117 protein-coding genes and 1 riboswitch (2 of these 118 only partly in view) are annotated in these 115,343 nt (G+C 36.4%); of the genes, 86 read left to right on the top strand and 31 right to left on the bottom strand.

All coding sequences use genetic code 11. The features are described 5' to 3' along the window. The 4 genes from yjbM to fabI form a co-directional block, all read left to right on the top strand. Positions 1-68: the final stretch of a GTP diphosphokinase gene (gene yjbM, locus AC4PG8_RS03445; RefSeq protein WP_003722788.1), read on the top strand. 601 nt of this gene lie to the left of the window's left edge; only the last 68 of its 669 coding nucleotides appear in the window; its start codon lies off the left edge, out of view; the stop codon is at positions 66-68. Positions 69-99: 31 nt separating this feature from the next. Then, positions 100-894 carry an NAD kinase gene (locus tag AC4PG8_RS03440; RefSeq protein ID WP_003766243.1) on the top strand — a complete coding sequence of 265 codons (795 nt, stop codon included), beginning with the start codon at positions 100-102 and terminating at the stop codon, positions 892-894. Positions 895-912: 18 nt separating this feature from the next. Next, positions 913-1,803, top strand: coding sequence for an RluA family pseudouridine synthase (locus AC4PG8_RS03435; RefSeq protein WP_492170025.1), 891 nt, complete (start codon positions 913-915; stop codon positions 1,801-1,803). 77 nt (positions 1,804-1,880) lie between these two features. Next, entirely contained in the window at positions 1,881-2,669 is a 789-nt protein-coding gene (gene fabI / locus AC4PG8_RS03430) for an enoyl-ACP reductase FabI (RefSeq protein WP_185501345.1), read from the top strand. 31 nt (positions 2,670-2,700) lie between these two features. On the opposite strand, the gene dltD is transcribed toward fabI, so the two are convergent. From dltD to AC4PG8_RS03405, 5 genes are read right to left on the bottom strand one after another with little or no spacing between them, the layout of a single operon-like run. After that, entirely contained in the window at positions 2,701-3,975 is a 1,275-nt protein-coding gene (dltD, locus tag AC4PG8_RS03425) for a D-alanyl-lipoteichoic acid biosynthesis protein DltD (RefSeq protein ID WP_045553431.1), read from the bottom strand. Further along, positions 3,975-4,211 carry a D-alanine--poly(phosphoribitol) ligase subunit DltC gene (gene dltC / locus AC4PG8_RS03420; RefSeq protein WP_003761466.1) on the bottom strand — a complete coding sequence of 79 codons (237 nt, stop codon included), beginning with the start codon at positions 4,209-4,211 and terminating at the stop codon, positions 3,975-3,977. The genes dltD and dltC overlap by 1 nt, the downstream gene beginning before the upstream one ends. Before the next feature lie 24 nt (positions 4,212-4,235). Continuing rightward, positions 4,236-5,420: a D-alanyl-lipoteichoic acid biosynthesis protein DltB gene (gene dltB, locus AC4PG8_RS03415; protein WP_003771212.1), complete on the bottom strand. Its 1,185-nt coding sequence runs from the start codon at positions 5,418-5,420 to the stop codon at positions 4,236-4,238. Beyond that, positions 5,417-6,949 (bottom strand): D-alanine--poly(phosphoribitol) ligase subunit DltA, encoded by a 1,533-nt coding sequence (dltA, locus tag AC4PG8_RS03410; protein ID WP_010990699.1) that lies wholly within the window; start codon positions 6,947-6,949, stop codon positions 5,417-5,419. Before dltA ends, dltB begins: the two co-directional genes overlap by 4 nt. A gap of 37 nt (positions 6,950-6,986) precedes the next feature. Beyond that, a complete protein-coding gene (locus AC4PG8_RS03405) occupies positions 6,987-7,133 on the bottom strand; it encodes a teichoic acid D-Ala incorporation-associated protein DltX (RefSeq protein ID WP_003761469.1) in 147 nt (48 codons plus the stop codon). A gap of 207 nt (positions 7,134-7,340) precedes the next feature. On the opposite strand from AC4PG8_RS03405, the gene rpiA reads away from it, so the two are divergent. Further along, positions 7,341-8,015 carry a ribose 5-phosphate isomerase A gene (gene rpiA, locus AC4PG8_RS03400; protein WP_003771215.1) on the top strand — a complete coding sequence of 225 codons (675 nt, stop codon included), beginning with the start codon at positions 7,341-7,343 and terminating at the stop codon, positions 8,013-8,015. Between the two features lie 35 nt (positions 8,016-8,050). On the opposite strand, the gene AC4PG8_RS03395 is transcribed toward rpiA, so the two are convergent. Both AC4PG8_RS03395 and AC4PG8_RS03390 read right to left on the bottom strand, forming a co-directional pair. Continuing rightward, the gene (locus AC4PG8_RS03395) at positions 8,051-8,488 is read right to left on the bottom strand and encodes a GNAT family N-acetyltransferase (protein WP_185311109.1); all 438 of its coding nucleotides are present in this window, start codon (positions 8,486-8,488) and stop codon (positions 8,051-8,053) included. A gap of 17 nt (positions 8,489-8,505) precedes the next feature. Then, positions 8,506-9,255 carry an alpha/beta hydrolase gene (locus AC4PG8_RS03390; protein WP_003761475.1) on the bottom strand — a complete coding sequence of 250 codons (750 nt, stop codon included), beginning with the start codon at positions 9,253-9,255 and terminating at the stop codon, positions 8,506-8,508. Positions 9,256-9,473: 218 nt separating this feature from the next. On the opposite strand from AC4PG8_RS03390, the gene AC4PG8_RS03385 reads away from it, so the two are divergent. The 3 genes from AC4PG8_RS03385 (at position 9,474) to AC4PG8_RS03375 (ending at position 12,201) form a co-directional block, all read left to right on the top strand. Beyond that, the gene (locus AC4PG8_RS03385; protein WP_003761476.1) at positions 9,474-10,493 is read left to right on the top strand and encodes a branched-chain amino acid aminotransferase; all 1,020 of its coding nucleotides are present in this window, start codon (positions 9,474-9,476) and stop codon (positions 10,491-10,493) included. Positions 10,494-10,687: 194 nt separating this feature from the next. Beyond that, positions 10,688-11,452, top strand: coding sequence for an ABC transporter ATP-binding protein (locus AC4PG8_RS03380; RefSeq protein WP_045553428.1), 765 nt, complete (start codon positions 10,688-10,690; stop codon positions 11,450-11,452). Next, entirely contained in the window at positions 11,449-12,201 is a 753-nt protein-coding gene (locus tag AC4PG8_RS03375) for an ABC transporter permease (protein WP_003761478.1), read from the top strand. Before AC4PG8_RS03380 ends, AC4PG8_RS03375 begins: the two co-directional genes overlap by 4 nt. 36 nt (positions 12,202-12,237) lie before the next feature. On the opposite strand, the gene AC4PG8_RS03370 is transcribed toward AC4PG8_RS03375, so the two are convergent. Further along, a complete protein-coding gene (locus AC4PG8_RS03370) occupies positions 12,238-13,713 on the bottom strand; it encodes an LM6179_1298 family efflux MFS transporter (protein WP_492170024.1) in 1,476 nt (491 codons plus the stop codon). Positions 13,714-13,852: 139 nt separating this feature from the next. On the opposite strand from AC4PG8_RS03370, the gene AC4PG8_RS03365 reads away from it, so the two are divergent. The 12 genes from AC4PG8_RS03365 to AC4PG8_RS03310 all read left to right on the top strand — a co-directional run bounded on the left by AC4PG8_RS03365 (position 13,853) and on the right by AC4PG8_RS03310 (position 25,058). Beyond that, entirely contained in the window at positions 13,853-14,905 is a 1,053-nt protein-coding gene (locus AC4PG8_RS03365; RefSeq protein ID WP_492170023.1) for a M42 family metallopeptidase, read from the top strand. A gap of 12 nt (positions 14,906-14,917) precedes the next feature. Further along, positions 14,918-15,394 (top strand): glutathione peroxidase, encoded by a 477-nt coding sequence (locus AC4PG8_RS03360; protein ID WP_010990703.1) that lies wholly within the window; start codon positions 14,918-14,920, stop codon positions 15,392-15,394. A gap of 136 nt (positions 15,395-15,530) precedes the next feature. After that, positions 15,531-15,986 carry a LytTR family DNA-binding domain-containing protein gene (locus AC4PG8_RS03355; RefSeq protein WP_492170022.1) on the top strand — a complete coding sequence of 152 codons (456 nt, stop codon included), beginning with the start codon at positions 15,531-15,533 and terminating at the stop codon, positions 15,984-15,986. Beyond that, positions 15,983-16,411, top strand: coding sequence for a DUF3021 family protein (locus tag AC4PG8_RS03350; protein ID WP_003771228.1), 429 nt, complete (start codon positions 15,983-15,985; stop codon positions 16,409-16,411). Before AC4PG8_RS03355 ends, AC4PG8_RS03350 begins: the two co-directional genes overlap by 4 nt. Further along, complete coding sequence (locus AC4PG8_RS03345) at positions 16,408-17,319, top strand: ABC transporter ATP-binding protein (protein WP_492170021.1); 912 nt, start codon at positions 16,408-16,410, stop codon at positions 17,317-17,319. The genes AC4PG8_RS03350 and AC4PG8_RS03345 overlap by 4 nt, the downstream gene beginning before the upstream one ends. Then, complete coding sequence (locus tag AC4PG8_RS03340) at positions 17,312-18,166, top strand: ABC transporter permease (protein ID WP_492170020.1); 855 nt, start codon at positions 17,312-17,314, stop codon at positions 18,164-18,166. Before AC4PG8_RS03345 ends, AC4PG8_RS03340 begins: the two co-directional genes overlap by 8 nt. 81 nt (positions 18,167-18,247) lie before the next feature. Continuing rightward, positions 18,248-19,816 (top strand): peptide chain release factor 3, encoded by a 1,569-nt coding sequence (locus AC4PG8_RS03335; RefSeq protein ID WP_003727054.1) that lies wholly within the window; start codon positions 18,248-18,250, stop codon positions 19,814-19,816. Between the two features lie 107 nt (positions 19,817-19,923). Next, on the top strand, positions 19,924-20,349 hold the full coding sequence (locus tag AC4PG8_RS03330; protein WP_003761496.1) for a MarR family winged helix-turn-helix transcriptional regulator: 426 nt from the start codon (positions 19,924-19,926) through the stop codon (positions 20,347-20,349). 52 nt (positions 20,350-20,401) lie between these two features. After that, positions 20,402-21,763 carry an MATE family efflux transporter gene (locus AC4PG8_RS03325; protein ID WP_045553425.1) on the top strand — a complete coding sequence of 454 codons (1,362 nt, stop codon included), beginning with the start codon at positions 20,402-20,404 and terminating at the stop codon, positions 21,761-21,763. 79 nt (positions 21,764-21,842) lie between these two features. Next, positions 21,843-21,946: riboswitch (yybP-ykoY riboswitch) on the top strand. A gap of 97 nt (positions 21,947-22,043) precedes the next feature. Continuing rightward, a complete protein-coding gene (locus AC4PG8_RS03320; RefSeq protein ID WP_003761503.1) occupies positions 22,044-22,811 on the top strand; it encodes a TerC family protein in 768 nt (255 codons plus the stop codon). A 101-nt stretch (positions 22,812-22,912) separates the two neighbouring features. After that, positions 22,913-23,680, top strand: coding sequence for a TerC family protein (locus AC4PG8_RS03315; protein WP_003726449.1), 768 nt, complete (start codon positions 22,913-22,915; stop codon positions 23,678-23,680). A gap of 52 nt (positions 23,681-23,732) precedes the next feature. Beyond that, complete coding sequence (locus tag AC4PG8_RS03310; protein WP_072218577.1) at positions 23,733-25,058, top strand: TrkH family potassium uptake protein; 1,326 nt, start codon at positions 23,733-23,735, stop codon at positions 25,056-25,058. An 80-nt stretch (positions 25,059-25,138) separates the two neighbouring features. Here AC4PG8_RS03310 and AC4PG8_RS03305 read toward each other — a convergent pair whose 3' ends face one another. Together AC4PG8_RS03305 and AC4PG8_RS03300 are read right to left on the bottom strand one after the other, a co-directional pair. Further along, on the bottom strand, positions 25,139-25,507 hold the full coding sequence (locus tag AC4PG8_RS03305; protein ID WP_003761515.1) for a DUF4064 domain-containing protein: 369 nt from the start codon (positions 25,505-25,507) through the stop codon (positions 25,139-25,141). Between the two features lie 29 nt (positions 25,508-25,536). Further along, on the bottom strand, positions 25,537-26,568 hold the full coding sequence (locus tag AC4PG8_RS03300) for an acyltransferase family protein (protein WP_160463998.1): 1,032 nt from the start codon (positions 26,566-26,568) through the stop codon (positions 25,537-25,539). A gap of 187 nt (positions 26,569-26,755) precedes the next feature. On the opposite strand from AC4PG8_RS03300, the gene AC4PG8_RS03295 reads away from it, so the two are divergent. After that, positions 26,756-27,235 carry a methylated-DNA--[protein]-cysteine S-methyltransferase gene (locus AC4PG8_RS03295; RefSeq protein WP_160463997.1) on the top strand — a complete coding sequence of 160 codons (480 nt, stop codon included), beginning with the start codon at positions 26,756-26,758 and terminating at the stop codon, positions 27,233-27,235. A gap of 15 nt (positions 27,236-27,250) precedes the next feature. Here the strand turns inward: AC4PG8_RS03295 and AC4PG8_RS03290 are convergent, their stop codons facing one another. Further along, on the bottom strand, positions 27,251-29,425 hold the full coding sequence (locus AC4PG8_RS03290; protein WP_185504757.1) for an ATP-dependent Clp protease ATP-binding subunit: 2,175 nt from the start codon (positions 29,423-29,425) through the stop codon (positions 27,251-27,253). Between the two features lie 164 nt (positions 29,426-29,589). Then, positions 29,590-30,201: a CPBP family intramembrane glutamic endopeptidase gene (locus AC4PG8_RS03285; RefSeq protein WP_003761525.1), complete on the bottom strand. Its 612-nt coding sequence runs from the start codon at positions 30,199-30,201 to the stop codon at positions 29,590-29,592. A gap of 144 nt (positions 30,202-30,345) precedes the next feature. Here AC4PG8_RS03285 and AC4PG8_RS03280 point away from each other — a divergent pair, with 144 nt between their 5' ends. After that, complete coding sequence (locus tag AC4PG8_RS03280; RefSeq protein WP_003761527.1) at positions 30,346-31,137, top strand: membrane protein; 792 nt, start codon at positions 30,346-30,348, stop codon at positions 31,135-31,137. Between the two features lie 12 nt (positions 31,138-31,149). On the opposite strand, the gene AC4PG8_RS03275 is transcribed toward AC4PG8_RS03280, so the two are convergent. Together AC4PG8_RS03275 and AC4PG8_RS03270 are read right to left on the bottom strand one after the other, a co-directional pair. Next, a complete protein-coding gene (locus tag AC4PG8_RS03275) occupies positions 31,150-32,616 on the bottom strand; it encodes a phytoene desaturase family protein (RefSeq protein ID WP_492170019.1) in 1,467 nt (488 codons plus the stop codon). A 103-nt stretch (positions 32,617-32,719) separates the two neighbouring features. After that, complete coding sequence (locus tag AC4PG8_RS03270) at positions 32,720-32,989, bottom strand: YkvS family protein (protein WP_003771254.1); 270 nt, start codon at positions 32,987-32,989, stop codon at positions 32,720-32,722. Between the two features lie 308 nt (positions 32,990-33,297). Here AC4PG8_RS03270 and AC4PG8_RS03265 point away from each other — a divergent pair, with 308 nt between their 5' ends. From AC4PG8_RS03265 to AC4PG8_RS03250, 4 genes are all read left to right on the top strand, one after another. Beyond that, positions 33,298-33,564 carry a phosphocarrier protein HPr gene (locus tag AC4PG8_RS03265; RefSeq protein ID WP_003719221.1) on the top strand — a complete coding sequence of 89 codons (267 nt, stop codon included), beginning with the start codon at positions 33,298-33,300 and terminating at the stop codon, positions 33,562-33,564. Next, positions 33,564-35,282: a phosphoenolpyruvate--protein phosphotransferase gene (gene ptsP / locus AC4PG8_RS03260; protein ID WP_003761534.1), complete on the top strand. Its 1,719-nt coding sequence runs from the start codon at positions 33,564-33,566 to the stop codon at positions 35,280-35,282. The genes AC4PG8_RS03265 and ptsP overlap by 1 nt, the downstream gene beginning before the upstream one ends. Before the next feature lie 112 nt (positions 35,283-35,394). Then, positions 35,395-36,429: a YdcF family protein gene (locus AC4PG8_RS03255; protein ID WP_492170018.1), complete on the top strand. Its 1,035-nt coding sequence runs from the start codon at positions 35,395-35,397 to the stop codon at positions 36,427-36,429. 12 nt (positions 36,430-36,441) lie between these two features. Then, a complete protein-coding gene (locus tag AC4PG8_RS03250; protein WP_492170017.1) occupies positions 36,442-37,302 on the top strand; it encodes an NAD(P)-dependent oxidoreductase in 861 nt (286 codons plus the stop codon). Between the two features lie 38 nt (positions 37,303-37,340). Here AC4PG8_RS03250 and AC4PG8_RS03245 read toward each other — a convergent pair whose 3' ends face one another. After that, a complete protein-coding gene (locus AC4PG8_RS03245) occupies positions 37,341-38,486 on the bottom strand; it encodes an aminotransferase class I/II-fold pyridoxal phosphate-dependent enzyme (RefSeq protein WP_492170016.1) in 1,146 nt (381 codons plus the stop codon). 219 nt (positions 38,487-38,705) lie between these two features. Between AC4PG8_RS03245 and AC4PG8_RS03240 the strand changes: the two genes are divergently transcribed. From AC4PG8_RS03240 to AC4PG8_RS03215, 6 genes are all read left to right on the top strand, one after another. After that, the gene (locus AC4PG8_RS03240) at positions 38,706-38,927 is read left to right on the top strand and encodes a hypothetical protein (RefSeq protein ID WP_003726553.1); all 222 of its coding nucleotides are present in this window, start codon (positions 38,706-38,708) and stop codon (positions 38,925-38,927) included. A 312-nt stretch (positions 38,928-39,239) separates the two neighbouring features. Next, a complete protein-coding gene (locus AC4PG8_RS03235) occupies positions 39,240-39,473 on the top strand; it encodes a YkuJ family protein (RefSeq protein WP_003719227.1) in 234 nt (77 codons plus the stop codon). Positions 39,474-39,689: 216 nt separating this feature from the next. Continuing rightward, positions 39,690-40,142 carry a cyclic-di-AMP-binding protein CbpB gene (gene cbpB / locus AC4PG8_RS03230; protein ID WP_003761542.1) on the top strand — a complete coding sequence of 151 codons (453 nt, stop codon included), beginning with the start codon at positions 39,690-39,692 and terminating at the stop codon, positions 40,140-40,142. Continuing rightward, a complete protein-coding gene (gene ccpC / locus AC4PG8_RS03225; protein ID WP_003761543.1) occupies positions 40,139-41,017 on the top strand; it encodes a transcriptional regulator CcpC in 879 nt (292 codons plus the stop codon). Before cbpB ends, ccpC begins: the two co-directional genes overlap by 4 nt. A 47-nt stretch (positions 41,018-41,064) precedes the next feature. Continuing rightward, a complete protein-coding gene (gene dapD / locus AC4PG8_RS03220; protein ID WP_003729819.1) occupies positions 41,065-41,775 on the top strand; it encodes a 2,3,4,5-tetrahydropyridine-2,6-dicarboxylate N-acetyltransferase in 711 nt (236 codons plus the stop codon). Between the two features lie 62 nt (positions 41,776-41,837). Continuing rightward, on the top strand, positions 41,838-42,953 hold the full coding sequence (locus AC4PG8_RS03215; RefSeq protein WP_003771273.1) for an N-acetyldiaminopimelate deacetylase: 1,116 nt from the start codon (positions 41,838-41,840) through the stop codon (positions 42,951-42,953). A gap of 44 nt (positions 42,954-42,997) precedes the next feature. Here AC4PG8_RS03215 and AC4PG8_RS03210 read toward each other — a convergent pair whose 3' ends face one another. Beyond that, positions 42,998-43,843: a mechanosensitive ion channel family protein gene (locus tag AC4PG8_RS03210; RefSeq protein ID WP_003740536.1), complete on the bottom strand. Its 846-nt coding sequence runs from the start codon at positions 43,841-43,843 to the stop codon at positions 42,998-43,000. Between the two features lie 371 nt (positions 43,844-44,214). Between AC4PG8_RS03210 and AC4PG8_RS03205 the strand changes: the two genes are divergently transcribed. From AC4PG8_RS03205 to AC4PG8_RS03150, 12 genes are all read left to right on the top strand, one after another. Continuing rightward, positions 44,215-45,408: a quaternary amine ABC transporter ATP-binding protein gene (locus AC4PG8_RS03205; protein WP_010990716.1), complete on the top strand. Its 1,194-nt coding sequence runs from the start codon at positions 44,215-44,217 to the stop codon at positions 45,406-45,408. After that, the gene (locus AC4PG8_RS03200; protein WP_003771275.1) at positions 45,401-46,249 is read left to right on the top strand and encodes an ABC transporter permease; all 849 of its coding nucleotides are present in this window, start codon (positions 45,401-45,403) and stop codon (positions 46,247-46,249) included. Before AC4PG8_RS03205 ends, AC4PG8_RS03200 begins: the two co-directional genes overlap by 8 nt. Before the next feature lie 13 nt (positions 46,250-46,262). After that, positions 46,263-47,165 (top strand): glycine betaine ABC transporter substrate-binding protein, encoded by a 903-nt coding sequence (locus AC4PG8_RS03195; protein ID WP_003761554.1) that lies wholly within the window; start codon positions 46,263-46,265, stop codon positions 47,163-47,165. A 114-nt stretch (positions 47,166-47,279) separates the two neighbouring features. Beyond that, positions 47,280-47,771 (top strand): PTS sugar transporter subunit IIA, encoded by a 492-nt coding sequence (locus AC4PG8_RS03190; RefSeq protein ID WP_033533190.1) that lies wholly within the window; start codon positions 47,280-47,282, stop codon positions 47,769-47,771. A gap of 112 nt (positions 47,772-47,883) precedes the next feature. Further along, positions 47,884-48,579 carry a copper homeostasis protein CutC gene (locus AC4PG8_RS03185; protein ID WP_003761560.1) on the top strand — a complete coding sequence of 232 codons (696 nt, stop codon included), beginning with the start codon at positions 47,884-47,886 and terminating at the stop codon, positions 48,577-48,579. Positions 48,580-48,658: 79 nt separating this feature from the next. Continuing rightward, a complete protein-coding gene (locus AC4PG8_RS03180) occupies positions 48,659-49,531 on the top strand; it encodes a CvfB family protein (RefSeq protein WP_003761561.1) in 873 nt (290 codons plus the stop codon). Positions 49,532-49,666: 135 nt separating this feature from the next. Continuing rightward, entirely contained in the window at positions 49,667-50,380 is a 714-nt protein-coding gene (gene liaF, locus AC4PG8_RS03175; protein WP_003766328.1) for a cell wall-active antibiotics response protein LiaF, read from the top strand. After that, the gene (locus tag AC4PG8_RS03170; protein WP_003771280.1) at positions 50,377-51,435 is read left to right on the top strand and encodes a sensor histidine kinase; all 1,059 of its coding nucleotides are present in this window, start codon (positions 50,377-50,379) and stop codon (positions 51,433-51,435) included. The genes liaF and AC4PG8_RS03170 overlap by 4 nt, the downstream gene beginning before the upstream one ends. Beyond that, entirely contained in the window at positions 51,432-52,070 is a 639-nt protein-coding gene (locus AC4PG8_RS03165; RefSeq protein WP_003736192.1) for a response regulator, read from the top strand. The genes AC4PG8_RS03170 and AC4PG8_RS03165 overlap by 4 nt, the downstream gene beginning before the upstream one ends. An 18-nt stretch (positions 52,071-52,088) precedes the next feature. Continuing rightward, on the top strand, positions 52,089-52,748 hold the full coding sequence (locus AC4PG8_RS03160; RefSeq protein ID WP_003719245.1) for a potassium channel family protein: 660 nt from the start codon (positions 52,089-52,091) through the stop codon (positions 52,746-52,748). Between the two features lie 144 nt (positions 52,749-52,892). Continuing rightward, positions 52,893-53,813 (top strand): hypothetical protein, encoded by a 921-nt coding sequence (locus AC4PG8_RS03155; protein WP_185512724.1) that lies wholly within the window; start codon positions 52,893-52,895, stop codon positions 53,811-53,813. Beyond that, a complete protein-coding gene (locus AC4PG8_RS03150) occupies positions 53,810-54,661 on the top strand; it encodes an FUSC family protein (RefSeq protein ID WP_492170015.1) in 852 nt (283 codons plus the stop codon). Before AC4PG8_RS03155 ends, AC4PG8_RS03150 begins: the two co-directional genes overlap by 4 nt. 43 nt (positions 54,662-54,704) lie before the next feature. Here the strand turns inward: AC4PG8_RS03150 and AC4PG8_RS03145 are convergent, their stop codons facing one another. The 3 genes from AC4PG8_RS03145 to AC4PG8_RS03135 all read right to left on the bottom strand — a co-directional run bounded on the left by AC4PG8_RS03145 (position 54,705) and on the right by AC4PG8_RS03135 (position 57,662). Further along, entirely contained in the window at positions 54,705-55,670 is a 966-nt protein-coding gene (locus AC4PG8_RS03145) for an LCP family glycopolymer transferase (protein ID WP_492170014.1), read from the bottom strand. Between the two features lie 108 nt (positions 55,671-55,778). After that, positions 55,779-57,446, bottom strand: a complete 1,668-nt coding sequence (rnjA, locus tag AC4PG8_RS03140) for a ribonuclease J1 (RefSeq protein WP_003722651.1) — start codon at positions 57,444-57,446, stop codon at positions 55,779-55,781. A gap of 6 nt (positions 57,447-57,452) precedes the next feature. Next, a complete protein-coding gene (locus AC4PG8_RS03135) occupies positions 57,453-57,662 on the bottom strand; it encodes a DNA-dependent RNA polymerase subunit epsilon (RefSeq protein ID WP_185625209.1) in 210 nt (69 codons plus the stop codon). A 494-nt stretch (positions 57,663-58,156) separates the two neighbouring features. On the opposite strand from AC4PG8_RS03135, the gene AC4PG8_RS03130 reads away from it, so the two are divergent. After that, a complete protein-coding gene (locus AC4PG8_RS03130; protein WP_492170013.1) occupies positions 58,157-58,927 on the top strand; it encodes a Cof-type HAD-IIB family hydrolase in 771 nt (256 codons plus the stop codon). A gap of 16 nt (positions 58,928-58,943) precedes the next feature. Here the strand turns inward: AC4PG8_RS03130 and AC4PG8_RS03125 are convergent, their stop codons facing one another. The 4 genes from AC4PG8_RS03125 to AC4PG8_RS03110 all read right to left on the bottom strand — a co-directional run bounded on the left by AC4PG8_RS03125 (position 58,944) and on the right by AC4PG8_RS03110 (position 61,713). Continuing rightward, positions 58,944-59,747: a DUF817 domain-containing protein gene (locus tag AC4PG8_RS03125; RefSeq protein WP_492170012.1), complete on the bottom strand. Its 804-nt coding sequence runs from the start codon at positions 59,745-59,747 to the stop codon at positions 58,944-58,946. 67 nt (positions 59,748-59,814) lie between these two features. Next, positions 59,815-60,396, bottom strand: coding sequence for a molybdenum cofactor guanylyltransferase (locus AC4PG8_RS03120; protein ID WP_492170011.1), 582 nt, complete (start codon positions 60,394-60,396; stop codon positions 59,815-59,817). After that, positions 60,377-61,039, bottom strand: coding sequence for an ATP-binding cassette domain-containing protein (locus tag AC4PG8_RS03115; protein WP_003771289.1), 663 nt, complete (start codon positions 61,037-61,039; stop codon positions 60,377-60,379). The genes AC4PG8_RS03120 and AC4PG8_RS03115 overlap by 20 nt, the downstream gene beginning before the upstream one ends. 2 nt (positions 61,040-61,041) lie before the next feature. Continuing rightward, positions 61,042-61,713: a molybdate ABC transporter permease subunit gene (locus AC4PG8_RS03110; protein WP_003761575.1), complete on the bottom strand. Its 672-nt coding sequence runs from the start codon at positions 61,711-61,713 to the stop codon at positions 61,042-61,044. A gap of 107 nt (positions 61,714-61,820) precedes the next feature. On the opposite strand from AC4PG8_RS03110, the gene modA reads away from it, so the two are divergent. The 7 genes from modA to moaA all read left to right on the top strand — a co-directional run bounded on the left by modA (position 61,821) and on the right by moaA (position 66,549). Continuing rightward, on the top strand, positions 61,821-62,591 hold the full coding sequence (modA, locus tag AC4PG8_RS03105) for a molybdate ABC transporter substrate-binding protein (protein ID WP_185520453.1): 771 nt from the start codon (positions 61,821-61,823) through the stop codon (positions 62,589-62,591). Between the two features lie 94 nt (positions 62,592-62,685). After that, positions 62,686-63,909 (top strand): molybdopterin molybdotransferase MoeA, encoded by a 1,224-nt coding sequence (locus tag AC4PG8_RS03100; protein WP_492170010.1) that lies wholly within the window; start codon positions 62,686-62,688, stop codon positions 63,907-63,909. Continuing rightward, positions 63,888-64,373 carry a molybdopterin-guanine dinucleotide biosynthesis protein B gene (mobB, locus tag AC4PG8_RS03095; protein ID WP_003761583.1) on the top strand — a complete coding sequence of 162 codons (486 nt, stop codon included), beginning with the start codon at positions 63,888-63,890 and terminating at the stop codon, positions 64,371-64,373. Before AC4PG8_RS03100 ends, mobB begins: the two co-directional genes overlap by 22 nt. Next, positions 64,370-64,792 carry a molybdenum cofactor biosynthesis protein MoaE gene (locus AC4PG8_RS03090; protein WP_003761585.1) on the top strand — a complete coding sequence of 141 codons (423 nt, stop codon included), beginning with the start codon at positions 64,370-64,372 and terminating at the stop codon, positions 64,790-64,792. Before mobB ends, AC4PG8_RS03090 begins: the two co-directional genes overlap by 4 nt. After that, positions 64,776-65,024, top strand: coding sequence for a molybdopterin converting factor subunit 1 (gene moaD / locus AC4PG8_RS03085; RefSeq protein ID WP_003761587.1), 249 nt, complete (start codon positions 64,776-64,778; stop codon positions 65,022-65,024). Before AC4PG8_RS03090 ends, moaD begins: the two co-directional genes overlap by 17 nt. 12 nt (positions 65,025-65,036) lie before the next feature. Further along, positions 65,037-65,519, top strand: coding sequence for a cyclic pyranopterin monophosphate synthase MoaC (gene moaC / locus AC4PG8_RS03080; protein WP_112119747.1), 483 nt, complete (start codon positions 65,037-65,039; stop codon positions 65,517-65,519). Positions 65,520-65,547: 28 nt separating this feature from the next. Next, positions 65,548-66,549, top strand: coding sequence for a GTP 3',8-cyclase MoaA (gene moaA / locus AC4PG8_RS03075; RefSeq protein WP_033533180.1), 1,002 nt, complete (start codon positions 65,548-65,550; stop codon positions 66,547-66,549). Between the two features lie 32 nt (positions 66,550-66,581). On the opposite strand, the gene AC4PG8_RS03070 is transcribed toward moaA, so the two are convergent. Both AC4PG8_RS03070 and AC4PG8_RS03065 read right to left on the bottom strand, forming a co-directional pair. Then, entirely contained in the window at positions 66,582-67,070 is a 489-nt protein-coding gene (locus tag AC4PG8_RS03070; RefSeq protein ID WP_003761595.1) for a MogA/MoaB family molybdenum cofactor biosynthesis protein, read from the bottom strand. A gap of 11 nt (positions 67,071-67,081) precedes the next feature. Further along, a complete protein-coding gene (locus AC4PG8_RS03065; RefSeq protein WP_492170009.1) occupies positions 67,082-68,080 on the bottom strand; it encodes a ThiF family adenylyltransferase in 999 nt (332 codons plus the stop codon). A gap of 136 nt (positions 68,081-68,216) precedes the next feature. Here AC4PG8_RS03065 and AC4PG8_RS03060 point away from each other — a divergent pair, with 136 nt between their 5' ends. Then, positions 68,217-68,768: a flavin reductase family protein gene (locus AC4PG8_RS03060; RefSeq protein ID WP_003761597.1), complete on the top strand. Its 552-nt coding sequence runs from the start codon at positions 68,217-68,219 to the stop codon at positions 68,766-68,768. A 46-nt stretch (positions 68,769-68,814) separates the two neighbouring features. On the opposite strand, the gene def is transcribed toward AC4PG8_RS03060, so the two are convergent. After that, positions 68,815-69,366 (bottom strand): peptide deformylase, encoded by a 552-nt coding sequence (gene def / locus AC4PG8_RS03055; RefSeq protein WP_003761600.1) that lies wholly within the window; start codon positions 69,364-69,366, stop codon positions 68,815-68,817. 833 nt (positions 69,367-70,199) lie between these two features. On the opposite strand from def, the gene pdhA reads away from it, so the two are divergent. The 8 genes from pdhA to AC4PG8_RS03015 all read left to right on the top strand — a co-directional run bounded on the left by pdhA (position 70,200) and on the right by AC4PG8_RS03015 (position 77,849). After that, positions 70,200-71,315 carry a pyruvate dehydrogenase (acetyl-transferring) E1 component subunit alpha gene (gene pdhA, locus AC4PG8_RS03050; protein ID WP_003722679.1) on the top strand — a complete coding sequence of 372 codons (1,116 nt, stop codon included), beginning with the start codon at positions 70,200-70,202 and terminating at the stop codon, positions 71,313-71,315. Positions 71,316-71,317: 2 nt separating this feature from the next. Continuing rightward, positions 71,318-72,295 carry an alpha-ketoacid dehydrogenase subunit beta gene (locus AC4PG8_RS03045; RefSeq protein ID WP_003722680.1) on the top strand — a complete coding sequence of 326 codons (978 nt, stop codon included), beginning with the start codon at positions 71,318-71,320 and terminating at the stop codon, positions 72,293-72,295. Between the two features lie 110 nt (positions 72,296-72,405). Continuing rightward, positions 72,406-74,040, top strand: a complete 1,635-nt coding sequence (locus AC4PG8_RS03040) for a dihydrolipoyllysine-residue acetyltransferase (RefSeq protein ID WP_003730099.1) — start codon at positions 72,406-72,408, stop codon at positions 74,038-74,040. Positions 74,041-74,044: 4 nt separating this feature from the next. Further along, positions 74,045-75,448 (top strand): dihydrolipoyl dehydrogenase, encoded by a 1,404-nt coding sequence (gene lpdA, locus AC4PG8_RS03035; protein ID WP_003727021.1) that lies wholly within the window; start codon positions 74,045-74,047, stop codon positions 75,446-75,448. Positions 75,449-75,634: 186 nt separating this feature from the next. After that, positions 75,635-75,946 carry a hypothetical protein gene (locus AC4PG8_RS03030; protein ID WP_003725567.1) on the top strand — a complete coding sequence of 104 codons (312 nt, stop codon included), beginning with the start codon at positions 75,635-75,637 and terminating at the stop codon, positions 75,944-75,946. A 128-nt stretch (positions 75,947-76,074) separates the two neighbouring features. Continuing rightward, complete coding sequence (locus AC4PG8_RS03025; protein ID WP_492170008.1) at positions 76,075-77,025, top strand: Rossmann-fold NAD(P)-binding domain-containing protein; 951 nt, start codon at positions 76,075-76,077, stop codon at positions 77,023-77,025. Next, positions 77,025-77,297 (top strand): UPF0223 family protein, encoded by a 273-nt coding sequence (locus tag AC4PG8_RS03020; protein WP_003722685.1) that lies wholly within the window; start codon positions 77,025-77,027, stop codon positions 77,295-77,297. Before AC4PG8_RS03025 ends, AC4PG8_RS03020 begins: the two co-directional genes overlap by 1 nt. Before the next feature lie 21 nt (positions 77,298-77,318). After that, positions 77,319-77,849 carry a DsbA family protein gene (locus AC4PG8_RS03015; RefSeq protein ID WP_003761610.1) on the top strand — a complete coding sequence of 177 codons (531 nt, stop codon included), beginning with the start codon at positions 77,319-77,321 and terminating at the stop codon, positions 77,847-77,849. 50 nt (positions 77,850-77,899) lie between these two features. On the opposite strand, the gene AC4PG8_RS03010 is transcribed toward AC4PG8_RS03015, so the two are convergent. After that, on the bottom strand, positions 77,900-78,844 hold the full coding sequence (locus tag AC4PG8_RS03010) for a magnesium transporter CorA family protein (RefSeq protein WP_003736222.1): 945 nt from the start codon (positions 78,842-78,844) through the stop codon (positions 77,900-77,902). Between the two features lie 200 nt (positions 78,845-79,044). After that, positions 79,045-79,659, bottom strand: a complete 615-nt coding sequence (locus tag AC4PG8_RS03005; protein WP_185504778.1) for a YktB family protein — start codon at positions 79,657-79,659, stop codon at positions 79,045-79,047. Positions 79,660-79,790: 131 nt separating this feature from the next. Here AC4PG8_RS03005 and AC4PG8_RS03000 point away from each other — a divergent pair, with 131 nt between their 5' ends. The 3 genes from AC4PG8_RS03000 to AC4PG8_RS02990 all read left to right on the top strand — a co-directional run bounded on the left by AC4PG8_RS03000 (position 79,791) and on the right by AC4PG8_RS02990 (position 83,645). Next, entirely contained in the window at positions 79,791-80,564 is a 774-nt protein-coding gene (locus AC4PG8_RS03000; RefSeq protein WP_003766365.1) for an inositol monophosphatase family protein, read from the top strand. 191 nt (positions 80,565-80,755) lie between these two features. Further along, complete coding sequence (gene typA, locus AC4PG8_RS02995; RefSeq protein WP_003771308.1) at positions 80,756-82,594, top strand: translational GTPase TypA; 1,839 nt, start codon at positions 80,756-80,758, stop codon at positions 82,592-82,594. Positions 82,595-82,775: 181 nt separating this feature from the next. Beyond that, complete coding sequence (locus AC4PG8_RS02990; RefSeq protein WP_492170007.1) at positions 82,776-83,645, top strand: DUF5068 domain-containing protein; 870 nt, start codon at positions 82,776-82,778, stop codon at positions 83,643-83,645. A 32-nt stretch (positions 83,646-83,677) separates the two neighbouring features. Here the strand turns inward: AC4PG8_RS02990 and AC4PG8_RS02985 are convergent, their stop codons facing one another. Further along, complete coding sequence (locus AC4PG8_RS02985) at positions 83,678-83,908, bottom strand: YlaI family protein (protein WP_003766370.1); 231 nt, start codon at positions 83,906-83,908, stop codon at positions 83,678-83,680. 205 nt (positions 83,909-84,113) lie between these two features. On the opposite strand from AC4PG8_RS02985, the gene AC4PG8_RS02980 reads away from it, so the two are divergent. The 7 genes from AC4PG8_RS02980 (at position 84,114) to AC4PG8_RS02950 (ending at position 95,148) form a co-directional block, all read left to right on the top strand. Next, positions 84,114-84,395: an Fpa/YlaN family protein gene (locus AC4PG8_RS02980; protein WP_003761623.1), complete on the top strand. Its 282-nt coding sequence runs from the start codon at positions 84,114-84,116 to the stop codon at positions 84,393-84,395. Between the two features lie 172 nt (positions 84,396-84,567). Continuing rightward, positions 84,568-85,770 carry an FtsW/RodA/SpoVE family cell cycle protein gene (locus AC4PG8_RS02975; protein ID WP_077957580.1) on the top strand — a complete coding sequence of 401 codons (1,203 nt, stop codon included), beginning with the start codon at positions 84,568-84,570 and terminating at the stop codon, positions 85,768-85,770. Between the two features lie 274 nt (positions 85,771-86,044). Next, entirely contained in the window at positions 86,045-89,485 is a 3,441-nt protein-coding gene (locus tag AC4PG8_RS02970; protein ID WP_003761630.1) for a pyruvate carboxylase, read from the top strand. A 151-nt stretch (positions 89,486-89,636) separates the two neighbouring features. Next, positions 89,637-90,530 (top strand): ABC transporter substrate-binding protein, encoded by an 894-nt coding sequence (locus tag AC4PG8_RS02965; RefSeq protein ID WP_045554633.1) that lies wholly within the window; start codon positions 89,637-89,639, stop codon positions 90,528-90,530. 281 nt (positions 90,531-90,811) lie between these two features. Further along, the gene (locus AC4PG8_RS02960) at positions 90,812-91,615 is read left to right on the top strand and encodes an ABC transporter permease (protein WP_112119753.1); all 804 of its coding nucleotides are present in this window, start codon (positions 90,812-90,814) and stop codon (positions 91,613-91,615) included. A 12-nt stretch (positions 91,616-91,627) separates the two neighbouring features. Then, on the top strand, positions 91,628-92,635 hold the full coding sequence (gene tagH / locus AC4PG8_RS02955) for a teichoic acids export ABC transporter ATP-binding subunit TagH (RefSeq protein WP_003761633.1): 1,008 nt from the start codon (positions 91,628-91,630) through the stop codon (positions 92,633-92,635). 188 nt (positions 92,636-92,823) lie between these two features. Beyond that, positions 92,824-95,148 carry a GW domain-containing glycosaminoglycan-binding protein gene (locus AC4PG8_RS02950; protein ID WP_160463975.1) on the top strand — a complete coding sequence of 775 codons (2,325 nt, stop codon included), beginning with the start codon at positions 92,824-92,826 and terminating at the stop codon, positions 95,146-95,148. A 52-nt stretch (positions 95,149-95,200) separates the two neighbouring features. Here the strand turns inward: AC4PG8_RS02950 and AC4PG8_RS02945 are convergent, their stop codons facing one another. After that, a complete protein-coding gene (locus AC4PG8_RS02945) occupies positions 95,201-97,207 on the bottom strand; it encodes a DUF6270 domain-containing protein (RefSeq protein WP_185540080.1) in 2,007 nt (668 codons plus the stop codon). Between the two features lie 244 nt (positions 97,208-97,451). Between AC4PG8_RS02945 and AC4PG8_RS02940 the strand changes: the two genes are divergently transcribed. The 4 genes from AC4PG8_RS02940 (at position 97,452) to AC4PG8_RS02925 (ending at position 103,956) form a co-directional block, all read left to right on the top strand. Beyond that, positions 97,452-98,441, top strand: coding sequence for a glycosyltransferase family 2 protein (locus AC4PG8_RS02940; protein ID WP_112119756.1), 990 nt, complete (start codon positions 97,452-97,454; stop codon positions 98,439-98,441). Between the two features lie 5 nt (positions 98,442-98,446). Continuing rightward, a complete protein-coding gene (locus tag AC4PG8_RS02935) occupies positions 98,447-100,537 on the top strand; it encodes a glycosyltransferase family 39 protein (RefSeq protein WP_185540078.1) in 2,091 nt (696 codons plus the stop codon). Positions 100,538-100,624: 87 nt separating this feature from the next. Beyond that, on the top strand, positions 100,625-102,949 hold the full coding sequence (locus tag AC4PG8_RS02930) for a bifunctional glycosyltransferase/CDP-glycerol:glycerophosphate glycerophosphotransferase (protein WP_112119758.1): 2,325 nt from the start codon (positions 100,625-100,627) through the stop codon (positions 102,947-102,949). Continuing rightward, a complete protein-coding gene (locus tag AC4PG8_RS02925) occupies positions 102,946-103,956 on the top strand; it encodes a hypothetical protein (RefSeq protein ID WP_185504781.1) in 1,011 nt (336 codons plus the stop codon). Before AC4PG8_RS02930 ends, AC4PG8_RS02925 begins: the two co-directional genes overlap by 4 nt. 51 nt (positions 103,957-104,007) lie before the next feature. On the opposite strand, the gene galU is transcribed toward AC4PG8_RS02925, so the two are convergent. Further along, entirely contained in the window at positions 104,008-104,895 is an 888-nt protein-coding gene (galU, locus tag AC4PG8_RS02920; protein WP_010990742.1) for a UTP--glucose-1-phosphate uridylyltransferase GalU, read from the bottom strand. Positions 104,896-105,120: 225 nt separating this feature from the next. Here galU and AC4PG8_RS02915 point away from each other — a divergent pair, with 225 nt between their 5' ends. From AC4PG8_RS02915 to guaA, 11 genes are all read left to right on the top strand, one after another. Beyond that, a complete protein-coding gene (locus AC4PG8_RS02915; RefSeq protein ID WP_003766398.1) occupies positions 105,121-105,834 on the top strand; it encodes an IspD/TarI family cytidylyltransferase in 714 nt (237 codons plus the stop codon). After that, positions 105,827-106,852: a ribitol-5-phosphate dehydrogenase gene (locus AC4PG8_RS02910; protein ID WP_003761653.1), complete on the top strand. Its 1,026-nt coding sequence runs from the start codon at positions 105,827-105,829 to the stop codon at positions 106,850-106,852. Before AC4PG8_RS02915 ends, AC4PG8_RS02910 begins: the two co-directional genes overlap by 8 nt. Positions 106,853-106,992: 140 nt before the next feature. Next, on the top strand, positions 106,993-108,381 hold the full coding sequence (locus AC4PG8_RS02905; protein WP_185540076.1) for a glycosyltransferase family 2 protein: 1,389 nt from the start codon (positions 106,993-106,995) through the stop codon (positions 108,379-108,381). After that, complete coding sequence (locus AC4PG8_RS02900; RefSeq protein ID WP_003761659.1) at positions 108,381-109,535, top strand: CDP-glycerol glycerophosphotransferase family protein; 1,155 nt, start codon at positions 108,381-108,383, stop codon at positions 109,533-109,535. Before AC4PG8_RS02905 ends, AC4PG8_RS02900 begins: the two co-directional genes overlap by 1 nt. A 12-nt stretch (positions 109,536-109,547) precedes the next feature. Then, on the top strand, positions 109,548-110,699 hold the full coding sequence (locus AC4PG8_RS02895; protein WP_492170006.1) for a CDP-glycerol glycerophosphotransferase family protein: 1,152 nt from the start codon (positions 109,548-109,550) through the stop codon (positions 110,697-110,699). Between the two features lie 64 nt (positions 110,700-110,763). After that, positions 110,764-111,147: a glycerol-3-phosphate cytidylyltransferase gene (gene tagD, locus AC4PG8_RS02890; RefSeq protein ID WP_003724631.1), complete on the top strand. Its 384-nt coding sequence runs from the start codon at positions 110,764-110,766 to the stop codon at positions 111,145-111,147. Positions 111,148-111,264: 117 nt separating this feature from the next. Beyond that, positions 111,265-112,755 (top strand): nicotinate phosphoribosyltransferase, encoded by a 1,491-nt coding sequence (locus tag AC4PG8_RS02885; protein ID WP_160463969.1) that lies wholly within the window; start codon positions 111,265-111,267, stop codon positions 112,753-112,755. Between the two features lie 11 nt (positions 112,756-112,766). After that, complete coding sequence (gene nadE / locus AC4PG8_RS02880) at positions 112,767-113,591, top strand: NAD(+) synthase (protein ID WP_492170005.1); 825 nt, start codon at positions 112,767-112,769, stop codon at positions 113,589-113,591. 12 nt (positions 113,592-113,603) lie between these two features. Further along, complete coding sequence (locus AC4PG8_RS02875) at positions 113,604-113,912, top strand: putative quinol monooxygenase (RefSeq protein WP_003771336.1); 309 nt, start codon at positions 113,604-113,606, stop codon at positions 113,910-113,912. 59 nt (positions 113,913-113,971) lie between these two features. Beyond that, positions 113,972-114,376, top strand: coding sequence for a PTS sugar transporter subunit IIB (locus AC4PG8_RS02870; RefSeq protein WP_033533168.1), 405 nt, complete (start codon positions 113,972-113,974; stop codon positions 114,374-114,376). A gap of 128 nt (positions 114,377-114,504) precedes the next feature. Next, on the top strand, positions 114,505-115,343 hold the 5' portion of the coding sequence (gene guaA / locus AC4PG8_RS02865; protein WP_077916460.1) for a glutamine-hydrolyzing GMP synthase. The gene runs 718 nt beyond the window's last position; 839 of the gene's 1,557 nt are visible here — the first part of the coding sequence; its start codon is at positions 114,505-114,507; its stop codon lies beyond the right edge, outside the window.

The following is a 115,343-nucleotide window of genomic DNA, read 5'->3' as shown; positions in this document are numbered from 1 at the left end:
CTCAAAACAAAGATGTATCAAAGGATAAAAAAGCGGTACACCAAGTAATGCCAAAGAAAAATAAGTAATTAAGCGTAGGAATAGGGGCGAATAGAAATAATGAAATATATGATTACTTCAAAAGGGGACGAGAAGTCAGATTTGCTGCGATTGAATATGATCGCTGGTTTTGGGGAATATGACATGGAATATGATGAGATAGAACCTGAAATCGTTATTTCTATTGGCGGAGATGGAACTTTTTTGTCTGCGTTTCATCAATATGAAGAGCGCTTAGATGAAATTGCTTTTATCGGAATTCATACTGGTCATCTTGGCTTTTATGCTGATTGGCGCCCAGCTGAAGCAGATAAATTAGTTAAGTTATTAGCAAAAGGAGAATATCAAAAAGTTTCTTATCCACTGCTTAAAACTACAGTAAAATACGGCATTGGCAAAAAAGAAGCTGAGTATTTAGCGCTAAATGAGTCAACCGTAAAAAGTTCAGGTGGACCTTTTGTTGTGGATGTAGTTATTAATGATCTCCATTTTGAACGATTCCGCGGAGATGGTTTATGTATGTCAACACCAAGCGGAACGACTGCCTATAATAAATCACTCGGGGGAGCGCTAATGCATCCGTCCATTGAAGCAATGCAATTAACTGAAATGGCGTCGATTAATAATCGAGTTTACCGGACAATCGGTAGTCCACTCGTTTTTCCGAAGCATCATGTAGTTAGTTTACAACCGGTAAATGACAAGGATTTTCAAATTTCTGTGGACCATTTAAGTATTTTGCATCGTGATGTTCAGGAAATTCGTTATGAAGTATCAGCGAAAAAAGTTCATTTTGCGAGATTCAGATCATTTCCATTTTGGCGTCGAGTACACGATTCATTTATAGAAGATTAAGCTAGCAGGAGGAAGCATGTGTTTTTAGAATGGCAAGTAAAAAATGAAGAAGATGGGCTGTTGCTTAGAACTTTTCTGAAAAGCAAGCACATATCTAAACAATTATTAACCGCAGTAAAATTTGGCGCGGATGGTAAAATTGAAGTTAATAACGAAGAACAAAATGTTTTATATCATGTTAAAACTGACGATAAAGTTCGACTTACCTTTCCAACAGAACAACTAAATGAACGATTATTGGCAGAGCATACAGATTTAGAAGTAGTTTTTGAAGATGACTTTTTATTAATTATTAATAAACCGGCCGGAATGGCTTCAATTCCATCTCAATATCATCCGACCGGTTCAGTAGCAAATTTTGTAAAAGGACACTACGAAAATCAAGGGCTTACAAGTGCTATCCATATCGTAACAAGGCTTGACCGAGAAACATCAGGATTAATGTTAATCGCCAAAAATAGATACGCACACGCCAGGCTCAGTAGTTTTTTACAACAAGGACTACTCAAAAGACGATACCAAGCTTTCACTTCAGGTACCCTGGAAGAAGAAGCAGGATCTATTGAAGCGCCAATAGGACGCAAGGATGTAAGTATAATGGAGCGTTTTGTTACTCCAGAAGGAAAATATGCGAAAACAAACTACGAGGTTCTCATGCGTTATAACGGGTTTGATCATTTAGCAATCCAGCTTGAGACAGGGCGAACACATCAAATTCGGGTGCATTTTTCTTATATCGGTCATCCGCTTATTGGTGATGACATGTACGGCGGGGATCAGGTGCTACTTAAAAGACAAGCACTTCACTCTTGTCATCTACATTTAGTCCACCCAGTCACAGAAGAATATATGGCGTTTGATTTGCCTTTACCAGAAGATATGGAGCAGATAATTCAAAAATCGAAGTAATAAGTGTTTTAAAAAGTTATTTGGTCATGTAAAATGGAAGAAGCGAACAAATCGCATCAAAATTAGGAGGAAAGAACATGAATTTATCATTAGAGGGAAAAACATATGTTGTAATGGGAGTAGCTAATAAACGCAGTATTGCTTGGGCGATTGCTCGTTCATTAAATGAAGCAGGAGCAAAACTAGTATTTACATATGCGGATGATCGTGCGAAAAAAAGCATTACTGAACTAGTACCTTCATTAAACGAAATAAATCAAAATCCACTTATTTTAGCATGTGATGTAACAAGTGAGGACGCTATTACAGCGACATTTGAAACAATTAAAGATAAAGCAGGCAAACTTAGTGGTTTAGCACATTGTATTGCATTTGCTAATAAAGATTACTTAACTGGTGACTATCTAGAGGTAGATCGTAAAAGCTTCTTACAAGCGCATGAAATCAGTGCTTACTCGTTTACAGCGGTGGCGCGTGCGTTAAAACACTTAGATATGTTAACTGAAGATGCTAGCTTGCTTACTTTAACTTATCTTGGCGGTGAGCGTGTTGTAGAAAACTACAATATCATGGGTGTTGCTAAAGCTTCTCTTGATGCTAGCGTGAGATACCTTGCAATGGACCTAGGAGCTATCGGAGTGCGTGTGAATGCTATTTCTGCTGGACCAATTAGAACAGTCTCTGCACGTGGCGTTAGCGGCTTCTCGGACTCGATTTCACTTGTAGAAGAAAGAGCACCTCTAAAACGTGCAACACAAGCAGAAGAAGTAGGAGATACAGCTTATTACTTATTCAGTAACTTATCACGAGGCGTAACAGGTGAAGTAATTCATGTGGATAGCGGTTATCATATTATTGGATTCTAACAATGAAAAAAATCCAGGAGTAGTTTAAATACTACTTCTGGATTTTTTTTGGTCCATTATCTGGATGACTTTTAATATAATAATCATCTACTGTTGGTTTATAGTTTGTTTGAACCGGTGCTTTGACAAAATCAGCAAGGACTTGGTCGATTTTTACCCAACCGCGCCAGCTTAAATGAATAGGATCTTCTAAAAAGAAAGAATCATTTTGATATTGTTCTAGAGAGTAATAACGGAAGCCTTGACTCTCGATTTGTTGTTTTGTTTTAGCATAGTAACCATCTAAGCCTTGTTTGTTCATACCAATGTAGTCAATCCATTTACCGTTGATAGGAGGATTGATGAAAATAACATCAGCGCCAGCTTTTTTAAATGCGTCCATTAGAAGTTGTAAATCACCAAATTCTGGAGATTCATCGTAACGCAAATCTTTACGGCTATCTTTTAACTTACCTTCAATTGGTTTGATTTTTTTCTGATAATATTTTTCTTTCACTTGGAAAGGATTGTCGCCGATACTTTTCTCACCAGTTTCTTTTGCTAGGTCATCTAGTTGTTTATAATCTAATTTTTCTGGGAGATCTTTTAGACCTTTTTCTATACGATCTTGTTTGGAACCTGAAACTGTTTTCGATTCTAAATCGTCTTTACGTTCTAAAATTTTCAGTTCGACATTACCAGCAAGTTTTACAAGTTTTGGATCATGAGGTTTTTTAGGACCTTTTGCGACAATGTTTTCAAGTAATTTCTTTAAAGTAGAGTCGCTTTGAACCACTTGGAACGATAATAATCTTTTTGCTGCATATCTGCGTTCAGGTGTGTTTTTCGCGTCTTCAAGTGCAAATTTATAAGCATGAAGAGGGGAGAAGTTAGCACCAAACGATGGATCAGAAACGCCTTTAGGTTGGAACCATTGTGGAGATAAAACTACAGCCACTTTTTTACCTCTTAAGTCATCACCAAGTGCATTTACATCAAGAAAATGGCTTAATGATTGTGTACCCGGACGACCTAATAGGAATGGTGTATAACCTTGATCATATTTTTTTGAGACTACGCTAGGATGAAATGGGTCGACACGAGAAAGCTCCGAAGAACCATAAATTGGTAAATAGTTTCCTTCTTTTAAAGCTTCTTTCTGGATGTCTAAGCCTTGGATGACGTATTCGTTCATAGACGTAGCGCTCTTTTCTACAGTCTCCGAAGACACATAAGAAAATAAGCTGCTAGGTCCAAATAGAACGAAAAGGAAAACCGCGAATGCGACCAGTAAAGGCCCAAATGTCATCCACAGCTTTTTTTTCATTATTTTAGCGCCTCAAGTTGTGTAATAATCATTTCAGGAGTAGCCCATTCGTCGCGGTCAAATTCTGAAACGGGTACAGTAATATCTAGTCTTGATTCAATTTCAATTAAAAGTTGAACAGTTGCCATTGAGTCTAGTAAACCTTCATCAAATAATTTGATATTTGTATTTTGTACTACTTCATCAGTTTCTGTAATTTCTTCTAAGATTTCTAATACATTTTCACGAAAAGCCATTTAAATTACCACCTTTAGTTAGTTTTAAAAATTAATTTTATCTAAAATACCTGAGAAAATCAGGAATCCGAAACAAACAAATTGGAATGTAATGATAACGCCGATTACATAAGTTATTTTGTTTTTTGGATAGAACTTGTGCTTTTTGTTAAAGCGTTCGATTAGGTCGAAACCAACAATTAAAGTGGCTTGATAAAGACCATAAACGATGTAATACCAGTGAAGTCCGTGCCATACACCCATGATGAAAAAGTTAACAAAATATGCGATATAGGCGATGGTGAACTTACTCTTGAACCATTTCTTTTTTGTAAGCCATAAGACAAAACGCATAAATACATAATCACGGAACCAGAAGGAAAGAGTCATATGCCAGCGATTCCAGAATTCTTTAATGTTTCGTGCTGCAAAAGGCTTATTGAAGTTCATTGGTGTTTGAACGCCGAGTAGATAACTCACTCCGACTGCGAAGGCACTGTAGCCAGCAAAGTCAAAGAATAGGTACATACTGTATGCGTACATATAACCAATCAAACTTGTTGTTGTATCAACATTGTGTGTAATCGCGATGTCTAGTGGAACAACAAAATGTTTGTTTACTAAGTATGCGATAATGAATTTATAGAGAAAACCAAGGAAGATAAGGAAAATTCCTCGATTCAGTAAAGCAACATAAGCTTCTTTACTAGGCGGATTATCAACGTCTTTTTTAAAGCGACGGAACCGGTCAATCGGTCCTGATGAAATAGTTGGGAAAAATAGTAAGAAATTAACAAAATCCCATGCGTTGTACTGTTTAATTAAGTTATCGCGTATTTCAATAATCATTTGTGTCGCTTTAAAAGTTAAGTACGAAATCCCTAGGAAACCAACCATTGTTACTTGGTCTCCTAAAATTGGAACTACTTTAGAGATTACAAGCGGGAGAATGGAGAGAATCACTGCTATGACGAATACGCCGCCATGATTCTGTTTTTTCTCCTGCCTGTAATGGAAGTAAAGTCGTACGAGTGCAAGTTGCCAGAAAACAAAGAAGATAAAAGTAACTCCTTGGACTGGATTTGCAGCGAATAAAAAGTATAAAAATACTAATGTGACAAAAGCGTTATATATCGGTAATCTTTTTCCTAACAAACCAGCTACTATGATAGGAATGAAAAACAGAAGAAGTACTCCAAAATAAAGTATTGTACCGTATGGTGTGCTCACTTGTTAACCTCGCTGTTAAGTGCTTTTCGATCAATTTTGCCATTCATTGTCAACGGGAATTCCGTTTTATAAATCCATTTTCTTGGGATCATATATGCTGGCATAAATTCTTTTAATTCGTTTTTGATTGCTGCACTTAGCTGGTATTCTTTTTCAAAATCGTGGGAAGACGGGATGACCTGAGCGACCAACATATCAACCTTTTCATCTTTCATTTTAGGAATAATAGCGCAGTTTTGGATGTAACTTACTTTTTTTAGATTGTTTTCAATATCTTCAAGTTCGATTCTGTAACCATGAAGCTTAATTTGGAAGTCAAGACGACCTTGGAAGAAGAGATAACCATCTTTTATAACACCAGAGTCACCAGTATGGTAGGCTTGGTAACCTTTGTAATCAAAGAATACTTGGTCTGTTTTTTCTGGTTCGTTTAAATATCCTTTTGAAACACTTGCACCGATTAGGATGATTTCGCCTTTTTCGCCTTCAGGAAGTATTTCACCAGTTTCTTGATCGACAATATGAAGTCGCATATCTGGTTTAATAACTCCAAGTGGTAGGCTCGGATAAGCATCAATCAACTCGCGTGTTACTTTTACTTGTGTAACAGCAACAGTAGCTTCAGTCGGCCCGTATGTGTTATAAATGACTGCATCTGGGAAACGGTCAAGTAGTTCACTTGCTGTTTTCTTAGCAAGTACTTCACCACAGAATAAGAAACGTGTTAAATTAGGGTTGTTTTCTTGGTTGAAATTATCATCTAGTAAACATAAGTCTGCAAATGATGGAGTAGAAACCCATACATCAAAATTTTGAGCAGGTATTTCGCGATATAAATCTTTCATGTTAGCAGTGATTGTTTTATCTAGTGGTACAAGAGTTCCACCTGAAAGTAAGCTTGGATATAAGTCCATAACCGACAAGTCAAAGGAAAATGGTGCTTGGTTTAAGAAGCGCAATCCTTGTCTTAACGAGAAATCTTGTAAAATCCAATTGCTAAAACTAACTAAATTGTTTTGGCTAATTTGAACGCCTTTTGGATTTCCTGTGCTTCCTGATGTGTATATAATATAATAATTATCATCATTTTTAACACATTCAGCAGGGTCTGGCACTTCTTCAAAATGTTTTTCCAAAGCATCCATCAATTGGTCTTGTGTTAGAACGGGACAACCTGTAATTGTAAGGTTGCTTGGAAGCTCTTCTGTGCAAATGAATAGTGCAGGATCTGCTGCTTTTTTGATTTGTTCTATACGTTCAACTGGCATAGAAACATCTACAGGAACATAAGCACGTCCTGATTTAATAGTACCTAAAAACGCAATAAGCATTAGTGGGGACATGTGTCCGTACACGATAATAGGTTTTTCTTTGTCAGAGTTTAAAGTATTTAGTAGAAAAGAGCCGAATGCATCCGATTGCCGTTTAAGTTCTTTGTAGGAAAGACGTGTTCCAGCATATTCATAGCAAGGGAAATCCGGTGTCTTTTCTGCCCATGCATCAATTCTTTCAATGATACTCGTTGTCATAATTGATATTCCCATTTTTTAACAGTCCTTTCTTTTTTTAAAATTCATTGTAAATAAATTTGGCGCCTTCAGGGTTTTTGAAACCATAAAACCATAGCAACCCAAGCAAAACAGTCAAGTAAAAAATAGTCTTCATTGTAAAAATTGTTGCTGGATGATGCAAAAATAGTTTTACTTTATTCATAAATCCACCTCTTTATTATTTCAGTTATGTTACAAATATTAAAATTAAACTCTTAATACTTACTTACTGTAATACATCTGTCTTTAAATGTCTAATTACATTTTTGTAAGGTTAGAAAAATAAACTTACTTTGAACTTAAAAGTAGGTGGCGTATAATGAAAATATCGATATCGCAATGCTTTAATGCTAAGTTGGGAGGAAAATAAATGATTAATCAAAAGAAAATCGCAGGTGAAAAAGCGTGTGAATGGATTGAAGATGGAATGGTTGTCGGACTTGGAACGGGAAGTACCGTTTATTATACGATTGAAAAATTAGGGGAAATGGTGCAAAAAGGCTTAAACATTACTGGGGTGGCTACTTCTATAGAAACAGAACAACAAGCTCGGACATTAGGGATTCCGCTAAAATCTTTAAATGATGTAACGAAAATTGATGTCACAATTGATGGCGCTGATGAAATTAATCAAGCTTTTCAAGGAATAAAAGGGGGCGGAGGAGCACTTTTACGAGAAAAGATGGTTGCTCAAGCTAGTTCAAAGAATATTTGGGTTGTTGGGGAAGAGAAGCTTGTGACAGAGCTTGGAAAATTTCCTTTGCCACTTGAAGTGATTCCTTTTGGATGGAAGCAAATTAAACGAATGCTAGAAAATGACGGGGTTGAAACTACTTTACGCAAACAGTCGTCAGGAGAAATATATGAAACAAATAACGGCAATTATATTTTAGATATTATAAATCAGACCTTTACTAATCCAGAAGCTTGGCATGAAAAGTTAGCGGGCATTCCTGGGGTACTTGAGCACGGCTTATTTCTTCATTATGTAGATATAATTATTTGCGGCAAAGCATCAGGAGAAATAGAGATAATAAAAAAATAGTTATTTCTTCTATTAGAAAGAAATAACTATTTTTATTAATAAGTTAATGTTTTTTTCATTTCTTTATGTTTAATTCCTGCATCTAAGAATACATCAGAGCACGTTTCATAGCCAAGTTTTTCATAAAAGGGGATTGCTGTTAACTGGGCGCCTAATTTTAGTGTTGTTAATCCACGCGTTTTAGCTTCCAGTTCAATAGCTTCCATGATTCTACGTCCACTGCCGGAGCCACGGGCTATTTTTTGGGTGCAAATGCGTTCGACTTTACCGTAACCATCCTTTACGCGAAATCTGCCTGTCGCGAGCGCTGTGCCGTCTTCAGCGTAATCAACAAACATATCCACCGAAGCCATTTCATCAAATTCATCCCATTCTAATGCAGGATCTACATTTTGTTCGACAACGAAAACGTCATTTCGAATTTTTAGTGCTGCTTGTTTACCTTGTTCATCTGTTACTTTTTTTACCGTCAAGTTGTTACCGTCCCTTCCTAAGCGCGCATGCTTTCTAAGTCAAACGTATTTACTGGAAGCATAAATTGTAAGGATTCTTTAATAAATGGCTGCCAGTATTTCCAGCGATGATCGCCGTTAAATACGCGGAAATAATAATCAAACCCACGAGAGGTTAAAATTTGTTCTAAAGATTTGTTTGGTGATAGAAAATCGAGTATTTCATCCCCAGTAGTTTCAACTGCAGTTTCTTGGTCGCCAATAATATGGTAGATTTTTACTTTGGCAGGGTCAGCTTTTTCTGCTAATGTAAGGATTGCATCGTCGACATAAGGAGAATGTAAGATAACATTACCGAACGTAAACGGAAATAGTAGTGCGGCTTTTAATGAAACAGATGCACCAAGGGAGTCACCCATAAGAAATCTACTCGTTGGCATTTGGAAAGAAGGGAAGCGTTCTTCAAGATAAGGAACAAGTTCGAATGCTAAGAACCGGATGTATGCTTCATTTTGTTCACCATCTGGATGATACTTTTCTCGGCGATCCATGACAGTTTTGTAAGGAATACCAATGAAAATGGCTTTTTGAATCTGCTCGTTTACTGCTAATTCTTCCGAGTGACGCGCAAGTTTACCAAACTGAAAATAATCTTTTCCATCTTGTACAATAAATAAAGGATATTTGTAAAGTGGCGAAAAATCAGGTGGTAAGCAAATAATTAAATCGAGTTCCTCTCCTAGCAATTTACTGTAAAATTTCTCATCTAACATTTTATGAGCTGTCATTTTCATTCTCTCCTTTCTTGAAATCCTTCCTTCTAAGATGATTGTTTTTTGAAAAGTTACTCTATTTTAGCATGAATTACGTTAAAAGAAAGAACATTTTGCCTATTTATTAGAAAAAATTTTCTTTTTCATAGGACTTCACTGCAATAATAGCGTTTATTGTGCTATACTGAAACATACAATAATTCTGATTTATCGATAGAAAGTGGGGATTTTGAATGAGTAAAGATATTGACTGGAGTAATTTAGGGTTTAGTTATATTAAAACGGACAAGCGTTATATTTCACATTGGAAAGACGGAGCGTGGGATGAAGGTACTTTGACGGAAGATAATACACTTCATATTAGTGAAGGTTCTACTGCACTTCATTATGGCCAACAATGTTTTGAAGGTTTGAAAGCATATCGTTGTAAGGATGGTTCCATTAACCTTTTTCGTCCAGATCGTAATGCTGCTCGTATTCAAAAAAGTTGTGAACGTTTATTAATGCCTCATATTCCAACAGAAAAATTTATTGATGCTTGTATGCAAGTTGTTCGTGCAAATGAAGAATTTGTTCCACCTTATGGTACTGGAGCAACTCTTTATTTACGACCATTTGTAATTGGCGTAGGTGATAATATTGGCGTTCATGCAGCTCCAGAGTATATTTTCTCTGTTTTCTGTTCACCAGTTGGTCCTTATTTCAAAGGCGGAATGGCACCAACTAACTTTATCGTTTCTGACTTTGACCGTGCCGCTCCAAATGGAACAGGTGCAGCAAAAGTAGGCGGTAACTATGCAGCAAGTTTACTTCCAGGGCAAAACGCAAAAGATCGTAATTTTGGGGATTGTATCTACTTGGACCCAGCTACTCATACAAAAATTGAAGAAGTTGGCTCGGCTAATTTCTTTGGTATTACAAAAGACGATAAATTTATTACGCCGTATTCTCCTTCTATTTTGCCAAGTATCACGAAGTATTCATTACTTTATTTGGCAGAACACCGTTTAGGTTTAAAAGCAGAAGAAGGCGATGTATTTATTGATAAGTTAGATGAATTTAAGGAAGCAGGCGCATGTGGAACCGCCGCAGTTATCACACCAATTGGCGGTATTCAAACAAAAGATGACTTCCATGTATTTTACAGTGAAACAGAAGTAGGGCCAGTAACAAAACGCCTATTTGATGAACTATGTGGAATTCAATTTGGAGATGTAGAAGCTCCAGAAGGTTGGATTTATAAAGTGAAATAATGACAAACCGTCCGTTTATCGGGCGGTTTTTTTTATGCTTAATTTTAGTTAATTTATTTTTAAAAAAGAATATAAGTTTTTTGTTGACAGCATATCAACTAAGTGTTACTATATAGTGGTAATAAGTGATACAGAATACCCGTGATACTAAGTAGTGAAATAAAATAGGAAATTGGAAGGAAGGGTGAGTTCAAATGAACGAATGGATGATTGAAGCTAGTGGGTTAAGAAAGTCTTTCAAAAAAACCGAAGTCTTAAAGGGCGTTGATTTTGGAGTAAGGCGCGGTGAGATTTTTGCTTTACTTGGCTCTAACGGTGCTGGGAAAACAACGACTATTCAAATTTTAACTACACTTTTGAAAGCAGATAATGGAAAAGCGAGTGTTGCTGGATTAGATGTTACGAAAGAACCAGAGAAAGTGAGAGAGCATATTAGTCTTACGGGACAATTTGCTGCAGTAGATGGTTTACTAACTGGTCGTGAGAATATTTTACTCATTGCAAAATTACGAGGAGAAAAAAATCCTGATCAAACAGCCAAAGATTTACTAGCCCGTTTTGGTTTAGAAAAAGCTTCAGACCGAAGAGCAGACACATATTCAGGTGGGATGATGAGACGTCTTGATATTGCAATGAGTTTAGTGGGATCTCCGGATGTGATTTTTCTTGATGAACCGACGACAGGTCTTGATCCAGAAGGACGGATTGAGGTATGGAAAACGATTAAAGCTCTTTCTGATGAAGGAACTACTATTTTACTGACGACACAGTATTTAGATGAAGCGGAGCAACTTGCTGATAGAATTGCAATCCTTCACGGCGGAACGATTATTGCAAATGGTACTTTAGAGGAGCTAAAAAAATTGTTCCCACCTGCTGAAATTGAATATGTCGAGAAACAACCATCACTGGAAGAAATTTTCTTAGCAATTATTAATGGTAAGGAGGGAGTAAAATGAAAGCGATTCGCGATACAAGAATCTTATTTGGTCGCTCGATGCGTCACATTTTGCGTAGTCCAGATACAATTATTACAGTAGCAATTATACCCATTATGATTATGTTGATGTTTGTCTATGTACTAGGTGGAGCGATTCAAACAGGAACAGATAACTATGTTGATTACTTGTTACCAGGGATTATTTTAATGGCAATTGCAAGTGGGATAGCTTATACGGCAGTACGATTATTTACAGATGTGCAAAAAGGGCTGTTCCAACGATTTCATTCTATGCCAATTAGTCGTTCTTCTGTATTATGGGGACATGTTTTAACTTCTTTAGTTTCTAATGCAATTTCAGTTGTTTTGATTATTCTAGTTGCTTTATTAATTGGATTTAGGTCATCTGCTGGGATTTTAGAATGGCTTGCTGTAGCTGGGATATTGCTACTTTTCACGTTAGCTTTAACTTGGGTGGCTGTTATTCCTGGTTTGACTGCAAAATCGGTTGATGGGGCGAGTGCTTTTTCTTACCCACTGATTTTCTTGCCTTTTATAAGTTCTGCTTTCGTTCCAACTGATACGATGCCAACTGCGGTTCGGGTATTTGCGGAAAATCAACCAGTAACTTCTATTGTAAATACAATTCGAGCATTGTTATATTCAGGATCCGTTGGTAATGAAATCTGGATTGCACTTGCCTGGTGTGTTGGTATTACAGTCGTAGCTTATATCTTTGCAGTACTAAAATATAAAAAAACAATCTAACAAAAAAGGATTGGCTCAAAGGAGCCAATCCTTTTTTTAATTTTCACCAGAAATATGTTTTTTCGGTAAAATGAAATGGATATAATAACTAACGATACAACAAGCAAACATTACCCAGAAAACCATGTGGAGTCCGCTATATAAAATATCTCTAAGCGGTTCGACTAGATCTGGATTAACATTACCTGAAGTTTGTGGGCTGATTAGCTGATTTAAATTACTACGATTTACTTCGCTACCAGCTGCTGCACGGAATTGTGTGGTTAATACGGAGTTGAAAATAGTTCCAAAGACAGCGACACCAATCGTTTGACCAACAGTTCTAAATAGTGTGTTGGAAGCAGTAGCAATACCAGTTTGGAATCTCGGCACAGCATCTTGGACGGTTACAGTTGTAGTAGTAAAAATAATCCCAAAGCCAAATCCCATAAAGGCACTATTTAAATAGAAGAAGATGTCATTTGTGGAAGCTGGGAATAAAGCTAAAATAAGTCCACTTGCAGCTGTTATTAATACGCCAATTCCGACTGTATGGCGATTTCCTAGTGTCATTAAAAGCTTTCCGCCTATAAATGAACCGATAATCCACGTGACGGAAAGTGGTGCAAGCATAAATCCAGCAATTGTGGCTCCGTGGCCAAGCATTCCTTGAGCCCACATTGGAATATAAACATTAATACCAATTAAAAAGGCACTAATTAGAAAACCAATTAAGTTTCCAATTAAAACAACTGGATTTTTAAATAAAACAAATGGCATAATCGGATCTTTGGCACGTTTTTCGACAAAATAAAAAGCAACAAATAATAATATCGAAATGGCAAAAAGAATGACTACGAGCGGTTCTGTCCAGTTGAGGGACTCTCCAGCTCGCTGTAATGCAAATAATAATCCTAAAAGTGCTACGGTAAATAGTGAGGCACCAAGATAATCAATTGGTAATTTTACTCGTTCGACCTCTTCACGTAAATAAAGCAAAATAAGTAAGATAGTTAGAAGTCCGATTGGCACATTAATAAAGAAAATCCAATGCCAAGAAAGTTGGTCTACTAAAAACCCACCAACGAGCGGACCGAAAACACCTGCAATACCCCAAGCAGAACCCATGAAACCAAGTACTTTTGCTCGTTTTTCAAATGGGTATACGTCTGCGATAATCGTCATAGTAGATGGTAAAATCCCGCCTGCTCCAATACCTTGAATCGCGCGAAAAATAATTAATTGCTCCATATTTTGTGCAAATCCACAAAGTGATGAACCAATGATAAAAATAATTGTCGCAATTACAAAGATATTTTTTCGTCCATACAAATCAGACAGTTTTCCGTAAATAGGAACCGTCACTGCTGATGTTAGTAAATAAACAGAAAAAATCCAGTTCATTAACTCTATGCCGTCCAACTGACTTACAATCGTTGGCATCGCAGTACTCACGATGGTACCTTCAATAGCTGCCATAAATGTTGCGACAAATACGGCGATGGTAACGGCTTTTACTTTTGTTTGTTCCAAAAAATTCCCTCCCTTTTCGTCTACCGAATTATAGCATATAAAAGGACTGATTTGGAAAAAAATTAATCTTAAGAAATGCGTTAGGTGAAGATAAGCGCTATAATATAATAGAATAAAGCGAACTAAAGGAGGAATATTTTTGAGTTACGAACCAAATACAACACAAACGATGCAAAAAATTAAAGAGTTAACTTCTATCCCTAGTCCAACAGGGAACACAGGGCAAATCATTGAAAAACTAGTAAGGGATTTAGAAGCTTCTAACATCCCATATAAATTAAACAATAAAGGCGGATTAATTGTAACTCTCCCAGGAAAAGATGACTCCAAACATCGTATGCTAACGGCACATGTTGATACGTTAGGCGCGATGGTAAAAGAAATCAAAGCAGATGGCAGATTACTATTAACTTTAATTGGTGGCTATCGTTTTAATGCGATTGAAGGCGAATATTGTACGATCGAAACAAGTGAAGGCGATTTATATAGCGGAACAATTCTTATGCATCAAACCTCCGTTCACGTATATAAAGACGCTGGTACAGCTGAACGTAATGATAAAAATATGGAAGTTCGTTTAGATGTAAAAGCGCTAGATGCTGACAAAGTTCGCGCACTTGGAATAGAAGTTGGTGATTTTGTTTCCTTTGATCCGCGTGTCCAAATTATTAATGATGAGTATATTAAATCTCGCCATTTGGATGATAAAGCAAGTGTCGCGATTTTATTACAACTCATTAACCATATCCATGAAAATAAATTAGAGCTTCCACATACAACTCATTTCCTTATCTCTAATAATGAAGAAATTGGTTATGGTGGTAATTCAAATATCCCAGCTGAAACAGTGGAATATTTAGCTGTCGACATGGGAGCGCTTGGTGATGGTCAAACTTCTGATGAATACACTGTATCTATTTGTGCTAAAGATGGCAGTGGCCCTTATCATTTAGGTTTGCGTAAACATTTAGTTGAACTAGCTAAAAAGAATAATATTGATTATAAAGTAGACATTTATCTGTTTTATGCATCAGATGCGAGTGCGGCGATTAACTCTGGTAATGACATCGTTCATGGTTTAATTGGCCCGGGAATTGATGCTAGCCATGCATACGAACGAACACACCGCGATTCACTCTATCATACAGAAAAATTAGTTTATGCTTATTTATTTTCGAATATATTGAAATAGGAGGAATTCTACATGAATGTCCATGATTTTTCTGAAAAAGCAATGAATGGTAAAGAAATAGCATTAAGTGACTATAAAGGCAAAGTTTTACTCATTGTCAACACAGCGAGCAAATGTGGTTTAACACCTCAACTGGAAGGTCTTGAAAAAATGTATAAAAAACTTGGAGGAGATAACTTTGAAATCCTTGGTTTCCCGTGCAATCAGTTTTTACGTCAAGATCCTGGTAGTGACGAAGAGATTTTAGAATTTTGTCAAATGAATTACGGCGTGACTTTCCAAATGTTCTCTAAAATTAAAGTGAAAGGCAAAGACGCTGCCCCACTTTATAAATATTTAACTGAACAAACTGGAGGCAAAAAAGTTGAATGGAACTTTGCCAAATTCCTCATTGATGAAAATGGCGAAGTTGTTGAACGTTTCCCATCAAAAATGAAACCAGAAGATTTTGAGGACAAAGTAGAAGCGCTTGTTGCAGCAGTAAAATAAATAGTAAAACTCGGTAGTGAATAATCCGCTACCGAGTTTTTTTGCATCTTAGGGAGGTTAATTTGCAAGTTACAGAAATCAACTTGTAGTTTTTAGTGTAGCGTTTATAATAAAAAGAAAAAAGGGAGGCAACCAGATGAATTTCCATGTAAAGCAAAATAATAATTTAGCGATTGGCGAAGTAGACATATATTGCCACCCAAATAATCTGGAAGAAGTAACTAAAATAGTGATGGGGCTAGAAGAGCAAACCGAGAAAATCTCTGTCAAAAAAGACGGAGTGACATATTTACTCGCTAAAAGAAAGATTTTATATTTTGAGGCTGTAGAAAGTAAAATTTTTGTGTATACAGAAAAAGACGTATATGAAACTACTTGGAAATTATATGAGGTGGAAGAAAAATTCAAAGATAGCTCCTTTTTCAGGTGTTCGAAATCCATGATTTTAAATATCGAATGGATTGAAAAAATTGCGCCTGGCTTCCACGGGAAATTTGAAGCTAGCCTTTTTAATAGAGAAAAAGTGATTATTTCTAGGCAATATGCCAAAGTCTTAAAGCAAAAATTAAACTTGGGAGGGAAGGGCAAATGAGCGCAAAATTAATTCAATTTATTCAATCAGCGTGTATTATTTTCACAGCTGCAATTATCACGATGATTTGTTCCTATATCTCAACTGGAGAATCTGAAACGATAGCTATTCGCGACATTTTCACTATGCTAGGTTTTAGTGTTATTACTACTTTTGTTCAGCAATTACTTTTCAATAATTCGATAAAAACGAAATTTGCTTTTTATGTCCGTTTACTTGTTTTTTTCTTTTTTATTAGCGCTGCAATTTTAGGTCTTGGTTGGTTGTTTGATTGGTATCATTCATTAACTGGATTTATGATTATTTTTGGCTTTATTTGCGTGACTTTTCTTGTAATGCATCTGTTTTTCAGTTTTAGAGATGCGAAATTTAGTAATGAAATTAACCAAAAACTAGCAGAAATGCGAGAAAGGGAGACAAAATGATAAAATTAACGAATGTAGTTAAAACGTTTGGAAAAGTAGAAGCAGTTAAAGGCATTAATTTAGAAGTTGAAAAAGGTTCATTGTTTGCTTTCTTAGGTGAGAACGGGGCGGGGAAATCGACTACTCTTAGCATGATTTGCACAGAAAGCGAGCCAACATCTGGAGAAATTTTTATTGACGATGAAAAATTGACCTTTAAAAATAGGAAAAATTTCAGACAAAAGTTGGGCGTTGTTTTTCAAGAAAATGTGTTGGATGATTTACTTACCGTACGCGAGAACTTGTATAATCGTGCCAGTTTATATGGAAAAACAAAAGCGGAAATCACCGAACGTTTAGAGCTTGTTTCTTCTATTATGGGAATTGAGGATATATTAAATCGCCGTTTTGAAAAACTATCTGGGGGACAAAAACGCCGAGCTGAAATTGCTAGGGCTATTATGCATGATCCAGAAATTTTACTACTCGATGAACCGACTACTGGGCTGGATCCGAAAACTCGAGTGAGCGTTTGGAAGATTATTGATTATTTGCGAGAAGAATTCGGCATGACGGTGTTTTTAACGACGCATTATTTAGAAGAAGCGAAGGATGCGGATCAGTTGGCAGTTATTCATAAGGGGAATATTATCGCTCAAGGCACTCCCGCTAATATTAGAAGTCGTTTTTCAGTAGATAAAATCTTTTTTTACGATGCAAATGTGGAAGAACTTCAGGTAATTATTGAAAAAGCAAATTTACCTTATAAAGTGTCAAAAGGAACGATGCGTGTTGAAGTAACAGATGAAAATATCGGAATTTTGGCTATTTTGAATCAAACAGCGGGACTTTACAGTTCTTTTGAAGTAATAAAAGGAAATCTTGATGATGCATTTATCTCGATGATTAAGGAGGATTCAAATGATTAGTCGTAATTTAAAAATCTATTTTCGTGATAGAACTGCGGTATTTATGTCGTTACTCACGATTTTAATTATTATCGGACTCTATGCCATTTTTTTAGGAAATAATATGGAAGAAATGTTTAAACAGGCATCTGGAAAAACGATAGGAATACAAGAATTAGTGAATACGTGGGTAATTGCGGGGATTTTGTCTATTACGCCGGTCACTGTTTCTTTAGCCGTTTTTTCATTAAAAGTGCACGATGAAGAGCAGAGCATTGCCAGAAGTTTTGCAATAACTCCAGCTTCCAGATGGCGAATTGTCACAAGCTACATCGTTAGTGGTTTAGTTGCTTCATTTGTTCTGTCAGTTATCACTCTTTTTGTTGGTGAAATGTACATCTGGTTGACAGGAGGAGCGTTTTTACCGCTTGAAAGTTGGGTTAGTTTAATCGGCATTATTTTAATTAATGTTCTATGTTGTAGTAGCATTATGTTTTTTATCGCAAGCCTAGTGAAAAAAGCGAGCGCCTTTAGTTCGGTTTCGACTATTGTTGGAACTGTTATCGGTTTTATTGCTGGAATTTATTTGCCGATTGGTTCGCTTCCTGCTGCGGTTCAAACGGCGATGAAATGTTTTCCTTTCACATACGGGGCGTCTACTATTCGTGAAATCATGACAAAAGAGCCTTTACAACAAGTTTTCGCAGGTAATACTGAGGCGATGGATGCGACAAAAGAAATGATTGGTATTACTATTTATTGGGGTGATAAAACAGTAACGACAGGAGTAAGTTTGCTGATTTTAAGCGTCTTTGCAGTACTTTTTGGCATTTTATCTGTCATCTTAATGAAACGACAAACAAAATAATTTTTGAATAAAAAAACAGCCGAAATTCTCCTAGTTATGCTATACTAATGGAATGTGAATGAATCTAGGAGGAAAATAACAATGAGTCAAGATTTGCAAAAAGAAGTTGCTTCACGCAAAACGTTTGCGATTATTTCTCACCCGGATGCTGGGAAAACGACGATTACTGAGCAATTACTATTATTCGGTGGCGTTATCCGTTCAGCTGGGACTGTAAAGGGAAAGAAATCTGGCAAGTTTGCGACAAGTGACTGGATGGAAATTGAAAAACAACGTGGAATCTCGGTAACGAGTTCTGTGATGCAGTTTGATTATAATGGTTCAAGAATTAATATTTTGGATACACCGGGTCACTCTGACTTCAGTGAAGATACGTACCGGACCTTAATGGCGGTTGATAGTGCTGTCATGGTTATTGATGCTGCGAAAGGTATCGAAGCCCAAACGCTAAAACTGTTTAAAGTTTGTCGGATGCGTGGAATTCCAATTTTTACTTTTATTAATAAAATGGACCGTCAAGGAAAAATGCCACTAGAACTACTTGCTGAATTAGAAGAAGTTTTGGGTATTGAATCTTATCCAATGAACTGGCCAATTGGTATGGGAAAAGAATTAGCTGGACTTTATGACCGCTATCATCGCGTTATTGAGCAATATCGCTCAGAAGAAGATGAACGTTTCTTACCACTTGGGGAAGATGGAGATTTGAAGGAAGCACACGCTATTCAAAAATCACTTTATTACGATCAAGCTTTAGAAGAAATCATGCTGTTAGACGAAGCGGGAAATGACTTTAGTCGGGAACGCATTATTGCGGGCGAGCAAACACCAGTATTTTTCGGAAGTGCCTTAACTAACTTTGGGGTAGAAACTTTCTTGCGTACATTTGTTGATTTTGCGCCATCTCCTTCAAGCCATGAATCGAATGAAGGCGTGATTGAAGCTGATAATCCGAAGTTCTCTGGCTTTATTTTTAAAATCCAAGCGAACATGAACCCTGCTCACCGGGACCGGATTGCTTTTATTCGAATTTGTTCAGGCGAATTTGAACGCGGCATGAACGTTACGTTAACGCGAACTGGGAAAAGTATGAAGCTTGCGAACTCAACGCAGTTTATGGCGGATGACCGGGAAACCGTAAATCGTGCTGTTGCTGGTGATATTATCGGTTTGTATGATACTGGTAACTACCAAATTGGCGATACGATAACGAATGGCAGTAAAAAACTCGAATTTGAAAAACTTCCTCAGTTTACACCCGAATTATTTATGCGTGTTTATGCAAAAAATGTAATGAAGCAAAAACACTTTCATAAAGGCGTAGAGCAACTTGTTCAAGAAGGTGCGATTCAATTATTTAAAACGTGGCGTACGGAAGAATACATTATTGGGGCTGTTGGTCAGTTGCAATTTGAAGTATTCGAACACAGAATGCGCGGCGAATATAATTCAGAAATTCGGATGGAACCAATCGGCAAAAAAATCGCTCGTTGGGTCAAAGAAGAAGATGCGGATGAAAAACTATCTACCGCTAGAAGTATGCTAGTGAAAGACCGTTTTGACCAACCGCTATTCTTATTCGAAAATGAATTCGCAATTAATTGGTTTAATGATAAAAATCCAGATATTGAGTTAACTTCATTACTATAATAGCTGCAACCTATTTGTGCTTTCGCAAATAGGTTGTTTTTTTGCTTGACAATTTTTTGAAACGCGCTATAATTAGTTAGAATTCTAATTAATAAGGAGGAATACTCGTGAGAAGAGAGAAGACGATGGATACATTAATTCGTTCTATTATGATTAAATCCAAGCGAAAAATGGACGCAAAAGTAGCTCAGTTTGGGCTGACAACACAACAAGCAAGAGTTCTGGGATTTTTAAATGATAATGCTGCAAATGAAATAATCCAAAAAGATCTTCAGCGAATCTTCCAAACACGTGGCGCAAGTATCACTAGCCTCATTCAAGGACTCGAGAAAAAACAATTAATTTCACGCAAGCCAAGCCTTCGTGATGGCCGAGAAAAAGTCGTTACGTTAACAAAAGAAGGCAAAGATATTGTGGATGAATTTAATGCCTCTTTTCCGCGAGAAGATGATAAAGCGAAGAAAATCCTTTCCGCTGACGAGTATAAAACCTTTATTGAACTACTTAGTAAAATTGACGATCAGACAGATTAAAAAAATTTAACTATATAGTTAGAGTTCTAACTAATTTTTAGGGGGAATTAAAATGAAACACTCAGATAACTATTATTTAACAAAAGCGAGCATTCCTAAAGCGATTGCTCACTTATCTATTCCAATGATGCTTGGAATGTCGGTGGGGGTTATTTATAATATCGTCAATGCGTTTTTTATAGGGTTGTTGCATGATACGTCGATGTTAACAGCTGTGACACTCGGTTTACCAATGTTTACGATTTTAATGGCTATTGGGAATATGTTTGGTGTTGGCGGCGGGACGTACATTTCTCGTTTACTAGGGAAAGAAGACGGGATTAAGGCGAAGCAAGTATCGGCTTTTGTTTTATATGGAAGTTTGGTTTTAGGTATTATATGCGCGATTATATTAGGTTTTTTAATTAATCCAGTTACTCATTTTCTAGGAGCAGACGCGACAAGTTTTTTACACACGAAAAATTATACATTGGCGCTTCTAATTTGTAGTCCTTTTATTATTGCTAACTTTGCTTTAGAGCAGGTCGTTCGGGCGGAGGGAGCTTCCCGCGTTTCTATGAATGGGATGCTTATTGGTACGATTGTAAATTTAGTGTTTGATCCACTGCTTATTTTGTATTTTAATTTTAACGTTGTAGGTGCTGCAGTTTCAATTGGACTTGCAAGTACGGTTTCACTTATTTATTATGCCTGGTATTTGGAGAAAAAAAGTGACTATTTATCCATTCGGTTTAAATGGTTTAAAGCAACGAAAGAAATCGTTCAAAATGTTTTTAAAATTGGCGTTTCAGAACTACTTTTATCATTATTCTTGATTGTTACTACACTTGTTTTAAATCATTATTCGATGATTTACGGGGAAGGCGTTGTTGCAGGTTTTGGGGTGGCACTACGAGTAGTTCAGTTACCAGAATTTATTTGTATGGGGCTTTATATGGGAATTATTCCACTCTTAGCATATAACTTTAGTGCGGGAAATATTGCACGGTTTGAAAAAGCGATTCGGTTTACAGCTGTTAGTATTGGCTTGATTGTGCTTGTGATTTCTAGTTTTGTATTTATCTTCCGTTTCCAAGTGATGCATTTATTTAGTGAAAATCAAAGTGTTATATCACTTGGGGTGCATATTATGGTTGCGATGCTGATTTCTTCTCTATTCAGTGGCTTCACTGGTCTCTTTACGAGTACTTTTCAAGCGATTGGGAAAGCTATTCCGGCTACGATTATGTCTGTTTCACAAGGAATTATTTTTATCCCAGTAATTATTTTGGGGCAACATTATTTTGGCCTGATGGGAGTGATTTGGTCTTTAACAACAACAGAAATTCTTACTTGTTTAATCGGTGTGATTCTATTCACAATCCATAATATTAAAATAGCCAGTAGCGCAAAAACTAAAGACTTGGCTGTTTAAAAAGTTTGTGAGAAAAATTAGTTGACGAGAACTTCTAAATTATGGTATTATTCTCTAGGTAATCATATATCGTTCTTTGACAAATGTCAGAGGGGAGTAGCGCTGATTAGCTTTTAATCAGGATAAAGTCGTCATTACATGATAGAGATATCATCGGTTTTATCACATTTAACTTTAAATGTTAGCGAGACCTTTGCCTTTATGGGCAGGTCTCGCTTTTTTGTTTCTTCAAAATAGGAGATCTTTGACATTTTAATAGAACAAAGGAGGAAAAGAATTAGTGGATACAGCAATGATTTTAGAGTACGGATGGGTATTACTTGTCCTAATCGGTCTTGAGGGGATTTTAGCAGCGGATAATGCAGTAGTTATGGCTGTTATGGTAAAACATCTCCCAGATAAACAACAGAAAAAAGCGTTATTTTATGGATTGATGGGTGCCTTTGTTTTCCGTTTTGGCGCATTATTCTTAATTTCCTTTTTGGCAAACGTTTGGCAGGTACAAGCGCTTGGTGCCGCATATTTACTATATATCGCGATTAGTCACATTTGGAAACATGCAAAAGGAAAAGACGGAGAAAAAGAGAAGAAGGAAAAAGCTGGCTCTGGTTTTTGGATGACGGTTCTAAAAGTAGAGATTGCAGATATTGCGTTTGCGATTGATTCCATGCTTGCGGCAGTAGCCCTTGCCATTACGCTTCCAGAAACAGGATGGGGACACATTGGGGGAATTGATACTGGGCAATTTGCGATTATGTTCTTAGGTGGACTTGTTGGCCTAATTATTATCCGTTTTGCAGCAACTCAATTTGTTAAATTACTAAAAAGCTATCCAAGTCTCGAAACAGCCGCATTTTTAATTGTTGGTTGGGTAGGCGTGAAGCTAGTTATTTACACATTAGCACACCCTAGTCTTGGCGTAATTCCACACAGCTTCCCTGAATCAACACTTTGGAAATTGATTTTCTGGGGCGTGATGATTCTGATTATTCTATGGGGATGGTTCGTTTCCTACCGTAGTAAGAAAAAAACAGAAACAACTAAATAATTTTAACTGACCAGAAGTGCAAATGTGTACTTCTGGTTTTACATACAACCAGATGCTGAAAACACAATTTTATGATAGAGTAGAAGGATGGTGAATGAGGAATGGATGTTTCTATTTGGGGAGAATATGCGTTAGTTTTCCTTGTTTTAGTAGTACTCGAGGGAATTCTTTCCGCAGATAATGCCGTAGTTATGGCAGTAATTGTTAAAGGTTTACCGCACGATAAACAACGAAAAGCCTTATTTTATGGGTTAGTTGGTGCATTTGTTTTCCGCTTTATTGCACTATTTTTAATTTCATTTTTAGTAAAAATTTGGGAAATACAAGCTATCGGCGCGGTTTATTTATTGTACCTAGCAATTAAGCATATGTGGCGCCTTAAAAAAGGTAAGCAAGAAGAAGTCAAAGAAGCATCAGAAGCCAAATCAACTTCCTTTTGGGGTGTAGTAGCTCGTGTTGAGTTGACTGACATTGCTTTTGCACTGGATTCCATGTTAGCTGCAGCAGCACTTGTTGTTACTTTACCAGATTTAGGGAATTTTGATATTGGGGGAATGAACGGTGGACAATTTATCGTGATGTTCCTTGGTGGTATTGCAGGACTTGTCGTAATTCGTTTTGCAGCCACACAAGTTGTTAAATTATTAGAGCGTTACCCTACACTTGAAACAGCAGCGTTTTTAATTGTCGGTTGGGTAGGTGTGAAAATGGCGGTCTTAACGCTAGCACATCCATCTGTTGCAATTATTCCAGAAGATTTTCCGGATTCAGCGGTTTGGAAGCTGACATTCTGGTCGGTTATGATAATTATAGGTTTGGGTGGTTATATCATTGCGAGAAAAAAAGAGAAGAAAACCAAAAGAGTTTGAATATGATCAAGAAGTAAAATTGCGCAGAAGATTAAAACTGGTGTTAGCACGTATGACACCAGTTCAAGTAATTATCGCGTATTATTTTATTGCGGTTACGATTTCTACTATCGTCTTAAGTTTGCCGTTCACTTTACAAAAAGGGGTTAAGGTGTCGTTTATTGATACTCTATTCACAGCGGCGAGTTCTGTTAGTGTTACCGGACTTGCGACAGTAGATGTTAGCCAGACGTATAGTACTGCTGGAATTTGGGTCTTAATGGCGATTTTCCAAATTGGTGGATTGGGCGTTATGATGATTAGCACGTTCTTCTATTTGATTTTGAAGAGACGGATTGGACTGAAACAGCGCCAACTTATTATGACAGATACGAATCAATTTACGATGAGTGGAATGGTTCGGATGTTGCGCGAAATTCTTGTCTTGATTTTTGGAATTGAATTAGTGGGCGCGTTGATTTTAGGAATTTATTTTATCCCGCTGTATCCTAATTTTTGGGAAGCGATGTTCCAAGGATTATATAACTCAGTTTCACTTGTTACCAATGCCGGCGTGGATATTACTGGTAAATCGCTAATACCATTCGCAAATGATTATTTTGTGCAATTTATTTCGATATTACTAATTATTGCTGGTGCGATTGGGTTTCCGGTTTTACTAGAAACAAGACGATTTTTATTTGAGAAAAATACGCTAATACCGTTTCGTTTTTCGTTGTTTGTAAAAGTGACTACACTTACTTATTTTGTACTTTTGATTGTCGGCGGCTTACTCATTTGGTTGTTTGAATACAATCACTTCTTTAGTGGCAAAAGTTGGGACTTTGGTTTCTTTAACTCGATGTTCTTATCGGCGACGTCCAGAAGTGCTGGACTCCAAACAATGGACAGCGGGGCGCTTTCAGTTTCTACCCTTTTACTTGTGTCGTTCTTAATGTTTATCGGAGCTTCGCCAAGTTCAGTTGGTGGTGGGATACGAACGACTACTTTTGCGATTACCATTTTATTTATTTATTCGGTTATTCGCGGTCGGAAGCATGTTTATATTTTTGGGCGAGAATTGCATCAAGAAGATGTTCGCAAGTCGCTTGCCGTCACGCTTGTTGCAGGATTTCTCAGTATTTCTGCGATAGTCATACTTATGCAGACAGAAACGGCCTCGCTCATTTCAGTTATTTTTGAAGTGTTCTCGGCGTTTGGAACGTCAGGTTTATCAGTTGGTTTGACGCCTGATTTGTCCACCCCAGGTAAATTAATTATTATCGTCTTGATGTTCATTGGACGGGTTGGCATCATGTATTCGATGCTTAGTTTAAGAAATAAAAATCAACCTAAAAATGCTATTCGATTACCAAAAGAAAAAATTATTACTGGCTAAAATAAAAATCCTTTCTGCAAAACGCGGAAAGGATTTTTTTGCATTAAAAACCCCTAACCAATTTGATTAGGGGATAATAATTAATATTTTGATTTTGGAATTGGTCTTCTGAAAATTCCCATTAAACCAGTTAGTGTAATTAAGATACCTGATACAATCCAAGCAGTACCAATAACAAAGAATAAAACGATACCGATAACTACTAAGATAACACCCCAACCACGAGGAGCTGATTTAATTAAGAGAGAAGCAATTAATGCAACTACTGAGGCAATTAATGTAATCCACCCTAGATTTGCCAACTCATTTCCTAGTTCACCTGGTAAATAAGTAAATGTCTGTATATAATCTGTGACTGAATCTCCATAATTAATAATCCAAAAACCAACTACAATCCCAATGATGGAGCCAATTAATCCGATAATAACTTCTGGCTTTCTTGAGCCCATAATAAAACCTCCTTTTTCTATCTATACGTTTAATAACTTTCCCGCTTTGTTAATCGGCTAAACACGTTATAGAGCATTGAAGCACGCAGCTCAATCACTGGCTGAACAACTGTTTTTACCAATCGACTGGATAATAACACCGTCAAACCAAAAGTAATTCCAAATAATAGTAAAAACGTAGACGGGCTATATTGAAAGTCAGTTTGGCCACCTTCACGAAAGAACTTAATAAAGAAGCCATGTAACAAATAAACATATAACGTATTTTTACCCCATTTAGTAAAAAATAACCTTTTTTGTGGGATAAAACTGAAAAAAGCAGCGATAGAGCAAAAACTAATCATGTAGACGAGCGCGCGAATGAAAAGACCAAGCGACTTCACTTCGACAAAGTTAGCATATGGTTTTGATCCTAAAAACCATTTATCGTTTAGATTCGGATGCATGGTAATAAAAATCAACAATAATACAACGAAAATACCACCAATAATAGAAGCTATATGCGTTTTAAGAAAGTAAAAATGTTCCTTTTTTAAAAAGTAGCCTACTAAGAAGAATGGGAAGAAGACAAGGGTTCTAGACAAACTTAAATAACCACCAATAATATCAAAGTATCCAGCAACCAGTCCTAGTAAAAGCGCAATACTCACAGACTTCCAAGGTTTGATTTTTGAAAAAACAAGCAACATTAAATTCCAGAAAAATAAGCTGAGTAAAAACCAAAGCGACCATTCTGGATCTAAAAATTTAATAGAAAGATTCTCTTTATTTAAAAGAAAATAGTAAAAAATACTGTAGATTAGTTGGAAAAAAACATATGGTAAAATTAATTTCTTCATCGTCTTTTTTAAATATCCGGGTTTACCAAAACTTTTAGCAAAAAAACCAGAGATTAGTATAAAGGCAGGCATATGGAAAGTGTAGATATAAATGTAAAGGACGCGAACTCCAGCATATTCTGCAATAAATGTTTGAAGAAAATGTCCGAATACAACTAAGAAAATTAAGATAAACTTCGCATTATCAAAGTAACTTTCCCGTTTAACCTCGGTTTGCTCCATAAAAAACATTCCTTTCTATTCTAAGTTGGAAGTATCTTGTTTTATTTTACCCTAGAATCTGTAACGAATATCCAACAGTTCGATAACAAAAGGTATCAAATATTAATAGGCGATGACATACGTTTGCGCATTATTAAAAGAAGTGCTATCTTTAGAGCAATATCATATTCGGAAGGAAGTATGGAAGATGTTGAAACAAACAAGCGATTCACCGGTGGGTACGTTGTTTATCATTATAGAGGATGCGCATATTACAAAGATTTCATATGATGAGCCGTCTAATTGGGAGATTTTAGCGGGAGAGAAGGGCGAGATAGCAATATATCAGCAGCTTCTAGAACAATTAGCAGGTTATTTTGAAGGAGAGCGGGAAGTATTTGATTTACCAATTTTCTTGCAAGGAACTCCTTTTCAACAGCGTGTTTGGCAAGCACTTAGTGAAATTCCATACGGGGTAGTTGTTAGTTATAAAGATATAGCAATAGCCGCTGGGAGTCCAAAAGCAGTGCAAGCGGTGGGACAAGCTAATCGCGCTAATCCTATTCCTATACTTATTCCATGTCATAGGTGTGTAAAAAGTGATGGGGCGCTCGGTGGGTATAACGGAGCGGACATTGATAAGAAGCAATATTTACTTGCATTAGAAAAAGGCTTGCGTTTAAGTTAACGCAAGCCTTTTTTATTAAACTGTTACTTGTTCAGTTATAACGATATTTTTATCGTCATTTAGTGTGGCATTTAATTTCTTCGCTTCTGGTTGATCAATTAAGCTATCGGCAATCGCATCTTCTAAGTGTTCTTGAATTGTGCGGCGAAGTGGTCTAGCACCAAATTTAGGATCATATCCAAGCTCGATTAAATGTTCTTTAACTTCTTTAGAAACGTCTATAGTTACGCCTTCTTGTGCGAGCATTGAATTTAAGTCAACGAGCATTAAGTCGATAATTTGTACTAAATCATCTTTTTCAAGAGATTTAAATTCAATAACGCTATCTAGACGGTTTAAGAATTCTGGTTTAAAGTATGCGCCTAGTTTTGCAAGGATGTCTGAGCCTTTTTCAAGTTTATTGTCAGTTGCTGTATTAAAGCCAACAGAAGCTTCTGTATCAGTCGTACCAGCATTACTTGTCATGATAATCACTGTATCTTTAAAGCTTACTGTGCGTCCTTGAGAATCAGTTAGACGTCCATCCTCTAGAATTTGTAAAAACATATGTTGTACATCCGGGTGTGCTTTTTCAATTTCGTCTAAAAGGATGATGCTATAAGGATTACGACGAACCTTTTCAGTTAATTGACCAGCTTCTTCGTGACCAACATAGCCTGGAGGAGAACCGATTAATTTAGAGACGCTGTGTTTTTCCATGAATTCACTCATATCTAAACGAATCATCGCTTCACTTGTACCAAATAATTCACGAGCAAGTGTGCGACCAAGTTCTGTTTTTCCGACACCAGTAGGTCCGACGAATAAGAACGAACCAATTGGACGATTTTTAGCTTTTAACCCAACACGGCTACGACGAATTGCTTTCGCTACTTTTTTCACGGCATCATCTTGACCGATTACTTTTCCGGTTAAGTTGCTTTCTAGGTTTTTCATTTTGGATTGTTCGTCTTCTTGTAAACGTCCTACTGGAATACCAGTTTTTTCTTCAATAATCGCTTGAATATCAGAAGATTGAATAACTGGCCGTTCTGAAAAGGAGTTACTAGTTTTATTTTCTTCAAGTCGAGTAATTTCGTCTCGAACTTTGGCTGCTTTTTCATAGTCTTCCATTTGGAGAGCTTGATTTTTTTCTTCTTCTAAACGAGCAACACGTTCACTAACGGTGTTTTCATCCAATTTTTCAATAGATAGATTGTATTTTGAACCAACTTCATCCATTAAATCAATCGCTTTATCTGGCAAATGACGGTCTTGAATGTAGCGAGAGCTTAATTCAACCGCTGCTTTTAAAGCTTCAGGAGAATAGACAACTTCATGGAAATCTTCATATTTGGATTTCAAGCCATTTAAAATAGTAAGTGTTTCTTCGGTAGAAGGTTCATTCACCGTTACTGGTTGGAAACGACGCTCAAGTGCAGCATCTTTTTCGATAGTACGATATTCTTTTAGCGTTGTTGCACCAATCATTTGTAAGTCACCGCGAGCTAAGGCTGGTTTTAAAATATTTCCTGCGTCCATTGAACCTTCTGCGGATCCAGCGCCGACAATTGTGTGCACTTCATCAATAAACAAGATCGTGTTTTTGCGTTCTTGTAATTCTTTAATTAATTGTTTCATTCGTTCTTCAAACTGTCCGCGGATTCCTGTTCCAGAAACGAGAGAAGCAACATCTAGTAAGATAACTTCTTTGTTCATTAACTTACTTGGAACTTCACCTGCGACAATTGCATTTGCAAGTCCTTCGACAACCGCAGTTTTACCAACACCTGGTTCACCTATAAGGACAGGATTGTTTTTATTACGACGATTCAAGATTTCGATGACACGTTTAATTTCTTTGTCACGACCAATTACTGGATCGAGTTGATCGTTTTTCGCCATATCTGTTAAGTTTGTTCCAAATTCATCTAGTAAGCCGTTTCCAGCGCCACCAGTTTGTGTTTGTACTTGTGTGTTTCTTTGACTTTGTTGTTCACGGCTTGCTTGGTTTGCAGCGCCACTTAGTTGACGGAAAATATCATCGAACGGGGAACCGCCAGCACCTGGAAATTCATTTGCCCCAAAGTTTGCTTGATTTCTAACTTCTGCGTAACAAGAGGCACAAAGCGGCATTTCTACACGCTTGCCGTTAATATTCATATATAGTTGGATTGTTGCTTGATTTTGATTACATTTTTCACAGTTCATAGTTAATTTCCTCCTTTTAAAAATGAGAAATGAAAGGTCTTGACTTTGACTATCTTTGACCTTATGAATTAATTATATACTGACCTATTTTGACTTTCAAGTATTTTGCTTCAAATTTTTCATAAAAAAAACATTCCTATAAAAAAGGAATGTTTCTAGGTTTTTTAATAAATTGGCAATGCCGCGAGTAGTAAAAAGGCAAAGGTCAAATGCGACAGATAAACCATGAGAAGGCTCGGACGGTAAGAGTACATCACATTCCATACAAGAGATGCGACAAAAATACCGATGATAGCGGCAAAATTACCACTAGGCAACATCATGACCATACATAGTAAAGCGGCAAAAATATTAGAGAACCAATGATTAAAATAATGGTTCAAACGTTTTAATACAAATCCACGCCAGAAAATTTCTTCACCGGGGATAATCGCGACAATCAAAAGCAACCATATTACTAAAGAGTGGGTGGAATACTTATTAAATGCAGCTTCTACAGAATGTTCTAGACCACCTGGCATTACTTTAATAATAAAGGCGCCTATGTAAAAAATAATATAAAGGACAATTCCGGAAAAAATTCCAGGTAAAATGCCTTTAACGAACGAAAATTCCTTTTTTAAATCATCATTAAATATCACAAAACTAAGTAAAAATAACATTCCAGCTCCATATAAATACCAAAAAACACGTGGGAACTGATATGTTAATATAACAAGTAGGGCACATAAAATAAGTCCCAATACGAGTTTATAATCAATCTTGATGCTCTTCAAATACTTTACACCTCTTCTTAACAAATACTTCTCATACTACTTTAAAACAAATGAAATCGTTTGGCAACAATTAAACAAAAGATAAGATAAAAGTTGTGCAATTTAATAAATCCTATATAATGAAAAAATAGGAGTGGTTCATAGATGTTAGAAAAAAACTACAAATTTTTACTTTGGGTATATATATTCTGGTTTTTAGGTAGTGTATTGCTAGTTTCTTTACACATTATTCCGCCGCGTTTAACAACAATCCAGTCACTATTTTTAGTATTTACTGGTATTTTTGCAGCAGTTTTCTTTATTATGCAATATGGCAAATGGCTTGGATCTGCTATTACTCTACTTATTTTTGTTGTCAGTACTTGTATCGAATGGATGCAATTAAGTTATACGGATGAATATATTGGCTCTACGCTAGGCGGGAGTTTGTATGGTATTCCTATTACGATGGGATTCATTTGGGTCGGAATGATTGCCGGGACACACATTATCGCACGTGAAATCACACTTAAAATCAATGTTGATTGGATTCGTGGAGGGATTTATTCTTTTATCGCAGCTACGATGGTGATGATTTTTGAAGTCTTAATTGAACCAATCACAATGCAATCTAAACAACTATATATTACGCAAAATGGTTTTACGATCTTACAGCTATCTGATTTTATAAATTGGTGGCTCTTAGGCCTGATTTTACATTTAATGATTTATTTTATTTTAAGTTTAACGGATAGTTGGGAACGACTTAAATATCCAGATTTAAAATCAGAAATTGTCATCGTTTATTGGATTATTATCGCTTTCTTTGTCTTTTTATCGTTTTATCTTGATTTATGGACCTCGATTGCTATTATTATTGTTTCAAATATTATTTTTACAGCTTGTTATTTCTTTAGCCTTGAAAAAGAAACGAAGACTACAAAGAAATCCGAGTAATCAGCTAATCGATTACTCGGATTTCTTTTCTTTTTGCAAAAATTTCTTGGTAGCAATTTGCGCATTTTCAATAATGAAAGGGAGGGAGCTACTAGACATGGCCCCAGCTCCGACAACAAATAAGTTCTTAAACGCAGGTGACTTTTTCGCAGGATGTAAGAAACCTTGTTGATGCCATAAATGTTGTAAACCGAATATTGCCCCGTATTTTACATGATATTTTTCTTCCCAATCAGTTGGAGTAATAATATATTCTTCTTCAATATAATCCTCTAAATCAGGAATTTCTAATCTCGCTTTTACCGTATCTAATATTAATTGACGAAATGCAGGTGTTTGTTCTTTCCAATCAATGCCACTAGTAGTATTTGGAGCAGAAACCATAATCCGAACACTTGAATGATTCATTGGCGCCATTGTGTTATCCGTGGCTGAAGGATTCGTGATATGAATCGCTAAGTCTTTAGAAAGGATTTTTTTATGGATGGTATTATTCGCAAATTCTCGGTAATTATCTGGAAAAATAATGGATTGATGTGAAAAGGGAAGCACTGTTTTCAAACCAAGATACAACATAAAAGTAGAAGAGGAGTATTCTTTTTCTTTCTCCTTTACTTTCGTGTTACTTGTTAACGAATAAATAAAATCCAAATTAGTAAAGTAATAATCAGCTTCAATCGATTGTCCGTTAGCAAGAGTTGCGCTAGTAATTTCTTTTCCATTCGTTTCAAAGGAGGTTACTTCAGAATTAAAGTAGAATTTCCCTTTATTTTCCATAACAACTTGTTGCATCGCTTCGACAATTTTATTTTGACCACCGATTGGATGAAAAGTGCCGAAATAATACTCAGAAAAAGGAATAATACTATATGCTGCTGGAATATCCCATGGTGACATTCCTAAATAACGCATTTGTAAGGAAAAAGCGATACGAAGATATTTGCTATTAAAATATCTGGCCAAATCATCCATTAAAGAGCGCCCAAGCGTGAGACTTGGAAGTGCACGTATTGTAGTTGGTCGAAAGAAATCAAATAAGGAACTGTAATTAAATTGATTAAGCGGCGAAATATAAAGCATTTTTTTCGTATTTTCTCTCATAAAACGATCAAAACCTTCTTCTTCACCAGGAAAGTAAGTTTTAATAACTGTTTTTGTTTCAGAATAATCGCTATAAAGCGGAAAAGTAATATCTTTAAAATAAAGCGTGTGTATTGGATTGATCGGTAAAAGGGAGACATAATCTAAAATATTACGGTTACAATCCATAAAAAGAGAAGTTAACACATGCGTCATTGTTAAAGCGGAAGGCCCTACATCAAATGAATATTTACCCATTTTATGCAGCGCAGTTCTACCACCAATACGGTCATTTTTTTCATAGATGCTTACTTGATAGCCGAGTTGACTTAAAAGCATACCAGTAGCTAAACCACCGGGACCTGCTCCAATAATGGCAATTTTCTTTTTACTTTCCACATTAAAACGCTCCTTTGCCCGTTTTTAAACATATAAAAAACGCAAAAACATAAAGCATTGTTAAACGAAAATGCTTTACTTTTGCGCAGTTAGAAATAATTTTTTATTCTTCTGTCTCTTCTTCGTCTTCTTCTACAGAATGAATAATTTGATAATTTTTGTGATTTACCACTGTTTTTTCTTCAATACCTAAATCTTTAAAATTTTCCATATAAGTTAAGTCGACAATAACAGAATTTTCGTTGAGCTTTTCAACAATTCCTGTTAAGCCATCCTTAAATTCAATAATGTCTCCAACATGTGCCTTTGCCATTGTTATCACTCCTTCAATTTTCGGTGTTGCGTTTATCTTGATGAAAAAGAATGTATGCATTTTTGAACCTTCCTTAAATTCTGCACTAAAAACCTATTAAAATCAACTATAAGCCTTTAAAAAGTGCATTTTAAATCAAAAATGCAACAATTTAGTGACAAAATTATAGAAAACGCTCCCTTTCTTCCAGTTGTAAAAGAACGAAAGAAGCCGTAATAGAAAAAAACATTCTAAAAAATTTTTAATCAAATAGTTGTAACAATAGGTAAAACATGGTACTCTTTTTAATTGAGGGATAGTCTTTTTTGCTGAAAATTTTTCGGCTTAAAAGGTTACAACAAATTTCTTTACAAAGGAGAATGTAAATTATGGAACAAGCAAGTTTTGTAGTAATCGATGAAACAGGAATTCACGCACGCCCAGCAACTCTATTGGTGCAGGCTGCAAGTAAATACAGCTCTGACGTTCAAATTGAATACACTGGCAAAAAAGTAAATCTTAAATCAATCATGGGTGTTATGTCCCTTGGTATTGGTAAAGGCGCTGACATCACTATCTATACTGAAGGTAGCGACGAAAAAGAAGCAATTGAAGGACTAACTGAAGTTCTTAAGAAAGAAGGATTGGCTGAATAATGGCTAAAGAGTTGAAAGGTATCGCAGCATCTGATGGGATTGCCATTGCGAAAGCTTATCTGCTCGTTGAACCTGATCTTTCCTATGAAAAAACTGAAGTTACGGATGTTGAAAGTGAAGTAAAACGTTTTGAAAGCGCGTTAGAAGTTTCTAGAACAGAACTTTCAACGATTCGTGAAAAAGCAGCTAAAGACTTAGGCGAAGATAAGGCACAAATTTTTGACGCGCATCTTCTAGTTTTAAACGATCCTGAATTAACAGGACCAATTGAAGAAAGCATCAAAAATGCTAAAACGAATGCAGAAACAGCTTTACAAGAAACGACAGACATGTTTATTGGTATGTTTGAATCTATGGACAACGAATACATGCGTGAACGTGCAGCTGATATTAAAGATGTACGCAAACGTGTTCTTTCTCACTTACTAGGTGTGACTATTCCAAATCCAGCTTTAATTGATGAGGAAGTAGTTGTTGTCGCAGCTGATTTAACGCCTTCTGATACCGCACAACTTAACCGTAAATTTGTTAAAGGTTTTGTGACGGATATTGGTGGTCGTACTTCGCATTCTGCTATTATGGCACGCTCTCTTGAAATTCCAGCAGTAGTTGGAACAAAAGAAGTAACTGCTAGCGTAGCGAAAAACGATATTGTTATTATTGATGGTTTGGAAGGTAATGTTATCATCCACCCAACAGAAGAACAAATCGCTCACTATGAAAAAATTAAATCTGATTTTGCTTTACAACAAGCAGAATGGGAAAAACTTAAAAATGAAAAAACAGTTTCTAAAGACGGCGTTCACGTGGAGCTTGCAGCAAACATCGGAACTCCGAATGATTTAGAAGGTGTCATTTCTAATGGCGGGGAAGCAGTTGGACTTTATCGTACAGAATTCTTGTACATGGGTCGCGACAATTTCCCAACAGAAGAAGAACAATTCGAAGCGTATAAAGCAGTAGTTTCTGGTATGGACGGAAAATCTGTGGTAGTTCGTACATTAGATATTGGCGGCGATAAAACGTTACCTTATTTAGAACTTCCAGAAGAAATGAACCCATTCCTAGGATTCCGTGCGATTCGTCTTTGTTTTGCGAATGAAGAATTATTCCGTACACAACTTCGCGCTCTACTTCGCGCAAGTGTATATGGTAACTTAAAAATTATGTTCCCGATGATTGCAACAGTAAATGAATTCCGCCAAGCGCGCGATATTTTACTAGATGAAAAAGCGAAACTAAAAGCTGCTGGAACAGAAGTATCTGATTCCATCGAACTTGGAATTATGATTGAAATTCCTGCTGCTGCAGTTTTAGCTGATCAATTTGCAAAAGAAGTTGATTTCTTCTCAATCGGAACAAATGACTTGATTCAGTATACAATGGCTGCTGACCGTATGAATGAACGCGTTTCTTACCTTTACCAACCATACAATCCATCTATTTTACGCTTAGTAAAAATGGTAATTGATGCTTCTCATAAAGAGGGCAAATGGACTGGTATGTGTGGGGAAATGGCTGGAGATCAAACGGCTGTACCACTTCTTTTAGGCTTAGGCTTAGATGAATTTTCAATGAGTGCTTCAAGCATTCTTAAATCTCGTTCGTTAATCAAACGTTTAGATCAATCTGAAATGGTTAAATTAGCGGAAGAAGCTTTAAATAAATCTACAGCAGAAGAAGTTGTAGAATTAGTTGAGAAATATACTGCAGAGTAAGCTCTGATGAAGACCTAGACAAATTTCTTTGTCTAGGTCTTTTTATATTGTGAAAAAAGGGTGTGCAAAGTATAATTAAAAATACAGTTAGCTTAAAAAGGAGGCAACAAGATTGGTTATCTATTCATTAGCAGGATTTTTTCTTCTGCTTTTCATTGTTTTATCTTTTATAGATAGACGAAGAATAAGTAACGGGATTGTTTTAACACTTGCACTATTTTTCTCTTTACTTTCCCTTATTTACGTTACTCTTTCAAACGGGAACGAGTTGTTTGTTTCAATTATGAGTACGGTGTTGATTTTACTGTTCTTACTTATTCCATTTTTTATAATTGGACTTGCAACAACACTAATCATGAATGGGCGTTTAATGTTAAAACGGGAAGGACGAAAACTCGCTAATATGCTACCGTTACTTATTGGCTTAGTTATCGTCATTTTATTTATTTTTTGGTTCGGTAGTATTTTGAAAAATGGCAGCCCGATACTTGGAATGGTTGTAGTATTTGTAATGGCCTTTGTAGGATATTTTTCGTTTTTATTTCTATCATTTCTTCTATCAACGTTCCTATATCAATTTAATTTCCCAAGATACAATCAAGATTTTCTTATTGTGCTTGGTAGTGGCTTGATTGATGGGGATAGGGTGCCACCGTTACTCGCGAGCAGATTAAATCGTGCTATCGCGTTCTATGAGAAACAATATGACAAAAAAGGGAAACGCGCTACTTTCATCGTTTCGGGTGGACAGGGTGCAAATGAGACGGTCTCAGAAGCAAGAGCGATGCGCGACTATTTAATTAGTAAAGGTATTGATGAAAACTTCATTATTATGGAAGACAAATCGGTTAATACACTTCAAAATATGCAATTTTCAAAAGCAAAAATGGATGCAATTATGCCGACATATAACAGTTTATTTTCGACTAATAACTTTCACCTTTTCCGAGCAGGTTTATATGCAAGAAAAGCTGGTCTGAAAAGTCAGGGGATTGGTGCAAAAACAGCACTTTATTATATGCCAAATGCCTTGATTCGAGAATTTATTGCGATTACCGTAATGTATAAAAAAGTTCATTTGATACTACTTGGCTTAGTTGTATTGTTCTTTGTATTTTTAGCGATAATTGGTATTACATTTAGGTAGGAGGTTTTTTAGGTGGAAAAAATAGGTTTTGTTGGTACTGGTGTGATGGGCTCAAGCATGGCTAAACATCTGCTTGAGGCTGGCTACGAGCTGCATATTTATACGCGTACGAAAGAAAAAGCAGAAGCACTTCTTAGTCAAGGGGCGCTATGGGAATCTGATCCGGGCTCACTAGGAGCTAAAGTGGATGTCTTGATTTCGATGGTTGGCTATCCAAAAGATGTAGAACAACTATACTTAGGTGAAAATGGTTTCTTAGATAATTTGAAAGCAGGTTCTGTTGCGATTGATATGACGACCTCCTCACCTGCATTAGCTAAAAAAATTGCTGAAGCGGGCCACGAAAAAGGAATAGGTGTACTTGATGCGCCAGTTTCAGGTGGTGATATTGGAGCAAAAAATGGAACACTTGCGATTATGGTTGGTGGAGCCGAAGATGTATTCTTAAAAGTGAAACCGATTTTTGAAATTCTTGGTAGCAGTGTGATATTACAAGGAGATGCTGGCTCTGGCCAACATACAAAAATGGTAAATCAAATCGCAATTGCTTCTAACATGATTGGTGTGACAGAAGCGATTATTTATGCAGAAAGAGCAGGACTTAATCCTTCGCGCGTTCTTGATTCTATTTCAGGTGGAGCAGCGGGTAGTTGGTCACTTACAAACTTGATTCCACGCGTACTACAAGATGATTTTTCACCAGGATTCTTTATTAAACATTTTATTAAAGACATGGGAATTGCTTTATCTGAAGCAAAACAAATGGGGTTAGAGCTTCCCGGACTTACCTTGGCTGAGCAAATGTTTCAGACTTTGGCAGAACAAGGCTTGAGCGAGGAAGGCACACAGGCGCTCATTAAATATTATCGGTAAATAAGAAACACCCGCTAAGTTAGTTAGCGGGTGTTTTTTTATTTTGCTAAAAATTGAGCCATCCGATCTAACGCTTCTGCAAGGTTATTAACGGAAGTGGCATAAGAAAGTCGGAAGTAACGGTCACCTTTTTCTGAAAAAGCATTTCCTGGTACGACAGCTACTTTGGCTTCTTCTGCGAGTCTAACAGCCCAATCAAAGGAGTTTTCAGAAATGTCATCTGGGAGTTTTACAAAGAAATAGAAAGCTCCATCAGGTGGGATGACTGTAAAGCCCATTTTTTCTAAGCGATCTTGTGTGAAGTTTGCTCGTGTTTTATATTCCGTGCGCATTTGGAACGCATCGTCTTTTCCGTTTGTAATGGCTTCTAAGGCTGCTTTTTGAGAAATTGAGCTGGCGCATGTCACCGAATATTGATGAATTTTCAGCATTTCGGTAGTGATTTTTTCTGGGGCTAGTAGGAAGCCGATTCGCCAACCAATCATTGCATGCGATTTAGATAGACCATTGATTACAATTGTTTGATCACGGAGCATTGGTGCAATACTTACGTGCTCTTCATGGTACGTTAATTCACTATAAATTTCATCTGCAATAACGAAAATACCTGTTTCTTTTAAAACTTCTGCTAGATCTCTTAGTTCTTGTTTAGAAAGTGAGACACCAGTTGGGTTAGACGGATAAGGAATAATAAGTGCTTTCGTTTTTGGTGTAATATGTGCTCGTAATTGTTCTGGCGTTAATTTGAAATTGGATTCCGTTGTATCTACTTTGACGGGACGAGCTTTATTAAGTGTTATAAGTGGTTCATACCCAGGATAAATTGGGTCAGGTAAGATAACTTCATCACCCGGCTCTAAGATAGTTTGTAGCGCGACTGAAATAGCCTCTGTAGCACCTACTGTAACGATGATTTCTTTATTACTATAAGTTAGGTCATATTTCTCCTCAAAGTACGAAGAAGCCGCTTCGAGTAGTTCTGGCATACCTGCATTCGGTGTGTAATTGGTGAAATTCTCTTGAATGGCGGTGATGGCTGCTTGTTTTACATGCTCTGGCGTTGGAAAATCAGGTTCCCCAAGTGTTAGACGAATCATATCAGGAATACCAGTAACTCTTGTATTAAATGTTCTGATACCACTAACTTCAATGTCGCGCAATTCTGGTCGAATGGATTTTGTCATTTTTGTCACCTTTCTTTATAAGAAAATCCCGTGAAAATCAGGTGGGAGTAAGCTTCATAATTTCATTCCATTATAGCTTAAAAAGGGAGAAAAGCAAAATATCTGAAAATATTACTAAAAAGCCTTGCACTTTTATTTAGAATGCTATAAGATAGTTTTAATAATGATAATCATTTTCAGTTAGAAATGATTGGTTGAATGTGGAAGGGGCCACCGGATATGACTAAACCAGGTAAATACGAAGCTCTCTTTTTTCCAACAAAAGACGGCTTGCTAAAAATACATGCTTACGGCTTTAATCCCTGTGGTTCATGGGGGGAAGTATTTGCTACAATTGGCGACCAAACGATTTGTGTTAAAGGATTTAATCGCCATAAAACTATTGTTCGAGCAACAAAAATGATTATAAGTGCTACGGCAAACCGAAAAAATGAATTTTAATTATCAAAGACTGTAAAAAAGATAAATACTTTTTTATAGTCTTTTTTTGAGATAAAATAAGCGTGAAAATAGAACAAATCGTGTCATTCTGGTTAATTTAAAATAATTTCTTTTTCTGAATATTTCCAGAACCCTTGCGTTATACGTGCGGTTTGCGATAAAATTTGGTAGTATAGTGAAAGAAATAAGATATGGCGAAAAAACCAGATATGAGGAAATATGTAAAAAAGCATTGCCACGCGCGTATTACAATTACAGCAAGGTAGCAAATTTTTTGCACGTCAGATGGTGGATTTGAGAGGAGAGTATAAGATGTCTCAGTTACTGGGAATTATTCAACGTTTACATGCAATGCAAGAAGATGAGTCAGCTGAAACACAAGCAAGACGTTTTGAAAAAAATGGTACGCCTGTGTGCGAAGTGAAGTTTTTCCAAGCTTCTAACTCATTTGAAGTAGAAATCTATGGCGACAATAGCAAATATCAATTTGATGATATTGATATGACTGCAATCGAAATTTTTGAAACGTTACAAGAAAACGAATAACAAGGTAAACAATCAGTCAATCTGGTTATTTACTTAGAAGCCGTGAATATTTATTCACGGTTTTTTTTATGTAAAAATTCACTTTCAAGCACTAAATGAAAGAAATCAGACTAAATAGTATGGTAGAATAGGAGATGGAAAAGTTTCGTTTTATTTTTTTAAAAGTTGAAAGAAACTTCGCAGAGCTTGAAAATACAAGGAAGAGGAAGATTCTAAATGATCTCTAATAGATTTGGACAATTTATTGACAATGAACTAGCTGATTCAATGATTTCCGCTGAAAAAGTAGCTCACGTGCAACTGGGTAATAATCTCGAACATGCGCTACTTGTATTAACGAAATGCGGTTATTCTGTTATTCCAGTACTAGACTTTGAATTTAAACTCCATGGATTAATTAGCGCAGCAATGATAACAGATGCCATTCTCGGACTCGAACGGATTGAATTTGAACGACTAGAAGATTTAAAAGTGGAAGATGTTATGCAAACGGATTTCCCGGTGATTAAAGATTTTAATAATAACGAGCGAATTGTACGCTTACTTGTTGATCATCCTTTTGTTTGTGTTGTAGATGAAGACCACCATTTTGAAGGAATTGTGACAAGACGCGTTGTTTTAAAACAAGTCAATCGTTATATTCATTTACAGGTGGAGGAAAATAGATGATTGTAACGGAATATGAACTTCTTGTTTGTTTGGCAGAAGAACTAAATATGCGTAAAAGTGCGGAGAAATTATTTTTAAGTCAGCCTGCGTTGTCCCAGCGTCTGCAAACGATTGAAAGCAGATGGAATACAAAAATTTTCATTCGAACGCAAAAAGGTTTGCTTCTAACACCTGAAGGAGAAGCTATTGTCCGTCATGCATCCAGTGTGATTGAGCGCGAGCATACCATTCAAGAAAAACTAGAAGCAATGGAAGGCGTCGTTCGCGGGACACTGCGCATTGCTTGTGCGAGCGTTGTGGCTCAAATGTGGTTGCCACGTGTATTAAAGGCATTTGCAAGTGCTTATCCTAATGTCCAGATTTCCCTTGTTACTGGTTGGAGCAGTGAAGTGACCCAGCAATTAGCGGCTGGTAATGTCCATATAGGTATTGTACGCGGAAACTCGACATGGAAAAGTGTTCAAAAACCCTTATTTAACGATAAACTCGTTTTAGTTGATACAGAAATCACTAAAATTGAAGAAGTTTTCCAGACAAATCGTCCGTTTATCCAATTCCGTAGTGATTCGAATTACTATCAAGTGATTCAAGATTACTGGCAAAGAAATTTCGGGAAGATGCCGCGCCAAGCTATGTTGATGGATCAAATGGAAACCTCTAGACAAATGGCTTTAAACGGTATTGGTTTTGCCATTTTGCCAGAAGTGACGATGTTAGGCTATACGGACAAAATCAACAAAATACCACTAAGAGAAAAAGATGGCTCGATTTTAAGCCGAGAAACCAACTTATTGACCTATGAACAGTCACTTGGTCTACCACAAGTGAAGGCGTTTTTAGAAATAACAGATAAATTCCTTGAACAAGTTAAATAGCTATGGCAAAATAGAAAGCAGAACATATCGGAAGGAGACAAAAATTCATGGAACAAATGGATGCGCACCAAATTATTTCTTTTATTCAAAATAGCAAGAAAGCAACACCAGTAAAGGTTTACCTAAAAGGGGACCTAGAAAAAATCGATTTTCCTAGTGATGTAAAAACATTTATCACTGGAAATGCGGGAACTATTTTTGGAGAATGGGCTGTTGTTGAGCCATTGTTAGAAGCAAATAAAGCGAATATTGAAGATTACGTTATCGAAAATGATCGTCGTAACTCTGCTATTCCTTTGTTAGATATGAAAAATATTAACGCTCGTATTGAGCCTGGCGCAGTTATTCGCGACCAAGTTACAATTGGCGATAATGCTGTAATTATGATGGGAGCAAGCATAAATATCGGTTCTGTTATCGGTGATGGTACTATGATTGATATGAATGTTGTTCTTGGAGGCCGCGCAACTGTTGGTAAAAACTGCCACATTGGTGCTGGTTCCGTCCTTGCAGGCGTTGTAGAACCACCATCCGCTCAACCAGTTATTGTTGAAGACAATGTTGTAGTGGGCGCAAATGTTGTTGTTTTAGAAGGCGTACGTATTGGAGAAGGCGCAGTTGTAGCAGCGGGCGCGATTGTTACTAAAGACGTAGCTCCTGGAACAGTCGTAGCGGGAATTCCTGCACGTGAACTTAAAAAATTAGATGCGAAAACAGCTTCTAAGACAGAAATTATGCAAGAACTTCGCCAACTTTAAAAATCAAAGGGAACTGTTTCGTCTGTTGGCGGAGCAGTCCTTTTTTAGAAGGAGAGAGCACCATGTTAAATGAATTTATTGCCATTCGACGTGATTTGCACCAAATTCCTGAAACAGGATATAAAGAGCTAAAAACCCAAGCTTATTTACTCGATTATATTAGCAAATTACCAAACGAGTTTTTAGAAATAAAGAAATGGCGCACAGGAATTTTAGTTTTAGTAAAAGGTACTAATCCTGAAAAAACAATCGGTTATCGTACGGATATTGATGCGCTGCCTATTACGGAAGAGACTGGGTTGCCATTTGAATCGAAACATGCTGGAAATATGCATGCTTGTGGACATGATTTACATATGAGTATAGCGCTTGGAGTATTAACGCATTTTGCAAGTAAACCGGCAAAAGATAACTTATTATTTGTGTTCCAACCAGCTGAAGAAGGGCCAGGCGGAGCAAAACCGATTATGGAAAGTGCTGAATTTTCCGAGTGGCGCCCCGATACGATTTATGGTCTTCATATTGCACCAGAATATAAAGTCGGCCAAATCGCAATTAAACCAGGCTTACTATTCGCAAACACTTCCGAACTCTTTATTTCATTTAAAGGAAAAGGCGGACATGCGGCTTATCCACATTTGGCAAATGACATGGTTGTGGCGGCGAGTGCTTTTGTCGGGCAAATGCAAACTATTATTAGTCGGAACATTGACCCGATGGATAGCGCGGTTATAACAATCGGACGCATTCACGGCGGAGAAATCCAAAATGTTATTGCAGAAACTGCCTTTTTGGATGGAACGATTAGGACGCTTTCTCCAGAAACAATGGAAATCGTTTGGACTCGTTTGAAACAATTAGCAAAAGGATGGGAAGAAGCCTACCAATGTGAAGTAGAATTCCATCCTGGATCCGATTACTATCAAGTGGACAATGATCCAGTTGAAACAGAAGAATTCATCCACTTTTTGGAAGAACAATATCCAGAAAGCTATGTGCCAGCTCGTTCAGCGATGACTGGAGAAGATTTTGGTTACTTTTTATCGGAAATTAAAGGGTTTATGTTTTGGTTAGGCGTGGATTCCGAGTACAGTTTGCATCACGCGAAACTAAGTCCAAAAGAAGAAGCTATTCCATTTGCAATTGATGTATTAGTGAACTTTTTGGAAAGCAAATAAAAAAGACGTCAATTCGTTCTCAAAAGGAGCGAATTGGCGTCTTTTTAATTATTATTTGGTCCGAATGTGCTAACAAAATTAAGTGGTAATTCAATTTCGTTTTCTGCGAGTGCTTCGCGAATATCTTTGAGTAAGTCACGTTGAACAGAATATTGCTCGCCGTTCACTGCTTTACCAACTACGCGGATAATCATATTTGTTGCGTCAATGTTTTGCACGCCTAAGACAACAGGGGGCTCAACGATATTTTTGTTTTCTTTTGCAGCTACGTCACAAACCTCACCAATAATTTTAATTGCTTTTTCAGGATCTTCATGTGGACTAATTTGAATGTCCACCATCACACGCATATTACCGCGCGAATGATTACTAACGACCATAATTTGTCTGTTAGGAATGAAATGAAGCGTGCCATCAAAATCACGTACCTGTGTTGTTCTAAGTCCAAGTGCTTCTACTGTTCCATTAACTAGTCCAATGGTAATCGTATCACCAACATCAAGTTGACGTTCAAGTAGAATAAAAAATCCAGTCACAACGTCACTAACAAGCCCTTGAGCACCAAAGGCAATGGCCAAACTCGCCACCCCAGCACTTGCAATAATCGCTGTAACATCCATAAAGTTCTGTAATAATAAAATCGCAAAAGTGAAGAATAAAACATAGCCGTAAAAATTAGAAATTAAGCTTTCTAACGTATCCGCGCGCCCAACAGAAACTGCTTGTTGTTGCCGATATTTGCGGAAGAAACTACGGATAATTTTATTACCAACCACGCGGAAAATAAAATAAAGAGCAATTAAAATGGCAATTTTTATTCCAACTGAAATAATATGATTCCAAAATTGGTCCCAGTCAATAGAACTGAACCACTTTTTGAGTAAATTCATCTTCTGGTCCACATCCTTTGAAAGTTCTCCATCCATTTCATCTCCCCCTTCCTAATGAAATGTCCTTTTCTATTCTAACAAAAATTTCACAAAAATGCTGTTATAAGAAATAATTTTTCACTGAAAAAGATTCGTTTTCAACAAAAAAAGTTAATTTTATTAAAAAAAAATTTAAAAAAGCGCTAGCCATTCTTGTAGTAAGATGGAGGCGCTTTCTAAAATGTGCGAAATAGCGCAAATCAAACTGTATGATGTGAAACTAATGTGAAACTTGTGTACAATGATAAATGTTATTGCTTTTTTTAAAAGTGATATGGGCCGAATTTTTGCCTAGTAAATAATTCAATTTAAAAAAGAAAGGGGATTTTATTTTGAGCAAGATTAAAGTGGAAGAACTAACGAAGATTTTTGGAAAAAAGGCTTCTAAAGCATCTTCTTTACTTTCTCAAGGGAAATCGAAAACAGAGATTTTGAAAGAAACAGGGGCGACTATTGGTGTTAATAAAGCATCTTTTAGCGTAGAAGAAGGAGAAATTTTCGTTATAATGGGGCTTTCTGGTAGTGGGAAGTCAACTTTGGTACGACTTTTAAACCGTCTAATTGAGCCTACGAGCGGAAAAATTTGGCTGGACGGAAAAGAACTCTCTAGTTTAAATAAAAAAGAACTTTTGGAAGTTAGAAGAAAAAGCATGAGTATGGTCTTCCAAAATTTTGGTTTATTTCCAAATAGAACGATTAACCGTAATGTTGAATACGGGCTTGAAATTCAAGGAATGAACAAAGAAGAACGTGAGAAAAATGCAGCAGAATCGCTTGCACTTGTTGGTTTAGCTGGTTACGGCGAACAATATCCTTCCCAACTTTCTGGTGGGATGCAGCAACGTGTAGGGCTTGCGAGAGCACTTGCTAACAATCCAGATATTTTATTAATGGATGAGGCTTTCTCAGCACTTGACCCACTTAACAGAAAAGACATGCAAGATCAACTACTAGATTTACAAGATAAAATGAAGAAAACAATCATCTTTATTACCCATGATTTGGATGAGGCGCTTCGTATTGGCGACCACATTATGATTATGCGTGATGGTTCTGTTGTTCAAACTGGTTCCCCGGAAGAAATTCTGGCACATCCAGCAAATGAATACGTAGAAAAATTCATTGAAGATGTAGACCGTTCCAAAGTTTATACAGCGAGCAACGTAATGATACGCCCAGAAATCGTTAATTTTGAAAAAGATGGCCCTCGTGTCGCTTTAAAACGGATGCGTGAAGCTGGAACATCTAGTGTATTCGTTGTTAAGCGTAACCGTGAGTTAGTGGGAATTGTCCATGCAGCAGAAGTATCTAAACTTGTAAAAGAAAATATTACTTCGCTTGAAACTGCTTTACACAGTGACGTACCGACAACTGGTCCAGATACGCCACTTGCAGAAATAATGGATACTATCTCGACTACAACGATTCCAATTGCTGTAACTGAAGATGGAAAATTAAAAGGAATTATTATTCGCGGATCCGTTCTGGCCGCACTTTCTGGAAACGAGGTGAACGTTAATGCCTAATATTCCAACGATTCCATTAGCTAGTTGGATTGATAAATTAGTTGATGGCTTAACGCAATTTGAAGGATTTTTTAATGTAATTACAAATATCATTGGCGGAATTGTTGATGCATTCCAATGGGTATTCGACTTAGTTCCACCATGGTTATTTATTATTTTACTAGTATTTGGGACTTTCTGGGTTAACCGCAAAGGAAAAAAATGGGGATTAATTATTTTTGAAGTTGTCGGTTTACTATTAATTTGGAACTTAGATTTCTGGCGTGATATGACTCAAACGCTGACTCTTGTTCTTACGAGTAGTTTAATTGCACTTGTTATAGGTGTTCCACTTGGTATTTGGATGGCGAAAAGCGGTATCGTTGAAAGCATCTTTAAACCGGTGCTTGACTTTATGCAAACAATGCCTGCCTTTGTATATTTAATTCCAGCCGTAGCATTTTTCGGAATTGGGATGGTTCCAGGGGTAGTTGCTTCTGTTATTTTCGCAATGCCTCCAACTGTTCGTATGACTAACCTAGGTATTCGCCAAGTTTCGACTGAGCTTGTTGAAGCAGCAGATTCATTTGGTTCAACACCTTGGCAAAAACTTTGGAAAGTACAGCTACCAATGGCGAAATCGACCATGATGGCTGGGATTAACCAAAGTATCATGTTAGCACTTTCCATGGTTGTAATTGCTTCGATGATTGGTGCAATGGGACTTGGAACACGTGTTTACTTTGCAGTAGGACGTAATGACGCTGGTGGCGGATTTGTAGCTGGGATTGCGATTGTTATCGTAGCAATTATCCTAGACCGTCTAACACAAGCTTTCAATAAAAAAGCGAAATCAGAATAAGGAGGAGAGTAGATTGCTAAAAAAATTAATCACCACCGCAGTTTTGGCTATGCTTATTTTCACTTTAGCAGCCTGCGGGACAACCCTTGCTCCTTATGACGCGAAAAAAGATTTAGGCGAACAAATCAATTATACAATCACAGGAATTGATGCTGGAGCAGGAATTATGCTTGCAACACAAAATGCGATTAAAGATTATCATTTAGATGATGACAATTGGCAGTTACAAACAAGTTCGACTGCGGCTATGACTAGTACACTACAAAAAGCGATGAAAGATAAGCGCCCGATTGTTGTGACTGGTTGGACACCTCACTGGATGTTTACAAAATTCGACTTGAAATTTTTAGATGATCCTAAAAATGTTTTTGGAAACGCTGAAAATATCCACACAATTGTCCGCAAAGGTTTGAAAGAAGAAAAACCTTCTGCCTACAAAGTGCTAGATAATTTCTTCTGGACTGCTGAAGATATGTCTGAAGTAATGCTAGAAGTTAATGACGGAGTAGACCCAGAAGAAGCTGCTAAAAAGTGGATTAAAAACAATCCAGAAAAAGTAGCAAAATGGACCGATGGCGTGGAAAAAGTAGATGGCGATGAAATCAAGCTTACTTATGTAGCTTGGGATTCAGAAATTGCCTCCACGAATGTTGTTGCAGAAGCTTTGAAACAAGTTGGCTATAAACCAACCATTCAAGCAATGGAAATTCAACCAATGTGGGCGTCTGTCGCAACAGATGCAGCAGATGGAATGGTTGCTGCATGGCTACCAAACACTTCCGGAATCTACTACAAAGATTACAAAGGAAAGTTTGAAGATTTAGGACCGAACTTAAAAGGTGCGAAAATCGGCTTAGCAGTTCCAAAATACATGACAAACATTAACTCCATTGAAGATTTAAAAATAAGTAAATAAACTTTGGAAAAGGCATGAAGAAGTTCAAGCTATACTTGATACTTTCTCCGTGCCTTTTCTTCACTAAAAAGGTAAAATAATAGTTAATTGATGAATTTGCTAGGAGGAAGATGGATGTTTAAAAAATTCTTGAAAAAAAGTAAAAATGAAACCGTATTTGCTCATGTGACTGGACAACTGATTGCGTTAGAAGATGTTCCAGATCCAGTTTTTAATCAAAAGATGATGGGCGAAGGTATTGCAATTAAACCAGAAAGCGGCACAATCGTAGCGCCAGTTGATGGGAAAATTATTCAACTTGCAGAAACGAAACATGCTTTTGGTATTCGCACGGATATGGGGCAGGAAATTCTCGTTCATATCGGTTTAGAAACGGTATCATTAAACGGAGAAGGTTTTAACGTGTTAGTAAACGTTGGCGATAAAGTAAAAGTAGGCGATCCAATCGTTGAAGCGGACTTTGATTTCATCAAGAAAAATGCCGCAAGTACAGTGGTTCCAATGGTCGTAACTAATAGTTCAGAAGGCAAATACGATTTTCAATTCGCTGGAACTCCAAATACGGTTGCTGGGAAAACAGAAGTATTTACTACAAATTTAAAATAATAAGCACAAAATTCATGAGAAGCCAATTTTCTTTTCATGGATTTTTTAGTATTCATTTGCGTGTTAAAAGGGTAGAATGAAGGTAATTAGTATTAAAAAGGAGCGAAAATAAATGTTAGAAGTGATAGTTCAAAACCCAAGAGATGCGTACTTAGCAGAAAAATATGGCGCAAATAGAATGGAAGTAGTTTCCGCTATAAGTGAAGGTGGCCTAACGCCTAGCTACGGTGCTATTAAAGAAATCGTTCGGGCTTCAAAACTTCCGGCGATGATGATGATTCGCCCTCATAGTTTTTCGTTTGTATACGATGAGCCTGCTAGAATTGTGATGGAACGAGATATTGAACTTGCAAAAGAAGTTGGGGTCAAAGGTATCGTTTATGGTGGAATAACGGAAGACGGAAACATTGATCAAGAGCTTCTAGAAAAAGTGATTGAGTGGAAAGGTGACTTAGATCTTACTTTCCATCGTGCGCTAGAAGCAACAAAAGATATTGAAGCAAGCTACCAAGTTTTACGTACATACGGCCAAGACATTAATCAATTATTAACTTCAGGTGGAACAGCTAGTGCACTTGATTCTTTGCCACGCCTTAAACGGTGGATAAATGACAGTAAAGAAAATCCAAGTTCATTTAAAATTCTAGTCGGAAGTGGCGTTAAACCTGAAAATATTGCTATCTTTCAAGAAACACTAAATCATACAGATTATCACGTCGGAAGTGCAGCTAGAGAAACGAATGATTTTGCAAAAGATATTTTAAAAGAAAAAATCAATATTTTAAAGCAGCATATTAACCAAGATTGATTCTACGTAGCAGGTAGCCTTACGAGTCTAGATACGCTATAATGAAACAAGACTATTCTTAAAATAAAGGTGGAAAAAAATGAATAACTATATTGGCAAAAGCCAAGTAATGACAGTAAAAGAAATTAAAGAAACAGGTTGGCTCCTAGAGAAAGATGAAGTGACTGTTTTTTTATCTAAATCGAATACACATGAAACAGAACTTGCTGTTGGAGATGAAGTAACAGCATTTATTTTTGTTGACTACGACCGAGAAATCCGCGCAACAACAATTATTCCAAAAATTCAAGTTGGACATTACGGCTGGGGCACAGTAACCGAAGTACGCAAACATTTAGGTGTATTTGTGGATATTGGTATCGAAAAAGACGTCGTTGTATCATTAGATGATTTGCCTGCACTACCACACTTATGGCCGAAAAAAGAAGACCGAGTGATGATTGCACTTCGCGTAGACGAAGAAAATCGCGTGTGGGGAGTTCTCGCTGAAGAAGAACAATTCCGCGCAATTGCGGTTCGTGCAGATCAAGACCTTTTTAATCAAAATGTGGAAGGAACCATTTATCGATTACTTAAAGTTGGCTCCTTTGTCTTTACAGATGATTTCCATATTGGCTTTATTCATGAAAGTGAACGGACTGCAGAACCGAGAATGGGAGAACGTGTAAAAGCCCGCGTTATTGCAGTGAAACCAGATGGCTCACTTAATTTATCGTTACGTGGGAGAGCCCATGAAGTATTAAATGACGATGCGGAAATGATATTAACTTACTTACGAAGTGTTGGCGGGGAAATGCCATTTGGGGATAAATCAGATCCAGATGCAATCCGTGCTAAATTCGGAATTAGTAAGGCACAATTTAAACGCGCAATTGGTACACTTTTAAAAGCAAGACGGATTACACAAGAAAATGGAGTAATTACTAAGTTAACAGAAGAGGCATCCGACTAAAGTAGTAGAGATTGTTCCAACTAGCGCGGTTTGTTTCCACTAGCAAATCATCGCTATAATAAACACAGCTGTACAAAGTAGCGAAAAATCGAGAAATAACTTTGTCTAAAGAATGGCTTAAGGAGGTGTGTCAGCTTGAAAAAAATGGAAAGCTCGGTTGTTTTTATATTTTTAATTGCGATTATTGTTGGTGTTGGTCTTGAGATGTTATTCCAGTGGGAATTACTCATTTTATTTGCACTCGGAATATTCTTCATTTTTACATCAAGGAAAGCAAGTGCCACGAAAAAGAGCGCAAAAAACTCACTATTTATTGGTATCGTATTTATCATTATTGCAGTGCTGTTAACAACTACTTTTAAAGTTGGACTTGTTGTTGCAGGTATTTATGCGATTATTCATTATATAAGCCGGAAGCGGGCACCCCAATTATTAATGCTTAAAACGAGAGAGCCAGACAGTAAAATTGATCGCACGGGTAAATTTATTCGTAATCAGTGGTTTGGTAATCAGCGGATATTAGACGTCGTGTACGAATGGGATGACATCAATATTCAAACAGGAATAGGAGATACGATTCTTGATCTAGGAAATACGGTGCTTCCGACTGGCGAAAGTATTATTATGATTCGCAGTGTATCCGGGAAAATTCGCATCCTCGTTCCATTTGATATTGGCATTTGTATTGAACACTCCGCGATTTTCGGAAATATCCAATATGATAAAGAAAGCACCTCTATCCAAAATAATAGCATCAAGGTCTACTCAGATAATTACGAAAGTTCCGCACGAAAAGTGAAAATCATGACTTCTGTAATCTTCGGAGATTTAGAGGTGATCAGGTTATGAGTTTTTCGAAACTAATGATGGTAGTTTGCTCAGGATTACTCCTTGTTGCAACAGCCATTGGAACTGTAGGATACTATTTTTTCAGTGAAGGTTCTTGGTATAAAATCTTAATTGAACAAAAAATATTTTACATTCCTTTTATCGTCTTTGTTCCGCTGACAGCTATTTCGATAGGTTTAATTATTGGCGGCTTACTTGGCTATTTTGTTAAGCAAAAGTTTGAGTCGATTGACTTTTCGATTCGGCTGCTAGGACAAGGCGATTTAGAAAAAAAGATTACTAGTGAAGAAGATGAAACTTTTTTAGAAGTACAGCAAGTCTATAAGCAAATCGACCGTTTACGTGATAAGATGAAAGCACAAACGATTCTGACTCAAAAGCTAGCAAGTGATCGCGCTGAATCAAGTGGTCAAACGAAAGAAGCTATTTTGTCAGAAGAGCGTCACCGGATTGCGCGCGAGTTACATGATTCTGTGAGTCAACAATTATTCGCAGCGATGATGCTATTATCTGCTTTAAATGAGCAAAGCGAAAAAAGTGCAACTCCAGCCATGCAAAAGCAATTAAAAATGGTAGAGTCTATTGTCAATGAATCCCAATCTGAGATGCGTGCACTATTACTTCATTTGCGACCAACGCAGCTTGAAGGAAAATCATTAAAAACGGGTATAGAACAATTATTAAAAGAATTAACAACCAAATTACCAATCGAAGTCGAATGGCAAATTGAAGATATTAATTTGCAAAAAGGTATTGAAGATCATTTATTCCGGATAGTGCAAGAATTACTATCGAATACTTTGCGTCACTCTAAAGCAAAATTATTAGAAGTACGTTTAGTGACAATGGATAATTTAGCCGTAATGAAAGTAGTTGATGACGGCGTAGGATTCGATATGGATAATGTTCGTCAAGGTTCTTACGGTTTACAAAATATGCGTGAACGAGTCGCTGAATTTGGTGGTACCATTAAAATAATTAGCTTTAAAGGACGAGGAACTAGCGTAGAAATAAAAATCCCACTTGTTGCGAAAAAGGACGTGGAAAACGAATGATAAAAGTTTTACTAGTAGATGATCATGAAATGGTACGTATAGGCGTGTCAGCTTATCTTTCTGTTCAAGATGACATGGAAGTAGTCGGCGAGGCAGAAAACGGCCGAGAAGGCGCTGATATGGCTTTAGAGTTGCGCCCAGATATTATCTTAATGGATTTAGTTATGGATGAGATGGATGGCATTGAAGCAACGAAAGAAATCATGAAGAATTGGAAAGAAGCAAAAATTATTATCGTCACCAGTTTTATTGACGATGAAAAAGTATATCCGGCACTCGAAGCTGGAGCGAGCAGTTATATGTTAAAAACCTCGACAGCGAGTGAAATTGCCGATGCGATTCGAGCTACATACGGCGGGGACTCTGTACTGGAACCAGAAGTAACTGGTAAAATGATGCAAAGACTAACCGCTAAACCAGAAAAAAACCTACATGATGATTTAACGAATCGCGAAAATGAAATCTTACTTCTTATTGCAGAAGGTAAATCGAATCAAGAAATCGCGGATGAACTATTCATCACTTTAAAAACAGTAAAAACACATGTAAGTAATATTTTATCCAAATTAGATGTACAAGACCGCACACAAGCTGCAATCTATGCATTTAAACATGATTTAGTGGAAAAAAAGTAACAGGGAGGTAAGCTACACATGAAAGAGGGATTTGCAGTCATCGGTCTTGGGCGCTTTGGCGGAAGTATTTGTCGTTCACTTGTCGAACAAGGAATGGAAGTGCTTGCCATCGATTCTGATGAAGAACGGGTAAATGAATATATGTCAATTGCTACTCATGCAGTTATCGCGAATTCAACCGATGAAAACGCGCTTCGTCAATTAGGTATTCGAAATTTCGAGCATGTTATTGTCGCAATTGGTGAAGATATTCAGTCAAGTATTTTAACGACGCTGATTCTAAAAGAAATGGGCGTAAAATATGTTACTGCAAAAGCAACAAATGATAAGCATGCTAAATTACTAGATAAAATCGGAGCTGACCGAGTTGTCCATCCAGAGCGGGATATGGGACGACGAATTGCGCATTATATCGTATCGAAAAACATGCTTGATTATCTAGAACTTTCTGATGAATATAGCTTAGTGGAGATTTCGGTATCTGACCCGCGTTTCCTTGGCAAAAGCCTTGTTGACTTAGATTTTCGTAACTCATTTGGCGTTAACATCGTCGGCATAAAAAAAGACAAGCAAATGATTATTACTCCTGAAGCAAATGATGTACTTCATGAAGGAGATATTTTAATCGTTATTGGTTCAGATGACGACATTGAGCGATTACAAGAAAAAATTCAATAAACACAAAACCTATGCAATATATGAAGATGTGCAACAATATCTATTATATGCCTAGGTTTTTTTATTGTTTACTTGCTATCTAATCATTTATTTTCTATTATAGTTACAGAGCTTAAGTAAACGTGATAGAAGAGAGGGGAACTGATGAAAAAATTTTTGCTAGATAAAATTGGGGCGCGAGGATTAATTCAAATGTTGCAAGCATTTATTTATGCAAGTATTTGTGTTATTGTTCATACTGTTATTTTTCCTGATTTGGCTGGAGTTTTACCTATTGTTGTTTTAATAGGGATTATTTCCATGCAACCTACATATGGGATTACTCGAAAAGTCATTCCTCAAATTGCGATAGCTTTTACGTTAGCGTGCGCATTCGTTATTATCAGTACTTACTTTTTTCCAATCAATGTATATATTTATTATTTTGTAATGTTAATTGTTATTTTAGTAGTGAATTTTACGATGCCGCAAAAATACATGGTGATGACGCTAGCAATTGGAACAGCACTTTATTTTCTTGGGACAGAAGATTTGCCAATGCCGCTATATGTAATGGTGATAGTAGCACTCGTTGATGTATTTGTATTTTTTATTTTAGTAAGACTCGTTGTAAGGTACGTCCATTTGCCGCTTGAAAAAACTGTCCAGACGATTATGAAGCAATTAATGGGACTATTTGATAAAGAAATGGAAAGCGTTTTTAAAAATAACGGGAAATTTGTATCGAAACCACTGTATAGTATTTTTGTACAATCGCAAATGTTTATTAAAGAATATGGCACTAGTAAAAATATGAATCCGCGTCATGTGGAAATTTATCAAGCGTTACTGCCGAATTATTTACAGCTCTTTTTTCATATGCAAACGCTTGAGGATATTGGTAGGGTAGGTTTGTCGGAAGAAGCAAAAAAAGCGCTAGCCACAATAAATGTCGAAGTTTCAACTGAGATTAACGCCAAAGAAACAAACCCAGTTGCTTCTTTTCACGTGAAAAAATTCGTTGAAAACTTTCTAGCTATTAAAAAAGGAATGGCTGAATTAGCTGAAGGAGGGGACAAGAAATGAAAAAAATTTCAATGAAAGAGCGACTTGCTCTAGACCCCCGCGTTGCTAAAGTCTTAATTAGTATCACAATAGCTATTTTGCTTTTCCCGGTAATGGGCGACTGGATTGTTTATCCGACGTATGTCTTTAATGCCATTTATATCACTGCTCAAATGACAAAAGGGGCAACCTATAAATCTAGTATTGAACGTATTGTTGGGACGATAGTTGGTGGGTTACTTGCAGCATTTGTATATCTTTTAGTACCAAACCATCACTATATTATGATTCCAATTGGCGCGGCGCTTGCTGTTGCGCTGAGCTATCTTTTCACTAAAAAATTCACGATGGTTATTGTTGTTATTACGGTGATGGTATTAGTTGGTAAAGGAGACGGGGAGCCAATTGTCTTTTTAAGAGATCGCTTATTTGATACGATGATCGGCCTAGCGATTGGTTTTCTTGTTTATGCGCTTTATCCACGGAAAAAAGCTAAAAAATTAAATCAAGTTTTCATCTCTAAGGAAAAAGATCTACTGGCAAACATTAAAGCGCTAGAGATTAATTCTGAAGATGCTAAAGCGCTCGCACCGAAGATTAAAGGCTTATGGAAGCAATTAATTGATCTACGAAAAACGCGAGAACAAATTATTACTGATAGTAGTTTTGTTGGAGATGTAAATTCAGAGGAACCAATGCTCCAATTTACCATATTAGTAGAACGGGCGATTAATAATATTGAAATCCTTTATCATGTGACTTTAGATAAAGAGATAGAACATGATTATGAAATTGTTTTTGATTATCATCAACAAGCGTGCAAAAATGTAATTAATGAAATGGAAACCTTGATTACGAAGCATCAATAAAAAAGATGACTGAAGCTTAATGGGCCTCAGTCATCTTTTATTTTTATTCAGTTATATCTAAACTCTTCTTAAACATGTTAATTACACGTTCTAAGTCGGTTTGATCTGGTGCAAAATAATATAAATCGAATCCGTATGACTCGCTATAAATCATTTCTCCTTCACCTTTAAGCTCTTGCGAATCAACGTTTTTAAGAACGGAAGAATAATTGGTAGCCATAGAAGTAATATCTGTAAGCGTCATATTAGTTTGGAAATTATCTCCAACAGCTTTCATGATGCTTTCGAAATTGGATACGCCTGATGAACTTATAACTTTATTCGCGATACCGATAATAACGTCGCGTTGTCTATCTTGGCGACCAAAGTCACCGCGAGGATCTTCGTGACGAATACGGACATATTGTAAAGCGTCCGTCCCATTTAAAGTAATATTTCCTTTTACAAATTTGCTATTTACTTCTGTTAAATCAATGTCGTTATAAACTGTAATACCACCAACTGCGTCAACAAGGTCTTTAAAGCCTTCCATATTGATAGAAATAAAATAATCTACCGGAACACCTGGCATTAGTTTTTCAACTGCTGAAACGGTTCCTGAAGGGCCTCCGTTCGAATAGGAAGCATTGATTTTTCCAATATCGCCATTTCCATAATCTACTTTTGTATCACGAGGGATGCTGACCATTTCGACCTCGCTTTGTTGTTTATTGGCTGTTGCAAGGATAATTGTATCTGCTCGACCATTCGTTTCACCGGGGCGAGCATCAGAACCCATAAGTAATACGGAAAAAGGTTTTTTCTTTTCTAAATCACTTGTTGTTTTATTACTTGTTTCTAAAGGGACATTTATTTTTGTAAAAGTATTTTGAACGGTGATGTAATACTTCGCTGCCAAACCTGTAATGGAGAAAAAGAGAATTCCTAAAAGTGTAACGCTAGCAATTTTCATAACTTTAGTAAAAGTGGACGGTTTTTTTTGCTTCGTTTCTGTCCTAGTTTCTGTCATAAAATTTTCCTCGTCTTTCTTATTTAGTTTGTTTAAACATACCATCGTCTTTCTGAGAAATCAACAAAAAACGATAAATGATTTTGAAACCATTTATCGTCTTTAAAACTATACTTCCATGATTATAGGTAAAATCATTGGACGTCGTTTTGTTTTTTCGTACAAGAAAGGTTGCAAAGTATCTGTAATTTCGTTCTTGATTTCAGACCATTGCGTTGTTTTTTGCTCCATTACTTTATTTAAGTGACGTGTAAGAAGACCTTGAGCTTCTCCGATTAAATTACCGGATTCACGCATATAAATAAATCCGCGAGAGATGATGTCAGGACCAGCCATGACACGTGAGTTTTTCATATCAATTGAAACGACAACAATAACAAGTCCTTCTTCAGAAAGAATGCGACGGTCGCGCAGGACAATATTACCAATATCTCCAATTCCGCTACCATCAATATAGACACTAGCTGCATGGATTTTACCAGCAACATGAGCTGTCTCACTTGTTAACGCAAGGACATCACCGTTTGCCATAATGAAACTATTTTCTTCTGGTACGCCACACTCTTCGGCAGATTCAGCATGAATTTTTTGCATTCTGAATTCACCGTGAATTGGCATAAAGAATTTAGGTTTCATAAGACGTAGCATAAGTTTTTGCTCTTGTTGACCACCGTGGCCAGAAGTATGGATATTATTTACTTTACCATGGATAACTTCTGCACCAGCTTGATAAAGTAAGTTAATTGTACGGTTAACACTTGTCGTATTACCAGGAATAGGGGAAGACGAGAAGACTACCGTATCACCTGGTTGAATTTGGATTTGACGGTGGGTACCATTAGCAATTCTTGAAAGAGCAGCCATTGGTTCACCTTGACTTCCTGTACAAAGGATCGTCACATTTCCTGCTGGTGTTTTATTAAGTTGATGCACATCAATAAATGTATCTTTTGGAGCTTGAATATAACCTAATTGCTTACCGATTTCCATGGCTGATTCCATACTACGACCGAAAACAGCGATTTTACGGCCAGTTTCGATAGAGGATTCAACTACTTGTTGTAAACGGTAAATATTGGATGCGAAGGTAGCGAAGATAATTCGTCCTTCAACGTCGCGGAAAATGTTTTTAATACTTTCACCAACAACGCGTTCACTCATTGTGAAATTTGGTACCTCAGCGTTTGTACTATCTGACAGTAAACAAAGGACGCCTTCTTTACCAATTTCAGCCATTTTTGTCAGGTTAGCAGGTTCACCAACTGGTGTGAAATCAAATTTGAAGTCACCAGTGTGAACAATATTACCTGATGGAGTTTTGACAACAATACCATACGTATCAGGAATACTATGGGTTGTACGGAAGAAAGAGATACTTGTTTTTCTGAATTTAAAAACGTCATCTTCTTCATATTCATAAATTTTAGTTTGACGAAGCAAACCATGTTCTTCTAATTTGTTGCGAATAAGAGCACTCGCAAGCTTCCCAGCATAAATTGGGATATTAAGATCGCGAAGTAAGTAAGGAACGCCACCGATGTGATCTTCATGACCATGGGTGATAAAAAGTCCTTTAATCTTATCTTTATTTTTTACTAGATAACTGTAGTCAGGAATAACATAGTCAATCCCAAGAAGTTCGTCTTCTGGGAACTTGATTCCTGCATCAATTAGAATAATTTCGTCTTGAAATTGTACGCCATATGTGTTTTTACCGATTTCGCCTAGTCCACCGAGGGCGAAAACAGCTGTCTCATTATTTTTTACAAATTTCATATAGGCTTATTTTTCCCAGAGCGCGAAGTCTGGGTTTTCCTTTTCGTAAGCTAAGTGCGCATCACTAATTTTTTCGACAAATTCGATGTGGAAAGGCTCATCTTTTAAAAGTTGGCGTACTTTTACTTCGCTTTCCGCTTCTACGTACAAAGATTGTGTTTTTTCGCGTACGGGTGTTTCTCTAAGTGTTTCTTGATAAAATACTTTAAAAATCATGTTTTTCTCTCCTTAAATTTTAAGTTTAGTTTTTAAAAATAGATTCTCTGATCGAAAACCTAATAATTATTCAGTAATAATTGGCTTGCTTTCAGTTGTGGACTTAGTAGCAAGCGGATATGGGTGCACGAGATACTAACAATTAGGCATAAAAAAGACAAAGAAAAATTACCACAGACTAATGTATAAAAATAGCTGTGCACGTATAACAATTTTCTTATCCGTTATAATTGCATACCTTTATTTTGGGAATTTGAAACAAATTTCCGAGTAAAAGATGTAATTATAAACTTTTTTTCACGTTCCATTGTTGTTCTATAAATGTTCATCCGATCTATATCCTTCTTTCTAATATACCATAAATCCAGATAATTGCTACTAGAAAGTATAATTAATTTTGCCAAAGCCCGACAGTTTGTGATTTTTTGGTCGCTTTCTGCTATAATTTAAGCTAAGTGATTTTAAAATGGATAGAGGATTGAGGCGTTTAATTGATGAGTAAAATTGTATTTTTCGATGTAGATGGTACGCTTGTAGGTGAAACAAAAGAAATTTCAGCTTCAGCAAAACAAGCGATTGCTAAATTGAAAGAAAATGGCGTTTATGTCGCTATTGCAACGGGTCGCGGCCCATTTATGTTAGATGAGATAAGAAAAGAACTAGATATTAATTCCTACATTTGTTATAACGGACAATATGTTATTTTTGAAGGGAAAGAAATCTACGCTAAACCATTACCAACCGAGTCATTAGAACGACTAATTACGGTGGCATCGGAGCATGAGCATCCAATTGTTTTTTCTGGAAAAGATTCCATGCGTGCGAATTTACCAGATCATGACCGAATTACAATCGGAATGAATTCTATTAAAAGAGATTACCCTAAAGTAGATGCTAATTATTACAAAGGTCGAGATATTTATCAGTGCTTACTGTTTTGTGATGAGTCGTATGATGCTTATTACCGCAAAGAATTTAAACAATATGGTTTCTTACGTTGGCATGATGTTTCAGTAGATGTTTGTCCAGCAGACGGTTCCAAGGCGGAAGGTATTAAGCAGATGATCAAAAAACTTGGCTTTTCGATGGAAGATACTTATGCATTTGGCGACGGACTTAACGACATCGCGATGCTACAAGCTGTTGGCACCGGTGTTGCAATGGGAAATGGTCGCGACGAAGTGAAAGCAGTGGCGGATTATGTTACTGACCATGTGGATGAAGATGGCGTTTATAAAGCGCTTCAGCATCTAAAACTAATTTAAATCAAAAGCGAGGCCACTATTTCAGTGTAGCCTCGCTTTTTGTTGTTATTTGCTCCTGTTCCCATTTCTGTTTAATGAATTTAAGTTGTGCGACGATTATAATACTAATAATAACAAGTAAATACCAACTCGTAATTTTTGAAACATGCACTGGACGCCAGGCAATCAGCTGGTCTGGATAAGACCAAGCTCCGTAAAAACTAGCAATGTTCTCCGCAAGATAAATGAAAAAGGCGATGCATAAAAATGAAAAAGATAAAGGCATTTTGAGCTGAGTAGCGCTAACTTTAAAATAAACATATGTTTTTCGGAATAGTAGGAGAACTAAAATAATCAAAATCCACCGAAAATCCATAATAAAATGGTGCGTGAAAAAATTCGCGTAAATCGCTATGCAAAGACTACTTACTAACCAAATATTTGGCCAATTTGTCATGTTAAGATCAAATCTCTTCCAGGCCTGACAAATATAACTTGCCACGCTTGAATACATAAATCCGCTATACAGTGGTACGCCGAAGAGTTTCATTAAACCGGGTTCTGGATAACTCCAAGATCCCATATGTACTTTATAAATTTCAAGCCCCAGACCGATCACGTGAAAAATCATGATGACTTTAAGTTCATCCCAAGTTTCTAACCCAAACTTTATCAGGACTATTTGTGTCACAAGGCAAATGATTAAAAGTAAGTCATAACGCGCAATAAAAGGAATTTCAACTAGTTTTGTAAGGGCGAGTGAAATGAAAATAATACCCGGAAAAAGGCAGCAAAGTGCTTGTTTCCAAGTAAATACCCACAGTAAGCGAAAAAATTTCATAAAAAAACCTCTTCTCATGCTTTTCTCTAGTTTACCAAACATAACTAAAGAAAAGCATAAGAAAAGATTAAAAAAGTTCATTTTGATGGTTGATATTTTTAAATGGTGCTTTATTTTCAAATTCTAACGGTTTAGTTTGTAATTTTTCAAGTAAGCCGCGGACACGATGTTGTTCTTTTTGCAATAAATTATGTAAGATTTCACGCGAGTAGGGAATGTTCAAAACCAAATAGTGATTTTCCTCTGCTGTTTTGGCAAAGTGATTTGGAAATGCAGCTAATCGACTAATTTCGCTGGAAGTTAAAAAAGGCATATCGACAGGAAGTATCAGGTAGTTAGCTTCAGGGTAGGCATTTTTTTGAGCCATGACAGCGTAAATTCCACCAAGCGGCCCGAAATCTTTATATGCTGGTTGATCGGGAATAATTTGAATAGCTGAGTCCTCATGAAAAAGCGCAACTAGTTTTTGATAATTTTCTTGATTTGCGGATACGAAAACCATTTCGCAAAATGGCTTCAACTTATTAACAGTGAGCTCCACCCATGTTTTCCCAGTCGCCTCATTCTGGAAAAGGGCTTTTGATTCGCCAAAACGGCTAGACTTTCCACCAGCTAATACAATACCCACATTAACTTTTGCGTTTTTCAAGTCGACCATCTCTCATAACTAAAATTTCTTCCGTCATCATTTCTGCTTCCGAGGCATAATGCGTTACAAAAATAACTGGTATATGGAAATCTTTGGCCATCTGACCAACTAATTTCATACAAATTAAACGTGTTTCTTCATCTAGCCCGTTGAAAGGTTCATCAAGTAACAGTAATTTCGGCTCAGTAATCATCGCTCGCGCCATCGCAACACGTTGTTTCTCACCGCCAGAAAGTTTTTGAACAGAAGAATATAGTAGGTGCGAAATTTGCAGATAATCACTCATTTTTCTTACTTGTTGTTGGATTTCTGCTTGTTCTTTTTTCTTCTTTTTTTTCACTTTTAAGCCAAACGCGATATTTTCATAAACATTCATATTTGGAAATAAAGCTAGATTTTGGAATAAGTAACCGACTTTTCGTTCCGTTACTGGAAGGTGTAAGGAAATATTCGAATCGTCCCACGGTGTTCCATCAAATTCGATAATCCCGCCGTCGATGCTCTTTAATCCACTCACGCATTGGAATAACGTTGATTTTCCAGAACCACTTGCGCCCATCATCGCAGTTACTGGTTTTTCAAATGTATAATCAATATTTAAATCATGAAAAGGAAGTTTTTTATGAAATTGTAATCTCAGCATTTTTACATCCCCCTCGTTAAATTACTTTGGCGTACGGTCAAAACATGAATGACAAGTAGCGCAAATACGCCGATAATCACGTTAATTAGTCCCAGGTAAATCGCAGTACGCATGTCGCCTTGTTGAACCATAAAATAGATGCTTGAAGCTATTGTATCGGTTTTTCCTTCTATGTATCCGGCCACCATCAAACTTGCGCCAAATTCACCCATCGCCCGGCAAAAACTAAGCAAAACTCCTGCTAAAATTGGTTGCCAGCAGTTCGGTAAAATAATTTTTGTGAAAATCTGTTTTTTATTCGCTGAAAGAGTCTCTGCTGCCCATACAAGTTCGTGATCAATCGATAAAAATGCTGATTTAAGCCCTTGATACATAATTGGTAAAATAATAATCGTCGTCGCAACGATAGCACCACTAAGGGAAAAAATGAAACTAAAATCAAAAGTATCCCAAAGCACACCACCAATAAAATCATTGCGGCCAAGCACATTCAGTAATACTAAACCGACCACAGTTGGTGGTAAAACAAGCGGAAGTAAAATTAAAATTTCCACAAGTAACTGAAAACGTGATTTTCGACCAGCAAAATAATAACTCAGTGGTAACATCGTCATAAATGCGAGAAACGTAGAAATTGTGGCAACAAGTAGTGTATGCCAAACAGATGTAAACATAAAACTCCTCCTGAATAACCCTCTAGTACTTCTATTATTATCGTTCTCTCTGGTATAAAATGTCAAACTTAAGTACAATGTAACTAAATAAAAAAGGGGGATGAACGATGAAAAAAATAGCGATACTTATAAGCTGCTTATTAGTACTACTTGTAGGTGCATGCGCGAATACTTCAGAGAAAGCAAAAACAACAACTATACATATTTCAGCAGCGGCAAGCTTAAAAGATACGATGGATGACGTAAAACCACTTTTCGAAAAAGCATATCCATCTATTAAATTATCTTTTGACTTTGGTGGTTCTGGGCAAATTCGTGAACGCGTGGAAAGTGGTGCGCCAATTGATGGTGTCCTTTTAGCAAGTAAAAAAGATGCAGATACATTAAGTAATCAAAAATTAGCCGAAAACACGAAAGAATTTGCCGGGAATGACCTTGTGTTAATTGAACCGAAAAATGCTGAACAGAAGGAAGGATTAAGTTTAGAACAATTACTGCATAATGCCGATAAAATTGCCATTGGAGATCCGGAATCTGTCCCAGCAGGCGCTTATGCCAAGCAAACACTTGAAAATTTAAATCTTTATAATACAGAAAAAGCAAAACTCGTTCTTGCGACAGATGTTCGCCAAGTTTTATCGTATGTCGAAGCGGGGAACGCAGATGCAGGCTTCGTTTACCAAACGGATGCGATTTTAAGTAAAAAAGTACAAGTGAAAGCGAAAATTGATGCAAAACTTCATGACCCAATTGCCTACTATAGCGCACAAGTAACTGATTCAGAGAAAAAAGAACCTACCACAACATTCCTCGACTTTATGAATAAATCAGAAGCACAAAAAATACTTGAAAAATACGGATTTAAAGCAGCGGATTAATTAGAAGTCGCTTTACTTTTTAAAACGGCAAAACTCCTGTATATTGGTACTAAAGAAAACGCATACATGATTTATAGAAGGGAAGTGCGCCCAGATGATTGAAAAAAGAAACACCATTAGAATGGAACAAGCGAGAGAAGTATTATGTAACCAAATAACGCATCTTCCAGTCGAACGAAAAAACGTCACGGAAGCGTTAAATCAAGTTTTACAAGAACCGATTTTTGCGCCGTTTCCCGCGCCGTATTTTAGACGTTCTGGTTATGATGGGTTTGCAATTACAGAAGAAGATGACGGCAATTATCCGATTACTTTACATGTCGTAGCAGAGGTTCCTTGTGGTAAAACATATGATAAACCACTAAAACCCGGCGAAACAGTGAGGATCATGACAGGAGCAAAAGTACCTGATAACGCCTCAAAAATTATTATGCTCGAACAATCAAGAGAAGCTGAAAATAAAAATGACATTGTACTTATAAATACGCAAAAATCTAGTAATATTACGGAAATCGGTGCCGAATTTGCGAAAGGTGATTTGCTCCTAGACCGCGGACACACTTTAAATGCAGGCTCGATAAGTTTACTATCGTCATTTGGTATTTCGGAAGTCCAAGTAATTAGAAAGCCAAAAGTTGCTATCTTATCTACAGGAAGTGAACTTGTTCCTGCTGGAAATTCGCTTCCGGATGGCAAAATTTATAATAGTAATCAACCACTACTTGAAAATCTTCTAACAGTGCACCATGCAGAAATCTGCGCGGCTGAACAACTACCAGATAACTATGAAGATACAAAAGCCCGTTTATTTGAGCTGACGGAAATTGCGGACTTAATTGTTACTACTGGTGGCGTTTCTGTTGGAGATTATGATTTTATGGCGGATATTGCAAAACAAGAGGCAGAATTACTTTTTAATAAAATTCAAATGAGACCTGGTAGTCCGACAACTGGAATGTGGTTGAATAAGACACTTATTATCGCGCTTTCGGGTAACCCTGGTGCATGTTTCACAGGTTTTTATTTATTAGTAGAACCCGTACTCGCAACCTTTATGGGAAAAGATAATACGGCAACTACTAAAGTCCGCGCAAAGATGGCGAGCGATTACACGAAGAATAATGGCTTTGACCGATTTTTACGAGGAACCTATCATCTATCAGAAGAAGGAGAGTATTTGGTTGAATTGGTAGGAAGTGATATGTCGAGTGCGCTAGGAAACCTTCATTTAACAACCTGTTTATTTAAAATTCCAGGCGGTAAGGTTGGAAAATATCAAGGAGAAGAGGTCGAAGCATGGCTACTATCCTCCAAATAATTGGTTTTAAAAATAGTGGAAAAACAACCTTGCTTAATGCGCTAATACGGGCTAGCCGCAAAGAAAACTATACGGTTTCTGCCATTAAACACGATGCGCATGACTTTTCTGTTGATCACGCTGGAACAGATTCGTATTCTTTTCAAGAAAGTGGTGCGGAAGCTGTTGTGATTGCGAATTCTAGACAATATGCTGTCATGGAACAAACTGGCATCGATTTAAAAACTGCCATCCAAAAACTACCGGACTCAGATATTGTTCTCATAGAAGGCTATAAAGAAGGACCTTTTCCAAAAATCATTTTAATTCGAGAAAAAGCAGAAATCGAGCTTTTAAAAAATAGCAAAGCCGTTCATAAAATCGCTACGCACAATCCAGCTTTAAAAGAAGAGGCAATTTTTATCGGAGAAGAAGAAGCTTTAAACACGTTTGCTGAAACGTTAATCAAGGAGTTTTTACAATGAAATATGTAGCTTTACAACACGAAAAAATTGAAATCGGACCACTTTCTGAAAAACTAATCAATAAAAATCACGGCGGAATTAATCTGTTTGTCGGCACAATTCGCGAATGGACTGGCGATATTCAAACAGAAGAAATTCGCTACACTGCTTATGAAGCAATGGCGTTAAAAGAGTTAAATAAATTAGCCACAGAAGTAGAAACTAAGTGGGGTGCAGATGTAGTTATTGTCCACCGATTAGGACTTTTAGAAATAACTGATATAGCAGTGTTTATTGGCGTATCAACACCACACCGAGCTGCATGTTATGAAGGATCCAGATATATTATTGAACGTTTAAAAGAACGAGTACCAATATGGAAAGAAGAAAAAGATGTCGATCAAATAAGGTGGGGTGGCATAGATGCTCACAACGGTTAAGTTTTTCGCTTTTTTAGCTGAGAAAACAAAGCAAACAGAAGTAAAATTAAATTTACAGCAATGCGAAACAGTTGGTGAAGTTCGAGAAGTCATTAGTAGTGAATTTCCTGAAATCGCTGTGGATTTGGCAACGTGTATGTTGGCAGTTAATATGGAATTTCAACACGATCAAGATATTTTGCCAAATGAAATAACAGAAATCGCGGTAATTCCACCAGTTAGCGGTGGATAAGGAGGATACTAGATGGATAAAGACGATTTAACCCATTTTAATGATGAAAAACGTGCGAAAATGGTCGATGTCACGAGCAAATCAGAAACGAAACGACGTGCAATCGCTAGAGCTACCATACATATGAACGAAGAAACCTTAGCGCGTATTCATGCTGGTAAAATTGCTAAAGGAGACGTTTTGGCTGTTGCACAAGTGGCTGGCATCATGGCCGCGAAAAAAACGAGCGAACTTATCCCGATGTGCCATCCAATCATGACTACCAAAGCCGATATTTCTTTTGACGATGATGGCAAGACGGCATTAACAATCACATCAGAAGTAGTGACTGTTGGAAAAACAGGGGTAGAGATGGAAGCACTGACAGCTGTTACCGTTGCGGCATTAACAATTTATGATATGTGTAAAGCAATGGATAAAGGGATGCGAATAGAGAAAACATATTTAGTCGAAAAAACAGGTGGAAAAAGCGGGACATTTAAAGCAGAAGCGTAACTATTTTGTAGGATAGGAGTTTTGTTTTATGCAATTATTAAAGGATAAATTTGGGCGGGTACACGATTACATTAGGATTTCAGTAACAGATCGATGCAATTTAAGGTGTGTGTATTGTATGCCCGAAGAAGGCCTGACATTTTTGCCTCATGAAAAAGTACTATCCAAAGATGAAATTGTCAGTTTTATGGAGTTAATGGTGAAATTTGGCATCAAAAAAGTTCGCATCACGGGTGGAGAACCATTACTTAGAACCGATATTGTGGAAATTGTTCGCGGGCTTGGAGCAATTCCTGAGATAGAAGATATTTCGATTACAACGAATGCGATGTATTTGGCGAAAAAAGCGGAGGCCTTGAAAGAAGCAGGATTAACCCGTGTTAATATTAGTTTGGATTCCTTGCATGCAGATCGTTTTCAAGCAATTACACGCGGTGGCCGTTTGCAAAAAGTACTCGATGGTATTCAAAAAGCAGAAGAAGTTGGGCTATTCCCAATTAAACTAAATGTTGTTTTAATCAAAGGGCAAAACGACGACGAAATAACGGATTTCCTTCGATTTACAAAAGATAAAGACATTAATATTCGCTTTATTGAATATATGCCGATTGGTCATGCGGGTACGAGTTGGAAAGAAAAGTACTTACCACTAGATACTATTTTTAAAGCGTGTGATGATGCTAGTTTCGAATATGAGCCAGTTGATTCGATTCGCGGAAATGGTCCTTCTGAAAACTTCCGGATTAAAGGAGCGAAAGGGACATTTGGCGTAATACACCCAGTTAGCGCGCATTTTTGTGATAGCTGTAACCGATTGCGACTAACAGCTGATGGCTATATTAAAGCATGTTTATACTGGGATGAGGAAATGAATATTCGTCCATTTATACATGAACCAGTAAAATTAATGCAACTTGTCCAAAAAGCAATTGATAATAAACCAGAAAATCATGAAATGGCATTGAAATTACAAGATGAAGTTCAATCTAATAAACCAACTTGGCGACGTATGAGCCAAATTGGTGGATAAATAAAACCATCCGGCCCGCGGGCCGGATGGTTTTATTTTTGTCGTTCCGCTATTAAATGCGGTAATTCAGGTATAATTAATTTTTCCGTAGCGAGTCTCGAAGCATTACTTGACCCCGGTAAGGCAAAAATCAGCAAACCGCTCTCCGAAAAACCTGCAAAAGCACGAGACACCATCGCGCGACTACCAACTTCCTCGTAACTAAGCATTCGAAAAATTTCTCCAAAACCAGGAATTTCTTGCTGAATAGTTGCGAATAAAGCTTCATAAGTAACATCGCGCTTAGCAATTCCCGTACCGCCATTTGTAATTAAACAAAAGGAACCGTTAGCTGCTAATTTGTCCATTTCCTGTTTTATACGAGGGGCGTCGTCAGGAACAATAACTCGTGTAATCACTTGGTGTCCCGCAGCCTCTAACAAAGATTGAATCAGTTTGCCGCTCGTATCGGTTTCTAAATTCCTTGTATCACTAATCGTCAAAATACTACAAGTTACCTTAATAAACGTTTTTTGCTCCATAACTTCCTCCCTTAATTAAAAAATAGTTGGTATATTTTCTTTGCTTCCGCTAAATTTTCAGTTCCATGCAGTAAAACACGACCATTTTTAAAAATAACAAATTGATATTTTTCATAATTAAAACTTAGTAAAGCTGGATTTTCCGTATAAAGCATTTTTTGTTCCGCTAATCGTTGTTTTATTTCGCGGTAGTTACTTTTATTTTGAAGGTGAAACTGTACGGTATCTCGTCCACAAAGTGCGATAGTTTGCTTAGAAAAGGGTACTTCCGAATGTACTTTTTCAGGTGAGCAGCCTGTGCAATGAGGGCGTTTTTTGACAACTAGAGATTGGAAATTCAACTGCCAATTATCTATTTGATAGTATGTATTTGCGGTGAAATCAGGGTTTAAAATCATTTGTGTAAGTAACGAAACTTGCATTCCCGCGACTATCGGAATGAGCGCGCCGTCAACTCCAACAATATCACAACTTGCAGCATTTGTTTGGGGAATATCACCAAGCAAACAGTGTAAACAAGCAGAGTCAGGAGGGATAATCGGCATAAGATTAGCATAATTTCCCGCACAAGAAGTAAAAATCCAAGGAATTTGATGGATAAAACAAAATTGGTTTAAAAAATCGCGAGTCATAAAATTATCCGTACAATCAAGTATGTAATCAATTTTCTTAGCAAAAGGGGTTAAACTTGTCATATTCGCATCGTCAACAATATATTCCACTTCAATCTCGCTGTTAATTAACAATAGTGCTTTCTGTGCCGCATACGCTTTTGCTTGTTTCTCGAGCGCATCTAGTTCTGTATAAAGTGATTGTCGTTGTAAATTACTTAATTCTACATAATCGCGGTCAATTAAAATCAATTTCCCAAAACCCATGCGCGCACAAATTTCCGCCGCGTAGGAACCAATTGCCCCAACACCAACAATCAGAATCGTTTTCGAAAGCAATTTCTCTTGACCGATTTTACCTATATTTGCGACTCGCATTTGTCTATCATAACGTTCCAAGTTTTCCACCTTCTTTCCTATTTATTTTACCAGAAAATCACTGTAAGAAGCTATCTACGAGGTTCCGATTTATTCTTGTAATTCCACTTCACGAACTTTATAATAGAAAGAAAATTAAAACCTAGAGGTGCTAACTATGAAAAAGAAACTAGACACAACCAAATTTTACCCTGCTTATCCAGTTTTTCTATTAACTTACTTAAATGAACTAGGAGAAGCACAAATGTCAACGGGGTCCTCATCGTATACACTTGGAGATACTTTAGTCATTGGTATATCTGCCGAAAGTAACGCGAGTAACTATTTAAAACCGGGAGAGAAATTCGCCGTGAATTTTCCGACCACTAAACAGTTCGATTTAATTGAACAAGGTGGCTTTTCATCCGGAAAGCGTATCGATAAAGTAAAAGAATACCAGATTGAGCTAACCAAAAGTGAAAGCGGAGCACTATACATAGATTCATGCCCGATTATTTTTGAATGTACGGTAGGTCAAACGATTAGAGATGCTGACTATCATACTGTTTTTGCTAAAATTGACACACGTTTAATGGAGGAAACTTTAATTGATACAGCTGGTAATTTCGTACATGATGAACTAGACTTAGTTCTTTTTTCAGGCGATGCTTATGAACGTAAATTTCGCAAGTTAGATATAAAAATAGAAAAAGTTGGCGGACATTTATAAAATAAAAACCCCACAGGATATAGATTCCTGCGGGGTTTTATTCATTTCATCCAAATACATCCACATCAGGTGGCAAGTAAGATGGATTTTCTTTATTAATATGGTCATAAAACATAACGCCATTCAAATGATCAATTTCATGTTGCACAACAATTGCTGGATAGCCTTTAAAACGGAGCTTAAGTGGCGTACCATTTTCATCAAAGGCATCAATTGTCACTCGTTCACTACGTACAACATAACCAGGAACTTCACGGTCAACGGAAAGGCAACCTTCTCCACCAGAAAGACAAGCTTGTTGTACAGAATGGCTACGAATTTTTGGATTATAAAGCACATAACTATAAAGACGATCTTTTTCATCGTGTACATGGATAGCTAGGAAACGTTTTGTTACAGCTAGTTGTGGAGCCGCAATTCCAACACCACCACGCAAACCGTATTTTTCTGCTAACTCTTCATCCTGACTATTAATTAGAAACTCGAGCATATCGTGCCCTAATTTTTTTTCTTCATCTGAAAGCGGGAAAGTCACTTCTGTTGCAACTTCTCGAAGCGCTGGATGACCTTCTCGTACAATATCGTCCATTGTAAGCATGATTTGATTCTCTCCTGTTCTTTAATAACATATCCTTATTTTAACAAAAGAACGAAAAAAAAGGAATGAAATATTACTTTCCAAGAAAAAACCGTGTTTTCATAGGACTAAAGGCATATTTGTTAAAAATAGCAAAGTTTAAATAACGAACATTTATAAATAAAATAGATATATTGTTCGTATAAATGAAACGGTGAAAAATTTTATAAGTTTGTGAATTCACAAACTAACAATATTTTATAAATAAAACGTCGGAATAGGTGTGATAATGCGAGAGTTGCAATATTATATAACAGTTTGCATCTGTTTTATCTTTTTTTAATACAGAACTGGAAAGCGAATGATTTAAGTTATAATGCCATTGTAAGCGATAAAATAATTAGAGATTAACTTATTGACTTCATAATCTTGGTAGTGTAAATTAAGAGAGAAGATTAGTGTATTAATAAAATTCTTGTTTTTGAGTAAAACAGAATTAACATTTTAAATAAAAGGAAAGTTCCTGTTTTTTTATGAAACATTGTGAAGGGATGAATGTTTTTTCACAAACTCTCTTAAAACCCATGTTTTCAATGAGGATTTTGTGGTAATAACTGGAGAGGCTGCGTAATTAGTTGATAGGAATTTAGAAAAAAGCTTCCGGAATCTGCTTCTTTCTATAGAATAACTTTTCTTTTTACTACGCTATTATAATTAATACACAATCAGGATGGCAGTTTTAAAAGAATCCATTTAGATGGGTAAATGACCGGACGAGCGTTACATGAAACGCATACCTAACTAATGAAGAATTTGAAACTGTACAATGTGAATGACGAAAGGGTGGATACGAAATGGCTTCTAAAACAAAGAAGGCTATTATCGACGTAAAGAAACAATTTGAGGCTGTTCATAAACAATTTGAATTAGTTCAAATTCTGAATGAAAAAGGAGAAATCGTAAATCCAGATTTAATGCCGGATTTAACTGATGATCAATTAGTAGAATTAATGACTCGTATGGTTTGGACTCGTGTACTTGACCAACGTTCTATTTCACTTAACCGTCAAGGACGTCTAGGTTTCTATGCTCCAACTGCTGGTCAAGAAGCTTCCCAACTTGCAAGTCACTATGCACTTGAAAAACATGACTATATTCTTCCAGGTTACCGTGATGTACCACAACTTATCTGGCACGGACTTCCACTTACAAAAGCGTTCTTGTTCTCTCGTGGACACTTTGTAGGTAACCAATTCCCTGAAGATTTAAATGTATTATCACCACAAATCATCATCGGTGCACAAATCGTGCAAGCTGCCGGTGTTGCTCTAGGTCTTAAAAAACGTAAAAAAGACGCTGTTGTAATCACTTATACTGGTGATGGCGGTTCTTCCCAAGGTGACTTCTATGAAGGAATGAACTTTGCGGGTGCTTACCATGCTCCAGCAATCTTCGTAGTACAAAATAACAAATTCGCGATTTCTACACCTCGTGAAAAACAATCAGCTGCTGAAACATTAGCTCAAAAAGCAGTTGCAGCCGGAATCCCAGGCGTACAAGTAGACGGAATGGATCCACTTGCAGTATATGCTGTAACTAAATTCGCTCGTGAACGTGCAGTTGCTGGTGAAGGCCCAACATTAATCGAAACGATGACTTACCGTTATGGTCCACATACACTTTCTGGTGATGATCCAACTCGTTACCGTACAAAAGAACTTGACGGAGAATGGGAACTTAAAGATCCAATCGTTCGCTTCCGTACTTTCTTAGAAGGTAAAGGCCTTTGGAACGAAGAAAAAGAAAATGCTGTTATCGATCAAGCGAAAGAAGAAATCAAAGTAGCAATTAAAGAAGCAGACGCTACACCAAAACAAACTGTAACTGATCTTCTTAAAAATATGTACGAAACACCAACTGCTCCTATCAAAGAGCAACTGGCAATCTATGAAGCGAAGGAGTCGAAATAATCATGGCGCAAAAAACAATGATTCAAGCGATTACAGATGCGCTTGCAGTAGAACTTGAAAAAGACGAAAACGTATTAGTTTTTGGGGAAGACGTTGGTAAAAACGGCGGCGTATTCCGTGCAACAGAAGGATTACAAGAAAAATTTGGCGAAGATCGTGTATTCGATACTCCTCTAGCAGAATCTGGTATCGGTGGTCTTGCTATCGGTCTTGCACTTGAAGGTTTCCGTCCAGTTCCAGAAATTCAATTCTTCGGTTTCGTATTTGAAGTAATGGATTCCGTTGCTGGTCAAATGGCTCGTATGCGTTACCGTACTGGCGGAACTCGTACTGCTCCAATTACAATTCGCGCACCTTTTGGTGGTGGAGTTCATACACCAGAAATGCACGCTGATAACTTAGAAGGATTAATGGCTCAATCTCCTGGTTTAAAAGTGGTAATTCCTTCCACTCCATACGATGCAAAAGGTCTTTTAATCTCTGCAATTCGTGATAACGATCCTGTTATTTTCTTAGAGCATATGAAATTATATCGTTCTTTCCGTGAAGAAGTTCCAGAAGGCGAATACACAGTAGAAATTGGTAAAGCAGCTGTTCGTCGTGAAGGTACTGATGTTTCTATCATCACTTACGGTGCTATGGTACAAGAATCAATGAAAGCAGCAGAAGCTCTTGAAAAAGATGGCGTATCTGTAGAAGTTATCGATTTACGTACAATTAGCCCAATTGATGTGGAAACAATCATTGCTTCCGTTAAGAAAACAAACCGTGCTGTAGTAGTTCAAGAAGCACAAAAACAAGCAGGTATTGCAGCTAATATCGTTGCAGAAATTAACGACCATGCAATCCTTTCTCTAGAAGCACCAGTTATGCGTGTTGCTGCTCCAGATAGCGTATTCCCGTTCTCTCAAGCAGAAACAGTTTGGTTACCAAATCATAACGATATCATTGAACGAGTAAAAGAAGTTATTGCATTTTAATTCATAATGACCGTTTTAAAACTTATGGGGAGTTTTAGAAGGGGAAAGAAATATTTTTATACTAAGGTTCAGTTTATCTGAACCTTAGAAATTACAGGAGGCTTAATAAAATGGCATATTCATTTAAATTACCGGATATCGGTGAAGGTATCCATGAAGGTGAAATCGTTAAATGGTTTGTACAACCAGGCGATAAGATTGAAGAAGATGAATCCCTATTTGAAGTACAAAACGACAAATCAGTGGAAGAAATCACTTCTCCAGTTTCAGGAACAATTAAAGAAATCAAAGTTGCTGAAGGTACAGTTGCTACAGTTGGACAAGTACTAGTAACATTTGATGGCGTAGAAGGTCACGAAGACGACGCCGAAGAAGAAAGCGCAGCACCAAAAGCAGAATCCACAGAATCAACTCCAGCACCCGCACAAGCTAGCGGAAAAGGAATTTTTGAATTCAAATTACCAGATATTGGTGAAGGAATTCATGAAGGCGAAATTGTTAAATGGTTTATTCAACCGGGCGATAAAGTAGAAGAAGATCAGTCCATTTTTGAAGTACAAAACGACAAATCTGTCGAAGAAATTACTTCTCCAGTAGATGGAACTGTTAAAGATATTTTAGTTAGCGAAGGAACAGTAGCAACAGTTGGTCAAGTATTAGTAACATTTGAAGGTGATTTTGAAGGAGAAGCTAGCCATGAATCTACTCCAGAATCTCCAGCAGAAGAAGCTGAACTTACAAACAACGATGCAACTTCCGCTCCAGCTACAGGTGGAAACGGAACTCCATCATCTAAAAAAGATCCTAATGGCCTTGTAATTGCAATGCCTTCTGTACGTAAATATGCTCGTGAAAAAGGCGTTAATATCGCTGAAGTAGCAGGCTCTGGAAAAAATAACCGCGTAGTTAAAGCTGATATCGATGCTTTCCTAAACGGCGAACAACCAGCTGCAGCAACAACTACTGCTCAAACAGAAGAAAAAGCAGCAGCACCAAAAGCAGAAAAAGCAGCTGCAAAACAACCAGTTGCAAGCTCCGATGCTTACCCAGAAACACGCGAAAAATTAACACCAACTCGTCGTGCGATTGCAAAAGCAATGGTAAACTCAAAACATACAGCTCCACACGTTACTTTAATGGACGAAATCGAAGTAACTGCACTTATGGCTCACCGCAAACGTTTCAAAGAAGTAGCTGCCGAAAAAGGTATCAAACTTACTTTCTTACCTTATATGGTGAAAGCTCTTGTTGCAACGCTTCGTGACTTCCCAGTGCTTAACACAACTTTAGATGATGCGACAGAAGAACTTGTTTACAAACATTACTTCAACGTTGGTATCGCAGCAGATACAGATCACGGTTTATACGTGCCAGTAATTAAAAATGCTGATAAAAAATCCGTATTCCAAATTTCTGATGAAATCAACGAACTAGCTGGAAAAGCACGTGATGGTAAATTAACAGCTGACGAAATGCGCCACGGTTCCGCAACTATTTCTAATATCGGTTCTGCCGGCGGACAATGGTTCACTCCAGTAATTAATTACCCAGAAGTTGCTATCCTAGGTGTTGGTCGTATTGCTCAAAAACCTATCGTAAAAGATGGCGAAATTGTAGCAGCACCAGTACTAGCGCTTTCCTTGAGCTTTGACCACCGTGTAATTGACGGCGCGACTGCTCAAAAAGCAATGAACAATATTAAACGTTTATTAAACGACCCAGAATTATTACTAATGGAGGTGTAACAAAATGGTAGTAGGCGATTTTCCAGAAGAAAGAGACACCATAGTCATCGGTGCAGGCCCAGGTGGGTATGTAGCCGCAATCCGAGCTGCACAACTCGGACAAAAAGTTACCATTATTGAAAAAGAATATTACGGTGGTGTGTGCTTAAACGTTGGATGTATTCCTTCTAAAGCACTTATCACAATCGGTCACCGTTTTAAAGAAGCTGGACACTCTGATAACATGGGTATTACAGCGGACAACGTGAACTTAGATTTCACAAAAGCACAAGAATGGAAAGGCGGCGTAGTTAACAAGCTTACATCAGGTGTTAAAGGCCTTCTTAAGAAAAATAAAGTTGAAATGTTAGAAGGAGAAGCGTTCTTCGTGGATGATCATTCCCTGCGTGTGATCCACCCTGACTCCGCTCAAACTTATACATTCAATAACGTTATCATTGCAACAGGATCTCGTCCAATCGAAATCCCAGGTTTCAAATATGGTAAACGTGTATTAAGCTCGACTGGTGCACTTGCATTAACTGAAGTTCCGAAAAAATTAGTCGTAATTGGCGGCGGATATATCGGAACAGAACTAGGTGGAGCATTCGCTAACCTTGGTACAGAACTAACTATCCTTGAAGGCGGTCCAGAAATCTTACCAACATACGAAAAAGACATGGTTTCCCTAGTTAAACGTAATCTGAAAAGCAAAAACGTTGAAATGGTTACTAAAGCACTTGCAAAATCTGCTGAAGAAACTGAAAACGGCGTTAAAGTAACTTATGAAGCTAACGGTGAAACAAAAACTATCGAAGCTGATTATGTTTTAGTAACAGTAGGTCGTCGTCCAAATACAGACGAAATCGGTTTAGAACAAGCTGGCGTTAAAGTAACAGAACGCGGTTTAGTAGAAGTTGACAAACAAGGTCGCTCTAACGTTTCTAACATTTTCGCAATTGGTGACATCGTTCCTGGTGTTCCTCTAGCTCACAAAGCTAGCTATGAAGCAAAAATCGCTGCTGAAGCAATTGCTGGCGAAAAAGCAGAAAACGATTATACAGCACTTCCAGCTGTTGTTTTCAGTGACCCAGAACTTGCAACAGTTGGTTTAACAGAAAAAGAAGCAAAAGAAAAAGGCTTTGATGTAAAAGCTGCTAAATTCCCATTCGGCGGTAACGGTCGTGCGCTTTCTTTAGATGCACCTGAAGGATTTGTTCGTCTAGTTACTCGTAAAGAAGATGGCCTAGTTATCGGTGCACAAGTTGCCGGAATGAACGCTTCTGATATTATTTCAGAAATCGGCTTAGCAATCGAATCAGGTATTACAGCTGAAGACATCGCGCTTACTATCCACGCTCATCCATCCCTTGGAGAGCTTACAATGGAAGCAGCTGAACTTGCTTTAGGTCGTCCAATTCACATGTAATCAACTTAAAGCGGAAGTATCCTTTATGGGTATTTCCGCTTTTTATCTATATAAATAAGTTCGTAATTTCACAAAAACTCTTTTAGTTCATTTTTTGAAATATTTAAAGTATCCGTTTTAGAAAAAAAGGAGTATAATGTAACAAGTGAACGTAACAAGTCAAATCTAATTGAATCAGGTGAAAAAATGGAGAAACAAACAGCAACTTGGAAGAAAGCTCTATTTTGGTTTGCGTATGTAGTAGCAGGAATTTGTTTTTTATTAACGATTGTGGCCTTTATTGTAGGATTTATTCATCACATGCATGATACAGGTGGATGGCGTTCCGTTATTCAAATTCTCGAAACCCCAATTACGGGCTTTGTAAAAATGACTGGTGGCTACATCGGTAAAGGAATCTTAGAAGTAATTATTCTTATTATCGTTAGCTATGTATTACCAATCTTCTTCTGTTTTGCAACGCATTATTTAAAAGTAAAACGACGTGAAATGGCTTAAAATAAGATTATTTTGTAAAAAGCAAAGCGAATGAGCATTGCTTTTTATTTATGCGGTCAAGTTATTTTATTTTTGCCGTAGAAGCATGCTAAAATAACAATAAGAGACTTGATGAGGAGGAGACCCATATGCCATCTAAGAAGAAAAAGATTGTCGTTATCGGCAGAAGTAATCTACAAAATCTCTACATTCATACAATTCTTTTAAAAAAACTACCCGCCGAGATTTACTTAATAGACGAACAAGCTAAAACAAGTGTGCAAGACTTTGAATATGCGAGCTACTATCATTCTTCAGCAACGGTTAACACAGGAACCTTTAATGAATGTCGAAGTGCGGATCTCGTCCTTTTTTTTCAAGAAGAAATGTCAAATGAGTCTTTCTCAAATGAAGATAATTTAGCATTAATCAAAGAAAAAGTGAAGAAGATGATGGCGACTGGTTTTCAAGGAATAGTGTTAGTGGCGACTGCCGAAAGCAATATTGTTGCCTCATTAATTAAACGTTTTTCTGGCTTACCGGCAAATCAAATTATTACACTTGGCACCATGCTAGCAACTTCTTATTTTCAAGTAGAAATTGCTAAGTTATTTAAAATCAGTCCTAAAAACGTGCATGGCTATATTATTGGAGAGAGTACTCAGGATGTCATTCCCGTTTGGAGTCGAGCCTTCCTTGGTGGCAAACCGATTTTAAGTTATTTAGCCGAAGAACAAAAAAGAATCACATCGGATGATTTACAAAATTTAACAAACATGATTACAAAAATTCCTGATTTTCCTGTTGAAACTAAAGATAGCTGTAGTTTCCGCTTTAGTACTGTAACTGTGCTCGCTGAATTAACAGAAGTCATTTTACGAGATGAAGCAAGGGTGCTTACAGTAGGCGTAGAAGTGAAGGAAGCATATGGCTTAGAAAGTCCAGTTTTCGTTAGCGTACCAGCTGTTGTAGGCGCTGAGGGAGTCAGAGAATTACTGGAGTTAAATCTATCCGATGACGAACAAAAAGAATTAAAGCGAATTACAACAAAAACTACCGAGAAATTGGGGTTACTGCATAATAAGGGAGGAATTAGTTAATGGAATATAGTTATCCACTAAATCCAGACTGGACAACCGAAGAAATGACGATTGTTGTACAATTTTTAGAAGCTATCGAACGAGCATATGAAAAAGGTATTGATACACTTGAACTCAAAGAAAAATACCGAGCATTTAAACAAGTAGTACCTGCAAAAGGAGAAGAAAAACGGATTGGCATAGACTTTGAAAAAGCAAGTGGTTATTCGGCCTATAAAGTCATGCAACTCGTAAAAAACGCAACAACAAGCAAAATAAAAATGCAACCATAATTAAGAGGAGGAATTTTTTTCATGGATATTAGTCAAATTAAAGCAGAAGTAGTAACACCAGAAACAGGAATACACGTAGGTGAAAAGGGAGCTCCAGTTAAAGTAATGACATTCATTAACCTACGTTGCCCATTTTGTCGTGAGTGGAATGAAAAATCTAAAGACGTCTTAACTGAATATATTCAAGCAGGAAAAATCGAATTAATCATTAAACCATTTGATAAAGAAAAAGAATCTTTACAACGCGGAAATGTAGCGCATCGTTACTTAGATTATTCTAAACCAGAAGAAACGCGTGAAACCATCAATAAAATCTATAGCACCCAAGATGAATGGGGTAGCCTAAGTCTTTCAGAAGTAGCTGATTATATGGAGTCTACGCTAGGCCTAACAGAGCAAGACAACAAAGCTGCATCTGAAAAAATAATCGCTGAAGCAAACGCGGCAAATGTTGTTTTTGTACCGACTGTAATTGTTGGTGAACATATTTTTGATGAGCACATTAGCCCTGAAGAGTTACGCGACTTACTTGACGGCGAATTAGCTAAATAAAAAAACGAATGTATTGCCTAAATTGATAGGCAATACATTCGTTTTTTATTTTAAAAGAATTTCCTCCGCCAGAATACAATCGCAAGCGCTCCGGCAATCCCAAAAGCAAAACCAAGCGTTAATATCCAAGCTAAAGGTGTTTCCATAAACGGTAATTTCACGTTCATTCCATAAAAACTAAAAACCATCGTTGGAATCGTCAAAATGATAGTAAAAGAAGTGAGGAATTTCATCACGATATTCATATTGTTGGAGATAATTGAAGCATAAGCATCCATCATCCCACTTAAAATATTCGAATGAACTTCCGCCATTTCGATACCCTGACGATTCTCAATAATAACATCTTCTAGTAAGTCTTGATCTTCCTCGTACATTTTAACGATATTTTGACGCATCATTTTATCGAGTACGACTTTATTCGATTTAAGGGCTGTTACAAAGTAAACTAAACTTTTTTCAATTCCCATTAAATCATAAAGTTGTTTATTTTTCATAGATTCATGTAGTTCTTTTTCGATTTCATCTGTTTGGCGATTCAAGCGTTTTAAGTGACGCAGGAACGTAGTTGAAATCATATATAGAATTTGTAAGGCAAATCGTGTTTTCATGTGCGTATAAAAGCCTTTAATACGGTTTCTAATAAATGATTGTACAATAGAAGAATCAATCGTACAAATCGTAATAAAGTAGTCCTTTGTAATAATAATCCCCATCGGAATCGTTTCAAATGAAGCATAATGAATATCATCTTCATCAACTACTGGAAAGTCACAGACGATTAAAACGGAATCTGAATCATCATCGCGTTCAATACGGGCACTTTCATCTTTATCTAGTGGATCTTCTAAGAACTCCAAAGGGATTTCATAGTTATCAGCAATTTTATTAATTTCTTCTGAAGTAGGGGCAACTATATTAATCCAACAGTTGCGTGTTACTTCTTCTAATTCAATTAATTTGCCGTTTTCATCTGATTTGAAAATTTGATGCATGCTTTTTACCTCCTTTTTTAACAGGTAAATTTCACGCGGTTAGAGTATCGTTCCCGTGAAAAATCACCTGTATGAATACTTCGATGTGGACCAGGGTCACTTGCTGTTTGCTGCTCCTTTTTCACGTTCCTCAACTCCTTCAAACCATAGTAATTCACAACTCTACCATTATACCTAGATTATAGTCATTTGTACATCTTTTATTGAAGAGCAGCCTTATAAAGCGGAATAAGCTCATCAAGTACCATTTCAGCCTCTTTGATGAAGTCTTTTCCAGGTGACAAATGGTTATCATCAGGCAGATAAATTTTGCCTACCAAAAATTCACCTTTTTTTACATCACGGAACCGTTTAAGCGTTGCGTCAAGTTGACCGCCGTGCACCGGGTATGTTTTCTCTTCCGTATGGTCTGGCGAAATCGCAAATGTATCAGGTAATTCAGCAAGTAGTTTCTTTTCTTTCAAAAAGCGATTGGCGATTTTTGCACTTTCTTCATTTTCATAAATAAAAGCGAGCCAGATGAATAAATAATTATCAAAAAGTCCTACTTGAAAATGAGGATGCTTTTTATAACCGCGTTTATCGTGGCAAATCGCAAGCCATGTGCTTTCAGGTGGGTTAACCGAACGTCTTTGGTGACGAGCAATATGTAAAAACATTTCATCGCCAAGTTTGGCACTTAAATAAGTAGTTAATTCTTCCCCAACTGCTTTAAATTTCGGCTGAATATCATTTTGAATTCCAGCCATACGTGCGTCCAGACCAGGAATTTGCATTGTTTTAAAATCTTTCTTACTAAATCCTTTAAAAGTCATCTGTTTTCCTCCTAATTTTGCATATAGTTTCATTATACGGAAGTTAAGTTCTAAGTGAAAGAATCTTGTTCTATTCAGATAATTCATTTTTGTGATAAAATAAACAAAACGAGTCTAAAAGAGGTGTTAGCATGGACAGCGAAAAAATAGATTATTTAGCAAGGTTATGGATTATGGAAGCAGCAGCAAAAATCAAACAATCTTTTAAAGAAACATTAGACATTGATATAAAGTCTGGCCGAAATGATTTAGTGACAAACATGGATAAAGAAACAGAAGCTTTTTTTGTCAAACAAATCAAAGAACATTTTCCAAACCATCGCTTATTTGGCGAAGAAGGTATGTCAGATGATGTGACCGATTTAAATGGAATTGTTTGGATTCTTGATCCAATCGACGGCACACTTAATTTTGTTGAGCAACAACGAGATTTTGCCATTTCACTTGCAATTTATCAAGATGGAGTAGGGCACTTGGCTTATATTTATGACGTAGCTCGGGATGAACTATACTTCGCGGAAAAAGGAAAAGGCGCAACAGTAAATGGCAAACAAATTCCTAAAATCGATAAAGACATGGATTTGCAAGATGCACTACTAATTGCCAATCTAAGTGTGACTAGAAAATTTCCAACTATGTGGGAAGCCGTAAAAGCCTCAAGAGGACTACGACTTCACGGAGCAGCTTCACTTGAATATATGGACGTTGCAACCGGGCGAGCAGGGGCATATCTTTCGGCTAATTTAGCTCCGTGGGATATTGCTGCTGGAAAAATTATCGTGGAAGAATTAGGGGGAATTGTCACCCGAATTGACGGCTCAAAAATCAATATGCTGGAAAAAGGAAGTTCCATCGTTGCAGCACCAAAAATTCATCAAACCCTATTAGACAACTACCTGCCTTAAAGAAAGCGCTCAACATAAAAAAACTCATTTTCAGAAAATAAAAATAGTGCTAAATCCGCTCAGCTATGCTATAATAGGTAAGTTGATTTAAACGAGACGATAGCGACGGAGGAAAATAAATCTATTTTCCTCTTTCTTTTGGCTAATCTTCACGATAAATGTTTGGATTTTTAATTTAGGAGGAAACAAGATTGAATTTAAGAAATGATATTCGTAATGTAGCAATTATTGCCCACGTTGACCATGGTAAAACTACACTAGTAGACCAATTACTACGCCAATCAGGTACTTTCCGCGACAATGAAACAGTTGCAGAACGTGCAATGGACAACAATGATTTAGAAAGAGAACGCGGTATTACAATTTTAGCGAAAAATACAGCAATTAAGTATGAAGATACACGCGTAAACATCATGGATACACCTGGACACGCCGATTTCGGTGGAGAAGTAGAACGTATCATGAAAATGGTTGATGGTGTTCTTTTAGTAGTGGACGCGTATGAAGGTACTATGCCTCAAACACGTTTTGTACTAAAAAAAGCACTAGAACAAAACCTAACTCCAATCGTAGTAGTAAATAAAATTGACCGTGACTTTGCTCGCCCAGAAGAAGTTGTTGATGAAGTACTAGAATTATTCATCGAACTAGGTGCGAACGACGACCAATTAGAATTCCCAGTTGTTTATGCTTCTGCAATTAACGGAACTTCAAGCTTTGAATCCGACCCAGCAGAACAAAAAGAAACAATGAAACCACTTTTAGACACTATTATTGAACATATTCCAGCTCCAGTTGATAACAGCGACGAGCCATTACAATTCCAAGTTTCTTTACTTGATTATAATGACTATGTTGGTCGTATTGGTATTGGCCGCGTTTTCCGTGGAACAATGCACGTAGGACAAACAGTTGCCTTAATTAAACTAGACGGCACAGTAAAACAATTCCGTGTAACGAAAATGTTCGGTTTCTTCGGACTAAAACGTGACGAAATTAAAGAAGCAAAAGCGGGTGACTTAGTAGCACTTGCAGGAATGGAAGACATCTTCGTTGGTGAAACAGTAACACCATTTGACCACCAAGAAGCACTTCCACTTTTACGTATTGATGAGCCAACCTTGCAAATGACTTTTGTAACAAATAACAGTCCTTTTGCTGGCCGTGAAGGTAAACACGTAACAAGCCGTAAAATTGAAGAACGCTTACTTGCAGAACTTCAAACGGATGTATCTTTACGCGTTGAACCAACAGCTTCTCCAGACGCATGGGTAGTATCTGGTCGTGGTGAGCTTCACTTGTCTATCTTAATTGAAACGATGCGTCGTGAAGGTTATGAGTTACAAGTTTCTAAACCAGAAGTAATCATCCGTGAAATTGATGGCGTGAAATGTGAACCGGTAGAAGACGTTCAAATTGATACTCCAGAAGAATTCATGGGTTCAGTTATTGAATCTATCAGCCAACGTAAAGGCGAAATGAAAAACATGATTAACGACGGCAACGGCCAAGTTCGTTTACAATTCATGGTTCCAGCTCGTGGATTAATCGGTTATACAACTGATTTCCTTTCAATGACACGTGGTTATGGTATTATCAACCATACATTCGATAGCTACCAACCAATCCAAAAAGGTCGCGTTGGTGGACGTAGCCGTGGTGTTCTTGTATCCATGGAAACAGGTAAATCTACTACTTACGGAACAATGCAAGTAGAAGATCGTGGTACTATTTTTGTAGAACCAGGAACTGATATTTACGAAGGTATGATCGTTGGAGAAAACAACCGTGAAGGCGATATCGCTGTAAACATTGTAAAAGCAAAACAAATGACTAACATTCGTTCTGCTAACAAAGACCAAACCAACGTTATCAAAAAACCTCGTCACTTATCATTAGAAGAATCATTAGAATTCCTAAACGAAGATGAATACTGTGAAGTTACACCAGAATCCATCCGTTTACGTAAAAAAATTCTAAACAAAAACGAACGTGAAAAAGCAGCAAAACGTTCAAAAACTGCTGAATAATTAATTTAAAAATAAGCCAAATAGTTTTTTTAGAGATATTTGTATCTTTTAAAAATTTATTTGGCTTTTTTTATGCATTAATAGGAGGAAAACAGGGAATAAAATAATGTCTTTGTAACACTATTGTAATATGAATAGCTATTTGGTATATTATAAGTAAGTAGAAAAGGTGGTTAGTATTATGAAAAAACGGATAATTATTCTTGCAGTATTAGTGGTACTTCTTATCGGTGGGGTTGTAATTGGAGTTTATGCAAATGGAAACACCGCAAAAGATAATGAAGATAAAAAAACAACAGCAAAAAAAGCCACATCTACACCAAAAGATACAAACAAAACAGTTGATACTGAGAAAAAAGATACAGTAAAAGACTCTGTAACAGATGACAAAGGTGTAGTAACTAAAGGTAGCTCGGATATTGAAAAAAATGCACCTGCAAAAAGCGGCGGTAATTCAACAGAGTCAAATACAAACACTCCCTCAACACCAGCATTTTCTCTATCTACCAGTGGATTTAAAACATCTAATGTAGCTTCTGTACTTGGTGGAACAGTGACAACAACTTATTTGTCAAGCAGTCCGTCATTCCAAAAAATCTTTCAAAATTTAACCATTGATGTTAACCAGTACAAAGTAGAACATGTTGTTGGAGCAAACAAATCAGTAAGTGCGAGCAATCCAGAAAGTTATTTAGCAAATAAAGATGGTTATGTTATTACATTAGATATTTCTATCAAAAACACATCTTCAAAAGATAAAATGTATAAAGCCGATCAAATTACCCTTGTAGGAGCGAATGAATTTGTAGGAGGTAGTTTAGATAACTTTGTACCTTCTAATTTCCATCTTATCGGAAGTAAATCTGATCCCAATAACTTCGCAGCCGGTAAAACAGCGCGTGGTCTATTAACTTTCACCATGACTGAAGCTGTGTATAATGACCTAGCAGCTGACTCGAAACTCGGTGTACCAAACCCCGATAAATTTGATTCAACTGTTTCAGAAGCAAAAGCTGGCGACGACGTTGTTGTTTCCTTTCCAGTAAAATAGAAAAAAACCGCCCAGTTAATTGGGCGGTTTTTTTATTTCTCCGTACTTTCTATTAAATTCTTTAACTCACTATTCGACATTACAACTGGTTTATGGAAATTAAAATGACCAGAATTAACGCGACTGATGGTATTAATAGCTACACGATGTTCACATTCAGGACATAAATACATTCTAATTGGTTTATTACGTAATTGCTTTGTTTTAAATTCACGATTGTCTAGTTCGTCTACACGCTCGCATAAGATACATTTTGCATTCAATTTATCTTCACCTCACACAAGTATTATAGCACGATTATCGAAAAAGGCGAGTAAAAGCGGATTTTTCAAAAAATTTTAGCCTATTCATGCTTGCGTGGCTTTTAATTTGTGATATACTAGACTTATCTAGTATTAAATTTTACTTAAGGGTTCTCTTAAGATGAAAATAAAGCGCTTATTATAGCGGATGATAGGGGGTTCTGTGATGGCAAATAAAAAGATAGATCACAGAGAAGAGGCAATTGAGCTTTTAAAACAAGACGCAAAACGAATCTTACAGTTGATTAAAGTTCAAATGGATAATTTAACATTACCGCAATGTCCAGCATATGAAGAAGTTCTTGATACACAGATGTATGGCTTATCCCGTGAAATTAATTTTGCAACCCGCCTAGGACTAATTGAACCGGAAGAAGGAAAAAAATTAATTTCCACACTGGAGAAAGAATTATCCGCGCTACATGAACTTTCCATGAGCAAAAAATAATGATTAAATTGAAAAGATGTCTGATTCTTTCTGACATCTTTTTTTGTTTGGCAGGAAAAATGAGCCAAAAGAAGGAGGCAATTCTTCTTTTCATTTGAAGGCCTTTTCCTTTATAATAGAAAGAATAGAATACAAGATGGGATAGTAACTTCTCAGGGATTGGAAGATGCCAATGTTAAAACGAATTTTAAAATCATATGATTATGCATTTATTGCTGTTTTTATAGTGCTTTGTTTATTTGGAATTATAATGATTTATAGCGCAAGCTGGTCTTTAGCTATTGGTAAAGATTTACCTGCTGACTACTTTTATGCACGCCAAGTAAAAAACTTCATAATTAGCTTTATTTTCTTTGCTCTTTTTGCGCTTATCCCTTTTAAGTTTTATCAAAACAATAAAGTTCTTATGTTAATTGTATTTGGGTCAATTGGCGTTTTGTTACTGATTTTCTTAGTTGGGAAGACGGTGAATAATGCGAATAGTTGGCTAGTAGTTGGACCGCGTTCACTTCAACCCGGGGAATTTGCAAAATTAGCTGTCATTATTTATATGTCTGCAATTTATGCGAAAAAGCAAAGTTACATTGATGACTTTAACCGCGGTGTTTTGCCACCAATATTCTTCCTTGCTTTTGTTTGTTTCTTGATTGCGATTCAACCGGATACAGGTACTGCGTTTATTATTTTCCTTGTTGGTTGTTGTATTATTATTGCTTCTGGGATGAGACTTCGAACAATTATGAAACTAATTGGAATTGGAGTCGGGGTCATTGTCGCCCTTACACTAATTTTGTTCGCTTTACCAGATAAAGTCAGAACGGAAATCGTATCACCAACAAAAGTAGCGCGGATTACGACTTTTATGAATCCGTTTGAATACGCAGATAAAGAAGGACATCAACTAATTAATTCCTTTTATGCAATAGGATCAGGTGGTGTTTCTGGGCAAGGTCTCGGTGAAAGTGTTCAGAAGCTAGGCTATTTACCTGAAGCGCATACCGATTTTATTATCGCTGTAGTTGCAGAAGAATTAGGCGTGTTTGGCGTAATGTTCATTATTTTAGCGCTGTTTTTCATTATTTTTAAAACGATTTCTACCGGACTCAGGGCGAAAGATCCTTTTGCTTCATTAATGTGCTACGGGATTGCAAGTTTGATTGCTATTCAAGCATTTATTAATTTAGGCGGTGCAAGTGGACTTATCCCGCTAACTGGGGTAACACTTCCATTTATCAGTTACGGTGGTTCTTCATTAATGGTTCTTTCCATGATGCTTGGAATTGTAGCAAATATTTCGATGTTTAATAAATATCACCGTTTGTATAGTGCAGATGGTTCTAAAAAAGAAGTTCCCAAAAAGCAAAAAAGACGATAGATTTCAAAAGAAAAAGTCATTTAATTGGCTTTTTCTTTTTTCGTTTTACCGCATGTTATTGGCGGTTTATAGCCAGTTTATTCGTGTTTTCGATATTGTTTTAAATATTTAGAAAGAAAATAATTTACATCTGATGGCATTTAATACTATAATTGAAGTTATATACCGTTTTACAGCCTAAAAAAGGGAGAGCTTAAAAGTATACATAATCATTTCGTCCATTTAGGCATCGTATCAAGTATAGAACAGATCAGTGTTGGTTAGGAGGAAAAAAATGAATCGAATTAAAAAAGTATTAGTAGCAAACCGTGGAGAAATTGCTATCCGCGTTATGCGTGCATGTACTGAACTCAAAATCAAAACAGTGGCTATTTATTCACAAGAAGATACTGGTAGTTTTCACCGGTATAAATCAGATGAAGCCTATCTGGTTGGAGCAGGGAAAAAGCCCATTGATGCGTATCTAGATATCGAAAACATCATTGAAATTGCTAAAGAATCTGGTGCAGACGCGATTCATCCGGGATATGGTTTCTTGTCCGAAAACATTGAATTTGCTCGTCGTTGTGAGCAAGAAGGCATTATTTTCGTTGGTCCTAAATCAAAACACCTAGATATGTTTGGCGACAAAATTAAAGCAAAAGAACAAGCTCTATTAGCTGATATTCCAGTAATTCCAGGCAGTGATGGTCCGGTAGCTGGTATTAAAGAAGTAGAAGAATTCGGTGAAAAGAACGGCTATCCTTTAATGATTAAAGCTTCCCTTGGAGGCGGCGGTCGTGGTATGCGTGTCGTAGAATCAAAAGAACATGTGAAAGAAAGTTTTGAACGTGCGTCTTCTGAAGCAAAAGCCGCTTTCGGAAACGATGAAGTATACGTAGAAAAATGTGTTATGAATCCAAAACATATTGAAGTACAAATTCTTGGTGACACTCACGGTAATATCGTTCATTTATTTGAGCGTGATTGTTCTATTCAACGCCGTCACCAAAAAGTAGTGGAAGTTGCTCCGTGTAATGCGATTACTTCTGAACTTCGTAACCGTATTTGTGATGCAGCAGTTAAATTAATGAAAAACGTTGATTATATCAATGCGGGAACAGTAGAATTTTTAGTTGAAGGCGATAATTTTTACTTTATTGAAGTAAATCCTCGTGTGCAAGTAGAGCATACAATTACTGAAATGATTACAGGGATTGATATTGTTCAATCTCAACTATTCATTGCAGATGGTTATGCGCTTCACGATCAGCTAGTGGCTATTCCTAAACAAGAAGACATCCATATTCACGGCTCTGCAATTCAAAGCCGTATTACTACTGAAGATCCACTTAATAACTTTATGCCAGATACTGGTCGAGTAGACACATACCGTTCTACAGGTGGATTTGGTGTTCGTTTAGATGCTGGTAATGGTTTCCAAGGAACAGTAGTAACACCGTTTTATGATTCTTTACTTGTAAAATTATGTACTTGGGGCATGACATTTGAGCAAGCAACGCGCAAAATGCGTCGGAACTTAATTGAATTCCGTATCCGCGGCGTGAAAACAAACATTCCTTTCTTATTAAATGTTGTTCGCCATCCGGATTTTGCAAGTGGTAATTATAATACAAGCTTTATCGATACTACGCCTGAACTATTTAAATTCCCACATATTCGCGACCGTGGTACGAAAACGTTGCGCTATATTGGTAATGTAACAGTAAATGGCTTCCCAGGAATTAAGCACCGTGACAAACCTGTATATGCAGAGCCACGTTTGCCTAAAATTCCTTATGGTTCGCAAATCGCACCGGGAACTAAACAAATTTTGGATGCAAAAGGACCAGAAGGCGTTGTAGACTGGGTGAAAAAACAAGAAGAAGTGCTTTTAACAGACACTACACTTCGGGATGCGCACCAATCTTTACTTGCGACACGAGTTCGCTCGAAAGACATTTTCCAAATAGCAGATGCGATGGCTCATTTATTACCAAATATGTTCTCATTTGAAATGTGGGGCGGGGCAACTTTTGATGTAGCTTATCGCTTCCTAAATGAAGATCCTTGGGTGCGCCTGGAAACACTTAGAAAACAAATTCCAAATGTAATGTTCCAAATGCTACTTCGCGGAGCCAATGCTGTTGGATACAAAAACTATCCAGACAATGTTATTCGCGAATTCGTTAAGCAATCAGCGCAATCCGGTGTCGATGTATTCCGGGTGTTTGATAGCTTAAACTGGATCAAAGGCATGGAAGTGTCAATTGATGCTGTTCGTGAAGCAGGGAAGGTCGTAGAGGCTACTATCTGCTATACAGGAGACATTGATGATGACACAAGAACGAAATACACGATTGACTACTATAAAGATATGGCGAAAGAGCTCGTTGCTCAAGGTACGCATATTTTAGGAATTAAAGATATGGCTGGGCTTTTAAAACCACAAGCGGCTTACCGTTTAATTGGTGAATTAAAAGATACAGTAGATGTTCCAATCCACCTTCATACGCATGACACAAGCGGTAACGGTATTTATACGTATGCAGCGGCAGTCAGTGCAGGCGTTGACATTGTTGACGTAGCATCAAGTGCGATGAGTGGAGCGACAAGCCAACCAAGTATGACTGGTCTTTATTACGGATTAGTTAATGGTAATCGTCAAACCAACCTAGACGCACAAAACTCCCAAATTATTAATCATTACTGGGAAGATGTTCGTCATTATTATAAAGACTTTGACAACGCACTTAACTCGCCTCAAACAGAAGTATATATCCATGAAATGCCAGGTGGTCAATATACCAACCTTCAACAACAAGCAATTGCTGTTGGGCTTGGCGATCGTTGGGATGAAGTAAAAGAAATGTACACTGTTGTAAACCAAATGTTTGGAGACATCGTTAAAGTTACACCATCTTCTAAAGTTGTTGGGGACTTGGCACTATTTATGGTTCAAAACGAACTTACAGAAGAAGATGTCTACGAAAAAGGCGATACTATCGACTTCCCAGATTCCGTTATCGAATTCTTTATGGGCGAAATTGGCCAACCATATGGCGGTTTCCCAGAAAAACTTCAAAAATTAGTACTCAAAGGACGCACGCCACTTGCAGATCGTCCAGGAGCTCTTATGGAGCCAGTTAACTTTGCAGATGTCAAAGCTGAACTAAAAGAGAAAATGGGCTATGAACCATCTGAAAAAGATGTCATTTCCTATATCTTATATCCAAAAGTATTCCTAGATTATCAAGAGATGATTAGTAAATATGGTGATGTAACAGTCCTTGATACACCAACATTTTACAAAGGTATGCGCTTAGGTGAAACGATTGAAGTAGAACTTGAAAAAGGAAAAATCCTCCTAATCAAGCTTAATTCTATCGGTGAACCAATTGCGGATGGAACACGTGTCATTTATTTCGAACTAAATGGTCAACCACGTGAAATCAACATCCAAGATATGAATGTTCAATCAACAGTTATTGCCCGCCGTAAAATTGATACAACAAACCCAGAACATGTTGGAGCTACAATGACAGGTTCCGTTATTCAAGTTGTTGTGAAAAAAGGCGACTCTGTGAAAAAAGGTGATCCATTATTAATCACAGAAGCAATGAAAATGGAAACAACCATTCAAGCGCCATTCGATGGAGAAGTTAGTAGCATTTATGTTTCTGACGGCGACACTATCGAATCTGGTGATCTATTAATTGAAGTAAACAGAAAATAAAAAAACATAAACGATTAACGGGTGGGAATATAACGCTAATTTAAAGTAGCAAACTTTAAATATCGATATTTTAAACGTAGTAAACAGACGTTTTTTCGAATCAATAGCGCTATATTCGCACCCGTTTTTTCTAAAAAAGGAGAACTTACATATGAAATGGTTTAAAGGAATTGCCGTAGTATTATTACTTGTGATTTTAACTGCATGCGGGAATACTGAAACAAAAGCGCCAACAGAAAAAACAAAGAAAATTGAAGTGAAAGATGCAACAGAGCAAAAAATCACTTTAAAAGAAGCACCAACAAAAATTGTTTCATTAATACCGAGTAACACTGAAATTTTATTTGCGCTTGATTTGGGAGATAAAGTAAAAGGTGTTTCGGCATACGATGATTATCCTAAAGAAGCTCAAAAAATCGAAAAAGTTACTTCAACTACTGTAGACACTGAAAAAATTATCGCACTTAAACCAGATTTAGTACTTGGTCATGAGTCTATGCTTGCCACTGAAAAAGACGCTTATCAATTACTCAAAGATGCAGGAATTAATGTCTTTGTCGTGCCAGATGCAACTAATTTAAAAGAAGTCGAAAATTCCATTGAAACAATTGGTAAATTAACTGGAAAAGAGCAAAAAGCAAAAGACGTAACTGCCTCGATGGAGAAACAAAAAGCCGCAGTTGAAAAGAAAGCCAAAGAGCTGAAAACATCTCCAAAAGTGTGGATTGAAATTAGCCCAGACTTATATACAGCAGGTAAAGGAACGTTTATGAATGAAATGCTTGAACTTGCTGGTGGTACAAATATCGTTACCGAAACTGGTTTTATTCCATATAATGAAGAAAAAGTTGTAGAATTAAAACCGGATATTATTTTATCCGTTTATCCAGATGCAAAAGCAACTATTTTAAAACGTGCTGCATGGAAAGACCTTCCAGCTGTTAAAAATGAACAGATTTTTGAAATGGATGCGAATAAATTAAGTCGTCCAGGTCCAAGATTATTAGAAGGTGCAGCAGATATTCAAGCAGTTTTTGAAAACTAATTCTTTGATAATGACAGAAGAAGCTTTACAAAAAACGACTTTTAAGGTAATTTAACATAGGGTGGATTTTTTGCTAAAGCTTATTAGTAAAGTGATTCACCTAATAAAGAAAGCAATTTACACTTAGAAGATCATGCATAAACAGCAAGAATACGGCAACTTAGACGACAAATAATACAAACAAGGTGTACTTGGTTTTAAGTGGAGGAGTTGCCTATAAGTAAATAGTGAGCTGAATCTGGTTTTTAAAACCATATTATTTTTCGGGAAGAAGTGTTTTTGTGAAACAAGTTATGGAAGTTATTAAAGAACAAATTAAAAATTTACCAATGATATTTCGCATTGCGCGCTATGAAGATAAGGCTACATATCAAAGTCATTATCTAGGGCTAGCTTGGCAGATTTTAAACCCATTAATCCAAATAGCTATTTATTATTTCGTGTTTGGATTCGGTATGAATGCAAAATCTGGTTCCGATGCAAGTTATATTGAATGGATGCTGGCTGGGATTATTCCTTGGTTCTTTATTAGTGCGGTTATTTTACAAGGTGCGAATAGTATTTATAATAAAATAGGTATGGTTTCAAAAATGAATTTCCCAATGAGTATTTTACCGAATATAACGATTGTTTCTAATTTAACTAGCTACTTTACGATGATGGTAATTTTGCTTGGATTACTTGCCTTAAATGGAACTCCTGTTACGATTTATTGGGGCCAATATTTGTATTATTTTGTAGCAATGATTGCTTTTTTATTTAGTGTTACATTATTTAATGCAACTATTAGTGTTTTAGTTAGAGATTATTATATTATGTTGCAATCCGTTATGCGTGTACTTTTCTATGTAACGGGGATTGTTTGGAATTTAGAAACTATGTTGCCACAATGGTTAGTTCATTTATTAAAATTAAATCCAATATACTATGTGGTCAATGGTTTTAGAGAAACTTTCTTAATGAATAGAGGTTTTTGGGAATCTCCGTCTTACACGATGTATTTCTGGTTGATTACAATAACACTATTATTTGTTGGAGCGACACTGCACATGAAATTCCGCGAACGCTTCGTGGATTATTTATAGGAGGTTAGACAGATGGGTAAAAATATTAAAATAGCATTTAAACATGTGTCGAAAGAATATGACCTCTATCAAAATAAATCAGATAAGATTAAAGGCTTGTTCATGCCGAAAAGTCAAAAAATGCAATCCTTTTGGGCTTTACGAGACGTTTCTTTTGATATTCATGATGGTGAAACAGTTGGTTTAATCGGGATTAATGGTTCCGGTAAGTCGACTATTTCTAGTATTATGTCAGGTGTTATCCCGCCAACACAAGGAGAAGTTGTTATTAATGGAGAAACTTCTTTAATTGCCATTGCGGTGGGGCTAAAAGGTCCGTTGACAGGTTATGAGAATATCCGCTTAAAATTACTTATGCATGGTATGAAAAGTTCCCAAATTAACAAACTAATGCCTAGTATTATTGAATTTGCTGATATTGGCGATTTCATTAACCAACCAATTAAAAACTATTCGAGTGGTATGCGTTCACGTCTAGGTTTTGCAATTTCTGTGCATACTAACCCTGATATTTTGGTTATTGATGAAGCTTTATCTGTAGGAGATCAAACTTTTTATGAAAAATGTGTTAATAAAATAAATGAATTCAAAGCACGTGGAAAAACTATCGTCTTTGTCAGTCATTCACTTGGACAAGTTAAAAGTTTGTGTGACAGAATCATCTGGATGCATCACGGCGAAATTCGTGAAATGGGCGAGGCGAAAGAAGTTGCTCAAAAATATGATGAATTTGTAAAATGGTTTAATAAACAACCAAACGATTACAAGAAAAAATATCAAAAAGAACATAAAGAACATCAAAAAGCTCCACAGAAAAAGGTTTATCCTAATCCAAATGCTAATAAGTATCGATTAACTCTGTTTGATAAATTTCTTTTAACGGCTTTAATTGCACTAACCATTTTATTTGGAACTTTAGTAGCAACAGGCAAATCTTTCAAGGGATTAATTAGCGAAAACTCAACTAACCAAGTCGAACAAGTTGCTTATGTAGATAACAAAGAAATAACGATACGCTAAAATTAAAAAACGTCTCTCCAGTGGAGGGATGTTTTTTTATGAAAAAGTAAGCTGAATTTGTCTAAAATTTTAACAAAAATATATTTAAAATCACATTATTTTATTTTGTAATGTATCTGTAACTTACGATGGCTTAAAGTTTGGTAAAATATAGGACAGTAAACAAATTAAGGAGTGGTTGGAGAATAATGATAAATAAAAAGTGGATGAAAATTGTAATGATTCCAATGCTAGTTGTCCCAATGTACGGTTTGACAACTGTCAGTGGACAATTACAGAATTCATTAACTGGAGAAAATTCCTTTGTTAAAGACGCCCAAGCTGCAACGACAGCATCACAACAAGCGTTTATAGACAAAATAGCACCTGCTGCCCAGGCATCTCAAGAAAAATATCATCTGTTGTCTAGTATAACTTTAGCTCAAGCAATTTTAGAATCCGGTTGGGGGAAAAGTGGACTTGCTACACAAGGATATAATTTATTTGGTATTAAAGGAAAGTACAATGGACAATCAGTTATCATGTCAACCTCTGAATATGTGAATGGTGAGTGGATTAAGATTGATGCTGAGTTCCGTAAATATCCTAGTTGGAACGAATCTGTAACTGATCATACACTTTTATTAGTGAATGGAACTTCTTGGAATAAAAACTTATACAAAAAAGTAGTTGATGCAACAGACTATAAAGTAGCTGCTAATGAGCTACAAAAAGCTGGATATGCAACATCTCCAACTTATGCTGCTAGTTTAATCCGAGTAATTGAAACTTATGATTTAGCAAAATATGATGTTTTATACGACAAAATTCTTACTCAAAAATCCACTTCTGGTAAAGCGACTGTAACAAGTCCAACAGGAAATGGTGTTTGGACTCTACCTTATAAAGTTAAAGGTGTACAATCTGTTAGTCCAGCTAGCACATACGCTAACAAAGATATTGATTTAGTATCTGTTGCTACAACAAAAAGAGGAACGTACTATCAATTTAAATATAACGGCAAAGTAATTGGTTGGGTAGATGGAAAAGCCCTAACCATATATGATAGCGTCAATTATGATAAAGTAAACGTTGGACGCGCTAAGATTACGAGCGCACCTGGTAATGGTATTTGGTCTAAACCATATAATGTATATGGACGAGAATTTGTAACCAATGCAACTACTTATGCCCAACAAGAAATAAAACTCTTACGTGAAGCGCAAACCGCAAAAGGAACTTATTACCAGTTTAGTATTAACAATAAAACAATTGGTTGGATTGATAAACGTGCTTTGACTATCTATCCATATGATTCTGTTATTTCTAGCAAAGCTGTTAACCTTGATGGACAAATTACTAACCCAACAGGAAATGGTATTTGGACTAAAGCATATAAATTAGAAGGCACAACCTCTGTAGCGCAGGCTACTCAATATGCGAATAAAGATGTTAAAATTAGTGAAGTTGTTGAAACTCAACATGGTACTTATTACAATATTAGTATCGGCGGAAGAGCAATCGGTTGGTTAGATAAAAATGCGATTACTCTTTATGACCAAGCTGAGTACAATAAAGCTGTTACATTAGACGGAACTATTAAAAACGTAAAAGGTAATGCTATTTGGACAGAACCTTACCGGACTGCTGGTACAAAATTAGTCGCTCAAGCTGAAAAATATGCCAACAAAGATGTTCAAATTGTCCGTGAGGCGAAAACACCAAAAGGAACTTACTACCAATTTAAATCAGGTGGGAATGTAATTGGTTGGTTAGATGTAAAAGCTTTTGATATGTACGATGAAATAACTTCTAACAAAGCTGTAAATCTAGAAGCAGTTATTGAAAATGTCGAGGGAAATGCTGTTTGGACTGCACCTTATAAGAGTGTAGGCGTAAAACTGGTTGGTCCAGCTAGCAATTATAAAGACAAAACTGTCAAAATCACTCGCGAAGCTCAAACAAGTAGAGGAACATATTATGAGTTTAGCTCTAATGGTAAAACTGTAGGCTGGTTAGATAAGAAAGCATTCAAAACCTATAGTACTATAGAATATGATGAATCTTATGTACGTGATGCAGTTGTAACAAATGTTAGTGGTCATACTGTTTGGACATTGCCATATCAAGTTTATGGTGTGAAATCAGTTGGGTCAGCATCAAACTATAACAATAAACAAGCTAAAATTACAAGACGTGCTAAAACAGATCGGGGCATTTATTACCAATTCAGCATTGATGGTAAAAATGTAGGTTGGTTAGATGAAAGAGCTTTTGATGTTTATGATATGGTAGAATACAACAATGTAATTAGTAAAACTGCATTATTGAGCAACCCAACAGGAAACGGTATATGGTCAGCACCTTATAGAGTTATCGGTGTTAAAAATGTAGGACAAGCTACTTCATATGCTAATAAAACCGTGCAATTAGTTCGAGAAGCGAAGACAACACGTGCTACTTACTATCAAATGAGCGTAGATGGTAAACTAATTGGTTGGATTGACCAAAGAGCATTTACGAATATTAGATAATTGAACGTTAAATAAAAAAACAGAGTGATTTTAATCACTCTGTTTTTTTCGCTTACGATTTAGTTATATAAATAAGCTCTTTCAAAAAGTCTTTGTAATAAGCTGATTCAAAATGGGAAAACGAATGACCAAATGGGTAGTTGAAATCACCAATATATGATTTCTTTGAAAAATCGATAACTTTTGCTTCAGGTAGTTTCGACAAGAAGTAGTTGTTTATTCTATCCCAGAAGTAATTGTTTTTCTCAATTGCCATTTTATTTTTATAAACTACTATTTTTCCATTTTCATCGTAATATGAGGTTGTAAAGCCACCTAAGTTTAAAATCACTCGATCAGCAGGAAATGTTTCTGTTAATTTTGCAATAAATTGATCGGCATAACCTTTCCACTCATTAAAGTATGCTTCGTTATCAATATGATCTAGAATTCTTTCATATGGAAGGTCATTAAGTAATTGACTATCTTCTATAATATATGATAAAGTGATTGCCGTTTTGTTATTTAACCAAATGACTGGACGAATAACATCAGGATAAAGATCAATAAGGAAATAATCAGAATTAGACTCTTTTAGGTTAACGAAAAAGTCTTTTTTCCAATCTTCTTCCACGATTGTTTTCTCTCCAGGTTTCATATCATTGTACTTGTCCAAATTAAAATTCTCAGCTGGTTCAGTCATTACACTGATAATAGAAGAGTGAAACTGCGTAAAGCTACATTCGAAAAATGCTTTATAATCAGGGTTGAAAAAAGGTGATGAGTTAAAAGCATTACGACTAAAACAAGTGCCCATAACAGCAATTTTAGTTACATCTTCTTTAATTTTTGGAGCGGGAGCCGTTAAGCATGACAAATTATTGAAGTCATTTTTAGTTAGTTTTGCTAGGAATTTCTTGTTAGCAATATCAAAAAATTTGGTATTACTAAGGTCAATTGTATTTGGAACTAGAATAGGTAAGTCAGGCATATCTTTGGAACGGAGGAAAAAATCCCATGTCGCATATGCTTTGTTATTAGGGCCAGCTAAGAATTCACTTTTACTAATGCGTACAGAGTGTTTCCCTATTCCTTTTTTTAGTGGCCAAGCTTGTTCCACATGATATTCAAATACATCTGCTTTTTTATCTAGTCGTTTTGCTACAACTTGTCCTTCATGGAAGTTTCCTTCTAATTTAAATTGTAAAGTTATATCGCTACCTGATTCTTTTAGTTGACTGACACTTACTAATCCTTGAATATTCTTTTTGAAATAGAAGGATAATCTGCTTGAGCCAGTGACATAAGAGCGCAGTGTAGCAAAGTGCGGGGAAGCCAATTCCACTTCTTTCGGAATGGATGGTTTTCTTTCGGCGTCAATAGATAGGAATGTAGTTAATCCTTGCTCTACTTCTTTAGGCGATATTTCAATCATGGCATCTAAAATATTTGTATTATCTACTAAGAAGCTAGTTGCTAAGTCTTTAACAGGAATCGAAAAGCTAACGACTTTATCTGTAACCAGTCCTAAGTCAAATGATTGTTCTTGCTCATGGAATAAATAAAAGCTAGGTGTTGGTCTACGTTTTAGTAGTAGCTTTGCTTTAAACGGTCCATCTGGAAGTGAAGAATTAATTTTGATAGTACCTGTCATCAATTTTTCGCTTAATGAAAAACTTTCTAATGAAGCTAAAAGTTCCACTGGTCTACTAATAAGCGTTAATACACCTTCTGGAAAATCAAAATGATATTGGTAAAGTGAATTAGATGGTTGGAAAGGTTGATTAATAATAGGTCCATCTGACATCAAATGATTATATGGATAATCGCCATTCACTTTAAATTTCCAAGCAGTCTCATTATTTGGGAGAGAATACTCAGCAAGTTCGTCAATCGAAATAACTGCAGTGAATGAATTTTTTTCTTGAGTAAAAGGAATGTTTAACTTTTGTTCAGGGTGTTTATATTCTCGGATTTCGTTGTAATATGCTTGAATGCTACTGATTTTTCCTTCTGAAAAACCATGTATCTTCCATGTTTTAGATTCTATTAACTCAATTTCCTTTATATAAAATTTCATCGCTAGCTCCTTAAAATTTAATTATGATACTTTTTATTTTATCATATTTCAATAAAATTCCCTACAAAATTGATAAAAGTTGAAAGTTTTCAGAATAATTGCAGATAATGAAAAGCCTTTTTTTATTAAGTGAAGCTAAACACTGATAAATTTTGCACAGATGGTTGATAAACTGCTGTAAATAAGATATGCTGTAGATACTGAATTTTATACAATAGCATATCAGTAAGGGGTTGTAGTGAGAGTGGAAAAACCATTTTTAACCGTTGTGGTGCCTTGTTATAATGAAGAAGAGGTATTAAGCGAGAGCGTAACACAACTAACGAATATTATAAAAAAATTAGTGATGAATGATTCTATTAGTAACAATAGTCAAATCATGTTTGTTGATGATGGAAGTAAGGATCGAACTTGGGAACTTATAAAACAATATTCTGAATCACATGAGCATGTATCAGGGCTAAAGTTGAGCCGTAATTATGGGCATCAAGGTGCTTTATTAGCAGGATTAACAGCTGCACATGAATATTCAGACTGTGTTGTATCTATCGACGCTGATTTACAAGACGATGTCAATGCAATTATTGAATTTATGGAAAAATATCATGAAGGTTTCGATGTGGTTTATGGTGTGAGAGACAAACGTGATACAGATACTTTTTTCAAAAGAAATTCTGCTCTAACTTTTTATAAGATTATGAGTAAGTTAGGTGTTAATATGGTTCCTAATCATGCGGACTATAGATTACTTAGCAAACGCGCATTAACAGAATTTTTACGCTATAAAGAAGAAAATATGTTTATTAGAGGTATTGTACCATTACTTGGATTTAAATCTACCAAAGTTTATTATAATAGAAATGAACGCTTTGCTGGAGAATCGAAATATCCATTAAAGAAAATGTTATTATTTGCTGTTGATGGTATTACTTCTTTTAGTGTGGCGCCAATTCGCTTATTGCTAGTGATTGGTTCTATTACTTTCTTAGTAGGTGTAGTTTTAGGTATTTATGCAATTGTTCAAAAAATAATCGGGGGCGTAGTTCCTGGTTGGACCTCTTTAATTGTTTCTATTTGGTTACTCGGCGGGGTACAATTAATTGGTATGGGCGTTTTGGGCGAATATATTGGAAAAATTTTCCGACAAGTAAAAGAACGTCCTCGTTTTACAATTGAAGATAATGTCTTTGAAATGAAATGCGAGAAAAATAAAAACAACGAGAGTTTGGTGTAAGTAAAGTGAAGAATAAGTTAGTTTACACTTTTAATGCTTTATTTATCCTCCTATTTGGCTACTTGCTTTGCCTAAGCATTTTCAAACCACAAACTTTTACTTTTGAACATCCTTTTGTCTTAATAGTTCTTAGCGCTGCTGCGTTATTAGTTCTTATTGGGATTTTCCAGTTTAGTACTAGATTAAATAAAAAAGGAGATGGTTTTTTAACCATCTCTTTAGTGATTTTGATATTAGCAGTCCAAGTATATCTATTAGTTTCGCTGCAAATGAATTCATATGCTGATGCTTATGTAATTAAAGGCGAGACTTTAAAAATGTTGGCAAATGGAGGACATGCTACTGGGCAAGAATACTTTATGATGTATCCAAATAATATCTTTATAACCATTATTCGATACTGGTTATATGCTTTTGGGGGAATGCTTGGGGTTTCCAATGTATTCTTACTTGAAAGTGTATTTCTATTTTTATGTATGAATATTACTATTTTTGTATTGTTTTGGATTATTCGTAAAGAAAATGGTAGCAAATATGCGAATATTTATCTTATCATTATACTATTTTGTGTGCCGTTACTAGGTTATATTTGGTATTTTTATACAGATACTCTAGTCTTACCTTTTGCTTCACTTATTACTTTATTTTATTATTTATATACGAAAAATAATAAATGGTGGTATTTTATTATTATCGGGTTATTATTTGCTGTAGGGTATCATATTAAGCCTAATATCATAATTTTACTACCAGCGATGATTATTCATCAATGTTTCATAAGAAATTGGCGCAAGGTCTTGCTAAATACGCTGGTGTTAGCAATTTTCTTTGTAAGTTTAAATGCTGTTTTCACGCCATTATCCAATCATTATGGCTTTAAGAAAAATTTAGCTATAGAATTCCCACAAACGCACTGGGTGATGATGGGACTTGGTGATCCAGCAGGTCGTTATAATAGTGAAGATGTCGCTTTTACAAATCAGTACAAAACAAAAGAAGAGAAACAAGAAGCGAACATACAGAAAATAAAAGAACGAATAAAAGAGCATGGGCCAATTGGACTTTTAAAATTATACAATAATAAAATGATAAACACATGGACAGATGGTACACGCGCTTATACGTGGTACACGAATTCTGCATTAGATTATCCAGCTTCATTTGATTATTTCTTTGGAGATAAGCGCTTTTTTACAGAGTTCGCTGCCCAAATGTTCCATATCATTAATTTACTGTTAATATGTTTAGGTGCGTTACGTTTTTATAAAAAAAGAGAACTTGATATATCTTTCTTTATAAATATCACCTTAGTTGGTGTCTGGTTATTTCATTTAATCTGGGAAGCAAATCAGCGTTATATATTATTTGTAACTCCATTAATGATTGTGTCTTCTATTTATGGATTTAAGTTTATTATAGAAAGTTTATTTACAGAAAAAGTAGTTTTAAAAGATAAGTTAAAAAAATCTTTCTTAATTACGAGTTTCCTTATCTTTTTGTTAAGTAGTGTTTTTCTTGCGTTTGGTGGAAAAATGATTGCGACTGATAAACAAGATATTAATCATTATATTGTTAAGCAAAGTTATGCTCATATAGCGTTACCAGTTAATAATAAACAAACTATTTCACAAGAATTTACATCTGATAGTCCTTTTAACTCAATTGACATATATGTGATGAAAAAACCGGAAGCTAGTAGTTCATATCGAATAAAAGTTATCAATGAAACTAATGACACTATAATTTATAATCAAGAGAAAAAAGGTACAGATTTTCCAAATGAGGCTTACCTTAAATTGAGCGTTAACGATAATCCTAAAGGAAATAATAGGTATCGCATCGTAATCTCAGAAGTAGAAAATAGCCATCCAAATCAACCTTTAGTTTTAGGAACCTATTTTGATAATGATTTAGACCTTTACCCATATGGCGATTTGTACGTTAATGATGACAAAAAAGAATACCAAGATATAGGCTTTTTTGTTACAAATACAACCTCAAAACCATTAATGCCAAAATATGCATATATTATGTTTGATTTATGTATCATGCTTATTTTTGCAGGAACGTATTATGTTTTTAAAAGAAGACGTTAATACTATCCAATATTAGGTTATGTATATAAACATGGAGAACATCTAATTAACATGTGACATATATTTTGAATTAGGGAGAGTCTATAAATGAGTAAAGATTCAAATAAAATAATTGAACAAAGCCGAGAAATAGGAATAAGCATAATTATGCCACTTTATAATGTGGAAGAAGTAATACTTGAAACTCTCGAAAGTATTCATGAGCAAACTTTTGATAGTTATGAAGTGTTATTAATTGACGATGGTTCAACAGATAAAACAATAGAAATTGTAACCGAATATATAAAAGATAAGCCACGGTTTAAATTATACACCCAACCAAACGGAGGACCAGCTTCTGCAAGGAACCATGGTTTACGACTTGCAATAGGTATGTATATTTGTTTTGTTGATAGTGATGATATACTGCCTAACTATTCCTTACAACTAATGTATGATGGTGCTATTTCTACAGGGGCAAAACTAATTACTGGAGCAACTAAGCGTTTTAATTCGGAGGGTGAATGGTTTATACCAATGCATATTCAATACAATATTGCTAAACCGGGAATGAAAACCTTGTTAAAAAATCCTGAGTTGTTTTATTCAATTGGACCTTGTGCGAAATTGTATCACCATTCACTAATTGATGGCGTATTTTTCCCAGAGAATATTCGTTACGGGGAAGATCAACCATTTGTTTTACATGCTTTATTGCAAGCTAAGGATATTTATACAGTAGAAAAAGTAGTTTATTATTATCGTTTACGCGATGGTGAATCGCAATCATTAACGCAATCAGTAGATAAAGATCCAATCCGTATTTTAAAGTCTGTTTTCCAGATTTTTGACTATGGTGAAGAAGAACTGAAAAAAAACAACACTGATTACGAGGTTGCTTTAAAATATTATCAACGAGTTTCTAGTGTGGAGCTTTGGGGAGCGTTACGAGCAGCAATAGAAAGCAAAAAAAGTGAGAACCAAAAAATTGCTTTTACAATGACTTTAGACTGGTTGAAAACAAAATCAGATGACTTTTTAAATATTATCCCTTCATTTAGATACTTCTTGTTATTTAGTAGTATTGAGCGTGTACGTTATATAACGAAAGACAATAAAGAAAACTATCGTAATTTAATTGGTTATTTATGGAGCCGACAAGGGGAAGAAGCTAAAATTGCATTTAGAAAAACTTACCCAATTCCCATGAAGGCTGCTCTACAAATAATTGAAAATAATAATTGGCGTGATGCTCGTAAAATTTCATTTAAATTTATTGTTCGACGCAAGTTTAAAGCTCCAATTTTAATTCGTAAAATAAGTAGAGGGATTATTTTTAGAATTGCTACATTAATGCCACGGAAGAAGAACCAAGTGATATTAGCTACAGAACGTAGCACCACTTTGGAAGGTAATTTATTAGCAATTTATGATTATATGTTTTATAACAATATGCCTCAAAAAGTATATGTGTTTTTACGAAAAAATCGGAATTGGTTTGAAATGTTTCAGCTATATTATACGCTGGGGCGGACGAAAACAATTGTTTTAGATGATTATTACAATAAAATTTACGGTTTGAAATTTAACAAAAATACACATGTTGTGCAGTCATGGCATGCAACAGGCGCATTTAAGAAATTTGGATTTAGTGCGCTGGAAGGTACAGATGCAAATACAGAAGAATTTGAAACTCGTGCGCATTCCCCTTATACTGATGTGCTTGTAAGCTCAGAAGGAATTATTCCAGAATATATGGAAGCTTTTAGAAAACAAGCTAATCAAATTAAACCAATTGGTGTACCTCGAACTGATGTGTTTTTTGATGATGAATATGTGAATTATACAAAAGAAAAATATATGAAAATGTATCCGCAATTGCGCGATAAAAAAATATTGTTATATGCACCTACTTTCCGTGGTGGACCGAATGAGCGTTTTAATTATAGTGTAGTTCTTGATATTGCAGCGTTGAAAAAAGAACTTGGCGATACTCATATCTTAATTTTGAAATTCCATCCGGTTATTAAAAACGTTTCATTCAATGTAGAAGAAGATGATCCGTTTATTTTGAATTTAACGCTAAATAATGATATTAATGACTTAATGTTATTCAGTGATGCGCTTATTACTGATTATTCTTCTGTCATTTTCGAATTTAGTTTGATGAACAAACCGATTTATTTCTTTGCCTATGACATTGATGATTATCTTGATGAACGTGGTTTCTACTTTGATTATAAAGCGACCATTCCTGGTGAAGTGTTTAGAGATACACCATCGCTTATTGAAGCGGTTAAAAGTGGTCTATATAATTACGACGAGTTGGAAATCTTTAAAAAGAAATTTGTTGGTAGTTTGGATGGGAATTCAACGAAACGTTTTGTAGAGACTTATATTGGAAAAGCGAATGAGGAAGTGAAGGATATATGAGTATAGTAATAGAACAACTCGTTGTAAAGGAATCTAGTGGTAAATGGGGAAGTCCTCATCTTTTAGAACAAATAAAAAATAATATTTCTATGTCAAACGCTGATTTTTTAATTATTTGTTCAAAACCTGAAGAAAACATCCTTTCACAAATTCAAGACTATATTGCTCGCTTCCCCGAAAACATGGTTGGAGCAGATATTCATTTATTTAGTCAAAATCCTGTATTTTTACAACATCTTCGTAAATTACCAAATGAAGATAGTTACGAAATGACTGACACACTTCAATTCTTAGCTGAATTAACACCAAAGCCAACTAGTACGTATTTAGAACGTGATCCTCATATGCTCCTAGAAGAAATGGGACAATACCAATTATATAATGTATCCTTTTTGAAAAATTATTTTGAGGAGAGGATAAACGAAACAACTTTGATTGATATTTTTCATCAGGCAAAAATGGTTTGGAAGCACAGTGTTTTAGAAGAAACAAAAATAAACGAGGCTAAAAATCAAGTTGCAAATAATTATAGAATAACAGATATGGTTGATTGCTGGGAATTTTATCGAAAGTTAGAAAATAACTACACAAGTTTAAGACTGGAACTTCTTGATTTTGATAAGAACTTGTTTAATTATTTGATTCGTACTAAATTAGGTCCAACTTTCCAAAAGCAATTAATGTCTGGAAATCTTACCGAGGCAACCGAGGCAATTGAGGCCCTTACTGTTTTTCTAGAAGATAATGATAAGCACCTTGTAAGTGAACTTGTTTCCTTAGGATATTTCTATCTACAAGTACCAGTGAAAGAATATCCTGAGTGGGGTAATAATAAAGCGTTTAGTAATGCGTATTTAAAATTCTTAAAGGTACTTTTTGAAAAAATGCATTATCAAACAAAACAATATAATTTAAGATTTTATCGACGCGCGACAAACGCTGTCTATAAAGCAGTTGGTTTAAATTCTTTAAAACCGATTGCTAAGTGTTACAAACTATATTTTTAAGTTGATGCAAAAAGAGAGCTGACAAATGAAAAAATGTCAGCTCTCTTTTTTTTATTTTTTATCGTTTTTATGCACTTGTTGATATAAATCATCAATTAATGCTTTGACATCCTCTTTGATTTCTGGATGTTTTAGCGCGAATTGCATTGTAGTTTGAATAAAACCGAATTTATCGCCAACGTCAAAACGTTCGCCTTCAAAGTCATAAGCAAATACGCGTTGTACTTCATTTAGGCTATTGATTGCGTCTGTTAATTGGATTTCGCCGCCTGCACCAGGTTTTTGGGTTTCTAAGAAGTCAAAAATTTGTGGTGTTAGTAGGTAACGACCGAGAATTGCTAAATCGGATGGTGCTTTGGCAGGATCTGGTTTCTCAACAAAACCTTTTACATTGTATAAATTCTTATCGTATTCATTAATTGGATCAATAATACCGTAACGATATGTTTCCTCATGTGGCACAGTTTGTACGCCAATTACAGAACTATGTGTTTTTTCGTATTGATTCATCAATTGTTTGGAACAAGGGATTTTGGATTCTACAATATCATCACCTAACATAACGATAAATGGCTCATTCCCAACAAAACCTTTTGCTTGAAGGATGGCATCACCAAGTCCTTTTGGTTTTGCTTGACGGATAAAGTGCAAGTTAATGTTAGTTGTTTGCTCTACAAGATGTAATAACTCTAATTTGTTTTTTTCACGCAAATTATTCTCAAGTTCAGGCACGGAATCGAAATGGTCTTCGATAGCGCGTTTTCCTTTACCAGTTACGATTAAGATATCCTCTATACCCGAGGCAACAGCCTCTTCCACTATGTATTGAATAGTTGGTTTATCCACGATAGGTAAAATTTCTTTAGGCATTGCTTTAGTTGCTGGTAGAAAGCGTGTTCCTAATCCAGCAGCTGGGATTACAGCTTTTTTTACTCTCATATTTAATAATCTCCTTCTAATCTATAATTCAAGTAGACTCACCTAATTATACGCTAAGCTTCTTTGAATTTACAAGTTTTTATCGGCAAAGGAGATAAATTTCAAAAGTTTTGTTAAAATGATATTGAAAATAGATATTCGCTTAGATAGAAGCTAGTTTGTTAGACAAGTTTTGTGTTATAATATAACAGGTTAATATAAAAAACAGTTAAAGGAGATTAGAGGATGATATACGCTCAAATTTTAGCTGGAGGAAAAGGTACGCGAATGGGTAACGTTAGCATGCCGAAACAATTTCTACCTCTAAATGGTAAACCAATCATTGTTCATACAGTAGAAAAATTTATTTTAAATACACGATTTGATAAAATTCTTATTTCTTCACCTAAAGAATGGATGAATCATGCTGAAGATAATATTAAAAAATATATTTCTGATGATCGAATTGTCGTAATTGAAGGCGGAGAAGACCGTAATGAAACAATTATGAACGGAATTCGTTATGTCGAAAAAACATTTGGTCTAAACGATGAAGATATTATCGTAACACATGATGCTGTGCGCCCATTTTTAACGCACCGAATTATTGAAGAAAACATTGATGCTGCGATTGAAACAGGCGCTGTAGATACTGTTATTGAAGCACTTGATACAATCGTTGAATCAAGTAATCATGAATTTATTACAGATATTCCTGTCAGAGATCAAATGTATCAAGGGCAAACACCACAAAGTTTCAATATGAAAAAAGTATATAATCATTATCAAAACTTAAGCGCAGAGAAAAAACAAATTTTAACAGACGCATGTAAAATTTGTTTGCTTGCTGGCGATCAGGTGAAGCTTGTTAAAGGCGAGATATTCAATATAAAAATTACAACTCCATATGATTTGAAAGTAGCGAATGCGATTATTCAGGAGCGGATAGCCAATGATTAATCAAGTATATAGACTTGTGTCAGAGAGACAGTTTGAAGTTGCCAATGTGGACGAATCTTTAGCTGGTGATGTGGTCGTTGTTAGACCTACTCATTTATCTATTTGTGCGGCAGACCAACGCTACTATACAGGTTCTAGAGGAAAAGAAATGCTTTCTAAAAAACTTCCAATGGCGCTTATTCATGAAGGCGTTGGCGAAGTCGTTTATGACGCAACAAAAGAGTTTAAACCTGGAACAAAAGTTGTCATGATTCCGAACACACCATTTGAGAATGATCCAGTCATTGCTGAGAACTATTTACGTTCGAGTAAATTCCGTTCTAGTGGTTATGATGGTTTAATGCAAGATTATGTTTTTATGCGTCGTGACCGGGTTGTTGCGTTACCTGATGACATCAATATGAAAGTAGCGGCATTTTCTGAGCTTATTTCTGTTGCTGTACATGCGATTTTACGTTTTGAAGGAAAAAGTAACGCTAACCGTGATAGCTTTGGCGTATGGGGTGATGGAAACTTAGGCTTTATCACTTCCTTATTATTAAAAAATTGGTATCCAGAAAGTAAAGTTTACATTTTTGGAAAAACACCATATAAATTAGACTTCTTTTCTTTTGTAGATGGCGCATATTCGATTGATGATGTGCCAGCTGATTTAGTCATTGATCAAGCTTTTGAATGTGCTGGAGGAATGGGTAGTCAGTATGCAGTCAGTCAGATTATTGATGTAATTAAACCTGAAGGAACTATTTCGTTACTAGGAGTTTCTGAGTATCCGATTGAATTTAACTCACGTATGGTACTCGAAAAAGGGCTTACAGTTTACGGAAGTAGTCGTAGCGGCCGAGTTGACTTTGAAAAAACAGTAGAATTTCTATCCACGAACAAACGCGGGGTAGAATATTTACAAAATCTTGTTGGTGAAGTGCATACGGTGCATTCGATTCAAGATGTAATTGAAGCCTTTGAAGCTGATTTACGTAGTCCATGGGGCAAAAGCGTTATGGAGTGGAAGATATAATAAAACATTGGGGAGTTTAGGCTATACGCTTATGAATTTGTTTGCTAAAGTATATTTAGGAAGCAAGGCAGTCGAGAGGAAATTCGGCGTTCATATGCGAGACCTTAACTTCCCAGTTTTATATGGAGAGGGAAAAAAGAATGAAATTTGCGATTATAATTCCTTTTTACAATGCGGAAAAAAGGTTGGCTTTATCGATAGATAGTATAATTAAGCAGACTTACAGCTTTTTGAAGCATGTGGAAGTTCTGCTTATTAATGATGGGAGCACGGACCGTAGTAGTGCGATTGCTCATAGCTATGCCGAAAAATATCCGAGTAATATTCGCGTTTTTGATGTCCCGAATGGTGGCCCTTCTAAGGCGAGAAATATTGGAATACATAATATACAAGAAGACACTGACTTTGTAGGATTTTTAGATGCAGATGATCTGTTATCGCCAAATATGCTTTTTAGTATGGTGAACTTCCTAGAAAAATCAGCTGTTAATATGCTTGTCCCAGCTTTTTATTATTTAGATGATTTTGGAAAAAAACAAAAAATTTCTCCACATAAATTAAATGACCGTTTCACAAATGGAAATCGAGTTGTAGCGATTGAAAAAGAACCGCAAGCAATTCATTTTTATATTGGCGGTACTTTTTTTCGTTTCGAAAGTTTGAAGCAATTTGCCTTTGATGAAACGCTTAAATTTGCGGAAGATCAGCTTTTAATTACGAAATTTTTGCTTGAAAATAGAAGTTACGGATTGATTGCCGATGCTGGTTACTATTACTATCGTGATTTAAAGCAAAAAGGTTCTTTAGTAAGTTCAGCTTGGAAGCAACCGGAAAGATATACGCCATTTTTACAAAAGGTGTACCAAACTTATTTAACAAATTCTAAAGAAGTTTTTGGCGAAGTGATTCCATATGTGCAGTATTTAATCGCGTATCATGCCAAGTTGTTTTTTTATAAAGAAAATATTTATTTTAAAGAAGTATTAAATGAGCAAGAACAAGAAATTTTTGTGCGTGAACTACAGAAAATATTACAAGAAGTTGGTCCGGAGATGATTGTAGCTCTGGATACACCGCTTGTTGTAAAAGAAATGATGCTCTCTATTTTGCGAAACGGCTGGCCAGTACAGTTTAAGACGGCAGAATTAGAAGAAGTTCCGCTTGTCACAGTAAAAGAAAATTACCGTCCTGGAAAAGCTGTAACAGTGGAGCTCTTACTAGAAGAGGCGCGGGAAACTTTACCAGAGGGCGCAGAATTCTTTGCTAGTACATCTGTAGGTACGGCGCAAACAAAAGTAGTAAAACGAAAAACAGCCCAAACAATTTGGGATATTGTTGTTCGTGAAGAGGGGACACTTGAAAAAGTGGTGACACGGTTAAAACCATATCAATTGAAAGTCCAAGTGTTTTACCAAGATAAAAATCATAAAATAACAATGACAGATTTAAATGTCATCAGTAGCGTGTTAGGAAAATTAAAAAGAAATAAAGCTTTAAAGCGAAAGTTTAAACAGGGGGGAGTATCCTGATGAAGTTTGTACAAAAAATATATTATTTCCTATTTAAGCTAGTAGGATTTTTACCTCGAAGAAAAGAATTAGTGATGTTTGAAAGCTTTTCTGGGAAGCAATATAGTTGTAATCCACGTGCTATTTTTGAATATATGGAAGAGCATAATCCAGAATACGAGTTGTTGTGGAGTGTAAATCCGAAGTATGTTGATTTATTTGAAGCGCACGGGGTACCGTATGTTAAGCGTTTTTCTGTTAATTGGTTGTTTAAAATGGGCTTAGCTAAATATTGGATTTCTAATAGTAGACTGCCGCTTGAGCTACCAAAACCGAAAAAAACTATTTATGTACAAACGTGGCATGGAACGCCTTTGAAAAAACTAGGTGTCGACATCGATGAAGTACATATGCCTGGCCAAACAACCGAACAATACAAGGCTGATTTTGTGAAAGAGGCGCAGAAGTGGGATTATTTAATTTCACCTAATGCGTATTCTAGTACGATTTTCAGACGTGCATTTGGTTTCACTGGGGAAATGATTGAGTCTGGCTATCCGCGAAATGATATTTTATTTAGTGCGGATAAAGAGTTGAAAATCGCTAATATCAAAATGGCCTTAAATATTCCAGAAGATAAGAAAGTTATTTTATATGCGCCAACTTGGCGTGATAATGATTTTTACGAAATCGGAAAATATAAGTTTGATTTAAAGATTGATATTGCCAAAATGCAAGAAAAATTTGGCGATGAAGTTGTTTTGTTAGTTCGCATGCATTATCTCGTAGCCGAACATTTTGATTTCACGCAGTATGGTGATTTTGTACGAGATGCTTCAAAACACGAAGATATTAGAGATTTGTATTTAGTGAGCGATTTATTAATTACCGATTATTCTTCCGTATTTTTTGATTATGCTAATTTAAAAAGACCAATGTTGTTCTACACGTATGATTTGGCTGAATATCGCGATACACTTAGAGGCTTTTACTTTGACTTTGAACAAAATGCCCCAGGACCACTTGTTGAAACGAATGACGCTTTAATGGCAGAAATAGAAATCATGCTTGAAAATCCTCCTCAAATTGCAGATAGCTTTTTAGAACAATTCTGTACTTGGGAAGACGGGCACGCAGCAGAGAAAACAGTGAAAAAAGTTTTTGCTGAAAAATAGGCGGTGGGAATATTGAAAAAAATAGCAATTTATATGTATATGCTTGCTGTTAAAATAACTGGATTCTTGGCGAGCCTTTTACCAGTTCAGCAAAAAGTTGTTTTTCTTATAAGTTTTGAAGAAAATCCTACTGCGATTATTAAGCAAATGAAACAGGCCAATGTTACCCCGAAGACAATTGTCTTCTATGATCCTAGAGTAGACGTATCAAAGCTATCTTTAGACTTTATAAAAGTTAAACCGAAGACACTGCAACAATTTATTCCATTAATGTTTCACCTCAATACGGCAAAAGTGGTTGTCACGGATAATTATTTTGTGGAATTAGCTGGCTTGAAATTACGAAATGGCGTAAATTGTATCCAAGTTTGGCACGCAAACGGTGCGCTTAAGAAATTTGGCTGGGAAGATAAAGCAGCTCAAAAAAGGTCAGATCGGGATAAGAAAAGATTTCAAGAAGTATATAAGCGTTTTACAAAAGTACTTGTTGGTTCTGATGAAATGGCATCAATTTTCCAAAAATCATTTTTACTAGATGAATCGAACATGTTGAAACTTGGTGTTCCACGGACTGATTATTTCTTCAAAGAAGTGCAGTTACAAGAAAATTATCAGTGGTCATACGAGCATTTACATTTAACAAACAGAATAAAATTACTATATGCGCCGACTTTTAGGGATAATGAGTTGGGAATGGCAAAGTTACATTTAGATATTGCGGAAATGAAACAAGCCTTAGGAAATGAATATCAATTGATTTTAAAATTACATCCTTCTATTAGTAATGATATAGAGAAACTAGATGATGATTTTGTCATTTATGTGGATAAAGAAACGCCGATTGAAACGTTACTACCAGTTGTGGATATTTTGATTACTGATTATTCTTCTATTCCGTTTGAGTTTGCTTTACTTCAAAAACCAATGATTTTCTTTACGTATGATTTAACGGAATATGATAATGCTAGAGGACTTTCAGATGGCTTTTTAGAAACCATTCCTGGCCCCCATGTTTTTACAACGACTGAGCTAATTGAAGTAATACAAAATAATACGTTTGATTTGGAAAAAGTTCGGTTATTTGCTGAGAAATGGAATAAATATTCGGATGGATTTTCAAGTGAGCGTTTTGTATCCTTTTTGAAAGAACAGCTTGAAAAGTAGTACTGCTAACAAGTAGAGAAATTTTTGTTTTCTTGATATACTACTAAAGAAAGTAGGTGGGCTGATGAAGAAAGTAATTACATATGGCACATTTGATTTAATTCACTGGGGGCATATTCGTTTATTAGAACGAGCAAAAGCTTTAGGTGATTACCTTATTGTAGCCATTTCAACCGATGAATTTAATCGAATCAAACACAAAGAAGCATACCATAACTTTGAACATCGCAAATTAATTTTAGAGGCAATCAGATATGTCGATGAAGTGATTCCAGAAAGTAACTGGGAACAAAAATTAGAAGATGTTAAAAATCGTGATATTGATATTTTTGTGATGGGTGATGATTGGGAAGGCGAATTTGACTTCTTAAAACCTTATTGTGAAGTTGTTTATTTACCACGGACAGACGGTATTTCTACTTCCAAGATTAAAGATGATTTAAAATAGTCGTAGCACAAAACAGGCAGACCAGTAATGTTCAATTATTAGGTGGTAGGCTTGTTTTGTGCTATTATTATGTATAAATAATAACGCAAAGAACTAGTTATGATAGGAGCAGAAGAAATGACAAATTTATTTCAAGATGATAGTCTAACGCTGCATACAGACTTATATCAACTAAATATGATGAAAGCGTATTTTGACGATGGACTTCATGAGCGTAGATCGGTATTTGAAGTTTTTTTCCGAGACATGCCATTTGATTCAGGTTTTGTTGTATTTGCTGGACTGGAACGAATTATTAATTATATGCAAAATTTACGTTTTACAGAAACGGATATTGCTTATTTACATGATGAACTTGGGTTTGACGGACCTTTCCTCGAATATCTACGTAATTTTAAATTTAAAGGAAATATTCTTGCTGCAAAAGAAGGGGAATTCGTGTTTAAAACCGAGCCAATCCTTCAAGTAGAAGCAAGCTTGGCAGAAGCACAATTGATTGAAACGGCTTTGCTTAATATTGTGAATTTCCAAACGCTAATCGCTACAAAAGCTGCGCGAATTCGTTCTGTTATTGACGACGAAACGTTTGCTGAATTCGGAACAAGACGCGCGCAAGAAATGGATGCAGCTATTTGGGGCACACGAGCGGCTTATATCGGCGGTTGTGATTCCACAAGTAATGTTCGAGCTGGAAAGATTTTCGGTATTCCTGTGTCTGGTACGATGGCACATGCGATGGTTCAAGCCTACCGCGACGAACTAGAAGCATTTAGAAGTTACGCAAAAACGCATTTTGATTCGATTTTCTTAGTAGATACATACGATACGCTAAAATCCGGCGTACCAAATGCGATTAAAGTAGCGAAAGAAATGGGCGATAAAATCAACTTTATCGGCATCCGCCTAGATAGTGGCGATATGGCTTTCCTATCTAAAAAAGCGCGCCAAATGTTGGATGAGGCAGGCTTTACTGAAGCGAAAATTTTTGCTTCAAGTGACTTAGATGAACATACTATTTTATCCTTAAAAGCGCAAAAAGCGAAAATTGATTCTTGGGGTGTGGGTACAAAACTAATCACCGCTTACGACCAACCAGCATTAGGTGCCGTTTACAAAATGGCGGCAATTGCTGATGAAAATGATATTTTACAAGATTCAATTAAACTTTCAAGTAACACCGAAAAAGTGTCGACACCTGGTAAAAAGAAAGTTTACCGGATTATTACGAATGAAGATGGCTTGAAAGCGGAAGGCGATTATATTGCTTTAGCGGACGAATCACTCGAAAATGTCGATAAACTAACGATGTTTCACCCAGTTCATACGTATATTATGAAAACAGTCGAGAATTTCACCGCGCGTGAGCTACTTGTACCGATTTTTCAAAACGGGGAACTTGTGTATGATATGCCTTCACTAGATGAAATTAAAGCTTATAAAGAAGAAAACTTGGCGCTACTTTGGGACGAGTACAAACGAACAGTTCGTCCGGAGCAATACCCAGTTGATTTAAGCGTTAAATGTTGGAAAAACAAGATGCGCAATATCGAAAAAGTACGTAAAAGTGTCCAACTTCATTCACCAGTTGAACTAGATATGCCGTTTTAGGAGGAATTATAATGGAAATCAGAGAAAGAATTTTAGCAGATATGCAAGTGGCAGAAAAGATTGATGCACACGAAGAAATCCGAAAAAGTGTCGAGTTTTTAAAAGCATATTTAAAAAAGAATACGTTCTTAAAAAGCTTTGTTCTTGGGATTTCTGGGGGACAAGATTCGACTTTAACAGGAAAACTAGCACAGATGGCGATAAGCGAATTGCGAGCGGAAACGGGTGACGATGAGTACCAATTCTTCGCTGTGAGCTTGCCATACGGAACGCAACTAGATGAATCGGACCGTCAAGATGCACTGAACTTTATGGAACCAGATAATCGTTTAACCGTAAATATTAAAGCTTCAGTGGATTCGAGTGTTGCGGCGCTTGCGGAAGCGGGAGTGGAACTATCTGATTTCGCGAAAGGTAATGAAAAAGCGCGCGAACGGATGAAAGTGCAATATGCGATTGCGGCAATGCACAAAGGCGTCGTTGTTGGAACCGATCACTCCGCGGAAGCAGTTACTGGCTTTTATACGAAATACGGCGACGGGGGAACGGATATTAATCCACTGTTCCGCTTGAATAAAAGACAAGGCAAGGCGCTTCTTAAAGAGCTTGGCTGCCCAGAACATCTATATTTGAAAAAACCGACTGCGGATTTAGAAGATAATAAGCCAGCACTTCCTGATGAAGTCGCGCTTGGTGTAACTTATGACCAAATTGACGATTACTTAGAAGGCAAAGAAGTTCCAGCAGATGCTGCGGCAAAAATTGAGAACTGGTTTATTAAAACCGAACATAAACGCCATATGGCAATTACTATATTTGACGATTTCTGGAAATAGGAGGCTGTTTAAATGAAAGTTGGTTATGGTTTATTAACTGCATTTTATACACATCCAGGAGAAAAAGATAATTTAGTTAAAATTTTGCTTGAAGCGGCTGAAGGATTGGATGATTACAACACGTGTATTCAGTATATTGTCAGCGAATCTGAAACCGAGCCAGACACGGTGTTTGTTTCTGAAATTTGGGTTGATAAAGGGCATCATAAAGCATCTCTTGATAACCCAGCTGTACAAGAAACAATTAAACGCGCTAAACCTTTAATAAAAGATATAAAACAAATACAAGAATTAGACATACTCGGTGGAAAAGGCATATAGATGATAAAACATGAATGATTCTAGGACTCTCCTAGAATCATTTTTTGGAGGGATGACAAATGCAAACGTTGATGATTGTTTGTGCTGGAGGTGCGACGTCGAGTTTAATGGCACAAAATGTCGTGAAAAGCGCGACATCAGAAGGAATGGACGCTGTTCTACTATTTCCAGATGATGTGAAATATAAAGATAGTTTTCGCGAAAAATACAGCGAGCGAGATTTGGTTGTTGTCATGGGACCGGTCGGCGCGATTACAGCCGGGAAATTCCGTGATTACAAAGACCAAGTCGATGCCGTTTTAGTAGCACCACAAGTGAAATATATGTACAAAACAGTGGAGGAAGTTTTAGGCGAACTAAATATTCCTTGCGCTAATATTGATTCACTTGATTTCGGTCGGATGCGCGGGGATAAGATTCTCACGCAAGGTCTAGCCTTAATGAACGCGAAAAATTCCAAATAAGGTGTTGCAACTTTAGAGGGGAAACGTTAAAATGAAAGAAGATGAAAAGGACAAGTGATTTGTCCTTTTCTTATATTATTGTGAAGTAACCGCGATTTTGCGGTTTCATTTTATAGATAAGGGTGGTTTTGTTTAAAATTATGAAAGACTTTACCGAGCAAGAGAAAATTATCGTTCTAGATTTTGGTAGTCAGTACAATCAACTAATTACGCGCCGCATTCGTGAATTCGGTGTGTATAGTGAATTACATCCGCATACTATTACAGTTGAAGAAATGAAAGCACTAAATCCAACGGGGATTATTTTTTCAGGAGGACCTAACAGTGTGTATGACGAAGATGCCTTCCGCGCAGACGAAAGAATCTTTGACATGGGAATTCCGATTTTAGGAATTTGTTACGGCATGCAATTAATGACAACGCACTTCGGTGGCAAAGTAGAACGTGCGAAAGACCGCGAATACGGGAAAGCGGACATTCACGTTGAAAACCCAAGCCGTTTATTTGCTAGCCTACCAACAGATCAAGTTGTTTGGATGAGTCATGGCGATTTAGTTGTCGAGGAACCAGCTGGATTTGAAGTAACAGCTACTAGTAAGTCTTGCCCAATTGCAGGTATTGCGGACGAAGATCGTTTGCTTTACGGCGTGCAATTCCACCCAGAAGTACGTCACTCAGCTTACGGCAACGAATTACTGAAGAATTTTGCATTAAACATTTGTGGCTGTAAAGGCGACTGGACAATGGAAAACTTTAGTGAAGTAGAAATCGCTAAAATTCAAGAAATCGTAGGCGACAAAAAAGTCTTGCTTGCACTATCTGGCGGCGTAGATTCCTCCGTTGTTGGTGTGTTAATTCATAAAGCAATTGGCGACCAATTAACATGTATTTTCGTTGACCACGGACTTCTTCGCAAAGGGGAAGCTGACCAAGTAATGGCAACATTACAAGGCGAATTCAACATGAA

It is taken from the genome of Listeria sp. MAN/IMW/UF555, assembly GCF_058684075.1.
The sequence above is the reverse complement of the archived record's forward strand: the minus strand, read 5'-3'. Positions and strand labels throughout refer to the sequence as shown.

Bases quoted from the DNA above. Each gene is read 5' to 3' on its own strand.
- AC4PG8_RS03390 (WP_003761475.1), bottom strand. From the start codon at position 9,255: ATGACAGCTCATAAAATGTTAGATGAGAAATTTTACAGTAAATTGCTA.
- AC4PG8_RS03015 (WP_003761610.1), top strand. From the start codon at position 77,319: ATGGATATTAGTCAAATTAAAGCAGAAGTAGTAACACCAGAAACAGGA.
- dltA (WP_010990699.1), bottom strand. From the start codon at position 6,949: ATGACAACGAGTATCATTGAAAGAATTGATGCATGGGCAGAAAAGACA.
- AC4PG8_RS03440 (WP_003766243.1), top strand. From the start codon at position 100: ATGAAATATATGATTACTTCAAAAGGGGACGAGAAGTCAGATTTGCTG.
- galU (WP_010990742.1), bottom strand. From the start codon at position 104,895: ATGAGAGTAAAAAAAGCTGTAATCCCAGCTGCTGGATTAGGAACACGC.
- AC4PG8_RS02925 (WP_185504781.1), top strand. From the start codon at position 102,946: ATGAGTATAGTAATAGAACAACTCGTTGTAAAGGAATCTAGTGGTAAA.
- nadE (WP_492170005.1), top strand. From the start codon at position 112,767: ATGGAAATCAGAGAAAGAATTTTAGCAGATATGCAAGTGGCAGAAAAG.
- AC4PG8_RS03125 (WP_492170012.1), bottom strand. From the start codon at position 59,747: ATGAAATTTTTTCGCTTACTGTGGGTATTTACTTGGAAACAAGCACTT.
- AC4PG8_RS03185 (WP_003761560.1), top strand. From the start codon at position 47,884: ATGTTAGAAGTGATAGTTCAAAACCCAAGAGATGCGTACTTAGCAGAA.
- AC4PG8_RS03115 (WP_003771289.1), bottom strand. From the start codon at position 61,039: ATGCTGAGATTACAATTTCATAAAAAACTTCCTTTTCATGATTTAAAT.
- moaD (WP_003761587.1), top strand. From the start codon at position 64,776: ATGCTCACAACGGTTAAGTTTTTCGCTTTTTTAGCTGAGAAAACAAAG.
- AC4PG8_RS02875 (WP_003771336.1), top strand. From the start codon at position 113,604: ATGAAAGTTGGTTATGGTTTATTAACTGCATTTTATACACATCCAGGA.
- AC4PG8_RS02930 (WP_112119758.1), top strand. From the start codon at position 100,625: ATGAGTAAAGATTCAAATAAAATAATTGAACAAAGCCGAGAAATAGGA.
- AC4PG8_RS03325 (WP_045553425.1), top strand. From the start codon at position 20,402: ATGAAACACTCAGATAACTATTATTTAACAAAAGCGAGCATTCCTAAA.
- AC4PG8_RS03130 (WP_492170013.1), top strand. From the start codon at position 58,157: ATGAGTAAAATTGTATTTTTCGATGTAGATGGTACGCTTGTAGGTGAA.
- AC4PG8_RS03385 (WP_003761476.1), top strand. From the start codon at position 9,474: ATGAGTAAAGATATTGACTGGAGTAATTTAGGGTTTAGTTATATTAAA.
- AC4PG8_RS02950 (WP_160463975.1), top strand. From the start codon at position 92,824: ATGATAAATAAAAAGTGGATGAAAATTGTAATGATTCCAATGCTAGTT.
- pdhA (WP_003722679.1), top strand. From the start codon at position 70,200: ATGGCTTCTAAAACAAAGAAGGCTATTATCGACGTAAAGAAACAATTT.
- AC4PG8_RS03335 (WP_003727054.1), top strand. From the start codon at position 18,248: ATGAGTCAAGATTTGCAAAAAGAAGTTGCTTCACGCAAAACGTTTGCG.
- rnjA (WP_003722651.1), bottom strand. From the start codon at position 57,446: ATGAAATTTGTAAAAAATAATGAGACAGCTGTTTTCGCCCTCGGTGGA.
- AC4PG8_RS03090 (WP_003761585.1), top strand. From the start codon at position 64,370: ATGAAATATGTAGCTTTACAACACGAAAAAATTGAAATCGGACCACTT.
- AC4PG8_RS03060 (WP_003761597.1), top strand. From the start codon at position 68,217: ATGAAAAAGAAACTAGACACAACCAAATTTTACCCTGCTTATCCAGTT.
- AC4PG8_RS03355 (WP_492170022.1), top strand. From the start codon at position 15,531: ATGAATTTCCATGTAAAGCAAAATAATAATTTAGCGATTGGCGAAGTA.
- dapD (WP_003729819.1), top strand. From the start codon at position 41,065: ATGGAACAAATGGATGCGCACCAAATTATTTCTTTTATTCAAAATAGC.
- moaA (WP_033533180.1), top strand. From the start codon at position 65,548: ATGCAATTATTAAAGGATAAATTTGGGCGGGTACACGATTACATTAGG.
- AC4PG8_RS03135 (WP_185625209.1), bottom strand. From the start codon at position 57,662: ATGATTTTTAAAGTATTTTATCAAGAAACACTTAGAGAAACACCCGTA.
- AC4PG8_RS03290 (WP_185504757.1), bottom strand. From the start codon at position 29,425: ATGAACTGTGAAAAATGTAATCAAAATCAAGCAACAATCCAACTATAT.
- AC4PG8_RS03190 (WP_033533190.1), top strand. From the start codon at position 47,280: ATGTTTAAAAAATTCTTGAAAAAAAGTAAAAATGAAACCGTATTTGCT.
- AC4PG8_RS03020 (WP_003722685.1), top strand. From the start codon at position 77,025: ATGGAATATAGTTATCCACTAAATCCAGACTGGACAACCGAAGAAATG.
- AC4PG8_RS03270 (WP_003771254.1), bottom strand. From the start codon at position 32,989: ATGCATACATTCTTTTTCATCAAGATAAACGCAACACCGAAAATTGAA.
- AC4PG8_RS02915 (WP_003766398.1), top strand. From the start codon at position 105,121: ATGATATACGCTCAAATTTTAGCTGGAGGAAAAGGTACGCGAATGGGT.
- tagD (WP_003724631.1), top strand. From the start codon at position 110,764: ATGAAGAAAGTAATTACATATGGCACATTTGATTTAATTCACTGGGGG.
- AC4PG8_RS03155 (WP_185512724.1), top strand. From the start codon at position 52,893: ATGAAAAAATTTTTGCTAGATAAAATTGGGGCGCGAGGATTAATTCAA.
- AC4PG8_RS03025 (WP_492170008.1), top strand. From the start codon at position 76,075: ATGCCATCTAAGAAGAAAAAGATTGTCGTTATCGGCAGAAGTAATCTA.
- dltC (WP_003761466.1), bottom strand. From the start codon at position 4,211: ATGGCTTTTCGTGAAAATGTATTAGAAATCTTAGAAGAAATTACAGAA.
- AC4PG8_RS03280 (WP_003761527.1), top strand. From the start codon at position 30,346: ATGTTAGAAAAAAACTACAAATTTTTACTTTGGGTATATATATTCTGG.
- AC4PG8_RS03200 (WP_003771275.1), top strand. From the start codon at position 45,401: ATGCCTAATATTCCAACGATTCCATTAGCTAGTTGGATTGATAAATTA.
- AC4PG8_RS02975 (WP_077957580.1), top strand. From the start codon at position 84,568: ATGTTAAAACGAATTTTAAAATCATATGATTATGCATTTATTGCTGTT.
- AC4PG8_RS03235 (WP_003719227.1), top strand. From the start codon at position 39,240: ATGTCTCAGTTACTGGGAATTATTCAACGTTTACATGCAATGCAAGAA.
- AC4PG8_RS03295 (WP_160463997.1), top strand. From the start codon at position 26,756: ATGTTGAAACAAACAAGCGATTCACCGGTGGGTACGTTGTTTATCATT.
- AC4PG8_RS03375 (WP_003761478.1), top strand. From the start codon at position 11,449: ATGAAAGCGATTCGCGATACAAGAATCTTATTTGGTCGCTCGATGCGT.
- modA (WP_185520453.1), top strand. From the start codon at position 61,821: ATGAAAAAAATAGCGATACTTATAAGCTGCTTATTAGTACTACTTGTA.
- AC4PG8_RS03160 (WP_003719245.1), top strand. From the start codon at position 52,089: ATGAAAGAGGGATTTGCAGTCATCGGTCTTGGGCGCTTTGGCGGAAGT.
- AC4PG8_RS03305 (WP_003761515.1), bottom strand. From the start codon at position 25,507: ATGGGCTCAAGAAAGCCAGAAGTTATTATCGGATTAATTGGCTCCATC.
- AC4PG8_RS03405 (WP_003761469.1), bottom strand. From the start codon at position 7,133: ATGAATAAAGTAAAACTATTTTTGCATCATCCAGCAACAATTTTTACA.
- AC4PG8_RS03145 (WP_492170014.1), bottom strand. From the start codon at position 55,670: ATGACAGAAACTAGGACAGAAACGAAGCAAAAAAAACCGTCCACTTTT.
- AC4PG8_RS03000 (WP_003766365.1), top strand. From the start codon at position 79,791: ATGGACAGCGAAAAAATAGATTATTTAGCAAGGTTATGGATTATGGAA.
- AC4PG8_RS03180 (WP_003761561.1), top strand. From the start codon at position 48,659: ATGAATAACTATATTGGCAAAAGCCAAGTAATGACAGTAAAAGAAATT.
- AC4PG8_RS03170 (WP_003771280.1), top strand. From the start codon at position 50,377: ATGAGTTTTTCGAAACTAATGATGGTAGTTTGCTCAGGATTACTCCTT.
- moaC (WP_112119747.1), top strand. From the start codon at position 65,037: ATGGATAAAGACGATTTAACCCATTTTAATGATGAAAAACGTGCGAAA.
- rpiA (WP_003771215.1), top strand. From the start codon at position 7,341: ATGATTAATCAAAAGAAAATCGCAGGTGAAAAAGCGTGTGAATGGATT.
- AC4PG8_RS02945 (WP_185540080.1), bottom strand. From the start codon at position 97,207: ATGAAATTTTATATAAAGGAAATTGAGTTAATAGAATCTAAAACATGG.
- AC4PG8_RS03210 (WP_003740536.1), bottom strand. From the start codon at position 43,843: ATGAATTTACTCAAAAAGTGGTTCAGTTCTATTGACTGGGACCAATTT.
- AC4PG8_RS03005 (WP_185504778.1), bottom strand. From the start codon at position 79,659: ATGACTTTTAAAGGATTTAGTAAGAAAGATTTTAAAACAATGCAAATT.
- AC4PG8_RS02870 (WP_033533168.1), top strand. From the start codon at position 113,972: ATGCAAACGTTGATGATTGTTTGTGCTGGAGGTGCGACGTCGAGTTTA.
- AC4PG8_RS02910 (WP_003761653.1), top strand. From the start codon at position 105,827: ATGATTAATCAAGTATATAGACTTGTGTCAGAGAGACAGTTTGAAGTT.
- AC4PG8_RS03165 (WP_003736192.1), top strand. From the start codon at position 51,432: ATGATAAAAGTTTTACTAGTAGATGATCATGAAATGGTACGTATAGGC.
- ccpC (WP_003761543.1), top strand. From the start codon at position 40,139: ATGATTGTAACGGAATATGAACTTCTTGTTTGTTTGGCAGAAGAACTA.
- mobB (WP_003761583.1), top strand. From the start codon at position 63,888: ATGGCTACTATCCTCCAAATAATTGGTTTTAAAAATAGTGGAAAAACA.
- AC4PG8_RS03265 (WP_003719221.1), top strand. From the start codon at position 33,298: ATGGAACAAGCAAGTTTTGTAGTAATCGATGAAACAGGAATTCACGCA.
- ptsP (WP_003761534.1), top strand. From the start codon at position 33,564: ATGGCTAAAGAGTTGAAAGGTATCGCAGCATCTGATGGGATTGCCATT.
- tagH (WP_003761633.1), top strand. From the start codon at position 91,628: ATGGGTAAAAATATTAAAATAGCATTTAAACATGTGTCGAAAGAATAT.
- AC4PG8_RS02885 (WP_160463969.1), top strand. From the start codon at position 111,265: ATGACAAATTTATTTCAAGATGATAGTCTAACGCTGCATACAGACTTA.
- AC4PG8_RS03240 (WP_003726553.1), top strand. From the start codon at position 38,706: ATGACTAAACCAGGTAAATACGAAGCTCTCTTTTTTCCAACAAAAGAC.
- AC4PG8_RS03350 (WP_003771228.1), top strand. From the start codon at position 15,983: ATGAGCGCAAAATTAATTCAATTTATTCAATCAGCGTGTATTATTTTC.
- AC4PG8_RS03110 (WP_003761575.1), bottom strand. From the start codon at position 61,713: ATGTTTACATCTGTTTGGCATACACTACTTGTTGCCACAATTTCTACG.
- def (WP_003761600.1), bottom strand. From the start codon at position 69,366: ATGCTTACAATGGACGATATTGTACGAGAAGGTCATCCAGCGCTTCGA.
- fabI (WP_185501345.1), top strand. From the start codon at position 1,881: ATGAATTTATCATTAGAGGGAAAAACATATGTTGTAATGGGAGTAGCT.
- AC4PG8_RS03070 (WP_003761595.1), bottom strand. From the start codon at position 67,070: ATGGAGCAAAAAACGTTTATTAAGGTAACTTGTAGTATTTTGACGATT.
- AC4PG8_RS03045 (WP_003722680.1), top strand. From the start codon at position 71,318: ATGGCGCAAAAAACAATGATTCAAGCGATTACAGATGCGCTTGCAGTA.
- AC4PG8_RS02905 (WP_185540076.1), top strand. From the start codon at position 106,993: ATGAAATTTGCGATTATAATTCCTTTTTACAATGCGGAAAAAAGGTTG.
- AC4PG8_RS03245 (WP_492170016.1), bottom strand. From the start codon at position 38,486: ATGACAAAATCCATTCGACCAGAATTGCGCGACATTGAAGTTAGTGGT.
- AC4PG8_RS03340 (WP_492170020.1), top strand. From the start codon at position 17,312: ATGATTAGTCGTAATTTAAAAATCTATTTTCGTGATAGAACTGCGGTA.
- AC4PG8_RS03310 (WP_072218577.1), top strand. From the start codon at position 23,733: ATGACACCAGTTCAAGTAATTATCGCGTATTATTTTATTGCGGTTACG.
- lpdA (WP_003727021.1), top strand. From the start codon at position 74,045: ATGGTAGTAGGCGATTTTCCAGAAGAAAGAGACACCATAGTCATCGGT.
- AC4PG8_RS02900 (WP_003761659.1), top strand. From the start codon at position 108,381: ATGAAGTTTGTACAAAAAATATATTATTTCCTATTTAAGCTAGTAGGA.
- AC4PG8_RS03345 (WP_492170021.1), top strand. From the start codon at position 16,408: ATGATAAAATTAACGAATGTAGTTAAAACGTTTGGAAAAGTAGAAGCA.
- AC4PG8_RS03215 (WP_003771273.1), top strand. From the start codon at position 41,838: ATGTTAAATGAATTTATTGCCATTCGACGTGATTTGCACCAAATTCCT.
- AC4PG8_RS02970 (WP_003761630.1), top strand. From the start codon at position 86,045: ATGAATCGAATTAAAAAAGTATTAGTAGCAAACCGTGGAGAAATTGCT.
- AC4PG8_RS03315 (WP_003726449.1), top strand. From the start codon at position 22,913: ATGGATGTTTCTATTTGGGGAGAATATGCGTTAGTTTTCCTTGTTTTA.
- cbpB (WP_003761542.1), top strand. From the start codon at position 39,690: ATGATCTCTAATAGATTTGGACAATTTATTGACAATGAACTAGCTGAT.
- AC4PG8_RS03380 (WP_045553428.1), top strand. From the start codon at position 10,688: ATGAACGAATGGATGATTGAAGCTAGTGGGTTAAGAAAGTCTTTCAAA.
- AC4PG8_RS03150 (WP_492170015.1), top strand. From the start codon at position 53,810: ATGAAAAAAATTTCAATGAAAGAGCGACTTGCTCTAGACCCCCGCGTT.
- AC4PG8_RS03100 (WP_492170010.1), top strand. From the start codon at position 62,686: ATGATTGAAAAAAGAAACACCATTAGAATGGAACAAGCGAGAGAAGTA.
- AC4PG8_RS03040 (WP_003730099.1), top strand. From the start codon at position 72,406: ATGGCATATTCATTTAAATTACCGGATATCGGTGAAGGTATCCATGAA.
- AC4PG8_RS03360 (WP_010990703.1), top strand. From the start codon at position 14,918: ATGAATGTCCATGATTTTTCTGAAAAAGCAATGAATGGTAAAGAAATA.
- AC4PG8_RS02965 (WP_045554633.1), top strand. From the start codon at position 89,637: ATGAAATGGTTTAAAGGAATTGCCGTAGTATTATTACTTGTGATTTTA.
- AC4PG8_RS02990 (WP_492170007.1), top strand. From the start codon at position 82,776: ATGAAAAAACGGATAATTATTCTTGCAGTATTAGTGGTACTTCTTATC.
- AC4PG8_RS02980 (WP_003761623.1), top strand. From the start codon at position 84,114: ATGGCAAATAAAAAGATAGATCACAGAGAAGAGGCAATTGAGCTTTTA.
- AC4PG8_RS03030 (WP_003725567.1), top strand. From the start codon at position 75,635: ATGGAGAAACAAACAGCAACTTGGAAGAAAGCTCTATTTTGGTTTGCG.
- dltD (WP_045553431.1), bottom strand. From the start codon at position 3,975: ATGAAAAAAAAGCTGTGGATGACATTTGGGCCTTTACTGGTCGCATTC.
- AC4PG8_RS03300 (WP_160463998.1), bottom strand. From the start codon at position 26,568: ATGGAGCAAACCGAGGTTAAACGGGAAAGTTACTTTGATAATGCGAAG.
- AC4PG8_RS03010 (WP_003736222.1), bottom strand. From the start codon at position 78,844: ATGCATCAAATTTTCAAATCAGATGAAAACGGCAAATTAATTGAATTA.